The 93,204-nt window shown below is 69.8% G+C and carries 84 protein-coding genes (1 of these 84 cut by a window edge); 50 read left to right on the top strand and 34 right to left on the bottom strand.

The window, feature by feature from the left end:
* On the bottom strand, window positions 1–338 hold a 338-nt coding region (locus tag E6A26_RS09250), incomplete at its 3' end, for a phosphoenolpyruvate-utilizing N-terminal domain-containing protein (protein WP_327407445.1).
* Between the two features lie 190 nt (window positions 339–528).
* Between E6A26_RS09250 and E6A26_RS09245 the strand changes: the two genes are divergently transcribed.
* From E6A26_RS09245 to E6A26_RS09235, 3 genes are read left to right on the top strand one after another with little or no spacing between them, the layout of a single operon-like run.
* Window positions 529–1,380: a TetR/AcrR family transcriptional regulator gene (locus E6A26_RS09245; RefSeq protein WP_136610916.1), complete on the top strand. Its 852-nt coding sequence runs from the start codon at window positions 529–531 to the stop codon at window positions 1,378–1,380.
* Between the two features lie 17 nt (window positions 1,381–1,397).
* On the top strand, window positions 1,398–3,407 hold the full coding sequence (locus tag E6A26_RS09240) for a PTS mannitol transporter subunit IICBA (protein ID WP_136610897.1): 2,010 nt from the start codon (window positions 1,398–1,400) through the stop codon (window positions 3,405–3,407).
* The gene (locus tag E6A26_RS09235) at window positions 3,404–4,585 is read left to right on the top strand and encodes a mannitol-1-phosphate 5-dehydrogenase (protein WP_136610896.1); all 1,182 of its coding nucleotides are present in this window, start codon (window positions 3,404–3,406) and stop codon (window positions 4,583–4,585) included. The genes E6A26_RS09240 and E6A26_RS09235 overlap by 4 nt, the downstream gene beginning before the upstream one ends.
* Window positions 4,586–4,806: 221 nt before the next feature.
* On the opposite strand, the gene E6A26_RS09230 is transcribed toward E6A26_RS09235, so the two are convergent.
* The 6 genes from E6A26_RS09230 to E6A26_RS09205 all read right to left on the bottom strand — a co-directional run bounded on the left by E6A26_RS09230 (window position 4,807) and on the right by E6A26_RS09205 (window position 11,857).
* The gene (locus E6A26_RS09230) at window positions 4,807–5,571 is read right to left on the bottom strand and encodes a DUF427 domain-containing protein (RefSeq protein ID WP_234865262.1); all 765 of its coding nucleotides are present in this window, start codon (window positions 5,569–5,571) and stop codon (window positions 4,807–4,809) included.
* 77 nt (window positions 5,572–5,648) lie between these two features.
* Window positions 5,649–7,334 (bottom strand): phospholipase C, encoded by a 1,686-nt coding sequence (locus E6A26_RS09225; RefSeq protein ID WP_211129057.1) that lies wholly within the window; start codon window positions 7,332–7,334, stop codon window positions 5,649–5,651.
* Between the two features lie 140 nt (window positions 7,335–7,474).
* A complete protein-coding gene (locus E6A26_RS09220) occupies window positions 7,475–8,074 on the bottom strand; it encodes a TetR/AcrR family transcriptional regulator (protein ID WP_136610913.1) in 600 nt (199 codons plus the stop codon).
* 128 nt (window positions 8,075–8,202) lie between these two features.
* Window positions 8,203–9,534 carry a phenylacetate--CoA ligase PaaK gene (gene paaK, locus E6A26_RS09215; RefSeq protein WP_136610895.1) on the bottom strand — a complete coding sequence of 444 codons (1,332 nt, stop codon included), beginning with the start codon at window positions 9,532–9,534 and terminating at the stop codon, window positions 8,203–8,205.
* Window positions 9,535–9,649: 115 nt separating this feature from the next.
* On the bottom strand, window positions 9,650–10,216 hold the full coding sequence (locus E6A26_RS09210) for a hotdog fold thioesterase (protein ID WP_136610894.1): 567 nt from the start codon (window positions 10,214–10,216) through the stop codon (window positions 9,650–9,652).
* Between the two features lie 228 nt (window positions 10,217–10,444).
* Window positions 10,445–11,857, bottom strand: coding sequence for an MFS transporter (locus tag E6A26_RS09205; RefSeq protein WP_136610893.1), 1,413 nt, complete (start codon window positions 11,855–11,857; stop codon window positions 10,445–10,447).
* Window positions 11,858–12,013: 156 nt separating this feature from the next.
* Between E6A26_RS09205 and E6A26_RS09200 the strand changes: the two genes are divergently transcribed.
* Complete coding sequence (locus E6A26_RS09200) at window positions 12,014–12,589, top strand: TetR/AcrR family transcriptional regulator (protein ID WP_136610892.1); 576 nt, start codon at window positions 12,014–12,016, stop codon at window positions 12,587–12,589.
* Between the two features lie 52 nt (window positions 12,590–12,641).
* Here the strand turns inward: E6A26_RS09200 and E6A26_RS09195 are convergent, their stop codons facing one another.
* Together E6A26_RS09195 and E6A26_RS09190 are read right to left on the bottom strand one after the other, a co-directional pair.
* Window positions 12,642–14,834, bottom strand: coding sequence for a S9 family peptidase (locus tag E6A26_RS09195; protein WP_136610891.1), 2,193 nt, complete (start codon window positions 14,832–14,834; stop codon window positions 12,642–12,644).
* A 62-nt stretch (window positions 14,835–14,896) separates the two neighbouring features.
* Window positions 14,897–15,961 carry an LCP family protein gene (locus E6A26_RS09190; protein ID WP_136610890.1) on the bottom strand — a complete coding sequence of 355 codons (1,065 nt, stop codon included), beginning with the start codon at window positions 15,959–15,961 and terminating at the stop codon, window positions 14,897–14,899.
* A 178-nt stretch (window positions 15,962–16,139) separates the two neighbouring features.
* Between E6A26_RS09190 and paaA the strand changes: the two genes are divergently transcribed.
* From paaA to E6A26_RS09155, 7 genes are read left to right on the top strand one after another with little or no spacing between them, the layout of a single operon-like run.
* The gene (paaA, locus tag E6A26_RS09185) at window positions 16,140–17,141 is read left to right on the top strand and encodes a 1,2-phenylacetyl-CoA epoxidase subunit PaaA (RefSeq protein WP_136610889.1); all 1,002 of its coding nucleotides are present in this window, start codon (window positions 16,140–16,142) and stop codon (window positions 17,139–17,141) included.
* Window positions 17,141–17,458, top strand: a complete 318-nt coding sequence (paaB, locus tag E6A26_RS09180; RefSeq protein WP_136610888.1) for a 1,2-phenylacetyl-CoA epoxidase subunit PaaB — start codon at window positions 17,141–17,143, stop codon at window positions 17,456–17,458. Before paaA ends, paaB begins: the two co-directional genes overlap by 1 nt.
* Window positions 17,455–18,354: a 1,2-phenylacetyl-CoA epoxidase subunit PaaC gene (gene paaC, locus E6A26_RS09175; RefSeq protein ID WP_136610887.1), complete on the top strand. Its 900-nt coding sequence runs from the start codon at window positions 17,455–17,457 to the stop codon at window positions 18,352–18,354. Before paaB ends, paaC begins: the two co-directional genes overlap by 4 nt.
* Before the next feature lie 44 nt (window positions 18,355–18,398).
* Window positions 18,399–18,887, top strand: a complete 489-nt coding sequence (paaD, locus tag E6A26_RS09170) for a 1,2-phenylacetyl-CoA epoxidase subunit PaaD (RefSeq protein ID WP_168928709.1) — start codon at window positions 18,399–18,401, stop codon at window positions 18,885–18,887.
* Between the two features lie 19 nt (window positions 18,888–18,906).
* The gene (paaE, locus tag E6A26_RS09165) at window positions 18,907–20,106 is read left to right on the top strand and encodes a 1,2-phenylacetyl-CoA epoxidase subunit PaaE (RefSeq protein WP_136610885.1); all 1,200 of its coding nucleotides are present in this window, start codon (window positions 18,907–18,909) and stop codon (window positions 20,104–20,106) included.
* A 23-nt stretch (window positions 20,107–20,129) separates the two neighbouring features.
* Window positions 20,130–20,912 carry an enoyl-CoA hydratase/isomerase family protein gene (locus E6A26_RS09160; RefSeq protein WP_136610884.1) on the top strand — a complete coding sequence of 261 codons (783 nt, stop codon included), beginning with the start codon at window positions 20,130–20,132 and terminating at the stop codon, window positions 20,910–20,912.
* A gap of 20 nt (window positions 20,913–20,932) precedes the next feature.
* Entirely contained in the window at window positions 20,933–22,354 is a 1,422-nt protein-coding gene (locus tag E6A26_RS09155; RefSeq protein WP_407695375.1) for a glutamate decarboxylase, read from the top strand.
* Window positions 22,355–22,707: 353 nt separating this feature from the next.
* Here the strand turns inward: E6A26_RS09155 and E6A26_RS09150 are convergent, their stop codons facing one another.
* Window positions 22,708–22,911 (bottom strand): hypothetical protein, encoded by a 204-nt coding sequence (locus E6A26_RS09150; protein ID WP_136610883.1) that lies wholly within the window; start codon window positions 22,909–22,911, stop codon window positions 22,708–22,710.
* 234 nt (window positions 22,912–23,145) lie between these two features.
* On the opposite strand from E6A26_RS09150, the gene E6A26_RS09145 reads away from it, so the two are divergent.
* Window positions 23,146–24,693: an HNH endonuclease gene (locus E6A26_RS09145; protein ID WP_136610882.1), complete on the top strand. Its 1,548-nt coding sequence runs from the start codon at window positions 23,146–23,148 to the stop codon at window positions 24,691–24,693.
* A gap of 91 nt (window positions 24,694–24,784) precedes the next feature.
* Here E6A26_RS09145 and E6A26_RS09140 read toward each other — a convergent pair whose 3' ends face one another.
* Entirely contained in the window at window positions 24,785–25,237 is a 453-nt protein-coding gene (locus E6A26_RS09140; RefSeq protein ID WP_136610881.1) for an Lrp/AsnC family transcriptional regulator, read from the bottom strand.
* Between the two features lie 124 nt (window positions 25,238–25,361).
* On the opposite strand from E6A26_RS09140, the gene pdhA reads away from it, so the two are divergent.
* From pdhA to E6A26_RS09115, 5 genes are all read left to right on the top strand, one after another.
* Window positions 25,362–26,531, top strand: a complete 1,170-nt coding sequence (gene pdhA, locus E6A26_RS09135) for a pyruvate dehydrogenase (acetyl-transferring) E1 component subunit alpha (RefSeq protein WP_234865260.1) — start codon at window positions 25,362–25,364, stop codon at window positions 26,529–26,531.
* On the top strand, window positions 26,531–27,589 hold the full coding sequence (locus tag E6A26_RS09130; protein WP_136610879.1) for an alpha-ketoacid dehydrogenase subunit beta: 1,059 nt from the start codon (window positions 26,531–26,533) through the stop codon (window positions 27,587–27,589). The genes pdhA and E6A26_RS09130 overlap by 1 nt, the downstream gene beginning before the upstream one ends.
* A complete protein-coding gene (locus E6A26_RS09125) occupies window positions 27,589–29,220 on the top strand; it encodes a dihydrolipoamide acetyltransferase family protein (protein WP_136610878.1) in 1,632 nt (543 codons plus the stop codon). Before E6A26_RS09130 ends, E6A26_RS09125 begins: the two co-directional genes overlap by 1 nt.
* Before the next feature lie 53 nt (window positions 29,221–29,273).
* Window positions 29,274–30,086 (top strand): MBL fold metallo-hydrolase, encoded by an 813-nt coding sequence (locus tag E6A26_RS09120; protein WP_136610911.1) that lies wholly within the window; start codon window positions 29,274–29,276, stop codon window positions 30,084–30,086.
* Window positions 30,087–30,330: 244 nt separating this feature from the next.
* On the top strand, window positions 30,331–31,698 hold the full coding sequence (locus E6A26_RS09115; RefSeq protein ID WP_234865258.1) for a MinD/ParA family ATP-binding protein: 1,368 nt from the start codon (window positions 30,331–30,333) through the stop codon (window positions 31,696–31,698).
* A gap of 276 nt (window positions 31,699–31,974) precedes the next feature.
* Here the strand turns inward: E6A26_RS09115 and E6A26_RS09110 are convergent, their stop codons facing one another.
* Window positions 31,975–32,889 (bottom strand): phosphatase PAP2 family protein, encoded by a 915-nt coding sequence (locus E6A26_RS09110; protein ID WP_136610877.1) that lies wholly within the window; start codon window positions 32,887–32,889, stop codon window positions 31,975–31,977.
* Window positions 32,890–32,962: 73 nt separating this feature from the next.
* Here E6A26_RS09110 and E6A26_RS09105 point away from each other — a divergent pair, with 73 nt between their 5' ends.
* Together E6A26_RS09105 and E6A26_RS09100 are read left to right on the top strand one after the other, a co-directional pair.
* On the top strand, window positions 32,963–33,679 hold the full coding sequence (locus tag E6A26_RS09105) for a M50 family metallopeptidase (RefSeq protein WP_136610876.1): 717 nt from the start codon (window positions 32,963–32,965) through the stop codon (window positions 33,677–33,679).
* Window positions 33,676–34,701 (top strand): o-succinylbenzoate synthase, encoded by a 1,026-nt coding sequence (locus E6A26_RS09100; protein WP_136610875.1) that lies wholly within the window; start codon window positions 33,676–33,678, stop codon window positions 34,699–34,701. Before E6A26_RS09105 ends, E6A26_RS09100 begins: the two co-directional genes overlap by 4 nt.
* Here E6A26_RS09100 and E6A26_RS09095 read toward each other — a convergent pair.
* From E6A26_RS09095 to E6A26_RS09075, 5 genes are all read right to left on the bottom strand, one after another.
* Entirely contained in the window at window positions 34,671–37,595 is a 2,925-nt protein-coding gene (locus E6A26_RS09095; protein ID WP_234865256.1) for an MGH1-like glycoside hydrolase domain-containing protein, read from the bottom strand. The genes E6A26_RS09100 and E6A26_RS09095 overlap by 31 nt on opposite strands.
* A 24-nt stretch (window positions 37,596–37,619) precedes the next feature.
* Entirely contained in the window at window positions 37,620–39,464 is a 1,845-nt protein-coding gene (locus E6A26_RS09090) for a beta strand repeat-containing protein (RefSeq protein ID WP_168928708.1), read from the bottom strand.
* Entirely contained in the window at window positions 39,461–39,970 is a 510-nt protein-coding gene (locus tag E6A26_RS09085) for a hypothetical protein (protein WP_136610873.1), read from the bottom strand. The genes E6A26_RS09090 and E6A26_RS09085 overlap by 4 nt, the downstream gene beginning before the upstream one ends.
* Window position 39,971: 1 nt before the next feature.
* Window positions 39,972–41,105, bottom strand: a complete 1,134-nt coding sequence (locus E6A26_RS09080; protein WP_136610909.1) for a COG1470 family protein — start codon at window positions 41,103–41,105, stop codon at window positions 39,972–39,974.
* A gap of 71 nt (window positions 41,106–41,176) precedes the next feature.
* A complete protein-coding gene (locus tag E6A26_RS09075; protein WP_136610872.1) occupies window positions 41,177–41,626 on the bottom strand; it encodes a hypothetical protein in 450 nt (149 codons plus the stop codon).
* A gap of 509 nt (window positions 41,627–42,135) precedes the next feature.
* Between E6A26_RS09075 and menD the strand changes: the two genes are divergently transcribed.
* Window positions 42,136–43,842 carry a 2-succinyl-5-enolpyruvyl-6-hydroxy-3-cyclohexene-1-carboxylic-acid synthase gene (gene menD, locus E6A26_RS09070; RefSeq protein ID WP_136610871.1) on the top strand — a complete coding sequence of 569 codons (1,707 nt, stop codon included), beginning with the start codon at window positions 42,136–42,138 and terminating at the stop codon, window positions 43,840–43,842.
* 180 nt (window positions 43,843–44,022) lie between these two features.
* Here the strand turns inward: menD and E6A26_RS09065 are convergent, their stop codons facing one another.
* The 5 genes from E6A26_RS09065 to E6A26_RS09045 all read right to left on the bottom strand — a co-directional run bounded on the left by E6A26_RS09065 (window position 44,023) and on the right by E6A26_RS09045 (window position 49,091).
* Complete coding sequence (locus E6A26_RS09065; RefSeq protein ID WP_136610870.1) at window positions 44,023–44,829, bottom strand: amino acid ABC transporter ATP-binding protein; 807 nt, start codon at window positions 44,827–44,829, stop codon at window positions 44,023–44,025.
* The gene (locus E6A26_RS09060; RefSeq protein WP_136610869.1) at window positions 44,826–45,842 is read right to left on the bottom strand and encodes an amino acid ABC transporter permease; all 1,017 of its coding nucleotides are present in this window, start codon (window positions 45,840–45,842) and stop codon (window positions 44,826–44,828) included. Before E6A26_RS09060 ends, E6A26_RS09065 begins: the two co-directional genes overlap by 4 nt.
* Window positions 45,843–45,847: 5 nt before the next feature.
* A complete protein-coding gene (locus E6A26_RS09055) occupies window positions 45,848–46,783 on the bottom strand; it encodes an ABC transporter substrate-binding protein (RefSeq protein WP_136610868.1) in 936 nt (311 codons plus the stop codon).
* 190 nt (window positions 46,784–46,973) lie between these two features.
* A complete protein-coding gene (locus E6A26_RS09050) occupies window positions 46,974–48,281 on the bottom strand; it encodes an isochorismate synthase (RefSeq protein ID WP_136610867.1) in 1,308 nt (435 codons plus the stop codon).
* A 21-nt stretch (window positions 48,282–48,302) separates the two neighbouring features.
* Complete coding sequence (locus tag E6A26_RS09045; protein WP_136610866.1) at window positions 48,303–49,091, bottom strand: GntR family transcriptional regulator; 789 nt, start codon at window positions 49,089–49,091, stop codon at window positions 48,303–48,305.
* Between the two features lie 94 nt (window positions 49,092–49,185).
* Between E6A26_RS09045 and E6A26_RS09040 the strand changes: the two genes are divergently transcribed.
* The 5 genes from E6A26_RS09040 (at window position 49,186) to E6A26_RS09020 (ending at window position 54,792) form a co-directional block, all read left to right on the top strand.
* Window positions 49,186–50,202 carry an L-idonate 5-dehydrogenase gene (locus E6A26_RS09040; RefSeq protein ID WP_136610865.1) on the top strand — a complete coding sequence of 339 codons (1,017 nt, stop codon included), beginning with the start codon at window positions 49,186–49,188 and terminating at the stop codon, window positions 50,200–50,202.
* A 55-nt stretch (window positions 50,203–50,257) separates the two neighbouring features.
* Window positions 50,258–51,025, top strand: a complete 768-nt coding sequence (locus tag E6A26_RS09035; protein WP_268815334.1) for a demethylmenaquinone methyltransferase — start codon at window positions 50,258–50,260, stop codon at window positions 51,023–51,025.
* Window positions 51,026–51,041: 16 nt separating this feature from the next.
* Window positions 51,042–52,331 (top strand): geranylgeranyl reductase family protein, encoded by a 1,290-nt coding sequence (locus E6A26_RS09030; RefSeq protein ID WP_136610863.1) that lies wholly within the window; start codon window positions 51,042–51,044, stop codon window positions 52,329–52,331.
* 9 nt (window positions 52,332–52,340) lie between these two features.
* Window positions 52,341–53,438, top strand: a complete 1,098-nt coding sequence (locus E6A26_RS09025) for a polyprenyl synthetase family protein (RefSeq protein WP_136610862.1) — start codon at window positions 52,341–52,343, stop codon at window positions 53,436–53,438.
* 496 nt (window positions 53,439–53,934) lie between these two features.
* On the top strand, window positions 53,935–54,792 hold the full coding sequence (locus E6A26_RS09020) for a type IV toxin-antitoxin system AbiEi family antitoxin domain-containing protein (protein ID WP_136610861.1): 858 nt from the start codon (window positions 53,935–53,937) through the stop codon (window positions 54,790–54,792).
* Between the two features lie 97 nt (window positions 54,793–54,889).
* On the opposite strand, the gene E6A26_RS09015 is transcribed toward E6A26_RS09020, so the two are convergent.
* Window positions 54,890–55,318 carry a hypothetical protein gene (locus E6A26_RS09015; RefSeq protein WP_136610860.1) on the bottom strand — a complete coding sequence of 143 codons (429 nt, stop codon included), beginning with the start codon at window positions 55,316–55,318 and terminating at the stop codon, window positions 54,890–54,892.
* 59 nt (window positions 55,319–55,377) lie between these two features.
* Between E6A26_RS09015 and E6A26_RS09010 the strand changes: the two genes are divergently transcribed.
* The 5 genes from E6A26_RS09010 (at window position 55,378) to E6A26_RS08990 (ending at window position 61,086) form a co-directional block, all read left to right on the top strand.
* The gene (locus E6A26_RS09010) at window positions 55,378–56,064 is read left to right on the top strand and encodes a sirohydrochlorin chelatase (RefSeq protein WP_136610859.1); all 687 of its coding nucleotides are present in this window, start codon (window positions 55,378–55,380) and stop codon (window positions 56,062–56,064) included.
* A gap of 138 nt (window positions 56,065–56,202) precedes the next feature.
* Complete coding sequence (locus E6A26_RS09005) at window positions 56,203–57,927, top strand: nitrite/sulfite reductase (protein ID WP_136610858.1); 1,725 nt, start codon at window positions 56,203–56,205, stop codon at window positions 57,925–57,927.
* The gene (locus E6A26_RS09000; RefSeq protein WP_136610857.1) at window positions 57,891–58,661 is read left to right on the top strand and encodes a phosphoadenylyl-sulfate reductase; all 771 of its coding nucleotides are present in this window, start codon (window positions 57,891–57,893) and stop codon (window positions 58,659–58,661) included. Before E6A26_RS09005 ends, E6A26_RS09000 begins: the two co-directional genes overlap by 37 nt.
* Window positions 58,658–59,716, top strand: a complete 1,059-nt coding sequence (gene cysD, locus E6A26_RS08995; protein ID WP_234865252.1) for a sulfate adenylyltransferase subunit CysD — start codon at window positions 58,658–58,660, stop codon at window positions 59,714–59,716. The genes E6A26_RS09000 and cysD overlap by 4 nt, the downstream gene beginning before the upstream one ends.
* A complete protein-coding gene (locus tag E6A26_RS08990) occupies window positions 59,716–61,086 on the top strand; it encodes a sulfate adenylyltransferase subunit 1 (protein WP_136610856.1) in 1,371 nt (456 codons plus the stop codon). The genes cysD and E6A26_RS08990 overlap by 1 nt, the downstream gene beginning before the upstream one ends.
* A 49-nt stretch (window positions 61,087–61,135) precedes the next feature.
* On the opposite strand, the gene E6A26_RS08985 is transcribed toward E6A26_RS08990, so the two are convergent.
* Genes E6A26_RS08985 through E6A26_RS08975 form a run of 3 tightly spaced genes read right to left on the bottom strand, consistent with a single transcriptional unit; the run spans window position 61,136 to window position 62,860 of the window.
* Complete coding sequence (locus E6A26_RS08985; RefSeq protein WP_136610855.1) at window positions 61,136–61,714, bottom strand: PIN domain-containing protein; 579 nt, start codon at window positions 61,712–61,714, stop codon at window positions 61,136–61,138.
* A 1-nt stretch (window position 61,715) separates the two neighbouring features.
* The gene (locus E6A26_RS08980) at window positions 61,716–62,204 is read right to left on the bottom strand and encodes a helix-turn-helix domain-containing protein (protein ID WP_136610854.1); all 489 of its coding nucleotides are present in this window, start codon (window positions 62,202–62,204) and stop codon (window positions 61,716–61,718) included.
* A gap of 23 nt (window positions 62,205–62,227) precedes the next feature.
* The gene (locus tag E6A26_RS08975; RefSeq protein WP_234865250.1) at window positions 62,228–62,860 is read right to left on the bottom strand and encodes a GNAT family N-acetyltransferase; all 633 of its coding nucleotides are present in this window, start codon (window positions 62,858–62,860) and stop codon (window positions 62,228–62,230) included.
* A 223-nt stretch (window positions 62,861–63,083) separates the two neighbouring features.
* On the opposite strand from E6A26_RS08975, the gene E6A26_RS08970 reads away from it, so the two are divergent.
* The 5 genes from E6A26_RS08970 to E6A26_RS08950 are packed head-to-tail and all read left to right on the top strand — an operon-like array spanning window position 63,084 to window position 68,750.
* Window positions 63,084–64,289, top strand: coding sequence for an ABC transporter substrate-binding protein (locus tag E6A26_RS08970; protein ID WP_136610853.1), 1,206 nt, complete (start codon window positions 63,084–63,086; stop codon window positions 64,287–64,289).
* Between the two features lie 8 nt (window positions 64,290–64,297).
* Complete coding sequence (locus E6A26_RS08965; RefSeq protein WP_136610852.1) at window positions 64,298–65,023, top strand: ABC transporter ATP-binding protein; 726 nt, start codon at window positions 64,298–64,300, stop codon at window positions 65,021–65,023.
* Entirely contained in the window at window positions 65,013–65,930 is a 918-nt protein-coding gene (locus tag E6A26_RS08960) for an ABC transporter permease (protein WP_136610851.1), read from the top strand. Before E6A26_RS08965 ends, E6A26_RS08960 begins: the two co-directional genes overlap by 11 nt.
* Window positions 65,927–67,216 carry a uroporphyrinogen-III C-methyltransferase gene (gene cobA, locus E6A26_RS08955; RefSeq protein WP_136610850.1) on the top strand — a complete coding sequence of 430 codons (1,290 nt, stop codon included), beginning with the start codon at window positions 65,927–65,929 and terminating at the stop codon, window positions 67,214–67,216. Before E6A26_RS08960 ends, cobA begins: the two co-directional genes overlap by 4 nt.
* Window positions 67,217–67,262: 46 nt before the next feature.
* Complete coding sequence (locus E6A26_RS08950; RefSeq protein ID WP_234865248.1) at window positions 67,263–68,750, top strand: FAD-dependent oxidoreductase; 1,488 nt, start codon at window positions 67,263–67,265, stop codon at window positions 68,748–68,750.
* A gap of 7 nt (window positions 68,751–68,757) precedes the next feature.
* Here the strand turns inward: E6A26_RS08950 and E6A26_RS08945 are convergent, their stop codons facing one another.
* Entirely contained in the window at window positions 68,758–70,191 is a 1,434-nt protein-coding gene (locus E6A26_RS08945; RefSeq protein WP_136610848.1) for a PucR family transcriptional regulator, read from the bottom strand.
* A gap of 161 nt (window positions 70,192–70,352) precedes the next feature.
* Between E6A26_RS08945 and E6A26_RS08940 the strand changes: the two genes are divergently transcribed.
* The 3 genes from E6A26_RS08940 to E6A26_RS08930 all read left to right on the top strand — a co-directional run bounded on the left by E6A26_RS08940 (window position 70,353) and on the right by E6A26_RS08930 (window position 74,168).
* Complete coding sequence (locus E6A26_RS08940; protein ID WP_136610847.1) at window positions 70,353–71,783, top strand: aminobutyraldehyde dehydrogenase; 1,431 nt, start codon at window positions 70,353–70,355, stop codon at window positions 71,781–71,783.
* A gap of 51 nt (window positions 71,784–71,834) precedes the next feature.
* A complete protein-coding gene (gene gabT, locus E6A26_RS08935; protein WP_136610846.1) occupies window positions 71,835–73,193 on the top strand; it encodes a 4-aminobutyrate--2-oxoglutarate transaminase in 1,359 nt (452 codons plus the stop codon).
* A gap of 102 nt (window positions 73,194–73,295) precedes the next feature.
* Window positions 73,296–74,168: a universal stress protein gene (locus tag E6A26_RS08930; protein WP_136610845.1), complete on the top strand. Its 873-nt coding sequence runs from the start codon at window positions 73,296–73,298 to the stop codon at window positions 74,166–74,168.
* Here the strand turns inward: E6A26_RS08930 and rarD are convergent.
* Entirely contained in the window at window positions 74,165–75,139 is a 975-nt protein-coding gene (gene rarD, locus E6A26_RS08925) for an EamA family transporter RarD (protein WP_234865273.1), read from the bottom strand. The genes E6A26_RS08930 and rarD overlap by 4 nt on opposite strands.
* Window positions 75,140–75,229: 90 nt before the next feature.
* Window positions 75,230–75,973, bottom strand: a complete 744-nt coding sequence (locus tag E6A26_RS08920) for an ABC transporter permease (protein WP_136610843.1) — start codon at window positions 75,971–75,973, stop codon at window positions 75,230–75,232.
* A gap of 61 nt (window positions 75,974–76,034) precedes the next feature.
* Between E6A26_RS08920 and E6A26_RS08915 the strand changes: the two genes are divergently transcribed.
* Window positions 76,035–77,468 (top strand): FAD-dependent oxidoreductase, encoded by a 1,434-nt coding sequence (locus E6A26_RS08915; RefSeq protein WP_136610842.1) that lies wholly within the window; start codon window positions 76,035–76,037, stop codon window positions 77,466–77,468.
* Window positions 77,469–77,534: 66 nt separating this feature from the next.
* Here E6A26_RS08915 and E6A26_RS08910 read toward each other — a convergent pair whose 3' ends face one another.
* Window positions 77,535–78,311 carry a hypothetical protein gene (locus tag E6A26_RS08910; RefSeq protein ID WP_136610841.1) on the bottom strand — a complete coding sequence of 259 codons (777 nt, stop codon included), beginning with the start codon at window positions 78,309–78,311 and terminating at the stop codon, window positions 77,535–77,537.
* 143 nt (window positions 78,312–78,454) lie between these two features.
* On the opposite strand from E6A26_RS08910, the gene E6A26_RS08905 reads away from it, so the two are divergent.
* From E6A26_RS08905 to E6A26_RS08895, 3 genes are all read left to right on the top strand, one after another.
* Entirely contained in the window at window positions 78,455–80,083 is a 1,629-nt protein-coding gene (locus tag E6A26_RS08905; RefSeq protein ID WP_136610840.1) for a sigma-70 family RNA polymerase sigma factor, read from the top strand.
* A gap of 119 nt (window positions 80,084–80,202) precedes the next feature.
* Window positions 80,203–81,738: an amino acid permease gene (locus E6A26_RS08900; RefSeq protein ID WP_136610839.1), complete on the top strand. Its 1,536-nt coding sequence runs from the start codon at window positions 80,203–80,205 to the stop codon at window positions 81,736–81,738.
* Between the two features lie 91 nt (window positions 81,739–81,829).
* Entirely contained in the window at window positions 81,830–82,435 is a 606-nt protein-coding gene (locus E6A26_RS08895) for a TetR/AcrR family transcriptional regulator (RefSeq protein ID WP_136610838.1), read from the top strand.
* A gap of 9 nt (window positions 82,436–82,444) precedes the next feature.
* On the opposite strand, the gene E6A26_RS08890 is transcribed toward E6A26_RS08895, so the two are convergent.
* Together E6A26_RS08890 and E6A26_RS08885 are read right to left on the bottom strand one after the other, a co-directional pair.
* The gene (locus E6A26_RS08890; protein ID WP_136610837.1) at window positions 82,445–83,200 is read right to left on the bottom strand and encodes an IclR family transcriptional regulator; all 756 of its coding nucleotides are present in this window, start codon (window positions 83,198–83,200) and stop codon (window positions 82,445–82,447) included.
* The gene (locus E6A26_RS08885) at window positions 83,197–84,279 is read right to left on the bottom strand and encodes a sugar kinase (RefSeq protein WP_136610836.1); all 1,083 of its coding nucleotides are present in this window, start codon (window positions 84,277–84,279) and stop codon (window positions 83,197–83,199) included. Before E6A26_RS08885 ends, E6A26_RS08890 begins: the two co-directional genes overlap by 4 nt.
* Before the next feature lie 217 nt (window positions 84,280–84,496).
* On the opposite strand from E6A26_RS08885, the gene E6A26_RS08880 reads away from it, so the two are divergent.
* On the top strand, window positions 84,497–85,129 hold the full coding sequence (locus E6A26_RS08880) for a bifunctional 4-hydroxy-2-oxoglutarate aldolase/2-dehydro-3-deoxy-phosphogluconate aldolase (RefSeq protein WP_136610835.1): 633 nt from the start codon (window positions 84,497–84,499) through the stop codon (window positions 85,127–85,129).
* A gap of 15 nt (window positions 85,130–85,144) precedes the next feature.
* On the opposite strand, the gene E6A26_RS08875 is transcribed toward E6A26_RS08880, so the two are convergent.
* Complete coding sequence (locus E6A26_RS08875; RefSeq protein ID WP_136610834.1) at window positions 85,145–85,609, bottom strand: Fur family transcriptional regulator; 465 nt, start codon at window positions 85,607–85,609, stop codon at window positions 85,145–85,147.
* A gap of 180 nt (window positions 85,610–85,789) precedes the next feature.
* Here E6A26_RS08875 and E6A26_RS08870 point away from each other — a divergent pair, with 180 nt between their 5' ends.
* The 3 genes from E6A26_RS08870 to E6A26_RS08860 all read left to right on the top strand — a co-directional run bounded on the left by E6A26_RS08870 (window position 85,790) and on the right by E6A26_RS08860 (window position 88,862).
* Window positions 85,790–86,596 (top strand): lipase family protein, encoded by an 807-nt coding sequence (locus E6A26_RS08870; RefSeq protein ID WP_136610833.1) that lies wholly within the window; start codon window positions 85,790–85,792, stop codon window positions 86,594–86,596.
* A gap of 29 nt (window positions 86,597–86,625) precedes the next feature.
* Window positions 86,626–87,507: a zinc metalloprotease HtpX gene (gene htpX / locus E6A26_RS08865; protein ID WP_136610907.1), complete on the top strand. Its 882-nt coding sequence runs from the start codon at window positions 86,626–86,628 to the stop codon at window positions 87,505–87,507.
* Between the two features lie 83 nt (window positions 87,508–87,590).
* Window positions 87,591–88,862, top strand: a complete 1,272-nt coding sequence (locus E6A26_RS08860; protein WP_136610832.1) for an MFS transporter — start codon at window positions 87,591–87,593, stop codon at window positions 88,860–88,862.
* Window positions 88,863–88,867: 5 nt separating this feature from the next.
* Here E6A26_RS08860 and E6A26_RS08855 read toward each other — a convergent pair whose 3' ends face one another.
* Window positions 88,868–89,650 (bottom strand): alpha/beta fold hydrolase, encoded by a 783-nt coding sequence (locus E6A26_RS08855; protein ID WP_136610831.1) that lies wholly within the window; start codon window positions 89,648–89,650, stop codon window positions 88,868–88,870.
* 113 nt (window positions 89,651–89,763) lie between these two features.
* On the opposite strand from E6A26_RS08855, the gene E6A26_RS08850 reads away from it, so the two are divergent.
* The 4 genes from E6A26_RS08850 to E6A26_RS08835 all read left to right on the top strand — a co-directional run.
* Complete coding sequence (locus tag E6A26_RS08850) at window positions 89,764–90,948, top strand: PP2C family protein-serine/threonine phosphatase (RefSeq protein ID WP_168928707.1); 1,185 nt, start codon at window positions 89,764–89,766, stop codon at window positions 90,946–90,948.
* 48 nt (window positions 90,949–90,996) lie between these two features.
* Window positions 90,997–91,632, top strand: coding sequence for a 2'-5' RNA ligase family protein (locus E6A26_RS08845; RefSeq protein WP_136610829.1), 636 nt, complete (start codon window positions 90,997–90,999; stop codon window positions 91,630–91,632).
* 233 nt (window positions 91,633–91,865) lie between these two features.
* A complete protein-coding gene (locus E6A26_RS08840; RefSeq protein WP_327407444.1) occupies window positions 91,866–92,069 on the top strand; it encodes a helix-turn-helix transcriptional regulator in 204 nt (67 codons plus the stop codon).
* Window positions 92,066–93,204 carry the 5' portion of a type II toxin-antitoxin system HipA family toxin gene (locus E6A26_RS08835; RefSeq protein WP_136610827.1) on the top strand. It continues 52 nt past the right edge of the window, so 1,139 of the gene's 1,191 nt are visible here — the first part of the coding sequence; the start codon lies at window positions 92,066–92,068; the stop codon falls past the right edge of the window. The genes E6A26_RS08840 and E6A26_RS08835 overlap by 4 nt, the downstream gene beginning before the upstream one ends.

Here is a 93,204-nt window from a genome sequence, read left to right as displayed (position 1 = left end):
CCGGACTCCCACACCGCCCGCTCGGCCGTGCGCGCCCCGCCCTCGGCCCCCGGGCCCAGCAGCTTCACCGCGCCCTTGACCAGCATCGGGTCCGCGGCCATCAACGCCGTGGCCTCCAGCACCGCCCGCGCATCCCCCACCGCGCCCGCGGCGCGGGCCTTCAGCCCCGCCTGCACCGCCCTGGACGCCGCCCGGATCCGCTCACCCTCGGACTCCACCGTCGCCCCCACCGGCAACCCCACACCCGCAGCAGGCTCACGAACCGGCAACGGCATCTGCCGCACAGGCCCCACCACACGCCCCGCCGTCACACCAACACCGTGAAACTGCTGCATCATTGGGGTCCTCTCGGTTCGTTCGGCTCGGTCCGTCCGGCGGAGCTTCGCGCTACCTTAGCGCCTATAGCGTTGCTATACAAACGTGTTTCGTGATCCTCACCACATGAATTATGCCTGTGACGCAGCTCACTATCACCTCTTGTATAGCGTTGCTATATCGGTTACGCTAGCGGCCATGCGTGATTCGGACATGGGTGTCGCCGACGACGCCCAGGACGGTGGGGCCCCCAAGGCCTCCCCGCGGGAGCGGCTCATTTCGGCCGCGATCGAACTGCTCGCCGCGTCGGACGGCAAGCCGGTCTCCACTCGTCAGATCACGGATCTCGCCGGCGTGACAGCGCCTACGCTGTACCACCACTTCGGCGACAAGGACGGGCTGATGGAAGCCGTCGTGGCCAGAGGCTTCGAGGAGTTCGTCCAGCGCGAGGGAACGATGGAGCGGTCGGCCAGTCCGCTCTTCGACGTCAAAAGACTGTGGGACACCCATGTGCACTTCGGGCTGACCCACGCTCAGCTGTACACCCTCATGTTCGGCAACACGGGTCCCGGACGCCGTCCGGTTCTCGTCGAGGAGGCAGAGCACCTCCTCGAGCGGGAACTCGGTCGGGCCGCCGCAGCCGGACAACTCTCGGCGCCGCCAGCTCAGGCGGCACGGGCCGTCCTTGCCGCCAACATCGGGGTCACGCTCATGTTGTTGGCGGATGAACCAGACCAACCCCTTTCGGCCGGCGATATCGCGACCCTGCCCCTCTCGGCGCAGACGCGTGACGCCGTCCTGCGCTCCGTCGTGGCGGACCCGTCCATCGTGGACGATCCGTCGCGCGGGGCGATTACACCCGGGGGCCAGCCGTCCTATGTCGCGGCGGCTATAGCCCTCAACGCCACGCTCGAGTCCTCGCATCCGGAACAGCTATCCGGTACCGAGATGCGGCTCTTCCTCGAATGGCTCCATCGGCTCTCCAACGCCCCCGAGGGCGGGTCGGGATCCGGCGGAGAGAGCCATCCTCCAACACCCCCCGGCGGCCCGCGGGCTGCCTCCTGACACGAAAGCAGGGAACCATGTCGACCACCGCAGCCCCCTCGAGGCTCCACGCCACGCGGGCCGGGGTGCAGAAATTCGGCACCTTCCTCTCTGGCATGATCATGCCGAACATTGGGGCCTTCATTGCCTGGGGCCTCATCACCGCCCTGTTCATCAAAACTGGTTGGCTCCCGGTCGACAAGCTGGGCGGCTTCGGCACTGACCCGGCCACAGGGCAGACTTACGTCGGTCTCGTCGGCCCGATGATCACCTACCTCCTGCCTCTGCTCATCGCCTACACGGGCGGCAAGGCGGTCTATGACGTCCGCGGCGGCGTGGTCGGTGCCATCGCCACCATGGGCGTGATCGTCGGCACAAGCATCCCGATGTTCATCGGTGCGATGATCATGGGTCCGCTCGGCGGCTGGACCATGAAGAAGATCGACTCGATCTGGGACGGAAAGATCCGCCCCGGCTTCGAGATGCTCGTCAACAACTTCTCCGCGGGCATCTGGGGAGCGGCCCTCGCCCTGGTCGGGTTCTTCCTTATCGACCCGGTCGTCACGGGCCTGACTTCGGTCGCCGGGAACGCCGTCCAGTTCATGGTCAACGCCGGAATCCTCCCGCTCACCTCGATCTTCATCGAGCCTGCGAAGGTCCTGTTCCTGAACAACGCCGTCAACCACGGCGTGCTCACCCCGCTTGGCATCCAGCAGTCGGCCTCGCAGGGCAAGTCGATCCTCTTCCTGCTCGAGGCCAACCCCGGCCCCGGCTTTGGGCTCCTGCTCGCGTACATGTTCTTCGGCAAGGGTGCGGCGAAGGCCTCGGCGCCCGGCGCGGCGCTCATCCAGTTCGTCGGCGGCATCCACGAGATCTACTTCCCGTACATCCTCATGCGGCCGATCCTCATCCTCGCGACCATCGGCGGCGGCATGACCGGCATCGCGACGCTCGCGATCACCCACTCGGGTCTCGTTGCTCCGGCAGCGCCGGGCTCGATCATCGCGGTCCTCGCCCAGACGTCGCGCGACAGTTACTTCGGAGTGATCCTCTCGGTACTCCTCGCGTGCGCGGTCTCCTTCCTCATCGCTTCACTCATCCTCCGGGCCGCGCGCAACAAGGAAGAGGGCGACCTCGCCGCGGCGACCGCCAGCATGGAGGGCATGAAGGGCCGCAAGTCGATGGCCTCGTCGCTCCTCGGGGGCGGCGGCGTTGCGACGGCGACCGAGATCCGCAAGATCGTCTTCGCGTGCGACGCCGGCATGGGCTCGAGCGCGATGGGCGCCTCGGTGCTCCGCAACAAGATCAAGGCGGCGGGCCATCGCAACGTCACGGTCGTCAACCAGGCGATTGCCAACCTCACGGACACGTACGACATGGTCGTGGTCCATCAGGATCTCGCCCTCCGGGCCGAGGAGAAGACGCCGAGCGCACAGATCGTGACGGTCGACAACTTCATGGGCAGCCCCAAGTACGACGAGATCGTGGCGCTCCTCGACGAGCAGGCCCAGACCGCGGACAGGCCGTTCGAGGGCGTGGCCGGCAAGTCCGAGCCGGCGTCCGAGGCCGAGGCCGCGGCGGCGCACGTGTCAGTTCCGCAGCATCCCGCGGAGACGAAGCAGGTCCTGCGGCCCGAGTCGGTGGTCCTCGTGGGCAACGCCTCGGACATGTCGAGCGCGATCGACGAGGCGGGCCACCTCCTCAAGTCGGCCGGGGCCGTCGATGACGCGTACATCGAGTCCATGCACGAGCGCGAGCGCTCCGTCTCGACGTTCATGGGCAACGGCCTCGCGATCCCGCACGGGACGAACGAGGCAAAGCCGCACATCACGGCCTCCGCCGTCACGTTCGTCCGCTACGCCCAGCCTATCGACTGGCAGGGCAAGCCGGTCACGTTCGTGGTCGGCATCGCGGGCAAGGACAAGGAGCACCTCGGCATCCTCGCGAAGATCGCCAAGGTCTTCGGCGACAAGGAACAGGTCGCGCGGCTCGAGGCGGCCCAGAGCGTCGATGAGGTGCTCGACATCTTCGGAAAGGTGAATGCATGACGCTCGGGAGCAAGTCGGCAGTCCACTTCGGGGCGGGGAACATCGGCCGCGGTTTCGTGGGCCTCCTGCTCCATGAGGCAGGCTACGGGCTCGTCTTCGCCGATGTGGCGACGCCTCTCATCGAGGCGCTCCAGGCCACGCCGTCGTACACCGTGCACGAGGTCGGCGCCGGCGGCGTCGACCACCTCGTGGACGGCTACGACGCGGTCAACTCCGCTACGCAGGAGGCCGAGCTCGTCGAGCGCATCGCGCGCGCCGACATCGTGACGACCGCCGTGGGCCCGAACATCCTCAAGTTCGTGGCCCCGGTGATCGCCCGCGGCCTCGCCGCGCGGCCGGAGGGCGCGGCGCCGCTTGCCGTCATGGCGTGCGAGAATGCGATCAACGCGACGGACATCCTCGAGGCCGAGGTGCGGGCCGCGGCCCGCACCGAGGGCCTCGGCGAGGACGCGGTGGACGCGAAGGCCATCTTCGCGAACACGGCGGTGGACCGCATCGTCCCGGCGCAGGCGCCGGGCGGGGGCCTCGACGTCCGCGTCGAGCCCTACTTCGAGTGGGCCATCGAGCGCGGTCCGTTCGGCGACGCTGTCCCGGAGATCCCGGGTGTCACGTGGGTCGACTCGCTGGGTCCGTACATCGAGCGGAAGCTCTTCACCGTCAACACGGGCCACGCCTCCGCCGCCTACTTCGGGCGCGTGGCGGGCAAGGAGAAGATCGCGGAGGCGATCGGCGACCCCGAGATCCGGCGGAAGGTCGAGGCCGTCCTGGCCGAGACCAAGGCCCTCCTCGTCGCGAAGTACGGCTTCGCGCCCGAGGAACAGGAGGCGTACATCCGCAAGATCCTGGGGCGCTTCGCCAATGCCGAGCTCCCGGACACGGTGGACCGCGTGGGCCGTGCGCCGCTCCGGAAGCTCAGCCGGCACGAGCGGTTCGTCGGCCCGGCGGCCGAGCTCGCCGAGCGCGGCCTGTCCGCGGACGCGCTGTTGGGCGCCATGGGTGCCGCGCTGCGCTTCGACGCGGCCGACGACGACGAGGCCCAGCGCCTTCAGTCCCTCCTCGCGGGGGAGGGGGCGGACCTCGCGATCGCCGAGGAACTCACTGGCCTCGGGCCGGAGCACCCGCTGCACGACTCCGTGGTCGGTCTCGTGGCGGAGGCGCGGGCGGGCGTAGGCGGCTAACCGCCCGGAGCATCGGGACCGTCAAGGGGGCGACCAGAGGGCGACGCGGAGAATTCTCGACGCGTCGCCCTCTTCCGTCCATGGCGGAAGGCAAGCGTGCGGGCGCCTGGGCAGAGAAAAACCTGCATCGCGCCATTGAGATGCAGGTCACGTCAAAGAGTGTAGGCACGGCCTCCCGCCGATTCCATCGACCGGTCAGAACGTTGCCAAGCCGTTATCACTCACGTCCACGCCGTGGACGGCCGCGCGGAGACCTGGCCGTCCACCTCGACGTCGGTGCGCTCGTCGAAGAACGCCACGAGACCGTGGATCTGCGCCATCTCGGGGAATTCGGGGCCGTAGGACCACGCGACGGGCCGGCCGTCGCCGAGCCCCGGCGCCGTCCAGTAGTGGGCGTGGCCCTTGTACGGGCAGACCGTCACGAGGTCCACGGACTCGAGGAGGTCCCAGTTCACGTCCTCGCGCGGGATGTACGACCTAGGCGGAAGACGCCCCTCGAATAGGATCACGGAGCGCGTCGTCTCGGCGAGCACGGCCCCGTCCAGGAGCACCCGGACGTGGCGTGACGTCGCGCGCATGTCGATCCGGGAGAACGGGTCCGGGGGATGCCCGATGACGAGTTCGTCCTCCTCGAACCAGTCGAACGCGTCCGTCTCGCAGACGATGTAGCCGCTCAGGTCCGGGTCGCTGAGCCGGAACGCCTTCCCGGCGGCGGTGTGGCCCCCCGCCCTGACGGTGAGAAGGTCGCCGTCGGCCGTATGGTTCGCGCCGCCCTCGCCGGGCGCGGCCGGCTCGAGGCGAGCGACGACATCGTCCTCGGGAACCGCGTGGACCGGGATGTGACGCCCCGGCTCCCACAGGACGATCGCGCGGCGCGACTCCAAGACGACCTCGTCGCCCAGCCGCGCGCGGAGCCGTTTCGGGGTCGGCTCGTAGCGGAGCTCGGGAACGAGACGGCGGAATTCGTTGGACATGCGGATGGCCACGGAACCAGCGTGCTCCCGTGGCCATCCTCAAGCAACTCCCTCACGCGCTGGGGGAGGAACCCCGCAGCGAGGGTTGATTACTCCTGGCTGTCCGAATCGCCCTCGTCGCCCTTCGAGACGACGTTTCCGGTCTTCGGGTCGAGAATGACTGTCGACTCGCGGTCGTTCTCGAAGTTGAACATGTTGGTGAGCGAGCCGGCGATCGCGTCGAACGAGCCGTCGCCGAGGCGGCCGAGGTGCCAGTTGTCCTCGATGAAGCGCAGGACCGAGGACTGCTGCGTCTCCGTGTGGTCCACGAAGTTGCGCTTCGCGAACGGGGAGATGACGAGGAGCGGGAGGCGCGGGCCGGGGCCGCAGCGGTCAGCGTAGCCGCCGAGGATCGGCGTGCCGGCCTTCGCGGCGTTGAGGCACCACGCGGCGTCGTTGGCCGGGTCGTTCGAGGCGTTCTTGACCTTCGCTGCGACGTGGTCGTACCACCCGTCCGAGTCATCGTAGGCGAGGACGATCGCCGTGGAGTCCCAGTTCTTCGACTTCTGGATCGCGTTGATCTGGTTGACCACGAACTCCTGCTCGTCGATCGGATCCGAGTACGAGGCGTGGCCATCCTGGTAGTTCGGCGCCTTGAGGAACGAGACGGCGGGCATGTTGTCCGAGTTCACGACCTTGTCGAAGTCCGTCATGTCGTACTGGTGGTTCGCCTGCCCGTTGTGGCCGATCTCGGCGTCCGAGGCGGGCGCGAGGTGGTGCGGGTTCGACGTCGACTTGTAGTACTGGAACGGCTGGTGGTGCGGGTTGTAGTCAGTGCGCGAGCCCCCGACGATGTTCGCGTGCGCGGTCGTGCACTGCGCGTAGTCCACGCCCTTGATGTTCTTGGTGCCGTTGGGGGTGAAGCCGCCCTCGAACCAGCCCCACGAGACGTTCTTCTCGTTGAGCAGGTCGCCAACATTCTTGCCCTGCATCGCAGCCAGCGGGTAGTTCTGCGAGTGGTTGCCGTTCGAGCAGTCGTCGTACGCGGGGTCGGGGTCTTCGGTGACGGTGCCGACGCCCTGGGCGTTCGGGGACTTGACCGTGTAGTCGTCCGGCGTCGCCGTCGGCTTCCCGGTGAACGGATCGACGCTCGTGACGCCGTGGGTCTGGCCGGCGACGAGGTTGAGCGCGCCGGGCGTGGACGGGCCGAACTCGTCACCGAAGCTGTTGTCGCTCATGGCGTAGTTCTGCGCATAGTTCCAGAGACCCGTGACGGTGTTGCCGTCGTAGTAGCCCATGGTGAGGCCCTTGGTCTGGTAGCGCGGGTCGCCGGGCTTGCCGCACGAGTCAGAGCTCGTGTTCTCGACGAACTTGTTCATGAGCCCGTTGTTGTAAGCCAGCTGCTCGGGCTTGTAGTCGTGGTCCTGGTCGCACGTCACGGCCTGGCCCGGCGTGAGGCGCATCGGCTGGACGGAGTTCGGGTTGTTCGGCGCGAGCAGGTTGGCGTTCGCGAGCGTGTTGATGTCCTTGGGCGTGTTCCCCTTGGCCGTGAAGGACGACGCCGGAGCGCCCGTCCCCTGGACCTTCTCACCCGCGGCGTTGGCGGCCTGCGGGTAGGTGGCGTAGTAGTGGTCGAACGAGACGTTCTCGCCGAAGATGACGACGACGTGCTTGATCGGCGTGGTGGTGGCGGAGCTGGCGGCCTGGGCCGGGGCGGCGGCCATGGCCCCGCCCGCGGCGACGACGAGCCCGAAAGCGCTCGTGGCAGCCGCGGCGCGGATGCTGAACTTCGGCATGTGGATGTCCTTCTCGAGAGCGGCGGTTCTCTGTCCCCGCGAAGACCCTATTCCCGCCGATTGGCCTCGGAGCCCGAGTTGCCGATCAATTCAGCAGAAGTTCATCCATTGGGAATGGCAGCCGTGGCAAGCCGGTCGACCTAGCGCAGCCCGCCCTGGCGGAGTCCATCGAACAGCACCGCGACGACATCGTCCGCAAGCTTCTCGGCCGTGAGCGAGCCGCCCGGCCGGTACCACTCGACGATCGAGTTGATGGTTCCGAACAGCAGGCGAGACACAGTGCGCGGGTCGATGTCGCTGCGGAGGGTGCCCTCCGCCCTTGCCTCGTCGATGAGCCCAGCGACCTTGCGGTCGAAGACGCGCCGGCGCTCCATTGCCGTCCGCTCCGTCTCGGTATTGCCGCGGAGGCGCAGGAGCAGCGTCACGAACGGCAGGCGTTCGGTCAGGACCCGCACGGTCGAGCGCACCACGAATTCGAGCCGCTCCTCCGCCGTCCCCTCGTGCGTCTCGTGGGCCTCCCACACCGACTCGAGGCCGCCGAGGGCCTGCTCGAGGGCGAGCGCAAGCAGGTCCTCCTTGGACGGCACATGGTGGTAGATCGCCGACTTCGAGATGCCGAGGTTCTCCGCGAGGATCCCCATCGACGTCGCGTCGTAGCCGTGCCGGTTGAACACCTCGACGGCTACGTTGAGCACCGACCGCTGGTCGTAGCCGGGGCGGCCCCGGCGCCCGGAGGGCATAGGGCCCGAGGTTCCCTGGCCCGAGGTTCCCTGGCCCGAGGTTCCTCGGCCCGAGGCTCCCCGGCCTGGGGTTCCCGGGTCTGGGGTCTCGGTGGCAGCGGCGGAAGGCATGGGATCCAGTCTAGGGTTTAGGCCTTGGTGCGGAGGTCGTAGATGCGCCGCAGCTTGCCGTTCGAGCGCTCGAGCGAACCGGGCTCGACCACGTCGATGCGGCACGTCGAGCCGATGTGAATCTTGATCTGCTGCCGCAGGGCCGAGGCAGCCGCGGTACGCTGCTCCGCCGTCGTCCCTTCCCTGGGTTCGATCTTCACGGTGAGCTCGTCCATTCTGTGCGGGCGGGTGATCTCGAGCTGGAAGTGCGGGCTCAGCTCGGGGATCCGCAGCGCGATCTCCTCGATCTGCGACGGGAAGAGGTTCACGCCCCGCAGGATGATCATGTCGTCGCTGCGGCCGGAGATGCGGCCCATGCGGCGGTGGCCGGGACGCGCGGTGCCGGGCTGGAGCGTCGTGAGGTCCTTCGTGCGGTAGCGGATGATCGGCAGCGCCTGCTTGGTGAGCGACGTGAACACGAGCTCGCCCGTCTCGCCGTCCGCCATGGTCCGGGTGAGGTCGAACGGGTCCACGATCTCGGGCCGGAAGTGGTCCTCCCAGACGTGGCTGCCGTCCTGCGTCTCGACCGACTCGCCCGCGACGCCGGGGCCCATGACCTCGGAGAGGCCGTAGATGTCGCACGCCTTGATCCCGAACATCTGCTCGAGTTCGTGGCGCATCTCCTGCGTCCACGGCTCGGCGCCGAGCACCGCGTACTTGAGCGAGGTCGCGCGCGGGTCGAGGCCCTTGTGGGCCATCGCGTCGCCGATGGTGAGCAGGTAGGTCGGCGTGCACAGGATCGCGTCGGGCGCGAAGTCCTGGATGAGCTGGATCTGCTTCTCGGTCTGGCCGCCCGACATCGGGATGACGGTCGCGCCGAGCTTCTCGGCGCCGGCGTGCGCGCCGAGCCCTCCGGTGAAGAGGCCGTAGCCGTACGCGTTGTGCACCTTCATGCCGGGCCGGACGCCCGAGGCCCGGAGGCAGCGCGCCACGAGCGTCGCCCACGTGTCGAGGTCCTGCTTCGTGTAGCCCACCACGGTCGGGCGGCCGGTGGTGCCCGAGCTCGCGTGGATGCGGACCACGTGGTCCATGGGCACGGCGAACATGCCGAACGGGTACTCCTGGCGGAGATCGTCCTTCGTGGTGAACGGGAACTTCGCGAGGTCGGCGAGCTCCTTGAGATCGCTCGGGTGGACCCCGGCCTCGTCGAACTTGCGCTGGTACAGCGCCACGTGGCCGTACGCGTAGTAGAGCGTCTCCTGGAGGCGCGTCAGTTGGAGGGCCTCGATCTGGTCGCGCGACATGGTCTCCTCGGCATCGAGGATCGCGGGGCCGAAGGCTGAGGTCTCGGGGGAGGCGGTCTGGGTCATGGAAGTCTTTCTCGAGTGAGGTGTGCGAGGGCGACGTACGACGGCGGAGCGGCGCGCCCAGCGCTTGGGGGGCCAGCGCTTGGGGGACCGGCGCTTGGGGGCTGGCCCTAGGGGGCTAGCGCTTGGGAACGGTGCGCGAGCGCCCGCGGAATTCGGCAATGAGCCGCGGCGCCTGCGGCTGCACTGGCGCCTGAGCCGGGGACGCGCCGTCGGGCGTTGATCCCGGGGCCGCGCCTCCGGGGGACACGCTGGCGGGAGCCGGGGACGCGCCGTCGGGCGTTGATGCGGAGGCCGCGCCGGGCGCCGTCGCATAGACCTGGACGTCGTAGAGGCCGCTGCGCCCGGCCTGGGCTCGGCGGGCCGCGACGGCGGTGATGCGCTCCCCGGCGTGGGCCGGGGCGAGGAAGTTGACGTCGACGCCGGCGGCGACGGTCATGGTGTTGTCGTCCTCCTCGGGCGTGTGCGGGTTGCACGCAAGAGCGAACGCGGAGTCGGCGATGGCGAAGATCATTCCACCGTGGGCGATGCCGAATCCGTTGAGCATCTCGCGGCGGAGCGTCGTCGCAACGGTCGCGGAGCCGTCCCCGAGGGCGAGGACCTCGAGGCCCATCCATTCCGTCGCGTAGTCGTCGGTGAGGATGGGGTGGTGGGCCAACTGGTCCGCGGGAGCAGCGTCGCTCATGGAGGTACCTCGCATTTCTTTACCGAATGTTCATTAGGTAATCCCATGCGTGGGAATGTGTCAAGGGATCGGCCGCCATCCGGACGCCCGGCCGGTTGGCCGCTGGGGGGCCGGTTGGCCACCGTTGTGCAAAGCAGCACCCCCGGTCCGAAGGCCGGGGGTGCTGCTTTGGTTTCGCCGTGGTTCGGGCGGCTCTAGCCCGGTTCGGGTAGTCCTGCGCCTAGCGGCTCAAGCCGTCTCGCGGTGACGCCTCACGGCAAGCCCCACGACCGCCGCCAGCGCGACGACGGAGAGGATCGTGGCCGACCAGAATCCGGCCCGCCCGCCGATCACGAAGTCGCCCGGGACCGCGAACGCCGCGAACGTGGACGCAACGATGGCGAGCCCCACGGCGCCGCCGAGCTGCTGCATCGTCTGGAACAGGCCCGATGCGGACCCGGCGTGCTCGGGTTCGACGTCGCGCAGCGCGAGCGTGGTGAGCGGCATGAACGTCATGCCCGCGGAGATGCCCGTGCAGAGGAGGGCGACGACGACGAGTGCGAAGCTCGTGTTCGCGCCCAGCTGCGTGAGCGGAACGAATGCGACGACGCGGAGCGCCGCGCCGATAATCACGAGCCGCACGGCGCCTATGCGCTCGACCATTCGCGGGATGATGCGTGACATCGCGAAGATGCTCAGGGGCATCGGGAGGAACGCGAGCCCGGTCACGAGCGGCGAGAAGTGCAGCTGGTCCTCGAGGTACTGGACCATGAGGAAGAACATCGCGAGCATCCCGCCGTAGGTTGCGGCCATCGCTGCGAGCGCGCTCACGCGGCTGGGGCTGCGGAGCAGCTGGGGGCGGAGCAGGGGGTGCGCCACCCGGCGCTCGGTGTAGGCAAGCGCTGTGAGCAGCACGGCGCCCACGATGAAGCCGCCGAGGGTGCGCGGGCTGAACCAGCCGTAGTCGGGAGCCTGGATGAGCGCCCACACGATCGCGACCGCGCCGCCCGTTGCCGTGACAGCGCCGAGGACGTCGAAGCGTCCCGGGCGCCGTGGGGTTTCGGGGACGAGGCGCGGTACCGCGATGAGGATCAACGCTCCGATCGGCACGTTGATGAAGAGGGTCCACCGCCAGTTGGTCGTGTCGGTGAGGATGCCCCCGAGGATGAGGCCGAGGGCACCGCCCATCGACGCGATCGCTGAGAACAGGGCCAAGGCGCGGTTGCGGGCGCCCTCCTCCGGGGCGGACGTGGTGATGAGCGCGAGCACGCTCGGAGCCGCGAACGCGGCCCCGAGGCCCTGGAGGGCGCGGGCGATGACAAGGAGGAGGGGCGAGGTGGCCAGGCCGCCGAGGAGGGAGAAGAGCGTGAATGCGGCGACTCCGACAAGGAACGTGCGGCGCCGGCCGAGGACGTCCCCGATCCGGCCGCCGAGCAGCAGGAGGCCGCCGAACGCGAGCGCGTAGCCGTTGAGGACCCAGCTGAGGGCCGAGCTGGAGAAGTGGAGGTCGGTGGCGATGTGCGGAAGGGCGACGTTCACCACCGTCGAATCGAGGACGAGCATGAGTTGAGCGAGCATGACCAGCCACAGGCCGATGTTTCCGGCGCGGCGGCTGGTGGGCGCAGCCCCGCTGGGGGCGCGCGTGGCAAGGGTGGGAGCCATGAGGGTGAAGTCCTGTTCTAGCCAGAGGGTGGCTGGAGATTCAATCCGGAAGGTAGGCGTACACTAAGAGGAGAGATGCTCCGATTAGAACTATACGGAGACTGTCTCCGTTTTGCAACTGGGTTCTTGGGGTTTTCTGGAAGGAAGTGTCTTACTGTGCGCGCTGACGCCCGCCGTAACCGCGATCGGATCGTCGATGTGGCCCGCATGCTCTTCCGGACGAAGGGCTACGACGCTGTCTCGATGGACGAGGTCTCGAAGACGGCTGAGGTCGGCACGGGCACGCTCTACCGACACTTCCCGACCAAGGAGGCCCTCTACGACGCGGTCCTCGAGGCCTGGGCAGAGCGGGTCAACTCCGCGGTAGAGCGCGCGCTCACGCTCGACGCGTCCGCGCGCGACCAGCTCCTGGCGTGGCTCACCGCCTATTCCGCCATGCTCACCGAGCACAAGGGCGCCGCCGCCCGCATCACTGCCGCCCTCGGTGATCCCGGCTCGCCATTCGCGGCAAAGTGCCAGACCTATCTCGGCGCGAATCAGCGCATCATCGAGGCTCTGTCTCCCGCGCTCCGCCCCGACGTCGACGCGATGCAGATCAGCCGGCTCGTGGGCGGCGTGGCCGCCGTCGCGGACAACAGCGAGATCCCGGCTGACGCGGTCCAGGCCATGCTCGGCGTCGTCGCCGATGGGCTGGTCGCCTCAGAGAAGGACTCGCTGCCCGTGCGGGCTTAGGCCGAGTGCGACGGCCTCGACGAGGCCTTGCGCTATCGGCAGGAACCCGCGCCTAGCCGAGGAGTTCCCGCGCACCCAGCGAGTCGGCAAGGAACGCGTAGTCCCACGCGCGGTCCTTCCAGGCCTCGTACCGGCCCGACGCGCCGCCGTGGCCGGCGTCCATCTCGGTCTTGAGCACGATCGGGCGCTCGCTCGTGGTCGCCTCGCGCAGCACCTGGACCCACTTCGCCGGCTCGACGTACAGCACGCGCGTGTCGTTGAAGGAAGTCACGGCGGCCACCGCGGGATAGCCCGCGGGGCGCACGTTCTCGTACGGCGTGTACGACTTCATGTACGCGTAGACCTCGGCATCCTCGATGGGGTTGCCCCACTCCTCCCACTCGAGCGCGGAGAGCGGCAGTTCGGGGTCGAGGATCGTAGTGAGCGCGTCCACGAACGGCACCTGGGCGACGGCGGCGGCGTACTTCTCCGGCGCGAGGTTGAGGGCCGCGCCGATGAGCAGTCCGCCGGCCGAGCCGCCCATGCAGGCGATCCGGCAGGGGTCGGCCCAGCCGGAGGACGCGACCCAGTCGGTCGCGGCGACGAAATCCGTGAACGTGTTCCGCTTGAGCAGCTTCTTGCCGGACTCGTACCAGCGCCGGCCGAGCTCGCCGCCGCCGCGGACGTGCGCGATGACGAACACGAAGCCGCGGTCCAGGAGGCTCAGCCTGGGGATCGCGAACGCGGGGTCCATGCTGACCTCGTAGGAGCCGTATCCGTACACGAGCGCCGGGTTGGTCCCGTCCCGCTGGACCGACGCCCTCCGCAGCACGGACAGCGGAACCCGGGTGCCGTCGTCGGCCGTTGCCCACGCGCGCTCGGCGACGTAGTCCGCCGGGTCGTAGCCGCCGAGGACGGGCGTCTCCTTCCGGAGGAGGAGCTCGCCGGTCGCGAGGACGTAGTCGTACACGCGGGGCGGCGTGAAGAAGGACGTGTAGCGGAGCCGTGCGACGGGTGCGCGGTAGTCGGAGACGCCGGCGCCGGCCGTGTAGAGCTCCTCGCCGAACGCAGGCTCCGCGAACGACGGCGCGCGGCCCGCTTCCGCCGCCGCGAGCGCCTCGGCGAGGGGAGCGAAGCGGACGGTCTCGAGCGTGTCGCGGCGGAGCGAGACGAGGAGATGCGTCGCGGTCACCTCGGCGCCCTCGATCTTGACGGCGTCGTCGTGCGCGACGACCGTCTGCCAGCGCTGCTGGGCGAGCGGCTTCGAGAACTCGGCGAGCGGGGCCGTCGAGACCATGCTGTTGACCGCATCCCGGTTGTGGACGAGCAGGACCTGGGGCGCGCCGTCGTGCTCGAACAGCTCGGCAGCATGGAGGATGCGCTCCTCGCGGCCGAGCAGGACCCCGAGCTGCGCGCCCGGGGCTTCGAGGTCGAGGTAGCGCGTCTCGCTGTACTCGGAATTGCCGATGCTCACGAGCAGCCAGCGGCGGTCGGCCGAGAGCTCGATCGCCGTCCACTGGGCCACGTCGTCCTCCTCGTACAGGACCGTGTCCTGCTCGACGGGAGTGCCGAGCTCGTGGACGCGGATCTGGTACGGACGCCATGACTCGTCGGCGACCACGTAGTAGAGCCGCTGCCCGTCCGCGGAGAACTCGAGCCCGTAGAAGACCTTCTCGATGGCCTCGGGGAGGTGCTCGCCCGTGCGCAGGTCCTTGATGCGGAGCGTGAACGTCTCGTCGCCCGCGTTGTCCACGGAGTACGCGTAGAGGTTTCCGTCGCGGCTCACGGTGGCGCCGCCGAGCGCGAAGAACGGCTGGCCCTCAGCCTCGGCGTTGCCGTCCAGCAGCACCACTTCGCCGGGCACGGGCTCCCCGGGGACGACGGCGGGAGGCGTCCAGGCGTCGACGTCGCCGGCCGCGCCGCTCGCGGCGACGCGGCAGTACAGGGGGTACTGCTGGCCCTCGATGGTGCGCGAGTAGTACCACCAGTCGTCGCGCCGGCTCGGGACTGAGAGGTCCGTCTCCTGGGTGCGGTTCTTGATCTCCTCGAAGATCGCGTCGCGGAGCGGCTGCTGGCCCGCGGTCGCGGCCTCGGTGTAGGCGTTCTCCGCCCTGAGGTGCGCCACGACCTCGGGGTCCTCCTTGTCGCGCAGCCACTCGTACTGGTCCACGAAGACGTCGCCGTGGTGCTCGCGCGGGGAGGGCACCTTCTTGGCGAGGGGCGGGGTGGCTGACTTCGACCCAGCGGGGGAGGGGGCTTCGCTCATGAGGCAACACTAGCCAGTCGGGGTGACGTCATCTCCGTCCAGCCAGACCACTTCGCCCACGGCTAATTTCCGTTCGTCAGGTTGTTGTCCTTCACGTACTGCTGCATCTGGCCCTTCGCCAGGGCGTCGGCGAGGGCCGACGTCGCGGGCGCGTTGAAGAGCACGATCGACTGGCCATCCGTCGACCATCCGATCCCGTCAGTGGGGAGCGTGAACGTCACGATGTCGCCCGCCCTGACGTCCCGGAGCTCGAACGCGAGCGAGGCGGCCGCGGCTGAGTTGAACGACGAGTCGACCGTGAGGTAGGGAGCCACCTCGTTGACGGCGTTCGAGATCGTCACGGGGTTCGTCAGCGTCTGCGTCGACGCGAGCTTCCCGACCAGGGCCTTGATGAAGGTCTGCTGGTCGCGCACGCGTTGGTAGTCGCCATCGGGGAACGCGTACCGCTCGCGGACGTATGCGAGGGCCTCGTCGCCGTTCAGGGTCTGGGGGCCAGCGTTGAAGTGGTAGTCCGAGGTCTGGGCGGCCGTGAACGGGATCTTCACGTCGACGGTGACCCCGCCGACCGCGTCGGTGAGTCCCTTGAACCCTTCGAAGTCCATGAAGACCACATGGTCGATGCGCTGGTGGAGCAGCGATTCGACGGTCTGGACCATGAGGGGAACGCCGCCGAAGGCGAGCGCGGCGTTGATCTTCGCGGTGCCGTGCCCGGGGATCGGGACCCAGAGGTCGCGCATGATCGAGACGACGTAGACGTTCTTACGGTCTGCGGGGATGTGGACGAGCATCATCGTGTCGGAGCGCTGGTCCGAGGGGGTCCCTGCCTCGGCCTCCTGCACGGTGGCGCCGCGGCTGTCGGTGCCGACCATGAGGATGTTGATCGCGGTCTTGCCGTCGGTGGAGGAGGGCGGTGCGACGGCCTGCGGGCGCGTGGACTCCTGGGGAAACGCGTCGGGGATCTTCTGGGTCTTCGTGTCGAACGTCGTCGCGAGGCTGCCGAGGTACACGATCGCGATGACCGCGGCGACCACCACGAGCGTGAGGGCGCTGAGGAGGGTGATGAGGGCCGTGCGCTTCCTCCGCCGCACTTGGATGGCGGTGGGTGTCCCGGCGGATTCGTCAACCATCCCGATGGCCCCTGACTCGCTTGCTCGGACGTGGAACCGTTCTGTGAGCTATTAACGGCCCGCGTGATGCTCGGGAGCATCGGTCTTTAGCCCCTGATTTGGTCCCGACGCGGCTTGACGGGCTCTGCCCGCCCCACATATTCTGAACGAACGGTCGGTAATTATTTGAGGAGGAGCTATGGCAGCTGCGCCCCTGCAGCCCGTGCCGGCACATGCGTCCCCGGCGGATTCGTCCGCGACGGACCAGGCAGGCCAGGCGTATTTTGACCGCATCATCGCCGAAGACTCCCGTATCGAGCCCAAGGACTGGATGCCGGAGGCCTACCGCAAGACGCTCGTGCGCCAGATCTCGCAGCACGCTCACTCGGAGATCATCGGCATGCAGCCGGAGGCCAACTGGATCACGCGGGCCCCCAGCCTCAAGCGCAAGGCCATCCTCATGGCCAAGGTCCAGGACGAAGCTGGCCACGGCCTGTACCTGTACTCGGCCGCGGAGACGCTCGGCACCCCGCGCGACGTGCTCAACCAGCAACTCCTCGACGGCAAGGCCAAGTACTCCTCGATCTTCAACTATCCGGCTCGCAGCTGGGCGGATATGGGCGCGATCGGGTGGCTCGTGGACGGCGCCGCGATCGCCAACCAGGTTCCCCTGTGCCGCGCAAGCTACGGACCGTACGGACGCGCAATGGTGCGCATCTGCAAGGAGGAGTCGTTCCATCAGCGGCAGGGCTTCGAGATCCTCCTCGAGCTCTCCCATGGGACGCCGGAGCAGAAGCGGATGGCGCAGGACGCCGTCGACCGCTTCTACGCGCCCGCCCTCATGATGTTCGGTCCCCCGGATGATGACTCGCCCAACTCGAAGCAGTCGATGGCCTGGAACATCAAGCGCTTCTCCAACGACGAGCTGCGCCAGCGCTTCGTCGGCATGATCGTCGAGCAGGCCAAGGTGCTCGGGCTGACGCTGCCCGACCCCGAGCTCCGCTTCGACGAGGAGACGGGCCAGTGGATCCACATGGAGCTCGACTGGCAGGAGTTCAAGGACGTCATCGCGGGCCGCGGCCCGTGCAACTCCCAGCGCATGGCGCGCCGACGCGAGGCGCACGAAAACGGGGCCTGGGTGCGAGAGGCCGCTCATGCCTACGCGGAGAAGAAGATGCAGCAGAAGGCAGGTGCCGCGTGATGAGCACGGAAAACCAGCAGGCAACGGGCCAGTCGGCCAACATCTGGCCCCTCTGGGAGGTCTTCGTGCGCTCGAGCCGCGGCCTCTCCCACGTCCACGCGGGCTCGCTGCACGCGCCGGACGCCGAGATGGCGCTCCGCAACGCGCGCGATCTCTACACGCGCCGCAACGAAGGCGTCTCGATCTGGGTCGTGCCGTCGGACGCGATCACGGCATCGGACCCGGACGCGAAGGGCTCATTCTTCGAGTCGCCGCAGGGCAAGGACTACCGCCACGCGACGTACTACACGAAGAGCGAAGGCGTGAAGCACCTGTGACGCACGCCCAGCCCACTCAGGCCCAGCCCACTCAAGCCCAGCCCACTCACGCCGACCACTCGCTCGACAGCTTCGGCGACGCCGCGGCGTCGGCCACCCGCGTCACGCCGGGCAACGCGCTGCGCCCCGAGGACATCGCGATCAGCCCGGACAAGCCGAACGACGACGTCGCAGAGTACGCGCTCCGCCTCGGCGACGATTCGCTCATCCTCGCCCAACGGCTGAGCCACTGGATCTCTCGGGGCCCGGAGCTCGAGGAGGACATCGCGCTCGGCAACATCGCGCTCGACCTCCTGGGCCACGCCCGCTCCTTCCTCATCTACGCGGGGCACGCGCTCGGCAAGTCCGAGGACGATCTCGCCTATTGGCGCGAGGAGGAGGATTTCCGCTCGGTCTGGCTCTTCGAGCAGCCGAACGGCGACTTCGGCGTGACGATCGCGCGTCAGCTCGTCGTCTCGATCTATCAGCACCTCCTCTACTCGCGGCTCGTCGACTCGACCGATCCGACCATCGCCGCGATCGCCGCGAAGGCCCTCAAGGAGGTTGACTACCACCGCGACCACGCGACGCAGTGGACGCTGCGTCTGGGCGACGGCACGGCGGAATCGCACCGCCGCATGCAGGCCGCGCTCGAGCTCGTGTGGCCGTACGTCGACGAGCTGTTCGACGACGATCCGCTCATCGACCGCATCGGCGACGCGGGCGTCCGGCCGTCGACGCTCCGCGAGCAGTTCGACGCCGACATCGCCGCGGTGATCGACGAGGCGACGCTGGATCTGCCCACCGTCCCGCGGGCCATGGGCGGCGGCCGCCGGGGCCTCCACACCGAGCACCTCGGCTACCTGCTCGCCGAGATGCAGGTGCTGGCTCGCAAGCATCCGGGTGCGAGCTGGTGATGAGCGCCCACATCGTGACCGACGCCGGAATCACCGACGCCGGAATGAGCGACGCCGACGTCCTGGACCTTGCGGCCACGGTCAACGACCCGGAGATCCCGGTGCTGAGCATTCGCGACCTCGGGATCCTGCGCGACGGCCACATCGAGGGCGACGGAACCGTGCGCCTCACCATCACCCCGACCTACTCGGGCTGCCCGGCGATGGACGCCATCCGAGACGACCTCGAGCGCGTGTTCCACGACGCGGGCCACGAGCGCGTTCAGGTGGACCTCGTCCTCGCGCCCGCGTGGACCACGGACTGGATGACGGCCGAGGGCAAGGCCAAGCTCGAGGAGTACGGCATCGCCCCGCCCACGGGTCAGGCTGCGGCGCGGCCCCAGGGTCCAGTGCGGCTCGGCCTCACGGTCAAGTGCCCGCGGTGCCACTCGCTCCACACCCGCGAGCTGTCGCGGTTCGGCTCGACCTCGTGCAAGGCGCTCTACGTGTGCCAGGACTGCCGCGAGCCCTTCGACTACTTCAAGGTGATCTGACGATTTTGAGGCAAACACGATGACCGACCAGCTGAGCGAAACGTCCGCGCCTGAGGGGACGCCCCGCCGTCGTGCGTCCTTCCACACGCTCGAGGTGAGTGAGGTCCGCCGCCTCACCAACGACGCGATCGAGGTGACGTTCGCCGTCCCGCCCGCCCTCGCCGACGAGTACGACTACATCCCGGGGCAGTACGTCGCCCTCCGGTCAAAGCTCCCCGATCCGGAGTCAGGGGAAGCACGGGAACTGCGCCGCAGCTACTCCATCTGCGCGGTCCCGCGGCGCTTCGAGGACGGCAGCAGCGAGATCCGGGTCGCGATCAAGAAGGACCTCGGCGGCCAGTTCTCGACGTGGGCCAACGAGCGCCTCGCAGCGGGGGACACGCTCGACGTCATGAGCCCCGCCGGCGCGTTCATCTCGAAGCACAAGATGACGGGCCTCAACGATCCGACGAGCATCGACACCGAGCGCGAGCACAGGTTCGTGGCCGTCGCGGCGGGCTCGGGCATCACGCCGGTCATTGCGATCGCGAAGACGGTCCTCGCCTCGAACGAGAACGTCCGCTTTGACCTCATCTACGCGAACAGGGCGGCGATGGACGTCATGTTCGTCGAGGAGCTCGCCGACCTCAAGGACAAGTACCCGGCACGCTTCGCGCTGCACCACGTGCTCTCGCGCGAGCAGCGGATCTCGCCGCTCCTCTCGGGCCGGGTCGACGCCGAAAAGCTCACCACGCTGCTCAACACGGTGATCCACGCGGACGACGTCGACGAATGGTTCCTGTGCGGGCCGTTCGAACTCGTGCAGCTTGTGCGCGACACGCTCACTGCGCGCGGCGTCGAGCCCGAGAGGGTGCGTTTCGAGCTCTTCACGACCGGAACGCCGACGCACCTCGAGGGCAATATCGGCCGCCCGGTGGCCGAGGACGAAGCGGGGGAGACCGTCGAGATCGAGTTTCGCCTCGACGGCCTGCAGGGCGTGGTCAAGAGCCCGGTCTCGGCGAACGAGACGATCCTCAACGCGGCGCTGCGCGTCCGCGCCGACGTCCCGTTCGCCTGTGCGGGCGGGGTGTGCGGGACGTGCCGTGCGAAGCTCGTCAAGGGCACGGTCGAGATGACCGAGAACTACGCCCTCGAGCCCGACGAGATCGAGCGCGGGTACGTCCTGACGTGCCAGTCGCACCCGACGTCGGAGGCAGTGTCCGTGGACTTCGACGCCTGACCCAACCCCTCTAGGAGGCCAGCTTGATCTCGCTCACCATCGCCGACGGCGTCGCCGAGGTGGTCCTCGACGCGCCGGGCAAGCTCAACGCCGTCGACCCTTCCGCGCTCGCGGAGCTTTCCCAGGCGTACGACGACGCCGCTGCCGCCGCCTCGCGCGGCGAGGTGCGGGCGCTTCTCCTGCGCGGCGTGGGGCGCGCGTTCTGCGCGGGGCGGGACATCTCCGCGGTCGACCCTGCCGATGACGACGTGCTCGGCTACCTCGGCGGGCTCGTCACGCCGCTCATGCGGAAGATGGCCGCGTTCCCGGCCCCGACGTTCGCCGCCGCGCAGGGGGCGGCTCTCGGGGTGGGGCTCGGGCTCCTGCTCGCGACCGACGTCGTCTACGTTGCCGACACTGCGAAGGTCGGCTCGCCGTTCGCCAATCTGGGCGCGACGCTCGACTCGGGCGGGCATTGGTACTTCACCGAGCGGCTCGGGATGCACCGAACGCTCGACCTCGTCTACACGGGCGAGCTCCTGAGCGGCGAGGAGGCCGTGCGGGCGGGGCTGTTCAGCCGCTCGTTCCCCGCGGATGAGCTGCTCGGGCGGACCCGCGACGTCGTGGCGAGGGTCGCCCAAGGCGCTACCGGGGCCTTCGTTGCGTCGAAGGAACTTGTGGCGCAGATCCGGGATCGTCGCCTGGGCCTGTGGGACTCGATGGACGACGAGAACAGGGCGCAGGCGGCGCTCTGCGACTCCGACGACTACCGCGAGGGCTTCAAGGCGTTTCAGGAAAAGCGCAAGCCGGTGTTCTCCGGAAAGTAGCTCCCCTCTAGGCTGGGGACGTGATCGCTCCTCGCAGAACGTCCCACCACTCAGCCAACCATCCCACCAACAAGTCCTCGGTCAACGTCGAGCTGAACCCGCTGTTCAGCAGGCCCGGCGAGGCCACCGAGTTCCCGCGCTACACGATCCCCGAGGGCGCGTCGCTGCCCGCGACCGCGTACCAGATCGTCCACGACGACGCGATGCTCGACGGCAACGCGCGCCTCAATCTCGCCACCTTCGTCGGCACGTGGATGGAGCCCGAGGCCGGGAAGCTGTACGCGGAGACCGTCGACAAGAACATGATCGACAAGGACGAGTATCCCAAGACGGCGGAGATCGAGCACCGCTGCTGGCGCATGCTCGCCGACCTGTGGAACGCGCCCGACCCCGCCCAGGCCGTCGGGACCTCGACCATCGGTTCCTCCGAGGCCTGCATGCTCGCGGGGCTCGCGCTCAAGCGCCGCTGGCAGCACGCTCGCCGGGCCGCAGGCAAGACCACGGACCGACCGAACATCATCATGAGCTCGGCCGTGCAGGTGTGCTGGGAGAAGTTCTGCAACTACTTCGAGGTCGAGGCTCGGTACGTGCCGATCTCCAACGACCACAAGGTCCTCGACGGGCACGGGCTCGACGAGTACGTCGACGAGAACACGATCGGCGTCGTCGCGATCATGGGCGTGACGTACACGGGCATGTACGAGCCGGTGCAGGAGATTGCGGCAGCGCTCGACGCGATCCAGGCGGCGACGGGACTCGACGTGCCGATCCACGTGGACGGCGCATCCGGCGCGATGGTCGCGCCGTTCCTGCAGCCCGAGCTCGTGTGGGACTTCCGGGTGCCGCGGGTCGTCTCGATCAACACCTCGGGGCACAAGTATGGACTCGTCTACCCGGGCCTTGGGTGGGTCGTGTGGCGTGACCGGGGGGCGCTGCCCGACGACCTCGTCTTCCACGTGAGCTATCTCGGCGGTGACATGCCGACGTTCGCGCTCAACTTCTCCCGCCCTGGGGCGCAGGTGCTCCTGCAGTACTACCTCTTCCTGCGTCTCGGCTCGGAGGGCTATCGCGCCGTGCATGCCGCGTGCCGCGATGTGGCCGAGTACCTCGCGCACCAGATCGGGGCCATGGAGCCGTTCGAGCTCTGGAACGACGGCTCGGACATTCCGGTCTTCGCGTGGCGGCTCAAGCCGGGCCACACCGACAAATGGGACCTTCACCATCTCTCAGACCGGCTTCGGATGGCGGGGTGGCTCGTCCCGGCATACCCGATGCCCGACGGCCTCGCCGACCTCACGGTCCAGCGCATCGTGGTCCGCAACGGGTTCACGCGTGACCTCGCCGAGAGCTTCCTCGAGGATTTGCGCGCTGCGGTCGAGTTCCTCGACTCGGCTGATTCGGCGCTTCCCGAAGCCGGGCATGCGGAGGCGTTCCACCACTGACAGCCCCGTGACGGCGCCCTGAGGCTGGATGCAGGGCGCGCCGGCCATTGCAGGGCGGGGGCCATTGTGGGGCGTCGGCCAATGCGGGCGTCGGCCATTGGGCGTCCGCCAATGCGGGCATCGGCCATTGCGGGGCTGGGGTCGATCGCGAAAGGTTGGCCCGGCCGGCGCGCATCGCCGGCCGGGCCAACGTGTTTCGTGGGCCAACTTACTTCGCGGGCCAACTTGTTAGGTGGGCCAGCTGGTTCAGCGGGCCCACTTGTGCGGCGGGTCAGATAGTTCGGCGCGCCAACTTGTGCGGCGGGTCAGATAGTTCGGCGCGCCAACTTGTGCGGCGGGCCGTCTGGTTGCCTCTAGTCGACCAGAGTCGCGCTGAACCGGTGTTCGGCTGCGTCGAATTCGGTCACGCGCACGCGAACCGTCGCGCCCGCCGGGGCACTACCGCCACGGACGAGCCCGGGCACACCAGACTCAGACTCAACGAAGAGCCCGAACGGCTTGGCGATCTTGACGACAACGTCGATCTCGTCACCAGCTGTCAGAAGGGTTTCGGCCACTTGGCTCACCCCCTCTCGATATTCAGGGTGAGTCGTGCAGCGGTGCTCACGCGGCCCCGGGTTCCTTCCGTCGCGGGGTGGCGTAGGCTCCGAGATCTGCCGGACATCACACCAGCAGACTACTCCCGGCCCAGGGCGGACGGCTTCGCTCATGCCTTCGGCTCGTTCGTTCACATCGAAGACTTATTTGAACACATGATTGTTTGTAGAACGAGAATTCGATAGGCTAGTCGCATGGGGGATTGGCGGAGCGAGGTTGAGGGTCTGCTGGGCCGTGGCGACGGATCCGGGGTGGCGCTCAGGGACATCGAGTCCTTTGCGTCCCGCCTTGGCAGCGGTCGCCTTGGCAGCGGTCGGCCGGGCTGGGTTCCCGCCGGCGTCGGGCAGGCGGGCCGTGAGCTGACCGGGCCTGAGTCGACAGTGCCAGGGCTGACGGGGCCCGAGCTGATCGACCGGATCGCTGCGCTCGAACGGCTCAAGGCGGCAGCGGCAGCCGAACAGGCATGGGCCGAGGTCGCATTCGCCGAGCTGTGCGAGGGTGGCGGTGAGGAACCATGGGCGGCGGCGCCGGAAGGTCGGACCGGCCGTAGCGCATCGAGGGCGCGGGAGCGTTCGGTTCGATCACAGATCGCGCTGGCACGGAGCGTTTCGCCATCGAAGGGCTCGAGGCTGCTCTCGGCCGCAAAGCGAATCGTGAGGGAGATGCCGTGCACGTTGGCTGCGCTCTCAGCGGGCCGGCTCAACGAAGACCGGGCGGTCTGGTTGGCGGAGGGGGTCGAGGTGCTCTCGCCGGCTGACCGCTCCGCCGTTGACGCCGAGCTGTGCGGAGACCCGCGCCGGCTCGAAGGACTGGGTGATCGCGCGGTTCAGGATGCGGTGCGCTCGTGCGTCGACGCGGTCGACGACGCCGCTCACATCGCGCGGGTCCGTCTCGCTGAGTCCACGCGCCGCGTGACCGTCCGTCGGCTCCCGGATTCGATGGCCCAGCTGACGGCCATCCTTCCAGTTGCCCAGGCAGTGGCCATCGAGGGCGCCCTGCGTCAGGCCGCGCGCTCGGCGCGGGCCTCCGGAGACGAGCGGACGGCAGGGCAGGTCGCCGCCGACACCCTCGTTGAACGCGCCACCGGCCAGGCTCATGCCGATGCCGTGCCTCTGCGGGTCGGTCTCGTCATGACGGACGCGTCGCTTTTCGCCGGCGGACGCGAGTCTGCGGTGCTCCAGGGCTACGGGACGATCACGGCGACGCAGGCCCGCGGGATGATCGCGGCAACCGCCCGAGGGGCCACCGGATCAAGCCCGGGGGCTGGCGCCGCCGCGCTTGCCGGTGTGTGGCTGAGGCGGCTGTTCCTCGACCCGTCAACCGGGGAGCTCGCCGCTATGGAGTCGAAGCTGCGACGGTTCCCGCGGGCGCTCGCCGACTTCATCGAGACGCGCGACCAACGGTGCCGGACTCCGTTCTGCGACGCGCCGATCCGACACATCGACCACGTCGTGCCGGTAGCAGAGGGCGGGGACACGAGCGTCGAGAACGGTCAGGGACTCTGCGAGAACTGCAACCAGACCAAGGAATCGCCCGGTTGGGAACAGCACGTGGTGGGCGCCAGCGAGGACGGCGGCCCAGAGGACGGCGGCCCAGAGGACAGCGGCACAGGGAACGGCGGCGCGGCAACTCACGGCGACATCGTCATCGTTACGCCAGCCGGCCACGAGCGCTACTCGCCGCCGGTAAAGCTCCCCGGTGCCGCGTCGTGGTCAAAGCGGCGCCTTTCGAGGGTGGGCTGAAGGGGCTTGTTTCGAGGGTGGACTGACAGGGGGGCTTCGGTCGCGGCCCTGTCCCCTCTTGTGGACCCCTACCGACCCTTCTTGTGGACCCCTACCGCGTGTCCAAGTCCTCGAACACAAGGAACGTCTGGGTGTCCAGGACGCCTGGCATGTTCTGGAGCTGGTCGAAGACCACGCGGCGTAGGTCGGTGTTGTCCACGGCCCGGACCAGCAGGATGACGTCGAAGTCGCCGCCGACCAGCGCGATGTGATGGACCTCAGGGATGGCCTTGAGCTGTTCGCGCAGTTCCCGCCACGAGTGCTGCCGTACCTTGAGGGTCACGTAGGCGCTCGAGCGCAGCCCGGCCTTGAGGGGGTCGACGAGCGCCGTGTACTTCGTGATGATGCCCTGCTCCTGGAGCTTGGCGATCCGGTTGTAGGCGTGCGCGCGAGAGATGTGCACGTTCTCGGCGATCGTCGTCACGGACTGTCGGGCGTCCTGGGTGAGCTGGCCGAGGATTGCGCGGTCCACATCGTCCACGAGGCCTCCTGTGATCTGTGTCATTCGGTGCGATTCGTCTATAGATTCTCCCGCTTTGCTTCCAAGATTCCAAGATTGCCGCCATTTGTGGATACGAATCACGCCCCGAGCGGATACTTGTGTCAACACCATGCTGCGAGGAGGCATCATGACCATTCCCGCGGAGGCCCAAGCGGCCATCACCCGCTTCGGAATCAGCATCGAGGACTACATGCTCCCCGTGCACGGCCAGATCCAGATCCTGGCCGAGGACGGCACGATGCTCCCCGAGGACCGGCGCGGCTCGAGCCCGGGCCACCAGTACCCGGTTCCCACGGATCGCGAGCTGCTCGAGGCGTACCGCCGGCTCGTCATCGGCCGCCGGGTCAACGACCAGAACTCGGCGCTCGTCCGCCAGGGCCGCCTCGCGGTCTACCCCTCGAGCCATGGCCAGGAAGCCTGCCAGGTCGCGGCGGCCCTCGCCCTCCGCGAGGGCGACTGGATGTTCCCCACGTACCGCGACTCGGTGGCCGTCATGACCCGCGGGGTCGACCCCGTCGAGGCCATGACGCTCTTCCGCGGCGATTGGCACGGCGGCTACGACCCGCACGCCCATCATGTCGGCATCCAGAGCACCCCGCTGACCACTCAGCTCCTCCACGGCGTCGGCGTCGCCCACGCGGCCAAGCTCCGCGGCGAGGACACTGTGGTCCTCGCGATGTGCGGCGACGGCGCCACGAGCGAGGGCGACTTCCACGAGGCGCTCAACTTCGCCGCGGTCTTCAACCTGCCGGTCGTGTTCTTCGTCCAGAACAACCAGTACGCGATCTCGGTGCCGCTTGCGCACCAGACGGTCGCGCCGTCGCTCGCCCACAAGGCTGTTGGCTACGGCATGGCAGGCGAACGCGTGGACGGCAACGACATCGTCGCCCTCCTCGCGGTCCTCGACCGCGCGGTGACGCTCGCGAGGGCCGGCTCGGGTCCGCTCCTCGTCGAGGCGAACACGTACCGCATGCAGGCCCACACCAACGCCGACGACGCGACCCGCTACCGCAACGACGCCGAGGTTCAGGCCTGGGCGGCCAAGGATCCGCTGAACCGCATGCGGCACTACCTCCGCTCGACGGGCGTGCTCACGGACGACGTCGAGACCGCCTTCGCGGGCGACGCCGAGGACATCGCCCAGCAGCTCCGCGAAGGACTCGGAAGCGACCCCACGCTCGATCCGCAGGACCTCTTCCGCCACGTCTTCACCGAACCCACCCCGCAGCTGCGCGAGCAGGCGGCCCTCCTCGCAGATGAGCTGGCCCGCGACGAGCTCTCGCGAGAGGAGCACTGATGAGCACGGTAGCCGAGGCCGCCGCCGCGCGTGCGGCCGCAACCGCCGGGCCCGACCCGGTCACGTTCGCGAAGGCGCTCACCACGGCGATGGCTGACGCAATGCGGGCGGACGACGGCGTCATCGTCTTCGGCGAGGACGTCGCTAAGCTGGGTGGCGTCTTCCGCATCACCGACGGGCTCATGGCCGAGTTCGGCGACCAGCGCTGCTTCGACACGCCCCTCGCCGAGTCGGGGATCGTGGGCATGGCGCTCGGCATGGCGATGAACGGCATGCGGCCCGTCGTCGAGATGCAGTTCGACGCGTTCGCGTACCCGGCGTTCGAGCAGATCGCGAGCCACGTCGCCAAGATGCACAACCGCACGCGCGGCCGGGTGACGCTCCCCATGGTCATCCGCGTGCCCTACGCCGGCGGAATCGGCGGCGTGGAGCACCACTGCGATTCGTCTGAGGCGTACTACGCGCACACGCCAGGACTCAAGGTGTTCACGCCGTCGAGCGTCGCCGACGCCTACCGGCTGCTCCGCGAGGCCATCGCGAGCGACGACCCCGTCGTCTTCATGGAGCCCAAGAAGCTCTACTGGTCCAAGGATGCCGTGGACCTTGAGGCGCTGCGCCGCGACTTTGACGGCGCGGAGGCGGCGGAGCGCGCTGAGGGGCGCGCCGCCGTCGTCCGTCCCGGCACGGACGCGACGATCATCGCGTACGGGCCCGCGGTGCCCCCGGCCCTCGCGGCGGCCGAGGCCGCGTCTGCGGAGGGCCGCTCGGTCGAGGTCGTGGACCTGCGGACCATCGTCCCGTTCGACGACGAGACGGTGTGCGAATCCGTGCGCAAGACCGGCCGGGTTGTCGTCGTGGCGGAGGCCCAGGGCTTCGCCTCGGTCGCGTCCGAGATCACGGCTCGCGTGCAGGAGCGCTGCTTCCACTCGCTCGCCGCCCCCGTGCGCCGCGTGACCGGGTTCGACATCCCGTTCCCGCCGCCCAAGTTCGAGCATTGGCACCTGCCCGGCGTCGACCGCATCCTCGACGCCCTCGACGAGCTGCAGTGGGAGGACTGATGGCCGTGGCGCGCGATTTTCTGCTTCCCGACCTTGGGGAGGGCCTCACGGAGGCCGAGCTTGTCCGGTGGCTCGTGGCCGTGGGCGATTCGGTCGTCGTGGACCAGCCGGTCGTCGAGGTCGAGACGGCCAAGGCCGTGGTCGAGGTGCCCTCGCCCTTCGCAGGGGTGGTGACCGTGCTGCACGGGCAGCCGGGGGAGACGCTCGACGTCGGCCGGCCGCTCATCAGCATCGACGAGGGGAAGGCTGACGCTGGGCCGACTGGCACGGCGAAGACTGGCGCGGCGAAGACTGGCACGGCGAAGACTGGCGAGGGGAAGACTGCTGAGGCGACCGCCTCAGGCGCCGAGGCTTACCGCACCGAGGAGCGCGCTGGCTCCCGCCCTGAAGGGGCGTCGGGACCGGGCGCGGCGTCGGGCACTGCTTCGGGCACGGCGTCGGGATCGGGCGCCGCTCCCGCGGGGTCCGGCAACGTGCTCATCGGGTACGGGACGTCCGGCTCGACGAGCGGCGGGCGGACTCGCCGCCGCAAGGGCGCTGCCGTCTCGGCCGAGGCCGGCGTCTCTCAGGGCACCGTCGCCTCTCAGGACACCAGAGTCTCTCACGGCACCAGCGTCTCTCGCGGGGCCGCGGCCGTCGCAACTCTGCTTGAACCGAGCCAGCCCGAGCCAAGTGAGCCCGAAAGCCTGCCCGCGCGGGCAGTCCGTGTCGTATCGCCGCTCGTCCGCAAGCTCGCGCGCGATCTGGGCGTGGACCTGCGCTCGCTCTCGGGGTCGGGGCCCGACGGCCTCATCCTGCGCCGCGACGTCGAGGTCGCCGCGCCGTCGGCGGAGTCTCAGACTCTCAACAGCGCCCAGCCCGCCGCAGCGTCCGAGCCCGCCGTCGCGCTTGCGGGCCCGGGCGAGACCGACGCCTTGACCGGCCTCGGCATCGCCGTTCGCACGCCGATGCGCGGAATGCGCCGCGCCGTCGCGCAGGCGATGTCGCGGAGCCGCTCGGAGATCCCGGAGGCGACCGTCTGGGTCGACGCCGACGCGACTGAGCTCGTCGAGCTGCGCGCTGACCTCAAGCGCCGCGACCCCGACAACACTCCGAGCCTTCTGGCGTTCATCGCGCGCTTCGTCGTCGCGGGCCTCGCGAAGTTCCCCGAGCTCAACGCGCGGATCGAAGCGGCGGACGACGGCGGCCAGGAGATCGTCGCGTTCGACGGCGTCAACCTCGGCTTCGCTGCCCAGACCGAGCGGGGTCTCGTGGTGCCGAGCATCCGCAACGCGCACGCGCTGAGCGCTCGCGGGCTCGACTCCGAGCTGCGCCGGCTCACGGCCGTGGCCCGGGACGGGAAGGCCACGCCGGCGGACCTGAGCGGCAGCACGTTCACGCTCAACAACTACGGAGTGTTTGGGGTCGACGGAAGCGCGGCAATAATCAACTACCCCGAAGCAGCCATCTTGGGAGTCGGGCGAATCGTCGACCGGCCGTGGGCCGTCGACGGGCAGCTCGCGGTGCGGAAGGTCGTCGAGCTGACCCTCGTGTTCGACCATCGTGTGTGCGACGGCGGCACGGCCGGAGGCTTCCTGCGCTACGTCGCTGACGCCGTCGAACATCCGGGCAGCGTTCTCGCCGACCTCTGAACCCCGTGGCAGAATCGGACCACTACCACCCAGAAGTGAAGGACGTGCGGCACATGGCTCAATGGCTCGATCTCGGCGGCGAGACGTACAGGCTTACTCTCGAGCCTTTGCGGCTCAACGTGGGGCTCGTGGTCGGGTCTGAGCGGGCGCTTGTGGTGGACACCGGGGAGGGGCCGCGGCAGGCCCGCCAGATCCTCGAAGCGGTGCGGGAGAAGACTGAGTTGCCGCTCGTCGTCGTCAACACCCACGCCCACTACGACCACTACTTCGGCAACGCCGTGTTCGCCGCCGCCGGGGTGGAGGAGTTCTGGGCGCACGAGAACGCTGCGTCCACCATTGCGTCCTCCGCGGACCCGGCTCGGCCCGAGGTTGCCGAGCGCGAGCCGGAGATGGCGGCCGGCGAGGGCGAGGGCACGGAGATCGTGGTCCCACAAGCGATCGTCCGCGATCAGCCAGTCCTCGTGGACCTCGGCGGCCGGACGGCGACGCTCTTCTACCTGGGCCGCGGGCACACCGACGGCGACCTCCTCGTGGGGACGCCCTCGGCGCTGTTCAGCGGCGACCTCGTCGAAGACGGCTACCCCGAGTTCAGCGACGCGTACCCCGAGGAGTGGGCCGACGTCTTGCGCCACATCTCCGCTCTTCGCCACCGCTACGAGCACCTCGTGCCCGGGCACGGCGCGCTGTGCACCGACGTCGCGGTCCGCACGATGGCCGAGACCATGTCCACGGCCGTGCGCTCCGCGCGGCAGGCAACCCGTGAGTCGCCGAACGACGCCACCAAGGCGATTCCGATCCTTCCGTACGGCCCCGAACAGTCGCGCCTGTTCATCGGCAGGCTCAAGGCGGCCAGCAGCCTGCACTAGAGTTGCCTGCGGGACCAGAAACGAAAGGGTCGTAATGGTCGACGACGGAACGCTGCAGGCTGCCACCGAAGACGAGGTGCCTGAATCGGGCCCTGCGCCGACGAGTTCTGACCGCTCGCCCTCCCTGTCGACGAGTTCTGGCTCGAATTCCGCGTCGAATCCCGGGTTAGCTTCCGGCGTCACTTCTGGGGTCAATTCTGGTCTCAATTCTGGTCTCAATTCTGGATCGAGTGGTTCAGCGCCGATGACGCGTCGGGAGCTCCGCAGGCTTCGCGAGCTGCAGGAGGCCGCGCCGCCACTGCCGGATGACCCGCCCCTCTCGGCGCAGGATGCCCTCTCGGCGCAGGATGCCCTCTCGGCGCAGGACCCCCTCTCTGCGCGGGATGCCGTGCAGCAGGAATCGGTCCCGGAGGCGTTGCCGCTCGAGTCCCTCCCGCGTGGATCCTTCCCGCTCGAATCACTCCCTCTCGAATCCCTCCCGCCTGAGGCTCAGCCGGCCCTGCCCGAGCGCTTGCCCGAAGTATCGGAGCCTTACACGGAGACGGATCATCTCGCGGGGCGCGAAATCGAAAGCTCGGAAGCGCCCGTGCCTACGCCGCGCACCATCGACCCGGACCCCCTGCCCGCGCCCACGCCGCGCGTCGTCGATCAGACCCCGCCGCCCGCTCCGACGCCGCCCCCGGCCGTCCCCTTCATCGAACAGCCCGCTGGGTTCGTCAGGCCTGTCGAAGAGGTGACGGGACTGCGCGGGTTTCGTGGGTGGCTGCACCGCATCAGTGGCGGCTCGATCTTCGGGCCGTCCGCCGAGGACCGGGCCGAGGCCGAGCTCGACCGGCGAATCCGTCGCAGCATAGGAGGAAGCCAGAACACGGCGTTCCTCTCGCTCAAGGGCGGTGTCGGCAAGACGTCCACCACGATCGGCGTGGGGCTCACGCTTGCTGGCATCCGCGAGGGGAGCGTCTGCGCAATCGACGCGAATCCCGACGCCGGCGACCTCATCGAGCGTGCCCTCGGAGAGGGTGCCTACGAGTCCGAACGCGAGCTGACCATCACGCGACTCCTCCAGCGGATCGGGGACGATGAGTCCCGCGATGCACTGAACGCCTACCTCCACGAGGCCTCGGGACTTCACCTTCTCGCGGGGGAGCAGGATCCAGAGCTCTCCGACTCCCTCACGGTCGAGGACTACCGCCGGGTCTACGACCTCGTGTCCCGCCACTACGGCGTCACGCTCACGGACTGCGGGACCGGGGTCAGCCGGCCGGCCATGCGGGGAATCCTCGAGAACGCCGACAACGTGGTCGTTGCGGCCGGCTTCGCGGTGAGCGGGGCCAAGCGCGCCCGCGACACGCTCGCCTGGCTCGCGGCCCACGGGTTCGGCGAGCTCGCGCGCAACGCGATCGTGGTCGTCACCGACAAGGACGGCGTCTCGGCTCGAGTCGACAAGGCCGCCATCGAGGCCACGCTCGGCGGAATGTGCCGCGTACTGATCAGCGTCCCGCACGACAACGCCGTCGCTGACGGCGATCTCATCTCGCTCGCGTCGCTGCGGCCGGACACGCGGCGCGCGTACCGGGAGATCGCCGCCGCCATCGTCGACGGCTATCGCTGAGGCAATCGGGCCAAACCGAGGTGCCCCGAACCGCCGCGCGCCTAGCTATGCGAACTGCGTGCGCCCACTAACGGGAGCGGTCCATGCCCAAGAAAAGGGGACGGCACGGCTGCCCCCAATAGCAGTCGTGCCGTCCATCGGCCCCGAAGCAGAGTTTCGTCAAGCCGATTAGTCCAATGAATGGATATGGCAAAGGCTAATCGCCTCCGGTGCCCAAGCGCAACGGGTCGGATGCTGAGAGCTTCCCGGGAAGTCAGATGCGTTGTGCCTGCGCGCTTAGTCCCTGCGCGCCGCGACGGCGAACAGCCAGGTCGCCGCAACCGTCAGGAGATAGCCGCTGATCACGATGAGCGAGATGCCCGCCCAGAAATAGTGGGTGGTGCTCGTGACGCCAGACCCCGGAGCGAGGCGCGCGAGCAGCGAGATCGCGAGCCCCATGGCGCAGACGCCGGCGAGGACCGGCAGCGCGAGCCACACCCGGGACGCCGTCCACTGGCTCCCGAAGCCCTCCCAGGTGTTCCATCGCCAACCGGTTCGCATGATGATCCACCCGGCCGGCGTCATGACCGCCCCGACCACGAGGAATGCCGCGATGACGTCCGAGGGCCGGTGCCACTGGTTCACGAGGGTGGCGCCGCCCGAGAGGATGGCGAACGTCCCGCCGGCCCACGCGATGAACGGCCGCCACGACGGCGACGTGACCAAGAACACGGCAGCGGCGGCCGAGGCAGCGAGCGTCGTGTGGCCTGAGGGGAGCGAGTTGTCCATGAGCGTCTCGACGCCGCGGAACGGCCGGGTGAAAACGTACGCCTTGAGGACCTGCGTGGCGATGTTGGCGAGCGCGGCCCCCAAGAAGGCGATGAGCGCGGCCGACCAGCGGCCCTTCGCGATGGCTGCGTACAGCAGCCCCCCAATGCCGACGACGACGGCCATGGTCGGCAGGGCGTCGAGGAAGCCCAGCGCGGCCTTCGCGGCGCGCTCGCCGTAGAGCGCGACCGCCTCGTCGAGTGCCGACTCGTCGATGTACTGGCCGGTGGTCGTGCGGACGAAGAACCAGTACGTCCCTGCGACCCCGGCGGCGCTCGCGAGTGCTGCCCCGATGAACAGCCCCGGCCTCGCGATGGCGTCGCGGAGCGGCGCCACATGCCGCGATGAGCTGGGCGTGTCGGGTTGCGCGCGCGTTGATGCCATGGCTTCAAGGGTGACACACCCCGCTGCGCTTCTCAGCTGGGACCCCTCAGCTTGCTCCGCTAGGGTCGGGGTGATGGTTCAGGAATGGTGGGCGGCGTTCGTCCAGGGTTTCACGCACACCGCGCCGCTCACGGTGCCCGCGAGCGAGCTCGTGTGGCTGCTGATCGGCGCGGCGGCGCTGTGCGTCGTCCCGGTCCTGTGGCACTTCTTCGGCCGCTTCGTGACGATCGTCCACGAGCTGGGCCATGCCTTCGCCGGGCTCCTCACCGGCATGCGCGTCACCGGGATCACGCTCCGCATGGACCAAGGCGGCACGACCCAGGGGATGGGGCGTGGCCGGGCCGTCTGGTTCGGCTTCTGGGGCTACCCGGCGCCCGCCGTCGTCGGCGCCGCGCTCGTCGCGGCGTCTGCCGCGGGATGGGGCCGCGCCGCGCTGTCGGGGGCGGTGGTCGTGCTCATCGCCGTCTTCCTGTTCATTCGCAATCTCCAAGGCGTCCTCATCGTCCTGGGCGCGATTCTCGCCGTCGCGATCCTCGTGGTGGCCGTGCCGCCGGATCTGCAGGGGCACCTCGCGCTCGGCGCTGGGGTGGCCCTTGTCCTGGGCGCCGTCCGCGACTGGTGGAACCTCGTGTCCGTCCACACGACGCGCCGCCGCGAGCTCGCGAGCTCCGACGCGTACATCCTGTCGCGCAAGACCGGCGTGCCGGCGGGGTTCTGGCTGTTCTCGTTCGCCGTCGTCATCGCGGCCTGCGGCGCGGCGGCGTGGCTCGTCCTGAGGGTTGCCGCATGACTGGCCTCGAACCAGACCTCCGTCCCGGTGCCCTCCCGCCGCTCGAGGCGCTCGAGGCGAGTGCCGCCGTCGTCCGTCTGCCGCTCACGGTGCGGTTCCGCGGCGTCCTCGAACGCGAGGCGCTCCTCCTGCGCGGCCCCGCAGGGTGGGGCGAGTTCGCCCCGTTCCTCGAGTACGACGACGTCGAATCCTCGCGCTGGCTCGCGTCGGCCATCGAGGCTGCGTGGGAAGGGTTCCCCGCGTCCGTGCGGGACACCGTGCCGGTCAACGCGACGGTCCCCGCTGTCCCCGCGACGCGCGTGCCCGAGGTGCTTGCGAAGTACGGCCCGGTCTCGGCGGTGAAGGTCAAGGTCGCCGAGCGGGGGCAGACTCTCGCGGACGACGTCGCTCGGGTCGCCGCCGTGCGCGAGGCCCTGCCGGATGCGGCCCTGCGCGTCGACGCCAACGCGGCCTGGTCGGTGGACGAGGCCGTTGAGGCGCTCGCCGCGCTCGCGCCGTTCGAACTCGAGTACGCCGAGCAGCCGGCCGCCGGGATCGAGGGGCTCGCCGCGGTGCGCGCCCGCCTCGCCGCAGCCGGCACTCCCGTGCTCATTGCTGCCGACGAGAGCGTCCGCAAGGCCGAAGACCCGCTCCGCGTGGCCCGCGCCGGCGCCGCCGACCTCATTGTGGTCAAGGCCGCACCCCTCGGCGGGGTGCGGCGGGCCCTCGAGATCGTAGGCGCCGCAGGCCTGCCGGCGGTGGTGAGCTCGGCCCTCGACACGTCCGTGGGCCTCGCCGCGGGCGTCGCGCTCGCCGCGGCGTTGCCCGAGCTCCCGTACGCGTGCGGCCTCGGCACCGGCGCGCTGTTCGCGCACGACGTCGTCCGCTCGCCCCTCGTGCCGAGCGGCGGCTGCCTGCCCCTCGAGTCCCCTACGCCGGACCCCGAGCTCCTCGCCGAGCACGCGGCCCCGGCCGAGCGGCGCGCGTGGTGGCTCGACCGCCTGCGTCGGTGCTACGGGGTTTTGGGGTCGGCTGGCTCCTGAGCGTGCCTGCACACGAGGTGGGCGACGAGCGCGGTCCAGCCCGTCTGGTGCGACGCCCCGATTCCCGCGCCCGTGTCGCCGTGGAAGTACTCGCTGAACGTGGGGTGCGCATCCCACAGCGGACCCGCTGGGTGGTGGCGCGGCGTGCTGGGGCGTCGGCCTGTCTCGTCCGGCCGGAACAGCCGCACGAGGCGCCCTTCGAGCTCGCGGGCCACGACCCCGAGGGAGACGCGCGTCCCCGAGCCCGTGGGGAACTCGACGGTGACGTCCGCCCCCGAGCCCTCGGCGAAGACGGCGAGGGCGTCGGCCATGAGGACGTTGACGGGGAACCACACGGGCCCGCGCCAGTTCGAGTTCCCGCCGAACAGGCCCGAGTCCGACTCGCCCGGCAGATAGGCGATGGTCATCGGTTGGCCTGCGACGCTGACGGTGAACGGTTCGCGGTACGCGGCCGAGAGGGAGCGGAGCCCGTAGGGGGAGAGGAACTCGCGTTCGTCGAGCATGCGCGCGAGCACGCGCGTGAGCCGCTCGCCATGCAGGACTGCGAGCGTGAGCCGCGAGGCGACGTCAGCGTCGGGGTTCGCCCCGCTGCTCGTGGCTCGCAGGAGCGCGCCCATCTGCTCCGGCCGGTGCCGCTGGAGCCAGTGCAGGTTCTGCGCGAAGTCGGGAAGCTCCGCCTGGGCCCACTCGGGGGCGACCGCGACTGCGAGGAGCGGCAGGAGGCCGACCATGCTGCGGATCGGGAGGCGCTGTTGGCTCCCGTCGTCGGCCACGAGGACGTCGTAGAAGAAGCCGTCCGCCTCGTCCCACAGCTCGACGCCGGCGCTCCCGAACGTGTCCATGGCGTCCGCGATCGAGAGGAAGTGCTCGAGGAACTTGGTCGCGAGATCGTCCCACACCCGGTCCTGGCGCGCTAGCTCGAGCGCGATCCGCATCATGGTCAGGCAGTAGAACGCCATCCAACTCGTCGCGTCCGACTGCTCGAGCCGATGGCCCGGCGGCAGTCCCTTCGAGCGGTCGAAGAGCCCGATGTTGTCCATCCCGAGGAAGCCGCCCTCGAACAGGTTCGAGCCGTCGGCGTCCTTGCGGTTGACCCACCACGAGAAGTTGAGCAGGAGCTTCGCGAACACTCGGGTGAGGAAGTCGAGGTCGCGGCCGCCGTCGATGCAGTAGACCTGCCAGGCCGCCCACGCGTGGACGGGCGGATTCACGTCTCCGAACGCCCACTCGTAGGCGGGAAGCTGCCCGTCCGGGTGCATCGCCCACTCCCGGCACAGGAGCACGAGCTGGCCCTTCGCAAACTCGGGATCGATGTGGGCGAGCGCCACGCAGTGGAACGCCAGGTCCCACGAGGCGAACCACGGGTACTCCCACTCGTCCGGCATCGAGATGACATCGGCGAGGGCAAGATGCCGCCACCCCGAGTTGCGCCCCGCGAGCCCGAGGCGGTCGCCGGGCGGGGCCGGGAACGCCGGGTCCCCCTCGAGCCACTCGCGCACGGAGTAGCGATAATGCTGCTTGCCCCACAGGAGCCCGGCGAAGGCGCGGCGGGCCACGAAGGCGTCCTCCGCCGTCGTCTGCTCCGCGCCCGTGCCCGCGCCGGCGGGGCTGGGGGTCGGGCCGGACCCTGTCCCGAGGACCGCCGCGTAGAACTCGTCCGCCTCCCGCTCACGGTCGGCGAGGACGTCGTCGAACCCGACGCCGAACGGGTCGAGCGGGAGCATCTCGCCCGTCAGCCGAAGGCGCACGGTCACGCTCGCGCCTGGGGCGATCGCGGGGATGCGCCAGCGCACGGCCGCCTTCGTGCCCGTCTCGGCCGGATTGAGCAGAGAGCGGTCGTCGCGGACGATCGCGGCGTCGATCGCGTCGGTGGGGTGGGGCGAGCGGTTCTCCGGAGCGCCGAAGAGCTCGACGTCGTTGCTCTCGTTGTCGCAGAACATCACCTCGGGCGCCACATGGTGAGGCCAGGCAGCGCGCGCCGCGCCCAGGGGCGCGCCTTCAGCCCGGAACGTGTCCGCCGCCAGGACGTAGCGGCCCAGGAATCCGTGGGTCGCCTCGATCGCGACGACGCCGCCTGGCCGGAGCTCGGGCGGGCGCAGCCTGCGCAGCTGTGGGACGCGCTCGTCGCGACCCCAGGCCCACGTGTTCCGGAACCACAGCTGCGCGACGAGATCGAGCGGCGCAGGGTCCGGGCCGTGGTTGGTTGCGGTGATGGTGACGCACACGTCGTCGGGCGAGGCCTTCGCGTGCACGGTCTCGATGTCGAAGAAGCGGTCCTCGCGGAGGACTCCCGTGTCCGACAGCTCGTACTCCGGGGACTCGCGGGAGAGGCTCCCGTTCGTGCGCACGAGGTCCTCGTACGGATACGCCGCCTGCGGGTACCGGTACAGCGTCTTGGCCCACGAATGCGTGGGTGTCGCGTCGACGTGCCACCAGTGCTCCTTAACGTCCTCCCCGTGGTTGCCTTGGCCGTTCGTGAGGCCGAAGTAGCGCTCCTTGAGCCGGTCGTCGTGGCCGTTCCACAGCGCGACGCCGAGGTTGAGGAAGCCGAAGCGGTCGCACAGGCCAGCGATCCCGTCCTCGCCCCAGCGATAGGCCCGCCGATGCGCGTGGTCGAACGGGAAGAAGTCCCAGGCGTCGCCGTCCTCCGAGTAGTCCTCGCGGACCGTGCCCCACTGGCGTCCGGCCAGATACGGGCCCCAGAGGCGCCAGGGATCCGAATCCCCGGGGGACTCGGCGAGGCGGCGGTGCTCGGGGGTGTCCTGTGTGGGGGCGTCCGGCGCGGGGGTGTCCTGTGTGGGGGTGTCCTGCGCGGGGGCGGTGTGGCGGTCTGGGGCGTCGGGTGCGGCGGTGCTGCGAGGGGTCGTGGCGTCGCGATGGGTGGCGTCCGGCATGGCGCCAGTCTGCCATCCGAGCCGTCAGAAGTGCGTCGACGTTCCATTCACGGGCAGGGTGCCGAGAGGAACTCCCGCGGTGTCGGTGGGGGTACCCGTCGTGGCCGGCTGATAGGCGGGGATGCTGGCCCCTGCTCCCGTGCCGGGGACGCCGCTCTTGAGTGCTCCGAGGGTGATGGTGAGCGTCTTCCTGTCGGCGCCGAGCGAGACCGAGGACGGTTGGTTCTGGCCGGATCCCTTGAAGGTGAGGTTTCCTCCCGAGCCCGTGGTGTAGGCCGTGCCGAGAGCGACGCTGCCGAAGCCCGACGTCGTGCAGCCTGTCGACGGAAGGGTGAGGAGGTCGTTGCCGGCGTTGCGGGTGATCTGGACGCTCACGCTGTTCGCGGATTGGGTCCAAGGCCCCGTCGGACTGGTCCAGAGGTCGCACAGGGAACTCGGATTCATCGTCTCGTTGAACACGATCACGACCTTGTCGTTCGTGTCCGCTGTGCCGGCGAGTCCGCCGTTCTGGAGCGTCACCGAGACGACCTTGGGACCGATGCGGCTCGTGGCCGTCGTGACCGTGCTGACGTTCTCCGCCACGTCGGTGGCCCGGGCGGAGAAGGTCACCGCCCCGGAGCTCAGAGCACTCAGGTTCATGGTGGCGGACCAGTTCCCCGCACTGTTGGCTGTCGCCGAGGCCGTCGCCGTGCCGCTCACCGCGCCGGTGGCAGTCAGGGCGACCGTCGCCCCGGCCTCGGCCGTGCCCGCGAGCTGGACCGCAGCCACCGTGTCCCCCGTGATCTTTGCGGGAACCGTGGTGAACACGGGGGCGGCAGAGACGGTGTCCTTCGTGACGCTCACGGTGGTGGGGGCGCTGTTGTTGCCAGCGAGGTCCTGGGCGGTGGCATTCACGGTCAGCGTGCCGTCGTTGAGGTTCGTCACGTTGAGGGTCGGGAGCGACCACGTGCCGGTCGAGCTCGCCGTGGCCGTACCGCTCGCGGTGCGGCCGGCGCCGTCGGAGGCGACGACGGTGACCGTGCTGGCCGCCTCGGCCGTCCCGGAGATCGGTACAGAGGCCACATTCGCAGCATTGACCACGGCGGGAACGGCCAACGAAGGCGCGGCGGGGGCCTGCGTGTCGATCCGGAGTGTCAGCGATTGGTTGGCCGACACGTTGCCGGCCCGATCGGTGGCTGAGTACACGAGGGTATGGGTGCCGTCGCCGGCCACGGATACGGACGTCGTGCTGGCGGCAAGGGTCACGGGCTGCCCGCCGTCGAGGGTGTAGGTGAGCGAGGTGACACCGCTGCCGCCAGCCTCGTCGACGGCGGCCAGCGTGACCACAACGGGGCTGACGTTGTCGTAGCCCGCGGCGTTCGGCGGGGGCGAGATCGAGGTCACGGAGACAGTGGGTGCCGTCCCGTCCGAGATGACGCCGCTGCCGCGGCCGCCCTCTGCGCCGCTCCAATTGCCGAGCAGCGGCGTGACGGTGTAATACCACGTCCCCGCTGGAACGCCGGTCTCGGTGCAGGAGAGGGCGGCGAGGGCTCCCGCGCACCCCGCCCCGGCGGGGACCGGGCTGCCGCCGGTCGAGGTGCTGTAGCGGCGCACCGTGTAGCCGGATGCGGCGTGTCCGCCTGCCGTGGCGCTGGCTGCCCAGGACACCGTGACGCTCTGGCGTGCCGCGGTAGCGACCGGCGTTGGCCCTTGCGCGAGGGCGTCGGCACCCGCCACGGCGTTCTGGGTGCCCGATGCCGCCTGCCAGTAGGCGAACGCGGCCCCGCCGCTGCCAGCGACGAGGAGTGCCGCCGCAAGCAGCGCGGTGCCGCGCCTGCCGAGGCGACGCAGAGGCGTGGCGCGGCCGGCGGTGGTCTGGTGACGGTTCACTTGCGCACCTCGAGGATCAGCGGGAGGTCGAACATCGCGCCTTGGCACCCGGAATCCGAGGTGAGGTCCATCGTGACCGTTCTCGGGAGGGAAACGGTCAGCGTGGCGTTGGCGGGGATCGTGACCGTCGGCGTGAGCGGTGCGGCGGGGCTCTGGAACGCGACCCCCGTCGTCACGCATTGTGGATGCCCGGCATCGGGGGCGGCCGGACCGGCCGCGGCGACGCTGTAGAGCTGGACGTCGTACGGGTTGGGATTGGTGATGCTGACGGCGGCATCGGCTGTCCCACCCGGGTAGAGCGGCGCCTGGCCCGGTGCCAGCTGAACGAGGGCCTTGCCCGTCAGGGCCTGCAGCTGCCCCGCCGCGGCGTTTCCCGAGCCGACACCGCCCATGAGCCAGTAGGCGGAGGCGGCCGCGCCGACCGCAAGGAGGAGGACGACGGCGGCGAGGGTCGCCACCGCGCGTCGGCTGCCTCGGAGGACTGTGAAGCGCTGGAGGATCTTCATCTCAGTTCCCCTGTCCGGACCCAGAGAAGCCAAGGAGCAGGGTCGCGCCTTTGCAGCCGTCCTGATTGGCGGTCGTGTCGAGCATGGAGACCTTGGGCCACTGGCTGCCCGGGACTCCCATGGAGGCGAACGAGCTCGTGCCAACCGGCGCCGCGAGGGGGTAGGGCCCGCTGTATTGCGTCACGGCGTAGTCCGCGATGCTGCACGGAAGGCCCTTGGACACAGCGTCAGCTGCACGCGTCACGCCCGTGAGCGTCACCGAGAGATTTGTGATGGAGAGCGGCTGGCTGTTCGGATTCGAGAAGCTCAGGGCGAGCGGCTTGGAGAGCCCTGGGGCGAGAGGCGAAACGAGGCCGCCCGTGATCGCGAAGGCCTTGCCGTTGCTGAGCACCTCAAACTGCACGCTGGCGTACGCGTACTGCGCTTTGCCGCTCGGATCCTGCCCTGAGCCGACGATATAGAGGGTCGTTTTGGTCGCCGGGGCCGAGGCGGACGCGGTGATCTGGAGGCTCGAGGAGGGTCCGGTGGTCGAATTCGGACTGAAGCTCGCCGAGACTCCAGATGGGACGCCGGACACCGTGAAGGAGATCGGGCCCGGCATGTTGGAGCGGCTGATGGCGAGGCCGTAGACGCCGCTCGAGCCAGGCGAGATGCTCAGCGAGGCCGGGGCGCTGGTCACCGAGAAGGACCCCGAGAGCGGGTAGTTCACGGTCAGGCCGGCGCCGGTGGAAGCGCTCGTCTTCCCCGAGGTGCCCTCGATTTGGAGGCTGTAGGTCCCTACGGGGGTGGATGACGTGGTCGCCACCGTCAGCGTCGACGTCGACGACGAGCCCGGGGTGAGGCTGAGCCCCGACGGCGAGAAGCTCGCCGTCGCCGGGCTCGGCAGCGCGCCCACTGACAGCGCGACGGCCCCCGCGAAGCCGTTCTGCGAAGTTACGGTGACCGCATACACGGCGTTCGAGCCGCGGACCACCGATTGGCTTCCGGGCGAGACCTGCACTGTGAAGGACGGCTTGGGCGTTTGGCCCGCCGCGAAGAGCGCCCCGGCGGGCAGCATGACACCGAGCAGGGTAATGACCGCGATCCTGACTGCTCTCCCGAGGCCTTGAGGCGTTGCCCCGAGGAGATTCCGCATATCCCGCACCCTGTGTCTCCTTATGCAGTGTCATAGCTGCTGCAGTGTCATGGTTGCCCGCCTGGCTGGGGCTAGTTGCTCGTGACCGAGACCGTGATGATCGCGCCCTTGCAGGCGTCCTGGTTCGCCGCGGAGTCCTTGAACGTCAAGGTGCCGCTTCCCACCGAGACGCCCGTGGTGTGACCGGCGACCGTCGAGTTGGACGTGAGGGCCGTGACACCGAACCACGCCGGATCGCACTGCGCAACGCTCGTGCTCACGGTCGCCGCAAGTGCCCCGACGACAGTGCTCGTATCGTTGCCGTTGTCGGCCGTGTAGGCGACTGCCTCTGACTCGCCCGGCGTGAGGCCGGCGTTGAACGTCGAGTGCAGCACCACGGTCTGGCCACCAGCGGAGGTGGCGGCATTGCCGCTGCCGGCTCCGGTCGTGGTCCAGTAGGCAAACGCGCCTCCGCCGATGCCGATGAGACCGGCAGTGGTGACGGCGACAGCGACCTTGCTCTTGATCGACAGCTTCCTCATGGGGTGCTCCTTGAAGGGTGATGGGTCCTGAACGGTGATGGTTCGTGGGCCGTGCTCGTTGGTGGGTCGTGCTCGTTGGTGGGCGGTGCTGGTTTGTGGGCGGTGCTGGTTTGTGGGCGGTGCTGGTTGGTGGGCGGTGCGGGTTTGTGGGCAGTGTGTGCGGCGGCGCGCAATGCCCCACCGTTGACGCCCTCTGGACTCGGATCGGGTGGATCTGGAGCCCGATGCGAAAGACTCTCTCAGCCCCTGCGGGATGCTCCTACACTTGCGCGTACTCGACTTCTCGGCAGAGATGAACACCCGTGCGGTACTCGCAGACAGGTCCGAAGGAACGAGTCCGAAGGACGAGTCCGAACGAATGCGGAAGGGGCCCGAGAACGGGTCAAGGAGGCAGAGGCAGCCAAGGGATGGAGGCGCCGGGCTACCGGGATGGCCTCGCGGGTGTACTCAGGAGGGGAGCAATGACGCCCTTCGATCGGACGTCGCCGCCACGAGCCTAGGATTGAGGTGTGACTTCTCTCGGCTCCCTCGACGCCGCCCGCGAGGTGGTCTCCGGACTCCTCGCGGGCGGCGTTCGTCGCGTTGTTGTCTGCCCCGGGTCGCGCAGCGCGCCCCTCGCGTATGCGCTCGCCGAGGCCGAGGGCCGCGGCCTCCTCGAACTCGTGGTGCGGATCGACGAGCGCGCGGGCGGGTTCACCGCGCTCGGCGCCGCGCTCTCCTCGGGACGGCCGACGGCGGTGCTCACCACGAGCGGCACGGCCGTGGGGAATCTTCTGCCCGCCGTCATGGAGGCGAACCACGCCGAGGTCCCCGTGATCGTGCTTTCCGCCGACCGGCCCGCCGAACTCCACGGGACGGGCGCGAACCAGACGACCGAACAGCTCGACCTCTTCGGCGAGCATGTGCGCTTCGCGACGTCGGTCCCGGCGGGGGAGTCGCCGTCGTCGGCCGTGCGGACAGCGCTCAGCGCCGCCTCGGGGCTCCTGCCCGGCGTTCCCTCGGGCCCGGTGCAGCTCAACGTGTGCTTCCGCGAGCCGCTCGTGCCCGCGGGGGAGTGGGAGCCGCCCGTCGGCGGGTGGGCGCAGCCGGCCACGGAGGGCTTCGCGTACCGTCGGCCTGCGGTCGCGGCGCTCGGCGGGCTCCCGCCGCGGCGCGCGGTCGTCATGGCCGGCCACGGCGCCGGGCCGCTCGCCGAGGCGTTCGCCGCCGCGCACGGGCTGCCGCTCCTCGCGGAGCCGTCGTCCAACGCGCGCTTCGGCTCGCACGCCGTGGGGCCGTACCGCGTGCTGCTCGACGGACATCCGGGGGAGGGGATCGAGCGGGTCGTGCTGTTCGGACGGCCCACCCTCAGCCGACCGGTCACGGCGCTGCTCGAGCGCGAGGGGGTCGAGACGGCGCTGTTCCACCCGCGTCCGGTCGCGTGGTTCGAGGAGGGGCGGCGGCGCGAGCGGCTCGTCGCGGACCTCGACGAGCTCTCCGACTTCGCTGGCCGCGGCGCCGAGGGGTGGCTCGACGCGTGGCTCCTCGCTGGCGCGGCCGCGCAGGAGGCCATGGACCGCGTGCTGGCGGCCCTCCCGCTCTCGGGCCCGCGCCTCGCGCAGCTCGTGTGGCAGGCCGCTCGCGGGCAGCTCCTCCTCGGCTCGTCGAACGGGATCCGCGACGTGGACCTCGCGGCCTCGCCCGCGGGCGAGCCAGGCGCGCGCGTGTTCTCGAACCGCGGCCTCGCAGGCATCGACGGCACGGTCTCGACCGCGACCGGCCTCTGGCTCGGGAACCGCCTCGAGACGACCCTGTTCCTCGGCGACCTCACGTTCCTGCACGACGCCGGTGGCCTCCTCCTCGGCACCGGCGAGGCCGAGCCATCGCTGCGCATCGTCGTGCTCAACGACGCCGGAGGCGCGATCTTCGGCCTCCTCGAGCACGGCCGCGTGGCGGGCGACGGCGCGGACCGCCCGGGTGCCGCGGCCGCTGTCGAACGCCTCTTCGGCACGCCGCACAAGGCCGACCTCCGTGCGCTCGCCGCGGCCTACGGCGTGCGGCACACGGTCGTGCGGACGACGGCGGAGGCAGCTTCCGCCTTGGCCGCACCCCGGTCGTCGGCCCGGGAGATCATCGAGGCGCGCGTGGACCGTTCCGCCCTGCGCGAGCTGCACGCGCGGCTTCGGGCGGCGGTGGCAGAATCCGTCTCCCCCCAACACCGTTTCGGGTACAGATAATCGCTCCCTGGAGCGTTTCGGGTACAGATAACCTGCTGCTGGGGCGTTTCGGGTACAGATAACTCGCCGCTGGGGCGTTTCGGGTACAGCTACTCGCTGTTAAGGGGACTTAGACAAAAGGCCGCGGCTCCGTGGAAACGAGAACGCTCGCTTCCACGGAGCCGCGGCCTTTGTCTGCGGTCAGAGCACCTTGCTGAGGAAGCTCTGGGTCCTGTGGTGCTGCGGGTTCGCGATGACCTCGCGGGGGTTGCCCGACTCGACCACGACTCCGCCGTCCATGAAGGTGAGGGTGTCTCCGACTTCGCGGGCGAAGCCGATCTCGTGGGTGACCACGACCATCGTCATGCCGGTGCTGGCGAGGTCCTTCATGACGTTGAGCACGTCGCCCACGAGCTCGGGGTCGAGCGCGGAGGTGGGCTCGTCGAAGAGCATGAGCTCGGGGTCCATCGCGAGGGCGCGGGCGATCGCGACGCGCTGCTGCTGCCCGCCCGAGAGCTGGGCGGGGTAGTGCTTGGCGCGATCCGAGAGGCCCACGCGGTCCAGGAGCTCGAGGGCGCGCTTCCTCGCAGCGGCCTTGTCCTGGCCCTTGACCTGGACTGGTGCCTCCATGACGTTCTCGACGGCGGTCTTGTGGCCGAAGAGGTTGAAGCGCTGGAAGACCATGCCGATATTGCGGCGCTGCGCGGCGATCTCCTTGGTGTGGAGCTCGTGCAGCCTGCCGCCCTTCTCCTTGTAGCCGATCAGCTCGTCGTTGACCCAGATGCGGCCGGCGCTGATCGTCTCGAGGTGGTTGACGCAGCGCAGGAGCGTCGACTTCCCGGAGCCCGACGGGCCGATCAGCACCGACACCTCGCCCTGACGGACGGTCATGTCGATCCCACGCAGCACGTGGTGCTCTCCGTAGTACTTGTGCACGCCCTCGATCCGGACCAGTTCCTTGGCCGTCGGCGCGGGGGTGGTGTGCCCAGCGGTGGCAGGGGCGCTCATCGGCCACTCTCCTCGATGGTCTCTCCGGCGGCCGTCGGGCCGCCCGGCATGGACTCGGCGCCGCCGATCCCCGCGGCCGCAGCCTTCGCCGCAGCCGGGTTGACGGCCGCGGCGTTGACGGGAGCCGGGACCAGATTGTCCACGCCCTTGCCGTAGTACTTCTCGATGTAATGCTGGCCCACCATGAGGATGCTCGTGACCAGGAGGTACCAGAACGCCGCGACGATCAGCAGCGGGATCGGCTGGTAGGTGCGGTTCGCGAGCGCGTTCGTGACGAACGTCAGGTCATAGGTGAACGGGACCGCGAGCACGAGAGAGGTCGTCTTGAGCATGCCGATCGTCTCGTTGCCGGTAGGCGGCACGATGACGCGCATGGCCTGGGGCAGGACGATGCGCCACATGACCTTGGTGCCGCGCATGCCGAGCGCCTCGGCCGCCTCGATTTGGCCCTTGTCCACGGACTTGAGGCCCGCGCGGAAGATCTCGGCGAGATAGGCGGACTCGTTGAGGCCCAAGCCGAGGACCGCGGGGACGAAGCCCTTGCTCGGGTCGCTCAGCACGTACGTGGCGAGCTCCGGGCCGAACGGGATCCCGAGCGTGACAGCCGGATAGAGGACAGTCACGAGGCCCCAGAAGATGAGCTGCGTGTACACCGGGGTGCCGCGGAAGAACCAGACCCAGGTCCAGCTCGACCAGCGCAGGATCGGGTTGTCCGACTGACGCATGAAGGCGAGCGCGACGGCGAGGACGATCGCGAGGACCATGGACAGGACGGTCAGGAGCAGCGTCCAGCCCACGCCCTGCACGACATTGACATCTCGGATGTACGCCGCGACGGTCCCCCAGCCGAACCTGGGGTTCGTCGCGAGGCTCTGGATGGCCAGAGCCACGAGGATGAGGATGACCGCGGCCGCGACCCAGCGGCCGGGGTGGCGCACCGGAACTGCCTTGATGAGTTCCGGTGCGCCGCCCTGCTTCGCGGCTTCAGTGGTTTCCGCGCGGTGAGTAGTCATGAGAGTCACGAGGAGACGGACGGGTTGAGCTCAGCGTTGCTGATCGCGCCGTCGGAGTTGTTCCAGGTGTCGAGGATCTTCTTGTACGAGCCGTTGGAGATGAGCTTCGCCATGACCTTCTGGACGAGCCCAGCGAGGGCCGTATCGCTCTTCGCGACCGCGATGCCCTCAGGGGCTGCGTCGGTCGTGCTCCCGACCTTCTCGAGCGCGCCGTTGGTCTGCGAGATCGCGTAGCCGACCACGGGCGAATCCGCGGACATCGCGTCGAGGCCGCCGCTGACCAGACGGGTGTTGAGGTCCGTCTGCTTGTCGAGCGAGACGACGTCGATCGCCTTCTTGCCGCTCTGCGTGCACTTGTCGCTCTTGTTCTTGATGTCGTCCGCCTCGGTCGTGCCGGTCTGGACGCCGATCGACTTGCCGCATACGTCATCGACGGAGAACTTCTTCGGGTTGCCCTTCTGGACGGCCCACGCGGTGCCCGCGTTGAAGTAGCTCACGAAGTTGACGGCGCCGAGGCGCTCCTTCGTGATCGTGAACGAGCTGATTCCGAGATCGTACTTCGGGCCGAGCGCGGGGAGGATGCCCGTGAAGTCGGCCGTCTGGACGTCGACCTTGAGGCCCAGGGTCGCGCCGATGGCCTTGGCCAGGTCGACGTCGTAGCCCATCGGGGTGTGGTTGTCGGAGCCGCCCAGGAACTCGGCGGGGGCGTACGTCGTGTCGGAGCCGACCACGAGCGTTCCCTTGGACTTGATGGCGGCGGGCACCTGCGACGCCAGGGAGTCATCCTTCTGGACACTGCTCGGATCGAAGCTGGCGGAGCCGGAGCCGCTCGGCTGGGCGCCGCCAGCCGTCTCGGACGCGTTGGTGCAGCCGGTGAGCGCAAGCGCGCCTACCGCGAGGACCACAGCGCCCTTGGCAGCGAGCTTCGTGGTGAAGGTCATGGTTCGTCCCTTAGTTGAGGTAGTGGCAAACAGGTGCTAAAGCGACATCTATCCTATCCGCTCGCTCGAGCGGGGTGAGATGTGCATCACATGCAACTTTAGTTTCACCATTGGACAACGAAAAGGCAGGGAGTGCAACCCCGAATCCCCGACATCGTTCCGGGATCCCGGACGTTCTCGGTGCCTGAAGTCAGCGCTCCACGCCGAGCGCCTCGAGCATCGGCCGGAACTTCGCCCACGTCTCCGCGAGCTCCGCTTCCGGAAGCGACCCCTCGACGATCCCGCAGCCCGCGTAAAGTCGCGCGGTGTTTCGGCCCTCGAGGACCGCACCCCGCAGGGCGATCCCGAACTCGCCGTTCCCCGCGCCGTCGAGCCAGCCCACGGGCCCTGCGTAGGGGCCGCGATCGAGGGTCTCGAGTTCGCGGATGAGGGCGCCTGCCGTCTCGGTGGGCGTTCCGCACACGGCGGCCGTCGGGTGCAGCGCGTTGACGAGCGCGAGCGGCGTGGGCACGTGGCCCTCGACGTCGGCGAGCTCCGCCTTGACGTCGGACGCGAGGTGGTAGACGTTGGGCAGCTCGAGGATGAACGGCTCGTCGTGGGCGTTGAGCGCCGCGGCGAAGGGCTCGAGCGCGGTCGTGAGCGATTCGATCGCGATCTGGTGCTCGTGCCGCTGCTTCGCGGACCCCGCGAGGACGCGCTCCGCGTAGCCGGGCCCCTCGCCGTCGGCCTCGCGGCGGTCGAGCGTGCCCGCGAGCACGCGCGCCTGGGCCGTGCGCCCCTCGACCTGGATGAGCATCTCGGGCGTTGCGCCCACGAGCCCGTCGACCCCATACACCCAACAGTCGCGGTAGGCCGATGCGAGGCGGCGCAGCACGCGCTCGCGGGGGATCCCGCCGTCGTCCTCGACGACCACGTCGCGCGCCAGCACGAGCTTCTCGAGCTCGCCCGCGCGGATGTGCCGAACCCCGGACGCGACGGCGGACATCCACCGCTGCTCGCCGAGCCGCCCGGCGCGCACCGCGAGGCGCGCGCCGTTGAGCGACGCGAGCGGCACGGGGGAGGTCCAACGGACGACGGCGGCGCGCAGCTCCCGCTCGGAAGGCCGGCTCCCGTCCGCGGTCAGGTGCGTGGCCCACGCGCGGCCGTCCCGCACGCCGATCACGAACTCGGGCACGACGAGCCGCGACGCGTACTCAGAGGTCTTGGAGAAGGCGAACGAGCCGAAGGCAATGAGCCCGGTCCCGGGGTGCTGCAGCGGATCCTCGACGTCGGCGTCGAGCGTGAGCCGCTTCCACCAGGCCTCGGCCTCGATGAATCGCTCCGGCCCGGTCCCCTCGAAGCGCGCGACTTCGCCGAAGCCGAGCTGGCCCTCGCCGCGGCGGAGCCAGCACAGGGCGTCTGGGTGGTTGATCGCGTTCGAGAGGTCGCCGAACGGGACGGCACCCGCTTCGGCGACAGCGCCCAGATCGATCGTGAGGGCGCGCAGAGGGGAGGTCATGATGGGAATAAGAGTACGCGCTCACCTGCGGGCCGGCCGCGCTCGCCTCCGCTCCGGACCTGCGGGGATGCTGAAAAGCTCGGGCCTCGCCGCCTGGATCCGGTCGAGGTCGTCGAGGACGAACCTCAGGTGCGAGCGAAGCTCGCGCTGCGCCGTCGCGAGGTCGCCTGACGCGACCGCTTCGTGGACACGCCGATGATCTGCGGCGTACTCCGAGATCGCACGGTAGCCGCTCAGTCCGAGGTAGCGAGCACGGTCGAGGTGGCCCTTCGCGCTCTGGACCGCCGTCCACGCCGACGCGTGCCCCGCGATCGCGAGGAGTGCGCGGTGGAAGCGCTCGTCGAGGGGGTAGAACTCTTCGCGCGTGGTGCACGCCTCCTGGGCGTCGAGGAGGCGGTCGACGTAGGCGCCGCTCTCGGGCGTCCAGTTCTCGATGCAGGCCTCGAGCGAGGCGACCTCGATGGCCTCGCGGATGAACTGCGCCTGCCGGACCATCCCAGGGTCGATGAGGGAGACATAGCTTCCGCGCTGGGGCCGGACCTCGACGAGCCCCTCCTGGGCGAGGAGCAGGAGCGCCTCGCGCACCGGGGTGCGGCTGAGGTCGAGCCGGAGCGCGAGGTCGTTCTCGCTCAGGAGTGCGCCCGGCGGCTCCTCGCCGGTCACGATGAGCTCGCGGATGTGCTCGTAGGCGAGTTCGCGGCTCGACGGCGGTCGGGCCGAAGCTGCGGCCTGATAGGCCCGATTGGCCTGATCGAACCAGGAGGCCTGATCGAACCAGGAAGCCTGATCGAACCAGGAAGACGGGGCCATGGGCACCAGCGTAGGGGCGGATGGCTCGACATCACTAGTATGGCAGTGATTGAATGAGCGGACGCCCCCCTTTCCCGTTCAGGAGGAAACCCCCATGAGCCTGGCCGTCGTCGTCCATGCAGCCGGTGACCTGCGGCTCGATGCCATCGAGCCGCGCGAGATCGGCCCCCACGACGCCCTCGTCGCCGTCGAGTACGGCGGGATCTGCGGGAGCGACCTCCACTACGTCAAGCACGGCGCCGCCGGCCTGAGCATCCTGCGCGATCCCATGGTCCTGGGCCACGAGGTCGCAGGGCGCGTCGCGGCGCTCGGCTCCGAGGTCACGGGCTTCGAGGTCGGCCAGGCGGTGGCCATCCACCCGGCCATGGTGTGCGGCGAGTGCGAGTACTGCACTTCGGGCCGCCCGAACCTCTGCGGCACGGTCCACCATCTCGGCTCGGCCGCGTACCACCCGCACACGGAGGGCGGCTTCTCGGCGCACACGGTCGTGCCGGCGCGGCAGCTCCGCGCCGTTCCGGAGGGCGTGAGCACGCGGCTCGCCGCCGTCGCCGAGCCGCTTGGCGTGGCCATCCACGCCGTGAACCGCGCGGGATCGATCGAAGGCAAGACCGTCCTCGTCAACGGCGCTGGGCCCATCGGTGCGCTCGTCGTCGCCGCCGCGCGCAAGGCGGGCGCCGCCCACGTCGTCGCGAGCGACCTCGCGGCAGGATCGCTCGACGTCGCCCGACGCATGGGCGCGCACGACGTCGTCAACCTCGCCGAGGGCGGGGAACTCCCCGCGACGGACGTCGTGTTCGAGGCCTCAGGCGCGCCGGCCGCGGTGACGAGCGTGCTGCGCGCCGTCAAGCGCGGTGGGCTCGTGGTCCAGGTGGGCAACCTGCCAGCGGGGAAGCTCGAGGTCTCCCTCGCGGAGCTCGTCTTCCGCGAGATCGACTACCGCGGCTCGTTCCGGTTCGTCGACGAGATCTCGACCGCGCTCCACTACTTGGCCGAGGGCCTCGACATCGAGCCCCTGCTCACGCACGAGTTCCCGGTCGAGGAGGCCGCCGAGGCGTTCCGCATCGCGGGCGATCGCTCCACCGGGTCCTCGAAGGTGCTCCTCCGGTTCTGACGCTCCGGCCGCGAAACGTCAAGCGATGGGCCAGAAGTTTGGCAGAATGGACCGGGTGAACAGCACAGGCAAGAGGGCATCACTCGACAAGCTTCCTGAGGAAGTCGCCAGCATGTTCGACGACGTCGCGCCGCGCTACGACGTGGTCAACGACCTGTTGTCGCTCGGCCAGACGCGCCGGTGGCGGAAGGTCGTCTTCGATGCTGTCGGCGCGGAGCCCGGCCAGCGCGTCCTCGATCTTGCCGCCGGCACGGGCACGTCCGCCGAGCCGTATGCGGACGCTGGCATCGAAGTCGTCGCCTGTGACTTCTCCCTCGGCATGCTGCGCGTCGGCAAGCGCCGCCGCCCGGACATCGACTTCGTCGCGGGCGATGCGACCAACCTCCCGTTCGCGGACAACTCGTTCGACGCGGTCACGATCTCGTTCGGCCTGCGCAACGTCACGGACCCGCACCGCGCCCTCCGAGAGATGCTCCGCGTCACGAAGCCGGGCGGGAAGATCGTCGTGGCCGAGTTCTCCTCGCCCGTGAACCCCCTGTGGCGCACCATGTACCTCGAGTACCTCATGCGCGCCCTTCCGCCCGTCGCCCGGAAGGCTTCGTCCAACCCGGACGCCTACGTGTACCTCGCCGAGTCGATCCGCGCGTGGCCCGACCAGGACCACCTCGCGGCCTGGCTCAGCGAGGACGGGTGGGAGAACGTGGCGTACCGGAACCTCTCCGGCGGGATCGTCGCCGTGCACCGCGGCACGAAGCCCGTCCCGCCCGCGTCCCAGTCCGGACCCGTGGAGAAGATCCGCCGCGCGCGCCGCGCCGCCGGCTGACGGCCGCCTGACGCGCATGGAAGTCCTCATTGTCGGTGCCGGACCTGCCGGGTCAACTGCCGCGCACTACCTCGCCCGCTCGGGTGTGCCCGTCACGGTCCTCGAGAAGACGCGCTTCCCGCGCGAGAAGGTCTGCGGCGACGGGCTCACGCCGCGCGCCGTCCGCGAGATCCAGCTCCTGGGCCTGCCGCACGCGGAGGCCGACGGCTGGCGCCGCAACCGCGGGCTGCGGCTCATCGCCGGCGGGCGCACCGTCGAGCTTCCGTGGCCGGAGGGCGGGGAGTTCCCCGCCTACGGCCTCATCCGGACCCGCCTCGGCTTCGACGAGGAGCTCGCCCGGCACGCCGAGGCGGCGGGCGCGCGGATCCTCGAGGGGCACAGCGTCACCGAGGTTCTGAGGAACGACGCCGGCCGCGTGGTCGGCGCGCGCGTGCAGCTCCTCGACGAGGACGGCAAGAAGACGGGGGAGTCCCGCGACTTCTTCGCCGACGTGGTGCTCGCCGCTGACGGCAACTCGACCCGCGCGGCCCTCTCGCGCGGCCTCGCGAAGCGCGACGACCGTCCTCTCGGCGTGGCCTACCGCACCTACTTCCGCAGCCCTCGCCACGAAGACGACTGGATGGAGGGCTGGCTCGAGCTCCCCGGGCGCGACGGCAGGCCGCTGCCCGGCTACGGCTGGGTGTTCGGCGTCGGCGACGGCACCTCGAACGTGGGGCTCGGCATCCTCAACTCGTCGAAGGATTTCGGCAAGCTCGACTACCGGCAGGTGCTCCGCGACTGGACCGCAGGCATGCCCGAGGAGTGGGGCTTCACCGAGACCGCCCAGGTGGGCCCGATCCGGGGGGCCGCGCTGCCCATGGGCTTCAACCGCACCCCGCACGTCGTCCCGGGCATGGCGCTCCTCGGCGACGCTGGCGGCATGGTGAGCCCGTTCAACGGCGAGGGCATCAGCTACGCGATGGAGTCGGGACGCTACGCCGCGGAGTTCCTCGTCGACGCCGCGGCAGCCCAGCGCGCGGCGGGCGGGGCGCGGCCGGCGGAGGACGACGTCGACCGTCGCCTGTCCGCGTATGCGGACCAGGTGCGGGCCCAGTGGGGCAGCCACTTCACGCTCGGCCGCTTGTTCGCGGCGCTCATCGGGCGCCCAGCTGTGATGCGCGCCGCGCTGCGCACGGGCATGCCGCTCCCCGCACTCATGCGCGTGGTGGTGCGACTGCTCGCGAACCTGACCGAGCCCCGCGGAGGCAGCCTCGAGGACCGCGCCATCCGGCTGCTCGAGTCGCTGGTTCCCGCGACGTCCAATTAGGCTTGACCCGTGACGAACACTGAACACAGCTGGACCAGCGCGGGCCACGGGTACTCCGAGGGAGAGCCCGCCCCGACCACGACGGCCATCGCCGCCGGGATCCAGCTGCCTGCAGGCTTCGCCTCGATCGCGGAGGATCCCGAGATCGGCCCCGCGATCATGACGAGCATGGCCCGCGTCGAGAAGCGCCTCCGCGAGGCGATCTCGAACTCTGATCCGCTCGCCGACGCGACAAGCCGCCACCTCGTCGAGGCGGGAGGCAAGCGCATCCGCCCGCTCCTCACGCTCCTGTGCTCGCACTTCGGCGACTGGACGCGCCCCGAGGTGTTGCAGGCCGCCGCGGTCGTCGAGCTCACCCACCTCGCGACGCTCTACCACGACGACGTCATGGACTCTGCCCCCTACCGCCGCGGCGCTCCCACGGCCCACGAGGTGTGGGGCAACACCGTGGCGATCCTCACGGGCGACCTCATCTTCGCGCGCGCCTCGATCCTCGTGTCCGAGCTCGGCGGCCGAGCGCTCGCGATTCAGGCGCGGACGTTCGAGCGCCTGTGCCTCGGGCAGCTGCACGAGACCGTGGGGCCGCGCGAGGACGAGGATCCGCTGGACCACTACATCTCCGTCCTCGCCGACAAGACCGGCTCGCTCATCGCCGCGTCGGGCCAGATGGGCGCGATCTTCGCCGGGGCGCCCGCAGAGTACGAAGACGTTCTCGTGGCCTATGGCGAGCGAGTGGGTGTCGCGTTCCAGCTTGCCGATGACGTCATCGACGTCACCGGGGGCAAGGTGACGTCCGGCAAGTCCGCCGGAACCGATCTGCGGGAGGGCGTGCCGACCCTACCGGTCCTGCTCCTGCGGCGCGCCGCCGCACAAGGCGATGCCACGGCCGACGAGGTGCTCCGTCTGGTCGACGGCGACCTCACGAGCGACGAGGCGCTCGCCGAGGCCGTCTCCGCGCTCTCGGCGCACTCCGCGACCGCGCAGTCGTGGGAAGTCGCGCGGGAGTGGGCGGACGCGGCCAAGTCGGCGCTGCGTCCCCTGCCCGAGGGCGTCGTGAAGGCGTCGCTCGCGGCGTTTGCGGACGCCGTCGTCGACCGCAAGGCGTAAACGGACCAGTCTTCCTGGCCGGTTTAACGGCGCGGGCTGTGCCCGTTAACGGCGCGGGTGCTGCTCGGCTTAAACGGCGCTGGCCGCGCCTGTTAACGACGCGGGCCCTGCCCGGCTTAAACGGCGCTGGCCGCGCCCTTTGTTAACGACGCGGGCCCTGGTTAGCGGATTCCGCTTCCCAGGGCCCTTTTCCGTTCGCACCCGGGTCCACTGGAGGCTGAAGTGAACCCGTTAACAAGCATATGACAGATCTGTCATATGTCCAGTGGCCCAGGTCAACGATTTTTCCGCGGCCTGTCCGAGGTGGCCGGATGGCTCGTCCCGTCGCGACCCTGTTTTGGCCGGCCGCACTCACTTCAGCCGCGGATTCCCGGGGGTCTCTGGCAGATGGAGCGCTTCGCCGACGCAGAAGAGGGTCGTGACGGGACGGCGTTTGCTATCCACATACGGCCGCAGCGTGTGGCGGTAGAGCTCGCCAATCGGCGAGTCTCATGCCATGGGGCCGATCGAGATCGTGAGGCGACGCGGCGGTCTGGCAAGAACCGCGGATCTGTACCGGCTGGGCGTCAGCAAGCGTGAATTGGCCTCCGCCGTCGAGCGTGGAGAGCTTGTGCGGGTGGTGCGAGGCTCTTATGCGCTCCCAGAGCTCGCGATCCTCCTGGTGCGGGCGCGTGCGGCCGGGGGCCGCCTGACCTGCATCTCGGCGGCACCCTTCTATGGGCTGTGGGTACTGCGCGAACCGCGGAGGCTTCATGTCGCCTGCGGCAATGGTGTCGCGGCCGCGGCCGACCCCGGCATCATCGATCACGCCGCGACGCACCTTCCGGGCGACCGGGTTCTGCCGATCGCCGCTCTCGCGGACGTACTGGTCCACGCCCTGCGGTGCCTCCCCGAGCTTGATGCCCTGGTGATGGTGCAGAGTGCGGCACTGCGGGGTATCTCCATGGACTTCCTCCGCAAGCGGCTGCCGGGAAGGCGCAACGGCAAGGCTCGTTCAGTCCTGGATCTGGTCCTTCCGCGGGCCGACTCGGTGCTCGAGGTGGCCGCGGCGCTGCTGTTCCGCCGGGCGGGCTTTGCCTTCGCAATGCACGTCGAGATCGAGGGCGTCGGCGAGGTGGACTTCGTGATCTGCGGCGTGCTCGTCGTCGAAACCGACGGATCGCCGCATTTCGACAAGAAGCAGATCAAGAAGGATCGCAGGAGAAGCAACGCCGCTGCTGTCCGTGGCTACGTGACCCTGCGCTACTACTGGGACGATATCGTCCACAGGCCCCACGAGACCGTGGCGGAAATTCGCGCGGTGCTTGCTCGGCTCATGGATGCCGGCCCAGGTCCCGTCCCGACCCTGTTCTAGTGGTCGATCACGCTCTCAGCGCAGGGATTTCCCGGGATTCTGCGGCGCGCGCGCAGGGGACACGCCAAAAGAAGGTCAGGACGGCCCGGCGGGATGGCTAGACGTGCTCCTGGTCCTCCGCGAAGACCCACTCGAACATGTCGAACGTGAACTCGGAGAACGTGCCGTCCTCAGAGACCCACTCGCCGCGGGCGTTGTTCTTCCGGAAGACGATCGGGTCCGGGACGCGCAGGTCGCCGGTGCGGAAGCCCCACGTGAACTGCTCTTCCTCGTCCTCGAGGAACATGAGGAAGCCCTCGTCGTCGACCTCGAGCTCCTCGGGATCCCAGAAGTAGTGGTACGCCTCCATGAGCTCGGAGCCGCCGAGCGCGAGGTAGAACTCGCGCAGCGCGAGGGGGATTGTGAACGCGTGCTCCTCGAGCGCCTCGTCGAGCTCGGCCTCGGAGATCCCGTCGTCCGCCTGCCAGGCGTCGCCGAGGTACTTGGGGACAAGCGCGCGGAACTTCTCCAAGAACATGTCGCTCATGACCTCAATCCTAGCCATTCGAGACGGTGGCGGATCCCGGCCGCCGGTAGGCTCCGACTATGACCCGGCCGATTCTCGTCGCGTGCGCCCACGGAACCAGCAATCCTGACGGCAAGGCCGCGATCCTGCGCGTCGTCGAGGAGCTGCGTGCCGCCCGGCCGGACGCCACGGTGCTCGACGCATACGTCGACGTCCACGGCCCCGAGCTGCCCGACGTCGTCGCCGGCCTCCCCGCGGGGGCGCCCGCCGTCGTCGTCCCTTTGCTCCTGAGCGTCGGCTATCACGTCAAGGTGGACATCGGCCGCGCGGTCGCGTCCCGCGAGCGGACGACGGCGGCCGCCCCCCTCGGCCCCGACCCGCGCCTTGCGCGCGTGCTCGCCGAGCGCCTCGGGCAGGCTGGGCTGGGCCCGGGCGACGCCGTGGTGCTCGCCGCGGCGGGATCGTCGAATCCCGCGGCGTCGGACGACGTCGAGAGCATCGCCGACATGCTGCGGCACCTCGTGCCCAACCGGGTCCTCGCGGCCTACGGCGCGAGCGCCCAGCCGAGCGTGCCCGACGCGGTCGCGGAGCTGCGCGCCGAGGAGGTGGGGCGGATCGTCGTGGCGAGCTATCTCCTAGCGCCGGGTTACTTCCACGACCAGCTCGCGAAGGCCGGGGCCGACGCCGTTGCCGCGCCGCTCCTGCCGGCCTCCGAGGTCGCCGAGATCGCCCTCGAGCGGTTCGACGCCGCGCTCGCTGTGCTGTGAGCCCAGAGCGGCCGTGAGCCCAGACCACCCGGGCTGGGGTCAAGGGTCGTGACGCGAAGGCGAAGAAATGTGTCCCCCGGTGACATCGCATTGCACCACTCTGGGGACACGCCGGGAGCGGTCCGTACCCTCGAATGCATGAATGACACCGCTCTTGCCGCGCGCACTGAACGGCCAGCACGGCCTCGGTCCTCCAAGCCCAACGGGCAGTGGAAGATCGACGGCACCGAGCCGCTCAACGGCAATGAGGCGTGGAAGCAGGAGGACGGGGGCCTCAGCGTCCGCGAGCGGATCGAGACGATCTATGCCGACGGCGGATTCGACTCGATCGATCCGACGGACCTGCACGGCCGCTTCCGCTGGTGGGGCCTGTACACCCAGCGCAAGCCCGGGATCGACGGCGGCAAGACCGCGACGCTCGAGCCCGAGGAGCTTGAGGACCGTTACTTCATGATGCGCGTCCGGATCGACGGCGGCGCGCTCACCACCGAGCAGCTCCGCGTGATCGGCGGCATCTCCCGTGACTTCGCCCGGGGCTCGGCGGACATCACTGACCGCCAGAACATCCAGCTGCACTGGGTCGAGATCGAGAACGTCCCCGAGATCTGGCGCCGCCTCGAGGCGGTGGGCCTGCACACCACCGAGGCCTGCGGCGACGTCCCGCGCGTCATCCTCGGCTCGCCGGTCGCGGGCATCTCCGCGGACGAGATCCTCGACCCCACCCCGCAGATCCGGGAGATCGCGGACCGCTACATCGGCGACGAGAGCTTCGCGAACCTCCCGCGCAAGTACAAGACCGCGATCACTGGCCACCCGAGCCAGGACGTGGTCCACGAGATCAACGACTTCGCGCTTGTGGGCGTGGTCCACCCTGAGCTGGGCCCGGGCTACGACCTGTGGGTCGGCGGCGGACTGTCGACGTCGGCGCACCTCGCCGTGCGCCTCGGCACGTTCGTCGAGCCGGCGCGCGCCGCCGAGGTGTGGGCGGGCGTCACGAGCATCTTCCGCGACTACGGCTACCGCCGGCTCCGGAACCGCGCGCGCCTCAAGTACCTCGTGGCGGACTGGGGCGTCGCGAAGTTCCGGCAGGTCCTCGAGAGCGAGTACCTCTCCGAGCCCCTTCCGGACGGGCCTGCTCCCGAGGCACCGACGACGCCGGGCGACCACGTGGGTGTCCATGCGCAGAAGGACGGCCGCTTCTACGTCGGCGCGACGCCGACGGTGGGCCGCGTGTCCGGCGACGTGCTGCTCCAGCTCGCCGACCTCATCGAGGCGCACGGCTCGGAGCGACTCCGCACCACGCCCCACCAGAAGATTGTGGTGCTCGACGTCGAGCAGGAGCGCGTCGACTCGCTGGTCGCCGGACTGGCGGAACTCGGCCTGTACTCCAACCCGAGCCCGTGGCGGCGTTCGACCATCGCGTGCACCGGCATCGAGTACTGCAAGCTCGCCATCGTGGACACGAAGGACACCGCGACGGAGACCGTGGCGGAGCTCGAGAGGCGGTTCACGGCGGACACCGGCGCGAACGAGCTGCTCAAGCCGCTGACGCTCCACATCAACGGCTGCCCGAACTCGTGCGCGCGCATCCAGACGGCGGATATCGGCCTCAAGGGCCAGCTCCTCCCGGACGGAAACGGCAGCCAGACGCCGGGCTTCCAGGTGCACCTGGGTGGCGGTCTCGCATCGGAGACCCGCGACGAGGCCGGCACCGGCCGCACTGTCCGAGGCCTCAAGGTGACCGCCGAGGACCTGCCCGACTATGTCGAGCGCGTGACGCGGCGGTTCATCGCCGACCGCGCCGACGAGAACCAGAGCTTTGCCGAATGGGCCCTCGCGGCCGAGGAGGAGGCACTCCAGTGACCACGACTCAGCAGGACGTCCAGATCAAGCCCGCCAAGCGTCCGGCCGCGGAGCTGCGCGCCCTCGCCGAGTCCGGGGCCGCCGAGCTCGGCTGGGATGCGTCGGCGGACGAGGTGATCGCCTGGGTGGCGAAGAATTTTGCCACGGGGGCTGCCGCCGTCGCCTGTTCCATGGCCGACGCGGTGCTGCCCGCCGTCGTTGCCGAGCAACTGCCCGGCGTCGACGTGCTGTTTCTCGACACGGGGTACCACTTCCCGGAGACCTACCAGACTCGCAACGAGGTCGCCGAGAACCTGCGCGTCAACATCGTCGACGTGCTCCCGCACCAGACGGTCGCCGAGCAGGACGCATCCGAGGGCAAGGACCTCTTTGCCCGTGATCCCGGCCGATGCTGTGCGCTGCGGAAGGTCGAGCCGCTGCATCGCTCGCTCGCGGGCTACGAGCTGTGGTTCACGGGCGTGCGCCGCGACGAGGCGCCCACCCGCACCAACACCCCGCTCGTGACGTTCGACGAGAAGAACGGCCTCGTCAAGGTCAACCCCCTCGCGGCGTGGACCTTCGACCAGCTCGTCCAGTACTCCGAGGACAACCTGCTGCCCGTCAATCCCCTCCTTGCCCAGGGGTTCCTCTCGATCGGCTGCGCGCCGTGTACCCGCGCCGTAGCCCCCGGAGAGGACCCCCGAGCCGGCCGCTGGTCCGGCACCGACAAGACAGAATGCGGACTCCACGTATGAGCACTCGAGTAGAAGAGACCCAGAGCGTGCACACCGAGGCTGGAGCGGGCAATGCCGCCCCGGGAGTGGCATCGGGCCTGCCTGAGCGGGACGGATTGCCGCTTGCGGCAACGCCGTCCCGCGAAGGGGCGGGGACGGCATCGTCCGGTCAAGCCGAAGCCGAGCACCTAGGCCTCCTCGACGCGCTCGAGGCCGAGTCGATCCACATCATCCGCGAGGTCGTCGCCGAGTTCGAGCGTCCGGCCATGCTGTTCTCGGGCGGCAAGGACTCCGTGGTCATGCTGCACCTCGCGGCCAAGGCCTTCTGGCCGGGGAAGATCCCGTTCCCCGTGCTGCACGTCGACACGGGTCACAACTTCCCGGAGGTCCTCGATTTCCGCGACCGCACGGTCGCGCGCCTGGGGCTGCGCCTCGTGGTGGGGTCCGTCCAGGAGTACATCGACCGCGGCGAGCTTCAGGAGCGCGCCGACGGCACGCGGAACCCGCTCCAGACCGTGCCACTTCTCGACACCATTGCGGCCAACAAGTTCGACGCCGTCTTCGGCGGCGGCCGCCGCGACGAGGACAAGGCCCGCGCGAAGGAGCGCATCCTCTCGCTCCGCGACGAGTTCGGCCAGTGGGACCCGCGCAACCAGCGCCCAGAGCTCTGGAACCTCTACAACGGGCGGCACACCGTGGGCCAGCACGTCCGCGCGTTCCCGATCAGCAACTGGACCGAGCTCGACATCTGGCGCTACATCGAGCGCGAGGGCATCGAGCTGCCGAGCATCTACTACGCCCACGAGCGGGACGTGTTCCAGCGCGACGGCATGTGGCGCGCCGTCGGCGAGGTGAGCTTGCCGCGTGAGGAGGAGGACGTCGTCGTCCGCACCGTGCGCTACCGCACGGTCGGTGACATGTCCTGCACGGGCGCCGTGCTCTCGGACGCCTTCACGGTGGGCGACGTGGTGCGCGAGGTCGCCGCGTCGACCCTCACCGAGCGCGGGGCGACCCGCGCCGACGACAGGATTTCCGAGGCGGCGATGGAAGACCGCAAGAAGGACGGGTACTTCTGATGACTGCTGAAGCAACACTCGAGCAGCCAACCCTCGAGCAGGGCACGCTCTTCCGATTCGCGACCGCCGGCTCCGTCGACGACGGCAAGTCGACCCTCGTGGGCCGCCTCCTGCACGACTCCAAAGCGATCCTCGCCGACCAGCTCGACGCCGTGGCCCGGACGTCCGAGGCGCGCGGCTTCGGCGGGGAAAAAGGCGGGCTCGACCTCGCGCTGCTCACCGACGGCCTGCGCGCCGAGCGCGAGCAGGGCATCACGATCGACGTCGCCTACCGGTACTTCGCGACCGACCGCCGCACGTTCATCCTCGCGGACTGCCCGGGCCACGTGCAGTACACGAAGAACACGGTCACCGGCGCGTCCACGGCCGATGCCGTGGTGCTGCTCATCGACGCGCGCAAGGGCGTGCTCGAGCAGACCCGCCGACACCTCTCCGTCGCGGCGCTCCTGCGCGCGCCGCACGTCGTGGTCGCGGTCAACAAGATCGACCTCGTGGACTTCTCCGAGTCGGTCTTCTCCACCATCTCGGCGGATGTCGCGCGGGTGGCGCACGAGCTGGGCCTGAGAGAGGCGGTCGCCATCCCGGTATCGGCGCTCGACGGCGACAACGTGGTAGACCGCTCGGACCGCACCCCGTGGTACACCGGCCCCACTCTCATCGAGCTGCTCGAAACGCTGCCGGGCACGGACGAGCTTGACGATGCCCAAGAGGCGTTCCGCTTCCCCGTCCAGACGGTCATCCGGCCGCAGGGCGCGCTCGCGCCCGGTCTCGCCGAGGGCGAGTTCCGCGACTACCGTGCGTACGCGGGCCAGGTGACGGAAGGCATTGTGCGCGTCGGGGACCGCGTCTCCGTGGTGACCCCGGGCCAAGCTCCGCGCGATACGACAGTGGTGGGCATCGACGTCGCCGGTCGCTCGCTCGAGGAGGCCGCCGCGCCGCTGTCCGTCGCGCTGCGCCTCGCGGACGAGTTCGACGTGGCGCGCGGCGACACGATCGCGGCCGCCGGGACGCTCCCCGAGAGCACGGCCGATCTCTACGGCTCGCTCTGCTGGCTCTCGACGAAGCCGCTCCGCGAGGGCGCGAAGGTGATCGTCAAGCACGGGACGTCCACGGTGCGGGCTTTGGTGCGTTCGGTGTCGGGCAAGCTGGACCTCGACACGTTCCAGGTCACGCCGGCGTCGGGCCTCGAGCTCAACGACATCGGCCAGGCCCAGCTCCGGCTCGCCGCGCCCCTCCCGCTCGAACCCTACGCGACGCACCGGCGCACGGGCGCGTTCCTCGTCATCGACGCGCAGGACGGCGCGACGCTCGCGGCCGGCATGGTCCGCGAGCACCCCGGCGACTCCGAGGCCGAGCGGTACTGGATCTAGCCCCACCTTCCGCGGGCCCCGCCTGCCAAGCGAACGACGACGGCGCCCGTCACCTCCCGAGGTGGCGGGCGCCGTCCCTGAACTCCTCGCGGAGCGTTGCCGAGAAGAGCGGAAGTCCGAGTTTCTCTAGGTGTCGAATGATTTCATCAACGGTGACGTCGGGATTCTCGTAGTCGGCCGACTGCTGGCGAATGCAGCCCAGAGTGGACTCCGGGAAGAGATCGAGTTGGTCCAGGAGGAAATCGTCAGGCGAGATCGCTTCAAGGTCGTAGTCCCGCAGCGCGGGGATGGGGAAGTCTCTCAAGTTGAATGTCACGATGAGTTCGGCGTTCGAACGGACTGCTGCGGCCATGACGTGGCGGTCTTTGGGATCGCAGTCCATGGCCGCGACGAGGTCCTCATAGTTTTCAACTAGCGCGTCTGGGAAGGCCTGTCGCATCGCAGATACCCGTCGACGCGCGGCAACGGGAGTCGCCTTTCCTTTTTCAACCAGATTCCGTTCGAGTTCCCAAAGGATCTCTGAGGACCAGAGGGGACGGAACGTGCGGGCTTCCGCGAGCCTCAGGAGCAGATCGGCCAGTGCGATGGGAAAGAGTGTGCAGGTGTCGAGCACGACAGGGAAAGCCACGCTATCTCATCTCGTGGTCCGCATCGAGAGTGCTCTCGAGTAGACCGTCCGCCATGGCCTCCCGCGAAAGGTTGGCAAGCGTGTCCCGCCTTTCTCGGCGGGATCGCTCATCGTATGCCGCCACGTCGGCGAGGAGGACGCGCCGATGCCTCCCGACCTTGGTGAAGGGGATCTGGCCGTCTTCGAGCAGTTTGACGAACGTTGGGCGTGAGATCCCCAGGAAGTCCGCAGCCTGTTGCGTAGTGAGCTGGCTGTCGGTTGGCGCGACGGTTACGCCCTTGCCGGCCGAGAGGGCTTGGGCAACGAAGACGAGGGCCTCGAAAATGTCGTGCGGAATCGATGTCTCGGTGCCGTCGGGACCCACGAGCTTCGGCCCATCCGTCGGCGGCCCCTGCAGTCCGGCGATGATGCGCGCGAATGCCTCGACCTCCGCTGAGTTTTCAAGGGTTGGGACGTAAGTGTGCTTGGACGAAAAGTCGGTGCTTGTCATGGTCGGTTCCTCCAGAGACCACGCTAGACGAAATATTCGAAAGCGTCCATCTCAAGCCGCATGATCACGCGGCGCGGCGTCGGGTGCGCGACCTCGGTGAAGCCGGCGTCGTCGAACACCTGCCGGCTGCCCACGTGCAGCTCGCCCCACGTGATCTCGACCCCCGGATGCGTGATCATGGGGTACGCCTCGAGCGCTCGGGCGCCGCGCTCGCGGGCAAACGGTACGCTCGCCGCCGCGAGGGCGTACGTGATCCCGCGCCGGCGGTAGCCCTTGCGGGTGACGAAGCACGTCACGGCCCACACGCCGTCGTCGTTCGCGTCCTCGCCGCGGGCCGCGAGCTGCAGGCGGCCCCTCGGCATCATCGGGTACGCCGGGCGGGGCTCGACGGCGCACCAGCCCACCGGCTCGCCGTCGAGGTATGCGACGAGCCCGCTCGTGCGGGGCGCCGAAGGCTGTCCGCACGCCGTCTGTTCTCGGAGCGCCTCGACGCGGGCCTCGAGGGGGAGCGGGTTCCAGTCGGGGCCGCCAGTCTTGAAACGTTGGCACTGGCACTTGAACGGGTAGTCGGCCACGCCGAAGACGGCCCCAAGATCCTCGGCCGTCGCCTCGTTGGCCGGGAGGATCGTCAGCCGGTCCGCGGTGATCGGTTCCACGGCTCCAGTGTGGCTCCCGTCCCTGTGTGACGCCGCGTGACGCACCGTGAACGACCGTGACCGGAGCCTTGGGGCGCCGAAACCCCCTCCCTACGCTGGAAGACATGTTCCGCAGAGGCATCACCCGAGCCGAGGGGCGAATGCCCCGATGTCGGGCCCGTCGCTAGGCCCCACCCGACCTTCCGACCCTTCTCCAGCGAGAACCGCACCCCCAGGACTCCCCATGACCAAGAGCCCCACCCCGGACACGCAGGCCGATACCGGGCAGAAGAGCGTCCGCATCACCGCTGAAACGGACGCCGCCAGCGCCAAGCGTGGCCGCGGCCTCAAGATCGGCCTCGGTGCCGCCGTCGTCGTCCTCCTCGCCGCAGGCGCCGCGCTGGCGACGGCGAACGCGAACCAGACCGCAAGCCAGCCCAGCCAGTCCGCCGTCGCACAGACCGGAACCCCTGCGGCCCAGCTCAAGCTCGGCTACTTCGGCAACGTGACCCACGCCCCCGCGCTGATCGGAGTGGGGCAGGGCCTCATCGCCGATTCGCTCAAGGCGGCGGGCACGAACAGCCTCACGACGCAGATTTTCAACGCAGGGCTGGCCGCCATCGAGGCCCTCAACGCGGGCGCGATCGATGCCGCGTACCTTGGCCCCAACCCGGCCATCAACTCCTTCGTGCAGAGCCACGGCGAGTCGATCTCGGTGATCGCCGGGGCGGCGGCGGGCGGCGCGCAGCTCGTGGTGAAGCCCGAGATCACTTCCGCCGACCAGCTCAAGGGCAAGACCCTCGCAAGCCCGCAGCTCGGAGGCACCCAAGATGTCGCGCTCCGCGCCTGGCTCGCCAAGCAGGGCTTCAAGACCACGCCGAACGGCGCGGGCGACGTCACGATCAACCCCACGGACAACGCGCAGACACTCAAGCTCTTCCAAAGCGGCAAGCTCGACGGCGCGTGGCTGCCCGAGCCGTGGGCCTCCCGGCTCGTGCTCCAGGCCGGGGCCCACGTGCTGGTGGACGAGAAGTCCCTGTGGGACGGCTCGCAGACGGGCAAGCCCGGGCTCTTCCCGACGACGATCCTCATCGTGAACAAGAAGTTCGCCGCCGAGCACCCGCAGACAGTTGAGGCGCTCGTGAAGGGCGACGTCGCGGCCGTGAACTGGCTCAACAAGGCCACCCAAGCGGAGAAGGAAAAGGCAGTCAACGACGGGCTCAAGGCGGCCGCGGGGCAGGAACTCCCCAACGACGTCATCGACCGCGCCCTCGCCAACATCACGTTCTCCACGGACCCGCTCGCCGGGGCCTACCCGAAGCTGCTGCAGGACGGGGTTGACGTGGGCGTCACGAAGACGGCGGACCTCCACGGCCTCTTCGACCTGACTACCCTCAACCGAGTCTCGGGCCAGCCCAAGGTCAGCGCCGCGGGACTGGGCCAGGACTAGGAGCGACCATGACCGTTCTGCTCGAGAACCTCGGCAAGCGCTTCGGCGACGGTGCCCCCGTCCTCGACGGCGTCAACGCGACCATCCGTTCGGGCGAGTTCGTGGCCCTGCTGGGCGCCTCGGGCTGCGGCAAGTCGACCCTCCTGAACATCATCGCGGGCCTTGAGCGACCCACTGCCGGGGCGCTCGAGGTCCCCGCCGACGGCGCGGCGTTCATGTTCCAGGACGCGGCGCTGTACCCGTGGCTCACGGCCCGTGGCAACATCGAGCTCGCGCTCAAGCTGCGCGGGCTCGCCAAGACCGAGCGGCGGGTCCGTGCGTCCGAGCTGCTCGACCTCGTCCACCTCGGCGAAGCCGCGGACAAGCGCCCGCACGAGCTCTCGGGCGGCATGCGCCAGCGCGTCGCTCTCGCCCGCGCGCTGAGCCAGGACCGGGAGGTCCTCCTCATGGACGAGCCGTTCGCGGCCCTCGACGCCATCACGCGCGACCTCCTCCACGAAGAGCTCACGCGGATCTGGCGCGAGACCGGCCGCACCATCATCTTCGTCACGCACAACGTGCGCGAGGCAGTGCGCCTCGGCCAGCGCGTCCTCCTGCTCTCCTCCCGCCCGGGCCGCGTGGTGAGCGAGTGGGAGGTGCCGGGCGCCGTAAAGGACGACGCCGCTGCTGCCGCCACCTTGACGGCCGACATCACCGCCCGCCTGCGCGAGGAGATCCGACGCCATGGCAAGTAACGTCACCGAACTCGATCCCGTACGGGGGGTTTCCGTGGAACGGACGGAGGCGGACAACGAGGAACTCCGCGCGCTCGAGGCGGGGCTTGACGAGCTTCAGTCCGACGTCACTCACCGCCGGCGCGACTGGAGCCGCGTGCTCCTGCCTGTGGGCGCCGTCGTCGTCCTTTTGCTCGTATGGCAGATCGTCGCGTCGCTGGGGCTCAAGCGGCAGGACCTCGTACCCGGCCCCCTCGACGTCGCGGCAGCCCTCGGCCAGCTGTGGCGGGAGGGTCAGGTCCAGCAGGCAATCCTGACGTCACTGGGCCGTGGCGTTCTCGGCTTCGCTGTGTCGGTGGTCGTCGGGACGCCGGTCGGGCTCCTGCTCGCGCAGGTCCGGCCGCTGCGCCGCGCGTTCGGCCCGCTCGTGTCGGGGCTTCAAGTGCTGCCGTCTGTGGCCTGGGTGCCCGCCGCGATCATCTGGTTCGGCCTCACGGACGCGACCGTGTACTTCGTGGTGCTCATGGGTGCCATCCCATCGATCGTCAACGGCCTCATCGCCGGCGTCGACCAGATCCCGCCGCACTACCGCTCGGTCGCGAAGGTGCTCGGGGCCTCGCGCTTTGAGCTCGCGCTCCAGGTGATCCTGCCCGCGGCCCTCCCCGGCTATGTGGCCGGCCTCAAGCAGGGCTGGGCGTTCTCGTGGCGCTCGCTCATGGCGGCGGAGATCATCGCGGTGGGCGGCAGCCTCGGCTTCGGGCTTGGCTCGCTCCTCGACCAGGGACGTACCCTGAGCGACATGGGCGTGGTCATGGGCGCGATCCTCGCGATCCTCGCCGTCGGCATCCTGATCGAGCTCCTGGTCTTCGGGCCGGTCGAGCGCAGGCTTCTGATACGGCGGGGCCTCCTGGCGGGAGGCTCGCGATGAGCGGACGCGACCTGTTCCCCACCTCGCTCCGACTGCTCGGCAAGCCCGTCCTCGTGGTCGGCGCGGGCCGCGTCGCAGCCCGCCGCGCGCAGGCGCTCCTCGATGCGGGAGCGGTCGTGACGGTCGTCGCCCCGGCCGCGGGCGACGGCGTCGCCCGCCTCGCGGACGCAGGCCTCCTCACGTGGGTGCGCCGCGAGTACGCGACCGAGGATCTTGAGGGCGTGTGGTTCGCGCAGACCGCGACGGGCGTCCCCACGGTCGACGCGCGGGTCGCGGCCGACGCCGAGGAGCGCCGCGTCTGGTGCGTGAATGCGAGCGATCACGAGGCCTCGGCGGCATGGACGCCAGCCTCGGCGCGCGTGGACGACGTGACGATCGCCGTCAACGCCGGGGGAGACCCCCGCCGCGCGAAGGCGCTCAAGGACGCGATCGTGCTGGCGCTCAAGACCGGGCGGCTGCCGCTGCGCCGCCACCGGCGCGGCGCGGGCCTTCCCGCCGGACAGGCCGCCGGTCGGGTGGCCCTCGTGGGCGGCGGTCCCGGCGACGTGGGGCTCATCACCGTGCGGGGGCGGCAGCTCCTCGCGGAGGCCGACGTCGTCGTCGCGGACCGCCTCGGGCCCCGCGGGCTGCTCGAGGAGCTCCCTGATTCTGCCGCGGGCGGCCCCCGCGTCGTCGAGGTCGGCAAGGCCCCCGGCGCGCATCAGGCCACGCAGGACGAGATCAACCGCATCCTTGTGGACGAGGCGCAGGCTGGCAACGTCGTGGTGCGGCTCAAGGGCGGCGACCCGTACGTCCTCGGCCGAGGCGGCGAGGAGGCCGAGTTCTGCCGCGAGCACGGGGTGGACGTCGAGGTCGTGCCGGGCGTGACGAGCGCCATCTCGGTTCCGGCCGCCGCGGGCATCCCCGTGACGCACCGCGGCCTAGCGACCGGCTTCAGCGTCGTGACGGGCCATGACGAGCTCGCCGAACTCCCGGCGCGGCCGGACCACACGATCGTGCTGCTCATGGGGGTGCGGCGGCTGTGGCACTCGGTCAAGCACCTTCGCCAGAACGGCCTGGCCCCCGAGACCCCGGTCGCGATCGTCGAGAACGGCTGGACGCCGGATCAGCGCGTCACGATCGGCACGCTCGGGACCATCGCCGAACAGGCGGCCGCTGTCGGCGTCGCGAACCCCGCGGTCATCGTCGTCGGCGACGTCGTGCGCGTGAGCCCCTACGCCCCGGCCAACTTCCGGGAGCACCTGTTCAGCAAGACCTCTGGCCCCGGCCATGACCAGCCCAACTGACGGGCCCACCATCCCACCCTGCCACCCATCCAGAAGGAACACCGCAGTGTCGAACTCCACCCCAGCCCCAGCCCGAGGCACCCAGCGCGGTTCTTTGCAGCGTCCGCTGCGAGTCGCCGTCGTCGGCTCCGGCCCGGCCGGCGTCTACGCCGCGGACCTGCTGACCAAGAGCGCGCCCGTCGCGTCGGGCGAGCTGACGCTCAGCATTGACCTCTTCGACCGCTACCCCGCGCCGTACGGGCTCATCCGGTACGGCGTCGCGCCGGACCACCCGCGCATCAAGGGCATTGTGAACGCGCTGCACAAGGTGCTGGACCGCGGGGACATCCGCTTCTTCGGGAACGTCGACTACGGCACCGACATCTCTCTCGAGGACCTGCGCTGTCACTACGACGCCGTGATCTTCGCGACGGGCGCCATCAAGGACGCCGACCTCAACATCCCGGGCATCGAGCTCGAGGGCTCGTTCGGCGCCGCAGACTTCGTCTCGTGGTACGACGGCCACCCCGACGTCCCGCGCGAGTGGCCGCTCGACGCGAAGGAGGTCGCGGTGATCGGCAACGGCAACGTGGCGCTCGACGTCGCGCGGGTGCTCTCGAAGCACGCCGACGAGCTCCTCGTGACCGAGATCCCGGACAATGTGTACCGCATCCTCAAGGAGTCCCCGGTCACGGACGTGCACGTCTTTGGCCGCCGCGGCCCCGCCCAGGTCAAGTTCACGCCGCTCGAGCTCCGCGAGCTCTCGCACTCCCACGACGTCGACATCGTGCTCTACCCCGAGGACTTCGAGTTCGACGAGGCCTCGGACCGCGAGATCCAGACCAACAACCAGGTCAAGACGATGGTAGGCACGCTGACCAACTGGATCGCGGAGCAGCCGGAGGACCCCTCCGAGCTGACGGCCTCCCGCCGCCTGCACCTGCACTTCCTGCACAGCCCGGTCGAGATCGTGGACTCCGCCGAGACGCCCGGCCGCGTGGCCGGCATCCGCTTCGAGCGCACCGAGCTCGACGGCACGGGCCGCGCGCGCGGCACCGGCGAGATCCTCGAGTACCCGATCCAGGCGGTCTACCGCGCGATCGGCTACTTCGGCTCGTCCCTGCCGGACGTCGAGTTCGACCATCTCCGCGGGGTCGTCCCGAACGACGGCGGGCGCGTCCTCGATGCCGACGGCGCCTTCGTTCCCGGCGTCTACACGACCGGCTGGATCAAGCGCGGCCCCGTGGGCCTCATCGGCCACACGAAGGGCGACGCGCTCGAGACCATCGGCCACCTGCTCGACGCGCGCGAGGAGCTTCCGGCCGCAGAGGAGCCCGCCGCCGAGTCCGTCGTCGCGCTGCTCGAGGGCCGCGGCGTCGCGTACACGACGTGGGAGGGCTGGCTCGCGCTCGACGCGCACGAGAAGTCCCTCGGTGCGGCGGCCGAGCCCGCGCCGACGCACAAGGGGCCCGTCGCGCGCGAACGCGTGAAGGTCGTCTCGCGCGACGAGATGGTCGCGATCTCGGCCGACGGCGCGGGGGTCTCGGCCGGCTGAGGATCGGTCAGGCGCGCGCGACCCGACGCACGGCAAGGGCCAGGAACAGCTGGACCCTGTCCGCGGTGACGGAGGGGTCGTAGCCCGTGAGCTCGGCGATCTGGGCCAGCCTGTACCGGACGGTGTTCCGGTGCAGGCTGAGCTCGTCCGCGACCGCCGCAACCGAGCCGTTGAGGCTGAGGTAGGTCTCGAGCGTGTGCACGAGCTCGGAGCCGTGCTGCTTGTCGAAGCGCACGAGAGGGCCGATCGCCTCGCCGGCCATGGCCGCGAGCGGCACGTCTTCGCTCGAGAGCAGGAGCGAGGTGAGGCTCAGCCGCTCGGGCTCGTTGACCTCGAGCCCGCGGGCCGCGGCCTCCTTGGCCTCGAAGTAGCTCCAGCGCAGGCCATTGGGCTTCGTGTAGCTCCCGCCGATGCCGATCGTCGCGTGGATGCCCGCCTCGACGAGGTGATCCGCAAGGTTACGCGCGAGCTTGGGTGCGCGGCCGCCGTCGTCCTCCGCGATGACCACCAGGTCGTGGTCGACCATCGCGCTCACGGCGCCCTCGAGCGTCGCGGGCAGCGTCGTGCCGCGGAGGTTCTTGTGGTGCGCTGCCGACTCGGCGAGCAGCACGACATTGCGCCTCGTGGAATTGACGCCCACTCCGGCGAGGCGCCGCGAGGCCTCGTCCGTTTCGAGGGAGCCGCGGACGACGTCGGCCACCACCTGCCCGGCGAGCGCCCGCTGGGCTTGGCGCTGCTTCGTGAGGTTGTTCAGTTCGATGCTGATGAGGTTCTGGGCGTAGCTCACGATCCCGGAATCGTCGAACGGCTTCCTGGCCCACAGCGTGCACGCGTCGCGGCGGCCGGTCGGCACGGGGAACGGGACCCAGCGGTCCATCGTCGGGGCGCCCGCGTCCTTGCTGCTCGAGTACAGCTCGGCCGTGAACTGCGTGAGCACGAGCTCCGTGCCGAGCATCTCGCCGAGGTGCTTGAGCAGCTCGGACAGCCCGCCGCCCGTGAGCAGGGAGCGGGCCAGGATCTGGTGGTCCGCGATGAGGCGCTCGAGCTTCTCGAGGTGGTCCGCCGAGTGGGAGTCCGCGACGAGCTTCCCGAGCGCGATGAACGGCGTCCGGTAGGGAACCTCGATGACGGGCAGGCCCCAACGGTTCGCCTCTGCGACGAGGGCGGGCGGGACCACGTCGTGCCCGAGTCCCACGCCGAAGCCGATGCCCACGGCACCCGCGCGCCGGAGCACGCGGGCGAAGCGGCGCTGCTGCTCCGCCGTCCTCAGTCGCACGCCCGTGGTGAGCACGAGCTCGCCGCCGCTCAGGAACGTCGAGGGGTTCTCCTGCTCGGTGACTGCGACCCAGGCGATCTCGCGGGAGAGGGTCGACGTCGAGGAGCCGGCGAGGGCGAGCCCAAGTCCAGGCGCATCGAGCAGTGCGGTGAGGGTCAGGGCCATGCCCTAACTATAGATTTCACCGCTGGTCGATCGCACCATGAGTCGCAGATGACCCAGTGCATTCGGCCATACTGCATTCGGCTCCGGTTCGCCTAGTCTCGGACAAGGCCGCACCCGAGACGGCCAGACTCTTGCCAGACCAGCGAACGAGGAACGACACCGTGGTCCAGACCTTGCAGAACTTCATCGGCGGCGAGTTCGTCACGCCGTCCGGCGCCGAGCTCCTCGAGATCGTCAACCCCACGAACGGCGAGGTGGTCGCCAAGGCTCCGATTTCCGTTCGCGAGGACGTCGACGCCGCAATGGACGCGGCGGAGGCGGCGTTCGCGACCTGGAAGCATACGACTCCGGGCGAGCGCCAGCGGCTTCTGCTCAAGCTCGCCGACGCCGTCGAGGCCGCGAGCAGCGAGCTCGTCGAGGCGCAGCACCGCAACACCGGTCAGGTTCGTTCGCTCATCGCTTCAGAGGAGGTCGCGGCCGGGGCGGACCAGCTCCGGTTCTTCGCGGGTGCGGCCCGTCTCCTCGAGGGCAAGTCGGCCGGCGAATACTTCGAGGGCCACACGTCCTTCGTGCGGCGCGAGCCGATCGGCGTCGTCGCTCAGGTCGCGCCGTGGAACTATCCGTTCCTCATGGCGATCTGGAAGATCGGCCCTGCGCTCGCCGCCGGCAACACCGTGGTCCTCAAGCCGTCCGACACGACGCCGGAGTCCACGCTCGTGCTCGCGCGGCTCATCCAGGGGATCTTCCCTGCCGGCGTGGTCAACGTCGTCCTCGGCAACGCCGCGACGGGCTCGCTCATGGTCGAGCACCCGGTGCCGGGGCTCGTCTCGATCACCGGCTCGGTCCGGGCCGGGATCGCCGTCGCCACGGGTGCAGCGAAGGGCCTCAAGCGCTCGCACCTCGAGCTCGGCGGCAAGGCACCCGCGGTCGTCTTCGCCGACGCAGACCTCAAGAAGTCCGCCGCGGCGATCGCGGAGTTCGCGTTCTTCAACGCGGGCCAGGACTGCACGGCGATCACGCGGGTGCTCGTCGAGGAGGCCGCGCATGACGAGTTCGTGCGGCTCATGGTCGAGCACACCCGAACCCTCGAGACCGGGCACGAGAACGACGAAGAGAACTACTTCGGGCCGCTCAACAACGTGAACCACTTCAACGCCGTCACGCGCGTGGTGGAGGCCCTGCCGCAGCATGCCCGCATCGCGACCGGCGGGCACCGGGCGGGGGAGAAGGGCTTCTTCTTCGAGCCCACCATCATCACCGACGTCCGCCAGGACGACGACGTGGTCCAGAAGGAGACGTTCGGCCCCGTGGCCACGGTGCAGAAGTTCACCACGGAGGCCGAGGCCGTCCAGCTCGCGAACGACGTCGAATACGCGCTCGCCTCAAGCGTCTGGACCTCGAACCACGGCCGCGCGATGCGCCTGGCACGCGACCTCGACTTCGGGGCCGTGTGGATCAACACCCACATCCTGCTCACCGCGGAGATGCCGCACGGAGGCTTCAAGCAGTCCGGCTACGGCAAGGACCTCTCGATGTACTCGGTCGAGGACTACACGCGCATCAAGCACGTGATGAGCAACCTCGACGCATAGGGCCGCGCCTCAACGGTCCGGACGCATCAGACTTCAGAAAGGAACCAATCAATGGACATCACGTACCGCCTCGAGCAGAAGCGCAAGGTCCTCAAGGACTTCCCCGGGCCCAAGTCCCTCGAACTCGCGGCCCGCCGCTCGGCCGCCGTTGCCAAGGGCGTCGCGTCGACCGTCCCCGTCTACGTGGCCGACGCCGACGGCGGCGTGATCCATGACGTGGACGGCAACTCGTTCATCGACTTCGGCTCGGGCATCGCGGTGACCACCGTTGGCGCCTCCGACCCCGGCGTGGTCGGCGCCGTCAAGGAGCAGGCGGAGCACTTCACGCACACGTGCTTCATGGTCTCCCCTTACGAGGGCTACGTGGCCGTCGCGGAGAAGCTCAACCAGCTCACGCCGGGCGACTACGAGAAGCGCACCGTGCTGTTCAACTCGGGCGCCGAGGCCGTCGAGAACGCCGTCAAGATCGCCCGCGTCGCGACGGGCCGCAACGCGGTCGTGGCGTTCGACCACGCCTATCACGGCCGCACGAACCTCACCATGGGGCTCACGGCGAAGGCCATGCCCTACAAGTACGGCTTCGGGCCGTTCGCTGGGGAGATCTACCGCGTCCCCATGAGCTACCCGTTCCGCGAGGAGAACCCGCAGATCACGGGCAAGGAAGCCGCCGAGCGCGCGATCCTCACGATCCAGAAGCAGATCGGCGCCGACCAGGTCGCCGCGATCATCATCGAGCCCATCCAGGGCGAGGGCGGCTTCATCGTCCCGGCCGACGGCTTCCTGCCGCGGATCGCCGAGTTCGCGAAGGAGAACGGGATCGTCTTCATCGCAGACGAGGTCCAGTCCGGCTTCTGCCGCACGGGTGAGTGGTTCGCGGTGCAGCACGAGGGCGTCGTTCCGGACCTCGTGACGACGGCCAAAGGCATCGCGGGTGGCATGCCCCTCTCGGCAGTGACGGGTCGCGCCGAGCTGCTCGACGCCGTCCACGGCGGCGGCCTCGGCGGCACGTACGGCGGAAACCCGGTGGCCTGCGCGGCCGCGCTCGCCGCGATCGAGACCATGGAATCGCAGGACCTCCGGGGCCGCGCCCGCGAGATCGAGGCGACGGTCAAGCGGCGGCTCGGCGCGCTCCGCGACGAGCTCGGCGACGGGATCATCGGGGAAATCCGGGGCCGCGGCGGCATGCTCGCGATCGAGTTCGTCAAGGCAGGAAGTGCCACGAGCACGAAGCAGCCGGATGCCGAGGTCACGAAGAAGATCGCCGACCACTGCCTCAAGCAGGGCGTCATCATCCTCACGTGCGGCACGTACGGCAACGTGATCCGCCTGCTCCCGCCGCTCGTGATCGGCGACGAGCTCCTGGCCGACGGGCTCGACGTTCTCGAGACGGCGATCCGCGCGAACGCGTGACCCTTGGGACGTGACCCCAGGGAAATGCGTCGCCGGCGCGCCCTCACGCAGGGCGCGCCGGTGTCGTAGAGTCTGCTCTGTCTTCTAGCAGGGGAGGTTCACATGCGGTATGTGGTCGGCTATCAGCCGGACGATCGCGGCGCGGACGCCGTAGCCCTCGGCGTCGCGATCGCGAGGGCGCAGGGCGCCAAGCTCGATCTCATGCTCGTGCTCGGCGAGAACGCGCCGTACGTCGCCGCGAATCCCGAGGGGCGCCGCGTCAACGCCGAGGAGCAGCAGGTCATCATGGCCCAGCGCGCTGCGCTCGGCATGATCCCGCCGGGCGTCGAGGCCGAGTTCCACGTCCGCCAGGGCCATTCGTTCGCCGGCGTCCTGATCGAGGCCGCGGTGGAGTTCGAGGCGGCCCTCATCGTGGTCGGCGCCGCGAGCAACGGGCTGTTCAAGCGCTACACCGTGGGCAGCGTCGCGAACTCGCTCCTCCACGCCTCGCCCATTCCGGTAGCGCTCGCGCCGCACGGGTACCACCGCATGGAGCCCATCGAGCGGCTCACCGCGTTCATCGGTCGACGGCGGGGCGCGGACGCCGCCGTCGACGTCGCCTTGGTCGCCGCCGGGCGGCGCGACGTGCCGCTCCGCTTCGTCTCCCTCGTGGAGCTCGACGAGCGCGGAGAGCACGGGGAGAACATCAACGCGGCGCATCGCCACGCCAACACGGTCCTGGAACAGGCCGCGCACCGCCTCCCGGCGGGCCACGAGGCGACCGTCGAGGTCGCGCACGGGCGCTCGCTCGAGGAGGCCGTGGACAGCATCGACTGGGTCGACGGCGAGCTCGTGATCATCGGCTCGAGCCGCCTTGCACAGAAGCGCAGGCTCTTCATCGGTTCGACCGCGAACCGGATCCTCCACGCGCTTCCCGTTCCCCTCGTCGTGGTGCCGCTCGAGTACGAGGAGGCGGAGTCGCGCCCGCTAGGCTAGCCGGCCGAGCCGACCTGTGGCCCCCGAGCCCGGGCCGCGCGAACCCGCGCCGCCCGCAGGGCCCGACGCCTGCGCTGCGAAGCCAGCAGCATGTCTGCCGTGAGCACCGCGAGCGCGAGCCACACGATGCCGAATCCAGCCCAGCGCTCCGGCCCCATGTGCTCGCCGAGCACGGTCGTCGCGATGATGAACTGCAGGAGCGGGGCCACGTACTGGAGGAGACCGATCGTGGTCATGGGCAGTCGCCGGGCCGAGGCGCCGAAGAAGAGGAGCGGCGTGGCGGTGACGATGCCGCTCGCCGCGAGCAGCCAGAAGTGTCCTGCGCCGTTCCCCGTGAGCGTGAGTGAGCCAGCCACACCGAGCCAGATCATCGCGGCGACGGCGAGCGGCGAGAGCACCACCGTCTCCATCGTGAGGCTCGTGACGGCGTCCACCGTGGCGCCGACGCGGTTCTTCACGAGCCCGTAGAACCCGAAGCTGAACGCAAGGATGAGGGCAATCCACGGCATGCGTCCGTACGCGACCGCGAGTACGAGGACCGCGACGAAGCCGATTCCCACGGCGGCCCACTGGAGCGGGCGGAGCCGCTCCTTGAGCAGGAGGACGCCGAGCAGAACGCTCACCAGCGGATTGATGAAGTAGCCGAGGGCGGCCTCGATCGCCTGGCCGCTCAGCACCCCGTACGTGTACGTGAGCCAGTTTGCCGCGATGAGCACCGCGGCGAGGGTGAGGATGCCGAGGGAGCGGCGGGAACGGAAGACGGCGGCGAGGGAGCCCCACGAGCGGGTCACCGCGATGAGCACGAGGCAGACCACGAGGGAGAACACGACGCGGTCGGACACGATCTCCACCGGCCCGGCGGGCGTGAGCGTCACGAAGTAGAGCGGGAGAAGGCCCCAGAGCCCGTAGGCGGCGAGCCCGAAGAAGAGACCGGCGGTGGTGCGCGTCGCCGCGGGCGCGCTGTCAGGCACGTGAACCGCGTCCTTCGCCTGAGGATCCTGTGGCTGGGCGGGCTGGGCATCTGGCGTCACGGTCACGACCGTACAACGGTGTTGGTCCTGTCAGGTATTCCTCCACAGGCCCTTTGCGCAGAGCTCGAGTGCGACTGCGGCCGCGATGGCGCCGACGGCCACGAGGGAGACGAGCACCACGAGCTGCACGATCGCTGCGTCGACCGGGCTCGCACCCCCGAGGACCATGCCCACGAACGCGCCGGGCAGGACTACCGTCCCGACGGTCCTGGCCTGATCCAGCGCAGGGATCAGGGCCTCGCGCGCGGTGTGGCGGGCCACGAGCAGGCGCGCGGCCCGCCATTCGAAGCCAAGGGCCACGGCGGCCTCGACTTCGCCGCGCCGCACCGACAGCTCGGCGAGGACGCGGCGCCCGGCGAGGCTCGTCGTCGTCATCGCGCCGCCCACCTGCTGGCCGATGAGGGCGATGAGGGCGAGGCCGTCGAACGGCAGGACCCCCGTGGCGAGGAGGATGACCACGGCCGGAAGCACCGCCGCGCCGATCGGCACGGCGGCCCACCACCAGCGGCGGGGATCGACGCGCCGCCCCGAGGTCAGGACGGCGACCGCGTACATCACGAGCGCGAACAGGAGGGCGAGCCACGGATCCTGCCCGAGCTGGGAGACGAGGAGGGCGACGACGGCGAGCTGGACGACGGCGCGGACGCTCGCCGTGATCGGGGCGAGCCCCCCGCCGTCGAGCGCCCAATGGTGCACCGCGGCGGAGAGGACGGTGAAAATGACCACCGCGACGACGACGCCGGGGCCCAGTCCGAGAAGCGTCGTACTCTGCACCCGAACTACAATAGGAGGCTGCGCGCCCTACCACGCGCGCCCGCCGCCGGAAGGACTCCTCGTGACCAACCCCTCTGCCGCACGACCGCTGCGCGTCGCCATCATCGGCGCCGGGCCCGCTGGGGTGTACGCGGCAGACATCCTGACCAAGTCGAACGAGGTCAAGGACGCCCGGCTCGAGGTAAGCATCGACCTCTTCGACCAGTACCCGGCTCCGTACGGGCTCATCCGCTACGGCGTGGCCCCGGACCACCCGCGCATCAAGGGCATCGTCAATGCGCTGCACAAGGTCCTGGACCGCGGCGACATCAGATTCATCGGCAACGTGACGTACGGGCGCGACGTGACGCTGAGCGACTTCCGTCATTTCTACGATGCCGTGATCTTCGCCACGGGCGCGATCAAGGACGCCCAGCTCGACATCCCCGGGGCCGATCTCGAAGGGTCGTTCGGCGGCGCCGACTTCGTCTCCTGGTACGACGGCCACCCGGACGTTCCCCGCGACTGGCCGCTCGACGCGCGGGAGGTCGCGGTGATCGGCAACGGCAACGTGGCCCTCGACGTGGCGCGCATGCTCTCGAAGCACGCCGACGAGCTGCTCGTCACCGAGATCCCGGACAACGTGTACCAGGTGCTCAAGCAGAGCCCCGTGACGGACGTGCACGTGTTCGGCCGCCGCGGCCCCGCCCAGGTCAAGTTCACTCCGCTCGAGCTCCGCGAGCTCTCCCACTCGCGGGACGTCGACATCGTGCTGTACCCGGAGGACTTCGAGTTCGACGACGCCTCCGACGAGGCGATCCGCACGAACAACCAGGTCAAGACGATGGTCAACACCCTCGCCAACTGGATCGCGGAGGATCAGGACACGGGAGCGTCCCGCCGCCTCCACCTGCACTTCCTGCACAGCCCGGTCGAGATCTATGACTCGCCCGAGACCCCGGGCAAGGTCGCGGGCATCCGCTTCGAGCGCATGGAGCTCGACGGCACCGGGAACGTGCGGGGCACGGGCGAGTTCGAGGACTACCCCGTCCAGGCCGTCTACCGGGCGATCGGCTACCACGGCTCCGAGCTCGCCGAGCTCGAATATGACGCGCGCCGAGGCGTCATCCCGAACGACGGCGGGCGGGTCCTGGACGAGGACGGCAACCCGGTGCCGGGCGTCTACACGACCGGCTGGATCAAGCGCGGCCCCGTGGGCCTCATCGGTCACACGAAGGGCGACGCGCTCGAGACCATCGGCTGCCTGCTCGAGGACCGCGACTCCCTCCCGGTCGCCGAGAACCCGGACGAGCACGCCATCATCGCCCTCCTTCAGGAGCGCGGCATCGAGTTCACCACGTGGGCCGGCTGGAACGAGCTCGACGCGCACGAGAAGGCGCTCGGGGAGAAGTTCACGGCAGAGTCCGCCGAGAAGGGCACCACGGTGCAGCGTGAGCGCGTCAAGGTGGTTCCGCGCGAGGACATGGTGCGCATCTCGCGCAAGCACCAGTGCTGAGGGCCGACGCCGAAGGTAGTACCGACTAGTCAGCGGCGCAGGCTGTCGAGCGGCTGCCCTGAGGACTCAGCGCCGCAGGCTGTCGAGCAGCCGTGAGATCCCGTCCGACGCGCGGGGGAGAGGCTCGACGTCGAGCCGGCAGCCGCGTCCCGACTCGGCACCGAGGACCCGGTCGAGCCGCGTCGCGGCGTCCTGCAGCCGGGAGAACGTGCCATGGACCCGCGGGACGAGCGCGGCGATGGTCGCGCCAGTATGGCTGAGCACGGCAGGGGATCCCTCGAACGCGTCGAGGACCTCCTGGCCCACCAGAGCCTGGACGTTCCACGGGAGCGAGTTCACGCTGGCCGTCCCCGCGGGGAGCCGCACCATCGCGACGATCCGCGCGGTGGCCGCTGCGGCGTCGTCCTCCGCGTAGAGCTCGTAGATGCGGGCGCGGAAGTGGGCCCACGTCGAGAGCCCGGTGCCCGGGTCAACGCAGGAGATGCCGGGCTCGCAACCTTCGGCGAACTCGGCCCAGGTCTCAACGAACGCCGCCACGAGCTGGGCCGGCGCCGGGAGGCCAAGCGCGCCGAAGAACGCGAAGAGGTCCGTGACCGCCTCCGCCGCGCCCACGCCCTGCGCCGCGCGGGCGCGCCCAAGCGCGCGGACGCCTGGCTCGAGGCGCGCGGTGGGCTGCGAGCGCGAGGCGCCTCTGACGAGGTCGAGGACCTCTGGGCAGAACCAGTCCGAGGCCACACGCCACGAATGGCGGAGGGTGTCGCGCCGCCAGGCTACGAGCAGCTGGTCGCGCCCCGTGCGCCGGCTCCCGGTACGCCAGCTCCCCGGGCTCACAAGGTGGGTCATACGCTTAAAGAGGCGGGGCCACTGGACCCATGACGCCAAATGTTGGCGCGCTTGAGGCAACTTTTTGTTCTGGAATCGCGTCATAGAATCGACCCCAGGGGACTCTCAACGAAGACTGAACGTCGAGAGCCGGAAGGACCTTCATGACCGCGAGTGCCGACGCCGTGAGCACCGCGCCAGCACCCCCCAGTGACGCCCAGCTGATCGCTGAAGTGCGTGCTGGGGACAACGATGCGTACGCGGAGCTCTTCGAACGGCATCACAGTGCCGCCGTCGGTCTCGCGCGCCGATATGCGCGTAATGCCAGCGACGCTGAGGACCTCGCGTCCGAGGGCTTTGCCAACGTCCTCACTGCCCTCCAGAGCGGTTCCGGGCCAGATGCCTTCTTCCGTGCCTACCTCTTCACGTCGATTTCCCGCCTTGCGGCGCGCGGAAACATCAAGGCCAGCCGCCAGACGCTGAGCGACGAGATGGAGCGGTACGAGGGCGAGCAGCCCTACGACGACCCGGTCATGGCCGGCTTCGAGTCCGACACCGTGGCGCAGGCGTTCCGGACCCTTCCCGAGCGGTGGCAGGCCGTGCTCTGGTACACCGAGGTGGACGGCATGCAGCCGGCTGCCGTCGCCCCGCTCCTCGGCCTCTCGCCGAACGCGGTCTCGGCCCTGGCCCTCCGCGCGCGCGAGGGACTGCGCCAGGCCTACCTCCAGGCGCACGTCTCCGTGACGGCCGTCGAGGAGGACTGCGCGCCGTTCGCCGACAAGCTCGGCGCCTACGCCCGCAACGGGCTGAGCGCGCGCAACGCCAAGAAGGTGCGCGAACACCTCTCGGACTGCCCGCGCTGCACCGCCGCGCTCCTCCAGCTCGAGGACGTGGGGCACGGCATGCGCGGCATCGTCTTCCCGCTCGTCACCGCGCTCCCGTTCGCGGCGCCCGCGGCGGGCAAAATCGTGGCCGGCGGGTTCCTGGTGGGCGGCGTGGCGTGGCTGAAGCAGGCGTTCGAGAAGGTCGGGACGGGCAACGCCGTGGTAGGCGGGCTTGTCATTGCGCTTGCCGTGGCGGGCACCATCGCGGTCACCTCGCTCGGGCAGCCCGGGACGACGGCGCGCCCCGCGCCGTCGCCCTCCCCGAGCGTCTCCGCCCAGGCAGGCGGAGCGGGACTCGGCTCGGGCTCGGCGGGCAGCGCAGCCCCTGCGTCGCTCCCTCCGACCACACCAGCCGAGGAGCCCGCTCCCGAGCCTGCGGCGCCCGTGTATGTGGCCCCTGCCCCGGTGACCGTGCCGCAGGCACCCGTCTCCGTCCCGGTGCCCGTGCGTCCCGCGCCCGCGCCGGCACCGCCCGTGACTCGGTCGGCGACCGCGCCGCCGCCGAGCCCCGCCCCGACGCCGAGCCCCGCCCCGACGTCCATCCCGACGCCCACTCCCACGCCGACCTCGGTGCCCTACACGCTCAGGGTCACGCACAACACGTCGCCGGGCATGGATGAGATCCTGAGCTCGGCCGTGCCGGCTCGGGGCCCGTCGCAGCCCACGAACGTGGTCGTGACCCTCCACTACGCGGCGCCCGCGCAGCCCGCGTGGTCAACGTCGTGGAACTGCGTCCCCGCGCCGCCGCTCGTCGGGCAGGCCACGATGACGTGCACCACGCCATTCGTGAGCGGCGGTCAGATTCCTCCCTTGGACCTCACCTGGGCGCCTCTCACGCAGCCCGACGTCACCGGGACCGCCGTGCTCGACCAGGCGGGCACCGCGGTCTCGAACACCGCGACCTTCTGACCGGTGCTGCGGGCCACGGTCCGGATTCTGAGACAACTTGAAGCTCCCTCGGAGCAGACACCTAGGGTTAACAGGTTGTTTTTGCCCCAAGGCCGCCCGTGAGCCCTCCAGGAAGTCCCATGCAGATCCTCCGCACCAAGCCCATCGAGCAGACGCTCGCCGACTCCGACGAACCGGGCAGGCGCCTCAAGCGCACGCTCAGCACGTGGGACCTCATGATCATGGGCATCGCGGTGGCGGTGGGCGCCGGGATCTTCTCCGTCGGCGCCAAGGCCGCCGCGAACTTCTCCGGACCGGCCGTCACGGTCTCCTTCGCGATCGCGGCCGTCGCGTGTGCGCTCGCGATCATGTGCTACGCCGAATTCGCCACGGCGATCCCGGTCGCGGGGTCCGCGTACGTCTTCACGTACGCGACCATGGGCGAGCTGCTCGCCTGGATCATCGGCTGGAACCTCATCCTCGAGCTGTTCACCGCCGGCGCCGTCGTCGCGAAGTACTGGGGCCTCTACCTCAGCAAGGTGTTCTCGCTCGTGGGCCTGAACGTTCCCGCGAGCGTCCAGGTCGGGCCGGTCGAGCTCGTGTGGGGCCCGTTCCTCATCGTCTCGATCTTCACGGTCCTGCTGGTCCTCGGCACGAAGCTCTCGGCCCGCGTGGGCAACTTCTTCACGATCATCAAGATCGCGGTGGTCCTGTTCGTGATCGTGGTCGGCTTCATGTACGTGAAGGCGCAGAACTACGCCCCGTTCGTCCCGGAGGCGGTCCCGGCTCACGGCACGGACGGGACGGCCGTCCTCAAGCAGTCGCTCGTCGCGTTCGCCTCCGGTGAGGCCCCGGCCCAGTACGGACTGTTCGGCGTGTTCGCCGGCGCGGCGCTCGTGTTCTTTGCGTTCATCGGCTTCGACGTCGTCGCCACGAGCGCCGAGGAGGTCAGGGATCCGCAGAAGACCCTCCCGCGCGGCATCTTCGCCGGGCTCGGAGCGGTGACCCTCCTCTACATCCTCGTCTCGCTCGCGCTCACGGGCATGGTCCCCTACACGACCCTCGCCGCGGCGGACCAGCCCACGCTCACCACGGCGTTCGAGGCCGTGGGCAACACGGACGCGGCGAAGGTCATCGCGTTCGGCTCGCTCGTGGGCCTCACCACCGTGATCATGGTGCTCCTCATGGGCCTGGCTCGTGTGGTCCTCGCGATGAGCCGCGACGGCCTCCTCCCGCGCGCGCTGTCGGTGACGTCGGAGAAGCGGTCCACGCCCGCCCGCCTCCAGATCCTCTGCGGCGCGCTCGTGGCGCTCGTTGCCGGCCTCACGCAGGTGGACGTGCTCGAGGAGATGATCAACATCGGGACGCTGTCCGCGTTCGTCGTGGTGAGCCTCGGGATCATCGTGCTGCGCCGGCGCCGCCCGGACCTCAAGCCGTCCTTCCGCGTGCCGTTCGGCAAGGTGCTCCCGATCGTCTCCGCGCTCCTCTGCCTCTACCTCATGGCAAATCTTGCCATTGAAACGTGGATTTATTTCGTCGTGTGGCTTGCCATCGGACTGACCATCTATTTCGCGTACGGCCGCGGCCATTCGCGGCTCAACGAGCGGTTCGCCGCGGCCCGATCGGCCGTGACGCCCGACCACGAGGCATTGGATAGCGCCAGCGTCCAAGAATGACGACCCCGCGCTGTAGGATGCCCGATGGGGGAGTGAGGCACTACACATCAGATCCGATCACGCACGTGACGGTCGGGACGAGGATTGGGTTATGGCAAGACCGCCACGGCCAGAGCGAAAAACGGAGCTGCTCGAGCAGATTCTGGAATTCCTGCTGGACAAGACGCTTGCGGACTTGACGTTCCGCAGCCTGGCAGACGGACTCGGCATCAGCAGCTACGTCCTCGTCTACCACTTCGGCAACCGCGAACAGCTCGTGTCCGAGATCATCCGAGGCATCGAGTCCCGGTTCGATGACCAGCACCCGGGCACCACGAGCATGTCGCTGGACGAGATCGTCCTCTGGGCCCGCGCCGTCTTCGACCGTTCGCTCGAGAGCCGCGGCCGCCATCTCCAGCGCCTCGAGTTCGAGGCCGCCGTCCAGGACGTCGTCGCCGAGCGGCCGCGCGGAAACTCCGCTGCCGGCTACCTCATGTGGTGCCGCTTCCTCGCCGGCTGGCTCGAGACCCAGGGCATCCCCGCCGACGAGGCCACGGTGCGCGGCCGCACGTACGTGGCCGCGGCGACCGGCATCATGTACGACTACGTCGTGACCGGCGACCGCCCGGCCGTACGCGCGTCGTTCGAGATGCTCATCGAGGCGTTCGTCCTGCAGCACACCACGAACCAGACCACGGCCATCGATGGCCGCCCCTGAGCGGCCAGTTCAGGCTCGCGTCGCAGGCGCCCAGCCGAGGTCCCGCGAAATAGCCTCTGTGCACGCGAGCAGCGGAGCGAGGAGGCCAAGGAGGCCCTCGCGGTCCAGCAGCACCGTCGGAACCGAGCACGAAGCCGCCGCGACCACGCCTCCGTTCGCGTCCCGGATGGGCGCGGCAATACAGTGCACGAACGCCTCGTGTTCGGAGTCGTCGATCGCCCAGCCCTGGGCAGCGACCCGATCCAGCTCGGCGAGCAGCTCCTCGGGACCCGCGATGGTCCGCTCCGTCAGTGGAACGTAGTCGATTGAGGCCGCGATGGCTTCACGGCGGGACGGCGGGAGGTCGGCCAGGAGCACCTTCGCGACCGCGGCCGCGTGCAGCGCCGCCGTGAGCCCAATGCGCGAGTACATGCGAACGGGCTGCCGGGACTCGAGCTTGTCGATGTACGTCACGTCGGGCCCCTCGAACGCCGCGAGGTGGATCGTGTATCCGGTGAGCTCGTTGAGGCGCGCCAGATGCGGGTGGGCCGCGGCGCGGACGTCGCGCTGCTCGAGCGCGAGCGAGGAGAGCTCGAAGAGCTTGGGGCCCAGCAGGTAGCGCTGCTGGCCGTCCCGGACCACGAACCCCTTCTCCTCGAGCCCGTGCAGGAGCCGCATGACGGTGGTCTTGTGGACTGGGGCGCGCGATGCGAGCTCGTCGAGGCCCGCGGGGCCGGCCGCGAGTTCGCCCAGGAGGTCCAGGGCCCGGAGGAGGCTCTGGCTCACGGCTGTGCACCGCCGTCGACCTTCGGACCCTCCCGGTGCGGCTCGTCGCCGTCGGCCGCCGCCGCGGCGAGCGCCCCTGCACGGCCGGGCGCACGGCCCGTTGCGAATCCCGCGCTGGAGACCGTCGTGGTGGCCCACTCCTGGTCCGAGCAGCCGAGGATCTCCTCGAGCAGGCTCGGAGCCGGGAGCGGCCCCCGGTCGCCGTTGACGGTGAGCGTGCACGCCGCGGCGACGTGCCCGCGGCGGAGGCTGGCGCGTTGGCCGAGTCCCAGCAGGATCCCGCTCAGGTACCCCGCGGCAAAGGAGTCGCCCGCGCCCACGGGCTCGACGACGTCGACCGCGAGGGCGGGGACCTCGGTGCGCGCGCCGCCGCGCTCGAGCGCAATGGCGCTGATGGCCTCGTTCTTGATGACGACGACCTCCGGATCCGGAAGCAGCCGGCGGAGCTCGGCCTCGTCACCCGTCCCGAACGCGTGCTCGGCCTCGTCGCGCCCCACGAGCACCACGTCGGCGCGGCCGGCAAGGCTCCGCAGGACGCTCCGGTCGCGCCCGCGCCACAGCGGCGCGCGCCAGTTGACGTCGAAGCTCACGCGGAACGCCCGCGGACGCGAGAGGAGGGCCTCGAGGAGCGCCAGGCAGTCCTCGGAGAGGGCGGCGGTGATGCCGCTGACGTGCACGAGCGAGGTGCGCGCGAGCAGCTCGGCGACCGGCGGCTCGTCGAGAAGCTGCGGGCCCATCGCCGAGGCCGCGGAGCCGCGGCGGTAGTAGATCACGGATGCGGGTGTCGACGCGGTGCCGGGGACTTTGACGTAGAGCCCGGTGGGGCGCGCGGCATCCGCCTCGACGCCGGATACGCCCACCCCGTGCGCCGAGAGCTCGGCGACAATGCGCGCCCCGAAGCCGTCCTGTCCCACGCGGCTGACCCAGTGCGTGTCGAGGCCCATCGCGGCGAAGCCCAGGGCCACATTCGATTCGGCCCCGCCATTGCGGAGTTCGAGGAGGTCCGCGCTTTCGAGCGCGATCCCGGGCTCCGGCGTGAGCATGGCCATGGTCTCGCCCAGGCATACCGTGGTCAGCATCGACTCGCGTGCTCCTCTTCTGTGTGCGTCTCCTGTGCGCGCCCTCGGCCGCACCTTCTGTGCGCGCCGCCGGCGTCCTTGAGCGGCCTTGACGCCGCTTCTGCCCCGATGCTAGACAGGAAGAAACACTATTTGCAACCGCGATTGCAAAATACGCAACGCTGCAAATCACGCGACGCTCCAGTGGGGCGCATCGAGAAGGAAATGGCCCAGGCACATGACTGACGAAGAGCTCACAGCACTGCTCGCCGCGGACCGCACGCTTGCCGTGGTGCGCGCCGCCTCGATCCCCGACGCCGCTGGTCTCGCGGGCGCGCTCGCCTCGAGCGGCATCCGCGCGCTCGAACTGACGTTCACGACGCCGGACGTCCTCACCCATGTGCGGCGCGCAGTCGACACTGCGGGCGAGCACGGCGCCGCTGTTGGCATCGGCACGGTCCTCACGGGGGACCAGGCCCGCGCTGCGATCGACGCCGGCACCCAGTTCCTGGTGACGCCTGGCATTCGGACGGAGGTGGCAGCCGTCGCGTCGGCCGCCGGGGTGCCGTTCTGCCTCGGTGCCATGACGCCGTCGGAGGTCGCGCAGGCCGTGGACTTGGGTTCGCCGGTGGTCAAGATCTTCCCGGCGCGCCAAGTCGGGCCGGGCTTCCTCAAGGACCTCCACGGCCCGTACCCCGGCGTCAGGTTCCTCCCGTCCGGCGGGATCGACGCCTCGAATGCGCGCAGCTACCTCGACGCCGGCGCGCTGGCCGTGTGCTGCGGGACTTCGGTCGTCCCGCCGTCGGCCGTCGAGGCCGGCGCGTGGGAGGACATCGCGTCCCGCGCGGCGCTGTTCACGGCCGCGCTCTAGCCGCCGGGCGCGGGCCTAGGCGCGCGCCGGCTCGGCGCCCGCCTGCTTGGCCGCGCACTCCGAGCAGATCCCCACGTACGTGACGTCCGCGATCGCGATCGTCATCCCGTGCGTCTCGCTCGGGGTGAGGCAGGGTGCGTGGCCCACGGCGCACTCGACGTCCTCAACGCGCCCGCAGCTGGAGCAGATCGCGTGGTGGTGGTTGTCTCCCACACGCGTCTCGTAGAGCGCGGGGGAGTGCGGGGGCTCGAAGCGGCGCAGCATGCCGAGGTCAGTGAGGTCCCCGAGCACTACGTACACGGACTGTGCCGTGAGCTCCGGCAGGTCTTTGCGCGCCGACGCCAGGATGGCGTCCGCGGACGAATGCGGGTGGCGTTCGACGGCGCCGAGCACCGCGAGACGCTGGCGGGTGACTCGCCGTCCGTGCTCGCGCAGAGCGGTGGACCAGCCCTCCGAGCTTCGGCCGTGCAAAGTTTCCATGCCTCCATTGAATCACTTATTTTGATACACTCACAATAAGGCGACCCTCACCTGCCGCGATCCTCACCCGCCGCTCAGCCCGTTGCCATCTGAGCCCGTGTGACAGCCTGCACACAGGCATCATGGCTAGGCTGGCGGGATCGGGGGGCTTCGCGGCCCCAGGCCTGAAAGGAGCGCGCCGTGGAGCCAGCGGTGCATACGACGGCGACCCCGCGGCGCGCAGCCGCAGTGGCCGGCGGAGTCGTGCTCGACGCCGCCTATGCCGTATGGCGGCACGCGGCGTCGCTCGCGCGCGGGAACATCGCGTCGCCCAGCGTCCACACCCCGCAGGAAGACGCGGCCAGCGGGCACGAGGCGAAGGCACAGGGTGCCGATTCGTTCGCCGCGGAGGCCGCGCCCCACGGCGGGGCGGCGGGCAAGCCCGACGTCGTGCTCATTCCCGGCATCTACGAGCCGGCAGGCTTCATGGATCCCCTGCGCCGAAGGCTCCAACGCCGCGGGCATCGCGTCATCGTGCTTCCGGAGCTGGGCTACAACCGGAAGACCATCCCCGAGTGCGCGGCGCTCTCGGCCGCGCGGATGCGCGAGCTGGGGGTGCTGGACGCCGTCGTCATCGCCCACAGCAAGGGCGGCCTCATCGGGAAGCTCATCATGACGGCGCCGGACACCGAGCAGCTCGTGGGGCGGATGCTCGCCATCGGCACGCCCTTCGAGGGCACGCGCTATTCGCGGTACGCGCCCACCCGGCCGCTGCGCTCGTTCTACCCCGACCACCCCGTCATGGGCCTGCTCGCGAAGAACCTCGAGGTCAACTCGCGCATCGTCTCCGTGGGGGCTGACGTGGATCCGCTCGTGGGGCGGACCACGGGGCTGGCAGGGGCGCGTAACATCATCCTGCCGGTCACGGGACACTTCCGGATCCTCGAGGATCCGCGGCTTTTCGCGGCCGTCGACGATTTCCTCCGCGCCGGGGAGCAAGCCGGCTGAGTCGTTCGTTGAAGCTGCAGGAGGTCACCGTGCACAACCACTACAACGGGCTCAAGACTGCCGCCCTGTTCGGCGTTCTGTGGGCCGTGCTCCTCGGACTCGGGGGGCTCATCGGCGTCGGCACACGCAGCGCCGCGCCGATCTGGATCTTCGCCCTGATCGGCCTCGCGACCACGGCGTACAGCTACTGGAACAGCGACAAGATCGCGCTCCGCTCGATGCAGGCCTATGCGGTCAGCGAGGAGGAGGCGCCGGGCCTGTACCAGATCGTCCGTGAGCTCTCCGAGCGCGCCAACCAGCCCATGCCGCGCATCTACATCTCGCCCACGCAGGCGCCCAACGCGTTCGCGACCGGGCGCAGCCCGAAGCACGCGGCCGTGTGCTGCACGGAGGGCATTCTCCAGCTCCTCGACGCGCGCGAGCTGCGCGGCGTCCTGGGCCACGAGCTCATGCACGTGTACAACCGCGACATCCTCACGTCCTCGATCGCCGCGGCCGTCGCGGGCGTCATCACGTCGGTGGCCCAGTTCTCGATGTTCTTCGGCGGCGGGGGCGATCGCGACAACCGCAACGGCAACCCGTTCGCGATCCTCATCCTCGCGCTGCTCGCCCCGTTCGCCGCGAGCCTCATCCAGCTCGCGATTTCACGCACGCGCGAATACGACGCGGACGAGGACGGCTCCCAGCTCACGGGAGATCCGCTCGCCCTCGCCTCCGCGCTCAACAAGATCGACGGCGGCGTGCGGCAGTACCCCCTTCCGCAGGACCAGTCGCTCGTGAACACCTCCCACCTGATGATCGCCAACCCGTTCAAGCGGGGCGGCGGCCTGACGAACATGTTCTCGACCCATCCGCCCATGGCGGACCGGATCGCGCGCCTCGAGGCGATGTCGGGCCAGCTCGGGCGCTGACCCCGCCCGACCACGGACGACGGCGGGTCTCACCACTGCGGTGAGGCCCGCCGTCGTCCGTCGGGGGCCGGTAGGCTGACTCGGTGCAGAACCTGCTGGCCGATGTCACCCCGCTCAAGGAAAGCCTGGACTTCCGCAGAATCTGGTTCGGGCAGCTCCTGAGCATCATCGGCTCGCAGCTCACCCTGACCGCCGTGAGCCTTCAGGTCTACGACCTCACCCACTCGAGTTTCAACGTTGGGCTCCTGGGCCTCGTCTCGCTCGTGCCGCTCATCGCCGCGGGCCTGTACGGCGGCTCGATCGTGGACGCCCACGACCGGCGCATCGTCGCCATCGCCTCGTCGTCGCTGCTGTGGGGGACGAGCGCGCTCATCGCGCTGCAGGCGTGGCTGGGCCTTGACAACGTGGTGCTCATCTACGTCCTCGTGGGGCTGCAGGCGCTCGGGTCCGGAATCAACATGCCCGCGCGGAGCAGCATCATCGCGCGGCTCGTGCGGCCCGAGCTGCTCGCGGCCGCGAACGCCCTCAACATGATCCTGTTCGGTCTGGGCGGGGCGATCGGCCCGCTGCTCGCTGGTGGGCTCGTGGCGAGCGTCGGGTACGGCTGGACGTACACGCTCGACGTCCTGAGCTTCACGCTCGCGATGTGGGCCCTCTTCCGCCTCCCGCCGCTCCCGCCGCAGGGCGAGGTGCGGCGCGCGGGGCTCCGGTCCGTCGCGGAGGGCTTTCGCTTCCTCGGCACACGCCCCAACATCCGCATGACGTTCCTGATCGACCTGTGCGCCATGGTGTTCGCCATGCCGCGCGCGCTGCTCCCCGCCGTCGCCGCCCTTTCGATCGGAGGCGGGGCGGCGACCGCCGGCGCGCTCCTCGGCGGGATCGCCGCGGGGACGTTCCTCGGCGGGCTGTTCTCGGGACCTGTCGGTCGGCTCCGGCGGCAGGGCCGTGGCGTGCAGTTCGCCGTGCTCGCGTGGGGAGCGAGCATCCTCGCGTTCGGCCTGGTGGTCCTCGGCGCGGGACGGCACGCGGCGGACGGGGCCACGTGGTGGCTCGCGCCCGCCCTGGTCTGCATGGTCGCGGCCGGTGCCGCGGACTCCGTGAGCGGAGCCCTGCGGTCCACGATCCTCCAGGCCGCGACGCCGGACTCGATGCGCGGGCGGCTCCAGGGCGTGTTCACGGTCGTCGTCGCGGGCGGGCCGCGGCTAGGCGACGTGTTCGCCGGCGGCATGGCGGGCTGGATCGGGGAGGGGAGCGCCGTCGTCGTCGGTGCGCTCGCGTGCATCGTGCTCGTGGGGGTGCTTCAGCTCGCCCAGCCGCGGTTCGGCGAGTACGACGCGCGGCACCCCGTGCCGTAGGCGCGTCAGCCGGCCGCTTGGGCGGCGAACGGGACGATCGCGGCGGTGAGCGCATCCGGGTCGGCGTCGTGGGTCTGCCCCTCGAGGACGGCGAACGAGGCGCCCGGGATGGCGTCTGCGGCGGCCCGCGCCCCGGCCTGGAGCGAGTCAGGGCTCGCGCCGCCCGCGAGGACGACGGTCGGGACCGCGATGCCCGCGAAGACTTCAGCGGGCACGGGACCGCCGTTGAGCGCTGCGTCGTCGTACGCGAGGGTCGGGGCGAGGCGCACCGCGCCGGCCCAGAACGGGGCTTGCCGGGCCCCGGCGATGGCCTCGTCCGGCATCCCGACGCGCCGCAGGAACGCCTCGAACGCGCCGTCCGCATCGCCTGCGGCGAGCCGCTCGGTGAGCGCCGCCGTGTAGGCGCGCGCGGCGGCGAGGCCGTCGTCGTCGACCGTGAACGGCGGCTCCCACATGACCAGGCCCGCCACGGGGAGTTGCGCGGCAGCGCGGGCGGCGAGGGCCGCACCGGAGGAGAGCCCGACGAGGAGGGCGCCAGCGCCCGCCGCGCCCAGGAGCGCGCCGATGTCCTCGATCTCACGGTCGACGGCGAACGGCTGGGTGTCGCTGCTGTCGCCGCGGCCGCGGCGGTCGTAGTTGAAGACGGTGAAATGCGCAGAGAGGCTCGCCGCGAGGCCCGCGTCGGCCTGGCGGTCGCACGATGCGCCAGCCACGAGAATCAGAGGCGCGCCGGCGCCGAGCCTGTCGTAGGCGATGGTGGTTCCGTCTGCGGAGGTGACCTGTTCCATGCGAACACCGTAGGCTTCCCGCGGGTGCCCGTCATCCGTATGCAGCGAATCTTCATGGAACTCCCAGCGAGCCGCGGCCGGAGCGCCCCCTCGTGATCGGTAGGGTGGAGCGCGTGCATGCGACCGAAGCCGCAATCCGCGCGGTAGCCGAGGACACTCTGCGCCTGCGGGCGCTCCATTTCCTCAAGATCCTCGACACACGGCGCGAGGAACGGTTCGACCGCCTGGTCCGGATCGCCCAGCGACATTTCGGGGTGCGCGCGGTCGCGATCAATTTCATCGACGCCGACCGCCAATGGACCAAGGCGGAGGAGGGCTTGCCCGGTCAGTCCAGCGAGCCCCTCTCGGAGTCGATGTGTGCCCACACGGTGCATGCCAACACGACGCTCGTCGTTCCCGACGCCGGGGAGGATGACCGCTTTCGCAACGGCAAGTTCGTCGCGCAGGGCGTGCGGTTCTACGCGGGGCATCCGATCCACGCGCCGGGCGGACAGCCGATCGGATCGCTGTGCATCGTCGATACTAAGCCGCGCGAGCTGGGCGACGGCGAGCGGGAAGACCTTGCAGACTTCGCCGCGCTCGTGGAGCGGGAGATCGCCCTGACCCAGGAGCTCGACCGGGCCGCGCACGTCCAGCAACTGCTCATGCCGCGCGAGGCGCCCGCGATCCCCGGGTATGAACTCGCGGGCCTCTGCGTCCCCGCGCGCGACATCGGCGGCGACTTCTTCGCGTGGCAGTTGGTCGACGGTGGGAGGCTCCAGCTGCACGTCTCCGACATCATGGGCAAGGGCATCCCCGCCGCGCTGCTGGCGGCGTCCATGCGCGCGGCGGTGGTCGGGGCCGCCCAGCACAACGATCAGGCCACCGCGGTGGCCAAGGTGGCGGCCGCCGCCGACACCATCCTGGGGGACACCGAGACGTATGCGACGTTGTTCTCGGCGCGGCTCGATCCCGCGAGCGGAGACCTCGAATACATCGACGCCGGGCATGGGCTCGCGGTGATCCTCGACGTCGACGGGGGCTTCCGTCGGCTCCCCAGCTCAGGCCTGCCGGTTGGCCTCCTCGCGGACGACACGTGGGAACTGCAGCGCGAGCGGCTCGCCCCGGAGGAGACACTGATCGTGGTCAGCGACGGCATCCTCGATCTGTTCCCCACGCTCGAAGAAGCCATCGACTATGCCGTGCGGGGCAACGCAGGGCGGCCGACGGCGGAGCGCATCGTCGCCTCGGCCGTCGCCTTGGCCGAGACCGAGGGAGCGCAGGACGACGTGACCGTCCTCGCCCTGCGGAGGCACTAGCCCACCGCGCGTCACCGGAGCTTCACCTGCCTGGGCTACGGTCGTCACGTGAAGCGTTTCTTCGGCGAGCCGGCCACCAGATGGGCATCCCTGCGCAATCGGCTCCACGTCTATGTCCTGCCCGACAGCGAGCTCCGTTCTGCCCTCTCGGCGCGCCAGGCCGTGCTCGAGGGCGTGGAGTACTGCTCGGTCCAGCCGGAACCCTATCTGCACGCGACCGTGCAGCAGTTCGCGACCTCCGCCGAGGAGGTCAGCCGGGAAGAGGTTGAGGCGTTCACGGAGCGGCTCGCGCTGCTCGCGGAGGAGACCGAGCCATTCTCGATCGAGCTCGGCGCCCCGGTGGTGGACGACTTCGCGCTCGGGGTGCGCGGCGCGCTGAGCCCCGCGTGGACGAGCCTCGTCGACGGCGTCCGCGAGGCCGCCGCGGCCACGATCAACCAGGGTCGCGCCATGCCACCCGGGCCGTTCGGCCCGCACGTGACGCTCGGCTACGGGCTCGCCGACGGGAGCGGCGAGCAGCTTCAGCGCGAGTCGGACCTCTTGGCTGCTGAGCCGCTGCCCGCGCTCAAGGTCGCGTCGTTGCACTTTCTCGCCGTCCATCAGGACACGGGGGCCGGCACCTTCACGTGGGACGCGACAGTGCCGTTCGAGCTGGGGACCTCGAGGACCGGCGCGGGGCTGTAGCGGCGCCCGAGGGGCGGGGTCAGAGTCCGTTTGCTCTGGCCCGGCTTGAGCCCGAGCTCTCTCCTGCGACTAGACACACCATTCCGGCAGAATCCTGCCGAATGGCCTCCTCAGCGTGCGCGCGGAGAGAGAAGATCAAGCAATCCGGCAGTATATTGCCGAAATTCCCTAGATCCTGCAGAATGGGATAGGAAGGGCGGCGTTTCGGCAAGATGCTGCCGGAAAGGGGCGACGTGCTGAGCGACATCGAGGCTGTCGGCGCTGCTATCCGCAGTGCGAGGAAAGATGCAGGCATCACCCAAGAGATCCTCGCCGAGCTCTCAGGCGTCTCCGAGCGCACGATCCGCAGCATCGAGGCGGGAACCGGAACCAGCAGTCTGGCGTCGGTGGCCGCAGCGGCCCATGCCGTCGGGCTCCGTCTGGCGGCCGTCGCGTGAGCACAGACCTCTCGGCCCTCCGGTTCGTCCCGGCAGCCGACGTCTACAAGGGTGGCGTGCTCGCCGGCCACCTCACGCGGACACGAGAGGGGGCAGTCGAATTCTCGTACAGTCACGCCTACGTCGCCGACGGCGGAGCGCCCATCGCCTCGACCCTTCCGGTGGCGTCAGCTCCAGCCGCCCACCCCGGGCTGCCGCCGTTCTTCGCCGGGCTCCTGCCCGAAGGACATCGCCTCACCGTCCTACGCGACGCCGTGAAGACCAGCGCCGACGACGAGCTGACGGTACTCCTCGCCGTCGGCGCCGACGTCCCCGGCGACGTCCAGATCGTCCCCTCCGGGCAGCAGCTCGCCGAGCCCCCGATCCTGGCCGAGCTCGGCGGCGCCCCACTCGACGTCTCCAAGCTTGCCGCCGCCCTCGACCTCCACGGCCTCCCCGGCATTCAGGACAAGGTCAGCGCCTCCATGCTCACCGCCCCACTCGCGGCCCGGGATGGACGGTACATTCTCAAGCTGGACCCGCCCGATCGCCCGCACTTGGTCCTGAACGAGTCGCTGCATCTGCTAACGGCTGCGGGGCTGCGCCTACCCGTCGCATCCCACTCCGTGGTCTGGGACGCCGCGCAGCGCCCCGGGCTCCTCGTACGCCGATTCGACAGGGTGCCCGACGGCGACGGGTGGCGGCGCCTGCCGCTCGAGGACGGCGCCCAGATCCTCGGCGTCCTCCCCGCCGCCAAATACACCGTGAGCACCGAAGACGTCATCACGGCACTCGCCGGCGCCTGCACCGCCCGCCCCGTGGCCCTGAGGAACCTCTACATGCAGTTCCTGTTCGCCTGGCTCACCGGCAACGGCGGCCTCCACGCGAAGAATGTCGCAGTCCTCGGCGACCCCACTGGGGCGAAGACCGCCATCGCGCCCATCTATGACATCCCCTGCACCCTGCTCTACGGCGACGAGACCATGGCACTGCCCATCGGCGGCGACACCCGTCGGCTCAACGCCTCCCATTGGCTCGGGCTCGCTCAGGATATCGACCTGCCCGTCAAAGCCGCCCGCTCCGCCGCGAGGATGGCGCTGCGAGTGGCGGGGGCCCTCGATCTCGGCGCGCTCCCCTTCAAGGGGATGATGTTGTT

The sequence above is a fragment of the Sinomonas albida genome, from assembly GCF_004919045.1.
In the GTDB taxonomy this organism is placed as follows: domain Bacteria; phylum Actinomycetota; class Actinomycetes; order Actinomycetales; family Micrococcaceae; genus Sinomonas; species Sinomonas albida.
This window is presented reverse-complemented; position numbering and strand designations above follow the sequence as displayed.

Bases quoted from the DNA above. Each gene is read 5' to 3' on its own strand.
- E6A26_RS09245 (WP_136610916.1), top strand. From the start codon at position 529: ATGGGTGTCGCCGACGACGCCCAGGACGGTGGGGCCCCCAAGGCCTCC.
- E6A26_RS09240 (WP_136610897.1), top strand. From the start codon at position 1,398: ATGTCGACCACCGCAGCCCCCTCGAGGCTCCACGCCACGCGGGCCGGG.
- E6A26_RS09235 (WP_136610896.1), top strand. From the start codon at position 3,404: ATGACGCTCGGGAGCAAGTCGGCAGTCCACTTCGGGGCGGGGAACATC.
- E6A26_RS09225 (WP_211129057.1), bottom strand. From the start codon at position 7,334: ATGCCGAAGTTCAGCATCCGCGCCGCGGCTGCCACGAGCGCTTTCGGG.
- E6A26_RS09220 (WP_136610913.1), bottom strand. From the start codon at position 8,074: ATGCCCTCCGGGCGCCGGGGCCGCCCCGGCTACGACCAGCGGTCGGTG.
- paaK (WP_136610895.1), bottom strand. From the start codon at position 9,534: ATGACCCAGACCGCCTCCCCCGAGACCTCAGCCTTCGGCCCCGCGATC.
- E6A26_RS09210 (WP_136610894.1), bottom strand. From the start codon at position 10,216: ATGAGCGACGCTGCTCCCGCGGACCAGTTGGCCCACCACCCCATCCTC.
- E6A26_RS09205 (WP_136610893.1), bottom strand. From the start codon at position 11,857: ATGGCTCCCACCCTTGCCACGCGCGCCCCCAGCGGGGCTGCGCCCACC.
- E6A26_RS09195 (WP_136610891.1), bottom strand. From the start codon at position 14,834: ATGAGCGAAGCCCCCTCCCCCGCTGGGTCGAAGTCAGCCACCCCGCCC.
- E6A26_RS09190 (WP_136610890.1), bottom strand. From the start codon at position 15,961: ATGGTTGACGAATCCGCCGGGACACCCACCGCCATCCAAGTGCGGCGG.
- paaA (WP_136610889.1), top strand. From the start codon at position 16,140: ATGGCAGCTGCGCCCCTGCAGCCCGTGCCGGCACATGCGTCCCCGGCG.
- paaB (WP_136610888.1), top strand. From the start codon at position 17,141: ATGAGCACGGAAAACCAGCAGGCAACGGGCCAGTCGGCCAACATCTGG.
- paaD (WP_168928709.1), top strand. From the start codon at position 18,399: ATGAGCGACGCCGACGTCCTGGACCTTGCGGCCACGGTCAACGACCCG.
- paaE (WP_136610885.1), top strand. From the start codon at position 18,907: ATGACCGACCAGCTGAGCGAAACGTCCGCGCCTGAGGGGACGCCCCGC.
- E6A26_RS09145 (WP_136610882.1), top strand. From the start codon at position 23,146: ATGGGGGATTGGCGGAGCGAGGTTGAGGGTCTGCTGGGCCGTGGCGAC.
- E6A26_RS09140 (WP_136610881.1), bottom strand. From the start codon at position 25,237: ATGACACAGATCACAGGAGGCCTCGTGGACGATGTGGACCGCGCAATC.
- pdhA (WP_234865260.1), top strand. From the start codon at position 25,362: ATGACCATTCCCGCGGAGGCCCAAGCGGCCATCACCCGCTTCGGAATC.
- E6A26_RS09130 (WP_136610879.1), top strand. From the start codon at position 26,531: ATGAGCACGGTAGCCGAGGCCGCCGCCGCGCGTGCGGCCGCAACCGCC.
- E6A26_RS09125 (WP_136610878.1), top strand. From the start codon at position 27,589: ATGGCCGTGGCGCGCGATTTTCTGCTTCCCGACCTTGGGGAGGGCCTC.
- E6A26_RS09120 (WP_136610911.1), top strand. From the start codon at position 29,274: ATGGCTCAATGGCTCGATCTCGGCGGCGAGACGTACAGGCTTACTCTC.
- E6A26_RS09115 (WP_234865258.1), top strand. From the start codon at position 30,331: ATGACGCGTCGGGAGCTCCGCAGGCTTCGCGAGCTGCAGGAGGCCGCG.
- E6A26_RS09110 (WP_136610877.1), bottom strand. From the start codon at position 32,889: ATGGCATCAACGCGCGCGCAACCCGACACGCCCAGCTCATCGCGGCAT.
- E6A26_RS09105 (WP_136610876.1), top strand. From the start codon at position 32,963: ATGGTTCAGGAATGGTGGGCGGCGTTCGTCCAGGGTTTCACGCACACC.
- E6A26_RS09100 (WP_136610875.1), top strand. From the start codon at position 33,676: ATGACTGGCCTCGAACCAGACCTCCGTCCCGGTGCCCTCCCGCCGCTC.
- E6A26_RS09095 (WP_234865256.1), bottom strand. From the start codon at position 37,595: ATGCCGGACGCCACCCATCGCGACGCCACGACCCCTCGCAGCACCGCC.
- E6A26_RS09085 (WP_136610873.1), bottom strand. From the start codon at position 39,970: ATGAAGATCCTCCAGCGCTTCACAGTCCTCCGAGGCAGCCGACGCGCG.
- E6A26_RS09080 (WP_136610909.1), bottom strand. From the start codon at position 41,105: ATGCGGAATCTCCTCGGGGCAACGCCTCAAGGCCTCGGGAGAGCAGTC.
- E6A26_RS09075 (WP_136610872.1), bottom strand. From the start codon at position 41,626: ATGAGGAAGCTGTCGATCAAGAGCAAGGTCGCTGTCGCCGTCACCACT.
- E6A26_RS09065 (WP_136610870.1), bottom strand. From the start codon at position 44,829: ATGAGCGCCCCTGCCACCGCTGGGCACACCACCCCCGCGCCGACGGCC.
- E6A26_RS09060 (WP_136610869.1), bottom strand. From the start codon at position 45,842: ATGACTACTCACCGCGCGGAAACCACTGAAGCCGCGAAGCAGGGCGGC.
- E6A26_RS09055 (WP_136610868.1), bottom strand. From the start codon at position 46,783: ATGACCTTCACCACGAAGCTCGCTGCCAAGGGCGCTGTGGTCCTCGCG.
- E6A26_RS09050 (WP_136610867.1), bottom strand. From the start codon at position 48,281: ATGACCTCCCCTCTGCGCGCCCTCACGATCGATCTGGGCGCTGTCGCC.
- E6A26_RS09045 (WP_136610866.1), bottom strand. From the start codon at position 49,091: ATGGCCCCGTCTTCCTGGTTCGATCAGGCTTCCTGGTTCGATCAGGCC.
- E6A26_RS09040 (WP_136610865.1), top strand. From the start codon at position 49,186: ATGAGCCTGGCCGTCGTCGTCCATGCAGCCGGTGACCTGCGGCTCGAT.
- E6A26_RS09030 (WP_136610863.1), top strand. From the start codon at position 51,042: ATGGAAGTCCTCATTGTCGGTGCCGGACCTGCCGGGTCAACTGCCGCG.
- E6A26_RS09020 (WP_136610861.1), top strand. From the start codon at position 53,935: ATGGGGCCGATCGAGATCGTGAGGCGACGCGGCGGTCTGGCAAGAACC.
- E6A26_RS09015 (WP_136610860.1), bottom strand. From the start codon at position 55,318: ATGAGCGACATGTTCTTGGAGAAGTTCCGCGCGCTTGTCCCCAAGTAC.
- E6A26_RS09010 (WP_136610859.1), top strand. From the start codon at position 55,378: ATGACCCGGCCGATTCTCGTCGCGTGCGCCCACGGAACCAGCAATCCT.
- E6A26_RS09005 (WP_136610858.1), top strand. From the start codon at position 56,203: ATGAATGACACCGCTCTTGCCGCGCGCACTGAACGGCCAGCACGGCCT.
- E6A26_RS09000 (WP_136610857.1), top strand. From the start codon at position 57,891: ATGGGCCCTCGCGGCCGAGGAGGAGGCACTCCAGTGACCACGACTCAG.
- cysD (WP_234865252.1), top strand. From the start codon at position 58,658: ATGAGCACTCGAGTAGAAGAGACCCAGAGCGTGCACACCGAGGCTGGA.
- E6A26_RS08990 (WP_136610856.1), top strand. From the start codon at position 59,716: ATGACTGCTGAAGCAACACTCGAGCAGCCAACCCTCGAGCAGGGCACG.
- E6A26_RS08980 (WP_136610854.1), bottom strand. From the start codon at position 62,204: ATGACAAGCACCGACTTTTCGTCCAAGCACACTTACGTCCCAACCCTT.
- E6A26_RS08970 (WP_136610853.1), top strand. From the start codon at position 63,084: ATGACCAAGAGCCCCACCCCGGACACGCAGGCCGATACCGGGCAGAAG.
- E6A26_RS08965 (WP_136610852.1), top strand. From the start codon at position 64,298: ATGACCGTTCTGCTCGAGAACCTCGGCAAGCGCTTCGGCGACGGTGCC.
- E6A26_RS08960 (WP_136610851.1), top strand. From the start codon at position 65,013: ATGGCAAGTAACGTCACCGAACTCGATCCCGTACGGGGGGTTTCCGTG.
- cobA (WP_136610850.1), top strand. From the start codon at position 65,927: ATGAGCGGACGCGACCTGTTCCCCACCTCGCTCCGACTGCTCGGCAAG.
- E6A26_RS08945 (WP_136610848.1), bottom strand. From the start codon at position 70,191: ATGGCCCTGACCCTCACCGCACTGCTCGATGCGCCTGGACTTGGGCTC.
- gabT (WP_136610846.1), top strand. From the start codon at position 71,835: ATGGACATCACGTACCGCCTCGAGCAGAAGCGCAAGGTCCTCAAGGAC.
- E6A26_RS08930 (WP_136610845.1), top strand. From the start codon at position 73,296: ATGCGGTATGTGGTCGGCTATCAGCCGGACGATCGCGGCGCGGACGCC.
- E6A26_RS08910 (WP_136610841.1), bottom strand. From the start codon at position 78,311: ATGACCCACCTTGTGAGCCCGGGGAGCTGGCGTACCGGGAGCCGGCGC.
- E6A26_RS08905 (WP_136610840.1), top strand. From the start codon at position 78,455: ATGACCGCGAGTGCCGACGCCGTGAGCACCGCGCCAGCACCCCCCAGT.
- E6A26_RS08900 (WP_136610839.1), top strand. From the start codon at position 80,203: ATGCAGATCCTCCGCACCAAGCCCATCGAGCAGACGCTCGCCGACTCC.
- E6A26_RS08895 (WP_136610838.1), top strand. From the start codon at position 81,830: ATGGCAAGACCGCCACGGCCAGAGCGAAAAACGGAGCTGCTCGAGCAG.
- E6A26_RS08885 (WP_136610836.1), bottom strand. From the start codon at position 84,279: ATGCTGACCACGGTATGCCTGGGCGAGACCATGGCCATGCTCACGCCG.
- E6A26_RS08880 (WP_136610835.1), top strand. From the start codon at position 84,497: ATGACTGACGAAGAGCTCACAGCACTGCTCGCCGCGGACCGCACGCTT.
- E6A26_RS08875 (WP_136610834.1), bottom strand. From the start codon at position 85,609: ATGGAAACTTTGCACGGCCGAAGCTCGGAGGGCTGGTCCACCGCTCTG.
- E6A26_RS08855 (WP_136610831.1), bottom strand. From the start codon at position 89,650: ATGGAACAGGTCACCTCCGCAGACGGAACCACCATCGCCTACGACAGG.